At 62.7% G+C, this 113838-nt stretch carries 112 protein-coding genes (2 of these 112 only partly in view); 76 read left to right on the top strand and 36 right to left on the bottom strand.

The genetic code is table 11. The annotated features are described in order from the left end of the window. The 42 genes from ACE2AA_RS08195 to ACE2AA_RS07990 all read left to right on the top strand — a co-directional run. Positions 1-1101: the 3' portion of an efflux transporter outer membrane subunit gene (locus ACE2AA_RS08195; protein ID WP_395372034.1), read on the top strand. Its footprint begins 522 nt before the window's first position; 1101 of the gene's 1623 nt are visible here — the last part of the coding sequence; its start codon lies beyond the left edge, outside the window; the stop codon is at positions 1099-1101. A 112-nt stretch (positions 1102-1213) separates the two neighbouring features. Then, positions 1214-1648: a 50S ribosomal protein L11 gene (gene rplK / locus ACE2AA_RS08190; protein WP_141260668.1), complete on the top strand. Its 435-nt coding sequence runs from the start codon at positions 1214-1216 to the stop codon at positions 1646-1648. A 5-nt stretch (positions 1649-1653) separates the two neighbouring features. Further along, positions 1654-2349, top strand: coding sequence for a 50S ribosomal protein L1 (gene rplA, locus ACE2AA_RS08185; protein WP_141260667.1), 696 nt, complete (start codon positions 1654-1656; stop codon positions 2347-2349). Positions 2350-2634: 285 nt separating this feature from the next. Next, a complete protein-coding gene (rplJ, locus tag ACE2AA_RS08180; RefSeq protein WP_141260666.1) occupies positions 2635-3153 on the top strand; it encodes a 50S ribosomal protein L10 in 519 nt (172 codons plus the stop codon). Positions 3154-3253: 100 nt separating this feature from the next. After that, on the top strand, positions 3254-3628 hold the full coding sequence (gene rplL, locus ACE2AA_RS08175; protein WP_141260665.1) for a 50S ribosomal protein L7/L12: 375 nt from the start codon (positions 3254-3256) through the stop codon (positions 3626-3628). Between the two features lie 255 nt (positions 3629-3883). Continuing rightward, a complete protein-coding gene (rpoB, locus tag ACE2AA_RS08170) occupies positions 3884-8056 on the top strand; it encodes a DNA-directed RNA polymerase subunit beta (protein ID WP_395372032.1) in 4173 nt (1390 codons plus the stop codon). A 101-nt stretch (positions 8057-8157) separates the two neighbouring features. Then, positions 8158-12354, top strand: a complete 4197-nt coding sequence (gene rpoC, locus ACE2AA_RS08165; RefSeq protein ID WP_395372030.1) for a DNA-directed RNA polymerase subunit beta' — start codon at positions 8158-8160, stop codon at positions 12352-12354. Positions 12355-12768: 414 nt separating this feature from the next. After that, on the top strand, positions 12769-13140 hold the full coding sequence (gene rpsL / locus ACE2AA_RS08160) for a 30S ribosomal protein S12 (protein ID WP_003621118.1): 372 nt from the start codon (positions 12769-12771) through the stop codon (positions 13138-13140). A 15-nt stretch (positions 13141-13155) separates the two neighbouring features. After that, positions 13156-13632, top strand: coding sequence for a 30S ribosomal protein S7 (rpsG, locus tag ACE2AA_RS08155; RefSeq protein ID WP_007399617.1), 477 nt, complete (start codon positions 13156-13158; stop codon positions 13630-13632). A 93-nt stretch (positions 13633-13725) separates the two neighbouring features. Beyond that, on the top strand, positions 13726-14916 hold the full coding sequence (tuf, locus tag ACE2AA_RS08150) for an elongation factor Tu (RefSeq protein WP_010506739.1): 1191 nt from the start codon (positions 13726-13728) through the stop codon (positions 14914-14916). A 105-nt stretch (positions 14917-15021) separates the two neighbouring features. Beyond that, positions 15022-15330 (top strand): 30S ribosomal protein S10, encoded by a 309-nt coding sequence (rpsJ, locus tag ACE2AA_RS08145; RefSeq protein WP_007282720.1) that lies wholly within the window; start codon positions 15022-15024, stop codon positions 15328-15330. Positions 15331-15340: 10 nt separating this feature from the next. Continuing rightward, positions 15341-16024 carry a 50S ribosomal protein L3 gene (rplC, locus tag ACE2AA_RS08140; RefSeq protein ID WP_141260662.1) on the top strand — a complete coding sequence of 228 codons (684 nt, stop codon included), beginning with the start codon at positions 15341-15343 and terminating at the stop codon, positions 16022-16024. 12 nt (positions 16025-16036) lie between these two features. Continuing rightward, positions 16037-16651, top strand: coding sequence for a 50S ribosomal protein L4 (rplD, locus tag ACE2AA_RS08135; RefSeq protein WP_048856918.1), 615 nt, complete (start codon positions 16037-16039; stop codon positions 16649-16651). A gap of 35 nt (positions 16652-16686) precedes the next feature. Beyond that, positions 16687-16983, top strand: a complete 297-nt coding sequence (locus ACE2AA_RS08130) for a 50S ribosomal protein L23 (protein ID WP_010506732.1) — start codon at positions 16687-16689, stop codon at positions 16981-16983. A gap of 16 nt (positions 16984-16999) precedes the next feature. Beyond that, positions 17000-17830: a 50S ribosomal protein L2 gene (gene rplB / locus ACE2AA_RS08125; protein ID WP_010506731.1), complete on the top strand. Its 831-nt coding sequence runs from the start codon at positions 17000-17002 to the stop codon at positions 17828-17830. A 12-nt stretch (positions 17831-17842) separates the two neighbouring features. Further along, on the top strand, positions 17843-18121 hold the full coding sequence (rpsS, locus tag ACE2AA_RS08120; protein WP_007399623.1) for a 30S ribosomal protein S19: 279 nt from the start codon (positions 17843-17845) through the stop codon (positions 18119-18121). A gap of 2 nt (positions 18122-18123) precedes the next feature. Continuing rightward, positions 18124-18525: a 50S ribosomal protein L22 gene (gene rplV, locus ACE2AA_RS08115; protein ID WP_007399624.1), complete on the top strand. Its 402-nt coding sequence runs from the start codon at positions 18124-18126 to the stop codon at positions 18523-18525. A gap of 3 nt (positions 18526-18528) precedes the next feature. Further along, positions 18529-19206, top strand: coding sequence for a 30S ribosomal protein S3 (rpsC, locus tag ACE2AA_RS08110; RefSeq protein WP_010506729.1), 678 nt, complete (start codon positions 18529-18531; stop codon positions 19204-19206). 54 nt (positions 19207-19260) lie between these two features. Further along, positions 19261-19677, top strand: a complete 417-nt coding sequence (gene rplP / locus ACE2AA_RS08105; protein WP_007399626.1) for a 50S ribosomal protein L16 — start codon at positions 19261-19263, stop codon at positions 19675-19677. A gap of 1 nt (position 19678) precedes the next feature. After that, positions 19679-19915: a 50S ribosomal protein L29 gene (rpmC, locus tag ACE2AA_RS08100; RefSeq protein WP_010506728.1), complete on the top strand. Its 237-nt coding sequence runs from the start codon at positions 19679-19681 to the stop codon at positions 19913-19915. Between the two features lie 13 nt (positions 19916-19928). After that, positions 19929-20210: a 30S ribosomal protein S17 gene (rpsQ, locus tag ACE2AA_RS08095; RefSeq protein ID WP_061271381.1), complete on the top strand. Its 282-nt coding sequence runs from the start codon at positions 19929-19931 to the stop codon at positions 20208-20210. 15 nt (positions 20211-20225) lie between these two features. Next, positions 20226-20594 carry a 50S ribosomal protein L14 gene (rplN, locus tag ACE2AA_RS08090; RefSeq protein ID WP_007399629.1) on the top strand — a complete coding sequence of 123 codons (369 nt, stop codon included), beginning with the start codon at positions 20226-20228 and terminating at the stop codon, positions 20592-20594. Further along, entirely contained in the window at positions 20594-20914 is a 321-nt protein-coding gene (gene rplX, locus ACE2AA_RS08085; RefSeq protein WP_010506725.1) for a 50S ribosomal protein L24, read from the top strand. The genes rplN and rplX overlap by 1 nt, the downstream gene beginning before the upstream one ends. 10 nt (positions 20915-20924) lie before the next feature. Further along, positions 20925-21494, top strand: a complete 570-nt coding sequence (gene rplE / locus ACE2AA_RS08080; protein ID WP_039732878.1) for a 50S ribosomal protein L5 — start codon at positions 20925-20927, stop codon at positions 21492-21494. Positions 21495-21599: 105 nt separating this feature from the next. Next, the gene (rpsN, locus tag ACE2AA_RS08075) at positions 21600-21905 is read left to right on the top strand and encodes a 30S ribosomal protein S14 (protein ID WP_010506721.1); all 306 of its coding nucleotides are present in this window, start codon (positions 21600-21602) and stop codon (positions 21903-21905) included. A gap of 12 nt (positions 21906-21917) precedes the next feature. Then, positions 21918-22316, top strand: coding sequence for a 30S ribosomal protein S8 (gene rpsH / locus ACE2AA_RS08070; RefSeq protein ID WP_010506719.1), 399 nt, complete (start codon positions 21918-21920; stop codon positions 22314-22316). Positions 22317-22326: 10 nt separating this feature from the next. Continuing rightward, positions 22327-22860: a 50S ribosomal protein L6 gene (gene rplF, locus ACE2AA_RS08065; RefSeq protein ID WP_141260660.1), complete on the top strand. Its 534-nt coding sequence runs from the start codon at positions 22327-22329 to the stop codon at positions 22858-22860. Beyond that, positions 22860-23222 (top strand): 50S ribosomal protein L18, encoded by a 363-nt coding sequence (rplR, locus tag ACE2AA_RS08060; RefSeq protein ID WP_010506716.1) that lies wholly within the window; start codon positions 22860-22862, stop codon positions 23220-23222. Before rplF ends, rplR begins: the two co-directional genes overlap by 1 nt. 17 nt (positions 23223-23239) lie before the next feature. Beyond that, positions 23240-23818, top strand: a complete 579-nt coding sequence (rpsE, locus tag ACE2AA_RS08055) for a 30S ribosomal protein S5 (RefSeq protein WP_010513074.1) — start codon at positions 23240-23242, stop codon at positions 23816-23818. Then, positions 23811-23999 (top strand): 50S ribosomal protein L30, encoded by a 189-nt coding sequence (rpmD, locus tag ACE2AA_RS08050; protein ID WP_010506714.1) that lies wholly within the window; start codon positions 23811-23813, stop codon positions 23997-23999. The genes rpsE and rpmD overlap by 8 nt, the downstream gene beginning before the upstream one ends. Position 24000: 1 nt before the next feature. Beyond that, complete coding sequence (rplO, locus tag ACE2AA_RS08045; protein WP_141260658.1) at positions 24001-24489, top strand: 50S ribosomal protein L15; 489 nt, start codon at positions 24001-24003, stop codon at positions 24487-24489. Between the two features lie 158 nt (positions 24490-24647). Next, complete coding sequence (gene secY / locus ACE2AA_RS08040; RefSeq protein ID WP_019090425.1) at positions 24648-25997, top strand: preprotein translocase subunit SecY; 1350 nt, start codon at positions 24648-24650, stop codon at positions 25995-25997. Next, positions 25994-26653 (top strand): adenylate kinase, encoded by a 660-nt coding sequence (locus ACE2AA_RS08035; protein ID WP_395372021.1) that lies wholly within the window; start codon positions 25994-25996, stop codon positions 26651-26653. Before secY ends, ACE2AA_RS08035 begins: the two co-directional genes overlap by 4 nt. A gap of 233 nt (positions 26654-26886) precedes the next feature. After that, a complete protein-coding gene (gene rpsM, locus ACE2AA_RS08030) occupies positions 26887-27264 on the top strand; it encodes a 30S ribosomal protein S13 (protein WP_010506706.1) in 378 nt (125 codons plus the stop codon). Between the two features lie 78 nt (positions 27265-27342). Then, positions 27343-27735, top strand: coding sequence for a 30S ribosomal protein S11 (rpsK, locus tag ACE2AA_RS08025; protein WP_003621069.1), 393 nt, complete (start codon positions 27343-27345; stop codon positions 27733-27735). Between the two features lie 121 nt (positions 27736-27856). Beyond that, a complete protein-coding gene (locus ACE2AA_RS08020) occupies positions 27857-28876 on the top strand; it encodes a DNA-directed RNA polymerase subunit alpha (protein WP_007399646.1) in 1020 nt (339 codons plus the stop codon). A 33-nt stretch (positions 28877-28909) separates the two neighbouring features. Next, complete coding sequence (gene rplQ / locus ACE2AA_RS08015) at positions 28910-29335, top strand: 50S ribosomal protein L17 (RefSeq protein ID WP_010506694.1); 426 nt, start codon at positions 28910-28912, stop codon at positions 29333-29335. Positions 29336-29505: 170 nt separating this feature from the next. Then, positions 29506-30549: an ABC transporter substrate-binding protein gene (locus ACE2AA_RS08010; RefSeq protein WP_141260656.1), complete on the top strand. Its 1044-nt coding sequence runs from the start codon at positions 29506-29508 to the stop codon at positions 30547-30549. After that, the gene (locus ACE2AA_RS08005) at positions 30546-31310 is read left to right on the top strand and encodes an ABC transporter permease (protein ID WP_395372018.1); all 765 of its coding nucleotides are present in this window, start codon (positions 30546-30548) and stop codon (positions 31308-31310) included. The genes ACE2AA_RS08010 and ACE2AA_RS08005 overlap by 4 nt, the downstream gene beginning before the upstream one ends. Beyond that, positions 31307-32134 carry an ABC transporter ATP-binding protein gene (locus tag ACE2AA_RS08000; protein ID WP_395372016.1) on the top strand — a complete coding sequence of 276 codons (828 nt, stop codon included), beginning with the start codon at positions 31307-31309 and terminating at the stop codon, positions 32132-32134. Before ACE2AA_RS08005 ends, ACE2AA_RS08000 begins: the two co-directional genes overlap by 4 nt. A gap of 100 nt (positions 32135-32234) precedes the next feature. Then, entirely contained in the window at positions 32235-32492 is a 258-nt protein-coding gene (locus ACE2AA_RS07995; protein ID WP_193558352.1) for a hypothetical protein, read from the top strand. Positions 32493-32552: 60 nt separating this feature from the next. Then, the gene (locus tag ACE2AA_RS07990; RefSeq protein ID WP_141260652.1) at positions 32553-32729 is read left to right on the top strand and encodes a DUF1328 domain-containing protein; all 177 of its coding nucleotides are present in this window, start codon (positions 32553-32555) and stop codon (positions 32727-32729) included. Positions 32730-32786: 57 nt separating this feature from the next. Here the strand turns inward: ACE2AA_RS07990 and ACE2AA_RS07985 are convergent, their stop codons facing one another. From ACE2AA_RS07985 to ACE2AA_RS07965, 5 genes are all read right to left on the bottom strand, one after another. Further along, positions 32787-34358: an efflux transporter outer membrane subunit gene (locus ACE2AA_RS07985; RefSeq protein WP_395372014.1), complete on the bottom strand. Its 1572-nt coding sequence runs from the start codon at positions 34356-34358 to the stop codon at positions 32787-32789. Between the two features lie 5 nt (positions 34359-34363). Beyond that, positions 34364-37660 (bottom strand): efflux RND transporter permease subunit, encoded by a 3297-nt coding sequence (locus tag ACE2AA_RS07980; protein ID WP_395372013.1) that lies wholly within the window; start codon positions 37658-37660, stop codon positions 34364-34366. Further along, on the bottom strand, positions 37657-40833 hold the full coding sequence (locus ACE2AA_RS07975) for an efflux RND transporter permease subunit (protein ID WP_141260650.1): 3177 nt from the start codon (positions 40831-40833) through the stop codon (positions 37657-37659). Before ACE2AA_RS07975 ends, ACE2AA_RS07980 begins: the two co-directional genes overlap by 4 nt. 66 nt (positions 40834-40899) lie before the next feature. Continuing rightward, positions 40900-42120: an MdtA/MuxA family multidrug efflux RND transporter periplasmic adaptor subunit gene (locus ACE2AA_RS07970; RefSeq protein WP_395372011.1), complete on the bottom strand. Its 1221-nt coding sequence runs from the start codon at positions 42118-42120 to the stop codon at positions 40900-40902. A gap of 176 nt (positions 42121-42296) precedes the next feature. Then, the gene (locus ACE2AA_RS07965; protein WP_395372159.1) at positions 42297-43685 is read right to left on the bottom strand and encodes an MFS transporter; all 1389 of its coding nucleotides are present in this window, start codon (positions 43683-43685) and stop codon (positions 42297-42299) included. A 178-nt stretch (positions 43686-43863) separates the two neighbouring features. Here ACE2AA_RS07965 and ACE2AA_RS07960 point away from each other — a divergent pair, with 178 nt between their 5' ends. The 4 genes from ACE2AA_RS07960 to ACE2AA_RS07945 all read left to right on the top strand — a co-directional run bounded on the left by ACE2AA_RS07960 (position 43864) and on the right by ACE2AA_RS07945 (position 47419). Further along, positions 43864-44166: a CsbD family protein gene (locus ACE2AA_RS07960; RefSeq protein ID WP_141260647.1), complete on the top strand. Its 303-nt coding sequence runs from the start codon at positions 43864-43866 to the stop codon at positions 44164-44166. 157 nt (positions 44167-44323) lie between these two features. Continuing rightward, positions 44324-44977, top strand: coding sequence for a ribonuclease HII (locus ACE2AA_RS07955; RefSeq protein ID WP_395372010.1), 654 nt, complete (start codon positions 44324-44326; stop codon positions 44975-44977). Positions 44978-44984: 7 nt separating this feature from the next. Next, a complete protein-coding gene (locus tag ACE2AA_RS07950; protein ID WP_141260645.1) occupies positions 44985-46088 on the top strand; it encodes a site-specific DNA-methyltransferase in 1104 nt (367 codons plus the stop codon). A 44-nt stretch (positions 46089-46132) separates the two neighbouring features. Next, complete coding sequence (locus ACE2AA_RS07945) at positions 46133-47419, top strand: DNA adenine methylase (protein ID WP_141300620.1); 1287 nt, start codon at positions 46133-46135, stop codon at positions 47417-47419. 94 nt (positions 47420-47513) lie between these two features. Here the strand turns inward: ACE2AA_RS07945 and ACE2AA_RS07940 are convergent, their stop codons facing one another. From ACE2AA_RS07940 to ACE2AA_RS07920, 5 genes are all read right to left on the bottom strand, one after another. Then, the gene (locus ACE2AA_RS07940; protein WP_141300617.1) at positions 47514-48104 is read right to left on the bottom strand and encodes an ankyrin repeat domain-containing protein; all 591 of its coding nucleotides are present in this window, start codon (positions 48102-48104) and stop codon (positions 47514-47516) included. Between the two features lie 114 nt (positions 48105-48218). Then, positions 48219-50363 (bottom strand): VWA domain-containing protein, encoded by a 2145-nt coding sequence (locus ACE2AA_RS07935; protein ID WP_395372006.1) that lies wholly within the window; start codon positions 50361-50363, stop codon positions 48219-48221. Further along, positions 50360-53089 (bottom strand): DUF4159 domain-containing protein, encoded by a 2730-nt coding sequence (locus ACE2AA_RS07930; RefSeq protein ID WP_395372005.1) that lies wholly within the window; start codon positions 53087-53089, stop codon positions 50360-50362. The genes ACE2AA_RS07935 and ACE2AA_RS07930 overlap by 4 nt, the downstream gene beginning before the upstream one ends. Beyond that, positions 53086-54093, bottom strand: coding sequence for a DUF58 domain-containing protein (locus ACE2AA_RS07925; RefSeq protein ID WP_395372003.1), 1008 nt, complete (start codon positions 54091-54093; stop codon positions 53086-53088). Before ACE2AA_RS07925 ends, ACE2AA_RS07930 begins: the two co-directional genes overlap by 4 nt. 2 nt (positions 54094-54095) lie before the next feature. Further along, positions 54096-55148: a MoxR family ATPase gene (locus ACE2AA_RS07920; protein ID WP_141300609.1), complete on the bottom strand. Its 1053-nt coding sequence runs from the start codon at positions 55146-55148 to the stop codon at positions 54096-54098. Between the two features lie 94 nt (positions 55149-55242). Here ACE2AA_RS07920 and ACE2AA_RS07915 point away from each other — a divergent pair, with 94 nt between their 5' ends. The 6 genes from ACE2AA_RS07915 (at position 55243) to ACE2AA_RS07890 (ending at position 62260) form a co-directional block, all read left to right on the top strand. Continuing rightward, on the top strand, positions 55243-55812 hold the full coding sequence (locus ACE2AA_RS07915) for a DUF1285 domain-containing protein (protein ID WP_141260638.1): 570 nt from the start codon (positions 55243-55245) through the stop codon (positions 55810-55812). A gap of 2 nt (positions 55813-55814) precedes the next feature. After that, positions 55815-57041, top strand: coding sequence for a CCA tRNA nucleotidyltransferase (locus tag ACE2AA_RS07910; protein WP_141260637.1), 1227 nt, complete (start codon positions 55815-55817; stop codon positions 57039-57041). An 80-nt stretch (positions 57042-57121) separates the two neighbouring features. After that, positions 57122-58885, top strand: coding sequence for an ABC transporter ATP-binding protein (locus ACE2AA_RS07905; RefSeq protein WP_395372158.1), 1764 nt, complete (start codon positions 57122-57124; stop codon positions 58883-58885). 139 nt (positions 58886-59024) lie between these two features. Beyond that, entirely contained in the window at positions 59025-60152 is a 1128-nt protein-coding gene (locus ACE2AA_RS07900; protein ID WP_141260636.1) for an HlyD family secretion protein, read from the top strand. Beyond that, on the top strand, positions 60149-61723 hold the full coding sequence (locus ACE2AA_RS07895) for a DHA2 family efflux MFS transporter permease subunit (protein ID WP_141260635.1): 1575 nt from the start codon (positions 60149-60151) through the stop codon (positions 61721-61723). The genes ACE2AA_RS07900 and ACE2AA_RS07895 overlap by 4 nt, the downstream gene beginning before the upstream one ends. A 117-nt stretch (positions 61724-61840) precedes the next feature. Then, entirely contained in the window at positions 61841-62260 is a 420-nt protein-coding gene (locus ACE2AA_RS07890; protein ID WP_141260634.1) for an NUDIX domain-containing protein, read from the top strand. Here ACE2AA_RS07890 and ACE2AA_RS07885 read toward each other — a convergent pair. The 4 genes from ACE2AA_RS07885 to gpmI form a co-directional block, all read right to left on the bottom strand. Beyond that, complete coding sequence (locus ACE2AA_RS07885; protein WP_141260633.1) at positions 62242-62736, bottom strand: RNA pyrophosphohydrolase; 495 nt, start codon at positions 62734-62736, stop codon at positions 62242-62244. The genes ACE2AA_RS07890 and ACE2AA_RS07885 overlap by 19 nt on opposite strands. A 20-nt stretch (positions 62737-62756) precedes the next feature. Continuing rightward, positions 62757-64352, bottom strand: coding sequence for a S41 family peptidase (locus ACE2AA_RS07880; RefSeq protein ID WP_141260632.1), 1596 nt, complete (start codon positions 64350-64352; stop codon positions 62757-62759). Positions 64353-64500: 148 nt separating this feature from the next. Continuing rightward, entirely contained in the window at positions 64501-65814 is a 1314-nt protein-coding gene (locus tag ACE2AA_RS07875; protein ID WP_141260631.1) for a murein hydrolase activator EnvC, read from the bottom strand. Positions 65815-65852: 38 nt separating this feature from the next. Then, positions 65853-67406, bottom strand: a complete 1554-nt coding sequence (gpmI, locus tag ACE2AA_RS07870; protein WP_141300597.1) for a 2,3-bisphosphoglycerate-independent phosphoglycerate mutase — start codon at positions 67404-67406, stop codon at positions 65853-65855. 90 nt (positions 67407-67496) lie between these two features. Here gpmI and msrB point away from each other — a divergent pair, with 90 nt between their 5' ends. Next, a complete protein-coding gene (msrB, locus tag ACE2AA_RS07865) occupies positions 67497-67898 on the top strand; it encodes a peptide-methionine (R)-S-oxide reductase MsrB (RefSeq protein ID WP_141260629.1) in 402 nt (133 codons plus the stop codon). A gap of 23 nt (positions 67899-67921) precedes the next feature. After that, a complete protein-coding gene (gene upp, locus ACE2AA_RS07860) occupies positions 67922-68581 on the top strand; it encodes a uracil phosphoribosyltransferase (protein WP_141260628.1) in 660 nt (219 codons plus the stop codon). 163 nt (positions 68582-68744) lie between these two features. Here the strand turns inward: upp and ACE2AA_RS07855 are convergent, their stop codons facing one another. The 4 genes from ACE2AA_RS07855 to carA all read right to left on the bottom strand — a co-directional run bounded on the left by ACE2AA_RS07855 (position 68745) and on the right by carA (position 75220). After that, the gene (locus ACE2AA_RS07855; protein WP_141260627.1) at positions 68745-69941 is read right to left on the bottom strand and encodes a threonine ammonia-lyase; all 1197 of its coding nucleotides are present in this window, start codon (positions 69939-69941) and stop codon (positions 68745-68747) included. A gap of 11 nt (positions 69942-69952) precedes the next feature. Then, a complete protein-coding gene (greA, locus tag ACE2AA_RS07850) occupies positions 69953-70426 on the bottom strand; it encodes a transcription elongation factor GreA (protein ID WP_019084525.1) in 474 nt (157 codons plus the stop codon). 131 nt (positions 70427-70557) lie between these two features. Continuing rightward, positions 70558-73812 carry a carbamoyl-phosphate synthase large subunit gene (carB, locus tag ACE2AA_RS07845; protein ID WP_395371998.1) on the bottom strand — a complete coding sequence of 1085 codons (3255 nt, stop codon included), beginning with the start codon at positions 73810-73812 and terminating at the stop codon, positions 70558-70560. A gap of 10 nt (positions 73813-73822) precedes the next feature. Then, positions 73823-75220: a glutamine-hydrolyzing carbamoyl-phosphate synthase small subunit gene (gene carA / locus ACE2AA_RS07840; protein ID WP_395371997.1), complete on the bottom strand. Its 1398-nt coding sequence runs from the start codon at positions 75218-75220 to the stop codon at positions 73823-73825. Between the two features lie 153 nt (positions 75221-75373). Here carA and ACE2AA_RS07835 point away from each other — a divergent pair, with 153 nt between their 5' ends. From ACE2AA_RS07835 to ACE2AA_RS07795, 9 genes are all read left to right on the top strand, one after another. After that, positions 75374-75832 (top strand): GatB/YqeY domain-containing protein, encoded by a 459-nt coding sequence (locus ACE2AA_RS07835; RefSeq protein WP_141300588.1) that lies wholly within the window; start codon positions 75374-75376, stop codon positions 75830-75832. Positions 75833-75852: 20 nt separating this feature from the next. Next, complete coding sequence (gene dnaG / locus ACE2AA_RS07830) at positions 75853-77652, top strand: DNA primase (protein WP_395371995.1); 1800 nt, start codon at positions 75853-75855, stop codon at positions 77650-77652. Positions 77653-77870: 218 nt separating this feature from the next. Then, a complete protein-coding gene (rpoD, locus tag ACE2AA_RS07825; RefSeq protein WP_395371993.1) occupies positions 77871-79850 on the top strand; it encodes an RNA polymerase sigma factor RpoD in 1980 nt (659 codons plus the stop codon). Continuing rightward, the gene (locus ACE2AA_RS07820; RefSeq protein WP_141260621.1) at positions 79840-80442 is read left to right on the top strand and encodes a GNAT family N-acetyltransferase; all 603 of its coding nucleotides are present in this window, start codon (positions 79840-79842) and stop codon (positions 80440-80442) included. The genes rpoD and ACE2AA_RS07820 overlap by 11 nt, the downstream gene beginning before the upstream one ends. Before the next feature lie 99 nt (positions 80443-80541). Beyond that, complete coding sequence (locus tag ACE2AA_RS07815; protein WP_141260620.1) at positions 80542-81096, top strand: hypothetical protein; 555 nt, start codon at positions 80542-80544, stop codon at positions 81094-81096. A 153-nt stretch (positions 81097-81249) separates the two neighbouring features. Then, entirely contained in the window at positions 81250-81735 is a 486-nt protein-coding gene (rpsF, locus tag ACE2AA_RS07810; RefSeq protein ID WP_141260619.1) for a 30S ribosomal protein S6, read from the top strand. Positions 81736-81741: 6 nt separating this feature from the next. Beyond that, on the top strand, positions 81742-82017 hold the full coding sequence (rpsR, locus tag ACE2AA_RS07805) for a 30S ribosomal protein S18 (protein WP_007399693.1): 276 nt from the start codon (positions 81742-81744) through the stop codon (positions 82015-82017). 13 nt (positions 82018-82030) lie between these two features. Beyond that, positions 82031-82621 (top strand): 50S ribosomal protein L9, encoded by a 591-nt coding sequence (gene rplI / locus ACE2AA_RS07800; RefSeq protein WP_141260618.1) that lies wholly within the window; start codon positions 82031-82033, stop codon positions 82619-82621. A gap of 141 nt (positions 82622-82762) precedes the next feature. Further along, positions 82763-84010 (top strand): cyclopropane-fatty-acyl-phospholipid synthase family protein, encoded by a 1248-nt coding sequence (locus ACE2AA_RS07795; RefSeq protein WP_141260617.1) that lies wholly within the window; start codon positions 82763-82765, stop codon positions 84008-84010. On the opposite strand, the gene rsmA is transcribed toward ACE2AA_RS07795, so the two are convergent. The 9 genes from rsmA to cysQ all read right to left on the bottom strand — a co-directional run bounded on the left by rsmA (position 83980) and on the right by cysQ (position 94904). Then, positions 83980-84831, bottom strand: a complete 852-nt coding sequence (gene rsmA, locus ACE2AA_RS07790) for a 16S rRNA (adenine(1518)-N(6)/adenine(1519)-N(6))-dimethyltransferase RsmA (RefSeq protein ID WP_141260616.1) — start codon at positions 84829-84831, stop codon at positions 83980-83982. The genes ACE2AA_RS07795 and rsmA overlap by 31 nt on opposite strands. Before the next feature lie 7 nt (positions 84832-84838). Continuing rightward, positions 84839-86248: a peptidylprolyl isomerase gene (locus ACE2AA_RS07785; protein ID WP_141260615.1), complete on the bottom strand. Its 1410-nt coding sequence runs from the start codon at positions 86246-86248 to the stop codon at positions 84839-84841. Beyond that, on the bottom strand, positions 86241-88640 hold the full coding sequence (locus tag ACE2AA_RS07780) for an LPS-assembly protein LptD (RefSeq protein WP_395371989.1): 2400 nt from the start codon (positions 88638-88640) through the stop codon (positions 86241-86243). Before ACE2AA_RS07780 ends, ACE2AA_RS07785 begins: the two co-directional genes overlap by 8 nt. Further along, positions 88640-89755 (bottom strand): LPS export ABC transporter permease LptG, encoded by a 1116-nt coding sequence (gene lptG / locus ACE2AA_RS07775; RefSeq protein WP_141260613.1) that lies wholly within the window; start codon positions 89753-89755, stop codon positions 88640-88642. The genes ACE2AA_RS07780 and lptG overlap by 1 nt, the downstream gene beginning before the upstream one ends. Continuing rightward, complete coding sequence (lptF, locus tag ACE2AA_RS07770; RefSeq protein ID WP_141260612.1) at positions 89752-90918, bottom strand: LPS export ABC transporter permease LptF; 1167 nt, start codon at positions 90916-90918, stop codon at positions 89752-89754. Before lptF ends, lptG begins: the two co-directional genes overlap by 4 nt. Positions 90919-91018: 100 nt before the next feature. Further along, positions 91019-92476, bottom strand: a complete 1458-nt coding sequence (locus ACE2AA_RS07765; protein ID WP_395371987.1) for an FAD-binding oxidoreductase — start codon at positions 92474-92476, stop codon at positions 91019-91021. Continuing rightward, positions 92473-93096, bottom strand: a complete 624-nt coding sequence (locus ACE2AA_RS07760) for a hypothetical protein (RefSeq protein ID WP_141260610.1) — start codon at positions 93094-93096, stop codon at positions 92473-92475. Before ACE2AA_RS07760 ends, ACE2AA_RS07765 begins: the two co-directional genes overlap by 4 nt. A 38-nt stretch (positions 93097-93134) precedes the next feature. After that, positions 93135-94109 carry an L-threonylcarbamoyladenylate synthase gene (locus ACE2AA_RS07755; RefSeq protein ID WP_141260609.1) on the bottom strand — a complete coding sequence of 325 codons (975 nt, stop codon included), beginning with the start codon at positions 94107-94109 and terminating at the stop codon, positions 93135-93137. 9 nt (positions 94110-94118) lie between these two features. After that, a complete protein-coding gene (gene cysQ, locus ACE2AA_RS07750) occupies positions 94119-94904 on the bottom strand; it encodes a 3'(2'),5'-bisphosphate nucleotidase CysQ (protein WP_141300574.1) in 786 nt (261 codons plus the stop codon). Between the two features lie 152 nt (positions 94905-95056). Between cysQ and ACE2AA_RS07745 the strand changes: the two genes are divergently transcribed. The 9 genes from ACE2AA_RS07745 (at position 95057) to ACE2AA_RS07705 (ending at position 104276) form a co-directional block, all read left to right on the top strand. Continuing rightward, positions 95057-96523 carry a leucyl aminopeptidase gene (locus tag ACE2AA_RS07745; RefSeq protein WP_395372157.1) on the top strand — a complete coding sequence of 489 codons (1467 nt, stop codon included), beginning with the start codon at positions 95057-95059 and terminating at the stop codon, positions 96521-96523. Between the two features lie 42 nt (positions 96524-96565). Next, entirely contained in the window at positions 96566-97012 is a 447-nt protein-coding gene (locus ACE2AA_RS07740) for a DNA polymerase III subunit chi (RefSeq protein WP_395371985.1), read from the top strand. A gap of 50 nt (positions 97013-97062) precedes the next feature. After that, positions 97063-97914, top strand: coding sequence for an aldo/keto reductase (locus tag ACE2AA_RS07735; protein WP_141300572.1), 852 nt, complete (start codon positions 97063-97065; stop codon positions 97912-97914). Positions 97915-98081: 167 nt separating this feature from the next. Then, positions 98082-99734, top strand: coding sequence for a hypothetical protein (locus ACE2AA_RS07730; protein ID WP_395371983.1), 1653 nt, complete (start codon positions 98082-98084; stop codon positions 99732-99734). 6 nt (positions 99735-99740) lie between these two features. Beyond that, entirely contained in the window at positions 99741-100709 is a 969-nt protein-coding gene (locus ACE2AA_RS07725; protein ID WP_395371981.1) for a hypothetical protein, read from the top strand. 2 nt (positions 100710-100711) lie between these two features. Further along, positions 100712-101260 (top strand): hypothetical protein, encoded by a 549-nt coding sequence (locus ACE2AA_RS07720; RefSeq protein ID WP_141300570.1) that lies wholly within the window; start codon positions 100712-100714, stop codon positions 101258-101260. After that, positions 101257-102336, top strand: a complete 1080-nt coding sequence (locus tag ACE2AA_RS07715) for a hypothetical protein (protein WP_141300568.1) — start codon at positions 101257-101259, stop codon at positions 102334-102336. The genes ACE2AA_RS07720 and ACE2AA_RS07715 overlap by 4 nt, the downstream gene beginning before the upstream one ends. Beyond that, complete coding sequence (locus ACE2AA_RS07710; RefSeq protein ID WP_141300763.1) at positions 102333-103814, top strand: NADH-quinone oxidoreductase; 1482 nt, start codon at positions 102333-102335, stop codon at positions 103812-103814. Before ACE2AA_RS07715 ends, ACE2AA_RS07710 begins: the two co-directional genes overlap by 4 nt. A gap of 6 nt (positions 103815-103820) precedes the next feature. After that, entirely contained in the window at positions 103821-104276 is a 456-nt protein-coding gene (locus ACE2AA_RS07705; RefSeq protein ID WP_141260601.1) for an NADH-quinone oxidoreductase subunit B family protein, read from the top strand. A 66-nt stretch (positions 104277-104342) separates the two neighbouring features. On the opposite strand, the gene ACE2AA_RS07700 is transcribed toward ACE2AA_RS07705, so the two are convergent. Genes ACE2AA_RS07700 through ACE2AA_RS07690 form a run of 3 tightly spaced genes read right to left on the bottom strand, consistent with a single transcriptional unit; the run spans position 104343 to position 106691 of the window. Continuing rightward, complete coding sequence (locus tag ACE2AA_RS07700) at positions 104343-105209, bottom strand: CDP-alcohol phosphatidyltransferase family protein (RefSeq protein WP_395371979.1); 867 nt, start codon at positions 105207-105209, stop codon at positions 104343-104345. 6 nt (positions 105210-105215) lie between these two features. Then, positions 105216-105893, bottom strand: a complete 678-nt coding sequence (locus ACE2AA_RS07695; protein ID WP_141260600.1) for a phosphatidylserine decarboxylase — start codon at positions 105891-105893, stop codon at positions 105216-105218. 33 nt (positions 105894-105926) lie between these two features. Next, complete coding sequence (locus ACE2AA_RS07690; protein WP_227000852.1) at positions 105927-106691, bottom strand: methyltransferase domain-containing protein; 765 nt, start codon at positions 106689-106691, stop codon at positions 105927-105929. An 87-nt stretch (positions 106692-106778) separates the two neighbouring features. Between ACE2AA_RS07690 and gloB the strand changes: the two genes are divergently transcribed. Both gloB and phaR read left to right on the top strand, forming a co-directional pair. Then, entirely contained in the window at positions 106779-107510 is a 732-nt protein-coding gene (gene gloB, locus ACE2AA_RS07685; protein ID WP_395371978.1) for a hydroxyacylglutathione hydrolase, read from the top strand. Between the two features lie 368 nt (positions 107511-107878). Beyond that, entirely contained in the window at positions 107879-108502 is a 624-nt protein-coding gene (gene phaR, locus ACE2AA_RS07680) for a polyhydroxyalkanoate synthesis repressor PhaR (protein WP_141260598.1), read from the top strand. Positions 108503-108654: 152 nt separating this feature from the next. Here phaR and ACE2AA_RS07675 read toward each other — a convergent pair. From ACE2AA_RS07675 to ACE2AA_RS07650, 6 genes are all read right to left on the bottom strand, one after another. Then, positions 108655-109406, bottom strand: a protein-coding gene (locus tag ACE2AA_RS07675; protein WP_395372138.1) for an IS5 family transposase whose coding sequence is annotated in 2 segments (ribosomal slippage) — positions 108655-109076 and positions 109076-109406 — 753 coding nt in all. Because the reading frame shifts where the segments join, the coding sequence is not laid out codon by codon here. Between the two features lie 96 nt (positions 109407-109502). Next, positions 109503-110243: a 1-acyl-sn-glycerol-3-phosphate acyltransferase gene (locus ACE2AA_RS07670; protein ID WP_395371976.1), complete on the bottom strand. Its 741-nt coding sequence runs from the start codon at positions 110241-110243 to the stop codon at positions 109503-109505. A 77-nt stretch (positions 110244-110320) separates the two neighbouring features. Next, the gene (locus ACE2AA_RS07665; RefSeq protein ID WP_141300560.1) at positions 110321-111010 is read right to left on the bottom strand and encodes a YdcF family protein; all 690 of its coding nucleotides are present in this window, start codon (positions 111008-111010) and stop codon (positions 110321-110323) included. Further along, positions 110989-111915 carry a cell division protein FtsX gene (locus tag ACE2AA_RS07660; protein WP_395371974.1) on the bottom strand — a complete coding sequence of 309 codons (927 nt, stop codon included), beginning with the start codon at positions 111913-111915 and terminating at the stop codon, positions 110989-110991. Before ACE2AA_RS07660 ends, ACE2AA_RS07665 begins: the two co-directional genes overlap by 22 nt. After that, positions 111915-112586 carry a cell division ATP-binding protein FtsE gene (locus ACE2AA_RS07655; protein ID WP_141260767.1) on the bottom strand — a complete coding sequence of 224 codons (672 nt, stop codon included), beginning with the start codon at positions 112584-112586 and terminating at the stop codon, positions 111915-111917. The genes ACE2AA_RS07660 and ACE2AA_RS07655 overlap by 1 nt, the downstream gene beginning before the upstream one ends. Positions 112587-112606: 20 nt before the next feature. Beyond that, entirely contained in the window at positions 112607-113014 is a 408-nt protein-coding gene (locus ACE2AA_RS07650) for a hypothetical protein (protein WP_141260594.1), read from the bottom strand. Between the two features lie 148 nt (positions 113015-113162). On the opposite strand from ACE2AA_RS07650, the gene ACE2AA_RS07645 reads away from it, so the two are divergent. After that, on the top strand, positions 113163-113768 hold the full coding sequence (locus ACE2AA_RS07645) for a chemotaxis protein CheW (RefSeq protein WP_395371972.1): 606 nt from the start codon (positions 113163-113165) through the stop codon (positions 113766-113768). Next, positions 113765-113838 carry the start of a protein-glutamate O-methyltransferase CheR gene (locus ACE2AA_RS07640; protein ID WP_141260593.1) on the top strand. The gene runs 1294 nt beyond the window's last position, so 74 of the gene's 1368 nt are visible here — the first part of the coding sequence; its start codon is at positions 113765-113767; its stop codon lies off the right edge, out of view. The genes ACE2AA_RS07645 and ACE2AA_RS07640 overlap by 4 nt, the downstream gene beginning before the upstream one ends.

Raw genomic sequence — 113838 nt, 5'->3', positions numbered from 1 at the left:
CGGCTGGCGCAGGCGGCGGCGGCGGATTTTGCCGTGGCGCGGCTGAGCATCCAGTCCGAACTGGCCAATGACTACATGCAACTGCGCGGGATGGATGCGCAGCACGCGGTCTATCTCGACTCGATCCGATATTACGAAACTGCCGTCAAGATCACCAAGATGCGGCAGGCAGGTGCCATTGCAGCCGGTATTGACGTATCGCGCGCCCAGACGCAGCTTTCCTCCACCCAGGCGGCGGATACGGACCTGCAGGCCCGTCGCGCCGTGATGGAGCATGCGATTGCGATCCTGGTGAACGTGACTCCGACCAGCTTCCATATCCAGCCCCGTAACCAGATTACCTTCCCCAAGGTGGCGACGCCGGTGGGTATTCCCGCCACCCTGCTGGAACGCAGACCCGACATCGCCAGCGCAGAGAGACACATGGCGGCGGCCAACCGGGCCATAGGGGTCTCGCGCGCGGCGTTCTTCCCACGTGTAACCTTCAGCGCGACAGCCGGTTTCATGGATAACGGCTTCACGCTCGATAAATTCGCCAATGGCATGTATTCCTATGCCGCGCAGGCGGTCATGCCCCTGTTCCAGGGCGGGTTGCGACGTGCGGAAGTGCAGCGCAACTGGTCGCAGTACCGGCAGGCGGAAGACCAGTACCGTGCCATCGTGCTGGATGCGTTCAAGGATGTGGAAGACGGGCTGAGCCTGACGCATGACCTCAATATAGAAGCCGTCCAGCAGGCCGAGGCCGTGCAGGCATCCATGCGCACGCAGAACATGACCATGCAGCTATATACCGGCGGCCTGACCAATTATCTGGATGTGGTGGTGGCGCAGGTCGCTGCCCTGCAGGCGCGTATCGCGGAAGTGCAGGTGGAAACCCGCTACATGCAGGCGCAGGTGGAACTGATCCGCGCGCTGGGCGGTGGATGGACCACGGCGGAACTGCCGAACAACAAGCAGATCAAGCCTTTTGATCCCATGCAGTACACACATATGCGCATGCCGCGGTCCTTCAGCGGTGTGAATGTCGATAACGGTCCCGATTCCCTGGACCTGTCGGGCAAGGGATTTCATGACGGGGACTTGACAGCCCCTTCCAAATAGCGGTAGGTGCGCGCCTCTTATCGGAACGCGGGAGGTCGCGCTTCCTGCCCATGCCGGGCAGGGGCAGGCCACCAGAACCGCGGTCCGGGTGAAACAGTCAGGAGCCCCGGATATGGCCAAAAAAATCGTTGGCTACATCAAGCTGCAAATCCCCGCCGGCAAGGCGAATCCGTCCCCGCCGGTCGGTCCGGCACTGGGTCAGCGCGGCCTGAACATCATGCAGTTCTGCAAGGAGTTCAACGCAAAGACGCAGGGTCTCGAACCCGGTATGCCGATTCCCGTCGTCATCACCGCGTATGCCGACCGTACGTTCAGCTTCATTACCAAAACCCCGCCGAACACCTATTTCCTGATGAAGGCTGCCAAGATCTCCAAGGGCAGCTCCACGGTAGGCAAGTCTGCGACGGTTGGTAAGGTCACGATCGCGCAGCTGCGCGAGATTGCCGAAACGAAGCAGAAAGACATGAACGCCAACGATATCGACGGTGCCGTGCGCATGCTGGCGGGTTCCGCCCGCTCCATGGGCCTCGACGTGGTGGAGGGCTGATTACAATGGCAAAGAACAAGCGTCTGACCGCAGCCCGCGCCGCTGTCGACAGCACGAAGCAGTATGGCCTGGATGAGGCCATCAGCCTGGTCAAGAGCAACGCCAAGGCGAAGTTTGACGAAACCGTCGAAATTTCCATGAACCTGGGCATCGACCCGCGTCATGCCGACCAGATGGTCCGTGGTCTGCTGTCCCTGCCCAACGGCACGGGCAAGACCCTGCGCGTTGGCGTGTTCGCCCGTGGTCCGAAGGCCGAGGAAGCAACGGCAGCCGGTGCCGACGTGGTTGGTGCTGAAGACCTCGCCGAAAAGGTGAAGGCTGGCGAAATCGAGTTCGACCGCTGCATCGCGACGCCGGACATGATGGCGCTGGTCGGTCGTCTGGGCAAGATCCTTGGCCCGCGTGGCCTGATGCCCAACCCCAAGCTGGGTACCGTGACCATGGACGTGAAGGGTGCGGTTTCCGCAGCCAAGTCCGGTCAGGTTGAGTACCGCGCGGAAAAGGCCGGTATCGTGCATGCAGGTGTTGGTAAGGCATCGTTTGACGAAGCCAAGCTGGCCGAAAACATCCGTGCGTTTGTGGACGCCGTCCAGAAGGCCCGTCCTACGGGTGCGAAGGGCACGTATGTGAAGAAGATCGCCCTGTCCTCCACCATGGGGCCGGGTGTGACGGTTGACGCATCCGCTTTCACTGCGGGCTGACGTCAGCTGAAGAATGACCCTGCCCTGTAAAAGGGGTGGGGGAACAGGAGATGGCGGCCTTGCCGCCATTTTCCGAACCTGTCCATGACCGGATGTGGCGCAAGCCTTGATTGCCCGCAGGGGCTGCAACCGGGAGACGGGGATTGCCGGATCGGGGCGAAAGCCCGCACTGGTTGTTCCGTTTGAAAGGACAGGCGAACCGGGATATGACCGGCACGCCGGAATATCCCAAGGGTAAACCCTACCTGTCGGCTTCAAGCTGGCAGGTGATGATGGAGACGGGATTTGGACCGTACGGAGAAGCGGGAGTTTGTTGCCTCCCTCGCAGCCGTGTTCGCTGAGACGTCCATGGTCATCGTCACCCGTAATGACGGGCTGACAGTGGCTGATGTGACGGAACTCCGGCGTCGCGTGCGTGCGGCAGGAGCTACACACAAGGTCGCGAAGAACCGGCTGGCCTCTCTCGCCCTGGCAGGGACCCAGTTCGAAGGCATCAAGCCGCTGCTGAAGGGGCCGACCGCGTTGTCGTGGGCGGATGAACCCGTGGCAGTGGCGAAGGTGCTGGTCGAGTTCGCCAAAACCAATGACAAGCTTGTTCTGCTCGGTGGATCGCTTGGTGCCCAGACGCTTAACGTCGAAAGCATCAAGGCTCTGGCCGAGCTGCCGTCCCTGGACGTTCTGCGCGCGCAGCTGGTGGGGCTTATCTCCACGCCGGCAACGCGTATCGCAGGCGTGCTGCAGGCGCCGGCCGGACAGCTTGCACGGGTTTTTGGTGCCTATGCCAAGACGGGCGAAGCAGCCTGAGACCTATGACCCGGCCCGCCGGGTTATCAATAAAATGGCATTTTCCTGAAAAACGGGATTGTGCTGTGCCAACCAGTGTATAAATTAGGAAGACCGAATTATGGCCGATCTGAACAAGATTGTTGAAGACCTGTCCGCCCTGACCGTTCTGGAAGCTGCCGAGCTGTCCAAGCTGCTGGAAGAAAAGTGGGGCGTTTCTGCTGCTGCTCCGGTTGCCGTGGCTGCTGCTCCGGGTGCGGCTGCTGGTGCGCCGGCAGAAGAGAAGACCGAATTTGACGTTGTCCTGACCAAGGCCGGCGACAAGAAGATCAACGTGATCAAGGAAATCCGCGCGATCACGGGTCTGGGCCTGAAGGAAGCCAAGGATCTGGTCGAGGGTGCGCCCAAGACCATCAAGGAAGGCGCCAGCAAGGATGAAGCCGAAAAGATCAAGAAGACCCTTGAAGACAACGGCGCTGCTGTCGAAATCAAATAAGTTGGCCAATCGGGATGCGTCGTTTATGACGCACTCAGGCTGATTGTTCAGGTGAGGGTGGAAACCGTCTGGTTTCCGCCCCCTTGGGCGTTACAGGCACCCTGGCCGCAAGGCTTCGGGTGCCTTTGGCAGTAGTAAAGGGTTGGTCGGGCCGCAGGTCCGGTCGATCTGCCAAGGATTTTTACGGGCCGCGCAGTCCGCGTGACATTCGTGTCACGGTCGTGCGGACCTGTGTGGATGGGGGCTGGATAGGCGATGAACGCGATTACAAAATCGTTCACGGGACGCAAACGCATCCGCAAGAGCTTCGGGCATATACCCGAGGTCGCTCCGATGCCCAATCTGATCGACGTGCAGCGGGCAAGCTACGAGACGTTCCTTCAGATGAATGTGGCGCCCGACAGCCGGACGCCGACGGGCCTGCAGGAAGTGTTCCGTTCCGTCTTTCCGATCAATGATTTCGCGGGGCGCGGGCGTCTGGAATTCGTCAGCTATGAGCTGGAAGAGCCGAAATACGACGTCGAGGAATGCATTCAGCGTGGGCTGACCTTCGCCGCGCCGCTGAAGGTGATCCTGCGCCTGATCGTGTGGGACGTGGATGAAGACACCGGATCGCGTTCGATCCGCGATATCAAGGAACAGCCGGTTTACATGGGCGACATGCCGCTCATGACCGATAACGGCACCTTCATCATCAATGGGACCGAGCGTGTCATCGTCAGCCAGATGCACCGCAGCCCCGGCGTGTTCTTCGATCACGACAAGGGCAAGACCCATTCTTCGGGCAAGTTCCTGTTCGCCGCGCGTGTCATTCCCTATCGCGGGTCGTGGCTCGACTTCGAATTCGACAGCAAGGACCTGATCTACGTCCGCATCGACCGCAAGCGCAAGCTGCCGGTCACCACGCTGTTATACGCGCTGGAAGGTGCCGCGTCCGAAGCCGCCCGCGCCGCCAAGGCCGCTGAAGGCGGCGATGTGGAAGCCATGGAAATCCGTGGCATGGATCCCGATGAGATCCTGAGCTATTTCTACGGCAAGGTCGAGTTCACCAAGACGGAAAAGGGCTGGGCCCGCCGTTTTGATGCCGATTCCTTCCGTGGCATGAAGCTGCTTGAGCCGCTGATTGATGCCCAGACGGGTGAGGAAGTCGCCCCGGTCGACGCGAAGCTGACCGCCCGCATGGTCCGCAAGATCGCGGAAACAACCAAGGAAGTGCTGGTCGGCCCGGCCGGTCTGATCGGGCGTTTCATCGCATCCGACATCGTTAACGAACACACGGGTGAGATCTTTGCCGAAGCCGGTGACGAACTGACCGAGCAGAAGCTGGAAGAACTTGAGGAAGCCGGCCTGACCACGCTGTCCACCCTGGCGGTGGATGCAGCCAATGGCCCGTGGATCCGCAATACGCTCGCCGTGGACAAGAACACTTCGCGTGATGAGGCGCTGACCGACATCTATCGTGTCATGCGCCCCGGCGAGCCGCCGACACCCGAGACGGCGGAAGCCATGTTCTCCGGCCTGTTCTTCGATCCCGACCGTTATGACCTGTCTGCCGTTGGTCGCGTGAAGATGAACATGCGCCTTGGCGTGGACGTGCCCGATACGGTGCGTGTCCTGCGTAAGGAAGACATCCTGCGCACCGTCAAGATCATGTGCGAGCTGAAGGACGGTCGCGGCGCGATCGACGACATCGACAACCTTGGCAACCGTCGCGTGCGTTCGGTTGGCGAGCTGATGGAAAACCAGTACCGCGTTGGTCTGCTGCGCATGGAGCGCGCCATCCGCGAACGCATGGGCTCCGTTGATATCGACACGGTCATGCCGCATGACCTGATCAACGCCAAGCCGGCTGCGGCCGCGGTGCGTGAGTTCTTTGGTTCCTCCCAGCTCAGCCAGTTCATGGACCAGACCAACCCGCTGTCGGAAGTGACGCACAAGCGTCGTCTTTCCGCACTCGGCCCGGGTGGCCTGACCCGTGAACGTGCAGGCTTCGAAGTCCGTGACGTGCATCCGACGCATTATGGCCGTATCTGCCCGATCGAGACGCCGGAAGGCCCGAACATCGGCCTGATCAACTCGCTGGCCACCTATGCCAAGGTGAACAAGTACGGCTTCATCGAAACCCCATACCGCATGGTTGAGGACGGCGTTCTTCAGGATGGCTGGAAATATCTTTCCGCCATGGAAGAAGAAAAGCTGGTTGTCGCCCAGGCGGATGCGAAGCAGGACGCGGAAGGCCACCTGACGGATGATCTGGTTTCGGTGCGTCGTGGCGGTGACTTCCGTCAGGTTCCACCGACCGATGTGACAGCGTGTGACGTCTCACCCAAGCAGCTTGTCTCGGTAGCCGCGGCCCTCATCCCGTTCCTTGAGAACGATGACGCCAACCGCGCGCTGATGGGTTCGAACATGCAGCGTCAGGCCGTGCCGCTGGTACGTTCGGACGCGCCGCTGGTCGGCACGGGCATGGAAGCCGCCGTGGCCCATGACTCGGGTGCCGCGATCGTGGCCCGCCGGCATGGTGTGGTCGACCAGATTGATGGTGCACGTATCGTTGTGCGCGCAACGGATGATGCCGGCGCGACGCAGGGCGTGGATATCTACCGTCTGCGCAAATACATGCGTTCCAACCAGTCCACCTGCATCAACCAGCGTCCGCTGGTGCGCGTGGGCGACCAGGTCCGCGCGGGTGAGATCATTGCTGATGGCCCGTCCACCGAGCTGGGTGAACTGGCGCTGGGTCGTAACGTGCTGGTCGCGTTCATGCCCTGGAACGGCTACAACTTTGAAGATTCGATCCTGATTTCCGAACGGATCGCGCGTGATGACGTGTTTACCTCGATCCATATCGAGGAATTCGAGGTCATGGCCCGTGACACCAAGCTGGGTCAGGAAGAAATCACCCGTGACATCCCGAATGTCGGTGAGGAAGCGCTGCGCAACCTCGACGAAGCCGGGATCGTGTATGTGGGCGCCGAAGTGAATCCCGGCGACATTCTGATCGGTAAGGTCACGCCAAAGGGCGAAAGCCCGATGACGCCGGAAGAAAAGCTGCTGCGCGCCATCTTTGGTGAAAAGGCATCCGACGTTCGTGATACCTCGCTCAAGCTGCCGCCGGGCACGACGGGCACCATCGTGGATGTGCGCGTGTTCTCCCGCCGTGGCGTGGACAAGGATGAGCGCGCGATGGCGATCGAGCGTGCCGAGATCGAACGCCTTGCCAAGGACCGTGACGATGAACGCGCCATTCAGGAACGTTCGTTCTACAACCGTCTGCGCGAACACCTGATCGGCCAGACGGCAGGCACGGGCTTCAAGGGGATCCGCTCCGGCACCGAGATCACGGATGAGGTCCTGTCCGAGCATCCGCGTGGCGCATGGCGCAACATCACCGTGATGTCCGATGAGGTCATGGCGGAACTGGAAACGCTGCGTCGTGAATTCGATGCCGCCGTGTCCAAGATCCAGGCCCGCTTCGACAACAAGGTCGAAAAGCTGCAGCGCGGTGACGAGCTGCCGCCGGGCGTGATGAAGATGGTCAAGGTCTTCGTCGCGGTGAAGCGCAAGCTGCAGCCGGGTGACAAGATGGCTGGCCGTCACGGCAACAAGGGTGTCGTCTCCCGCGTTGTACCGGTCGAGGACATGCCGTTCCTTGAGGATGGCACGTCGGTTGACATCGTGCTGAACCCGCTGGGCGTGCCATCGCGTATGAACGTGGGGCAGATCCTTGAGACGCATCTGGGCTGGGCCTGCGCCAATATCGGCCGTCAGGTGGCCCAGCTGGCCGATGATTACCAGCGCCATGGTGAAAAGCGCCAGGAACTGCTTGATGAACTGAAGTCGGTCTATGGCGACAAGGTTTATGACGAGCAGATCGGTGACATGACCGATGCGCAGCTGCTGGAACTGTGTGGCAACCTGCGCAAGGGCGTGCCGATCGCAACGCCAGTATTCGACGGGGCGTCCATCCCGGATATCGAATCCATGCTGCAGAAGGCTGGTGTGGACAAATCCGGGCAGTCACAGCTGATCGACGGGCGCACGGGTGAACCGTTCGAGCGCAAGACCACGGTCGGTTACATCTATATGCTCAAGCTGCATCATCTTGTTGATGACAAGATCCATGCCCGTTCCATCGGTCCGTACTCGCTGGTTACCCAGCAGCCGCTGGGTGGTAAAGCGCAGTTCGGCGGGCAGCGCTTTGGTGAAATGGAAGTGTGGGCGCTGGAAGCTTACGGCGCGGCTTACACACTGCAGGAAATGCTGACGGTCAAATCGGATGACGTGTCCGGTCGTACCAAGGTCTATGAAGCCATCGTGCGCGAGCAGGATGACTTCGAAGCCGGTATTCCGGAAAGCTTCAACGTCCTGATCAAGGAACTGAAGTCCCTTGGCCTGAATGTTGACCTGGAACAGAGCGGTTCCTGACCGGGCCTTATGTTGCACGTCGGTCCATACATTTTTCTTTCAGGAGTGGAAGCAGGTAACGCGGCTGCTTCCGCTTCATTCCCTCAGGGGGTTTGCGGCGCATGAATGAACTCATGAAGATCCTTGGTCAGGGCGGCCAGGCCATGACCTTCGATCAGATCAAGATCCAGCTCGCTTCGGCCGAGCAGATCCGTTCCTGGTCGTACGGCGAGATCAAGAAGCCCGAGACCATCAATTACCGGACATTCAAGCCGGAACGTGATGGCCTGTTCTGTGCGCGGATATTCGGTCCGATCAAGGATTACGAATGCCTGTGCGGCAAGTACAAGCGGATGAAATTCCGCGGCATCATCTGCGAAAAGTGCGGCGTTGAAGTTACGCTGGCCAAGGTCCGGCGCGAGCGCATGGGTCATATCGAGCTGGCAAGTCCCGTCGCCCATATCTGGTTCCTGAAGTCACTGCCCAGCCGTATCGGCCTGATGGTCGACATGACGCTGAAGGATCTGGAAAAGATCCTGTATTTCGAAAGCTACGTGGTTCTGGAACCTGGCACCTCGCCGCTCAAGCAGTACAGTCTGCTGACGGAAGACCAGTACCTTGATGTCATGGATGAGCATGGCGACGAGGGGATCGAGGTTGGCATCGGTGCCGAAGCGATCAAGAAGATCCTCGAACGCATCGACTGCAAGGTCGAGAAGGAAGAACTGCGTCAGGAACTGAAGGACACCACGTCCGAGGCCAAGCGCAAGAAGCTGGTCAAGCGCCTGAAGCTGGTCGAGGCCTTCGCTGACAGTGAATCGCGCCCGGAATGGATGATCCTGGACCTGGTGCCGGTCATTCCGCCCGAACTGCGTCCGCTGGTGCCGCTGGATGGCGGCCGCTTCGCGACATCGGACCTGAACGACCTGTACCGTCGCGTCATCAACCGCAACAACCGTCTCAAGCGGCTGATCGAGCTGCGTGCGCCGGATATCATTGTCCGTAACGAAAAGCGCATGCTGCAGGAATCGGTCGATGCGCTGTTTGACAACGGTCGTCGTGGCCGCGCCATCACGGGGGCGAACAAGCGTCCGCTGAAGTCGCTGTCCGACATGCTGAAGGGCAAGCAGGGACGTTTCCGTCAGAACCTGCTGGGCAAACGCGTTGACTACTCCGGTCGTTCGGTCATCGTGGTCGGTCCGGAACTGAAGCTGCACCAGTGCGGCCTGCCCAAGAAGATGGCGCTGGAACTGTTCAAGCCGTTCATCTACTCCAAGCTGGAAAAATACGGTCACGCCACCACCATCAAGGCCGCGAAGCGGATGGTCGAAAAGGAACGTCCCGAGGTCTGGGATATCCTTGAAGAAGTGATCCGTGAACACCCGGTCATGCTCAACCGTGCGCCGACGCTGCATCGTCTGGGCATTCAGGCGTTTGAACCGGTGCTGATCGAAGGCAAGGCAATCCAGCTGCACCCGCTGGTCTGCACCGCGTTCAACGCGGACTTTGACGGTGACCAGATGGCCGTGCATGTCCCGCTGAGCCTTGAGGCGCAGCTGGAAGCACGCGTGCTGATGATGTCCACCAACAACATCCTCAGCCCCGCCAACGGCAAGCCGATCATCGTGCCGTCGCAGGATATCGTGCTGGGTCTGTACTACCTCAGCCTCGAGACGCCGGAATTCCGCGCCACCCCCGACCAGAACAGCTATGATGACAAGGGGCAGGTGACGGTTGCGGGTGCGCCTTCCTTCTCCAGCGTAGGCGAAGTGGAATACGCGCTCAGCACGGGTGCGGTGAAGCTGCATGACAAGATCCGCGCGCGTATCGAGAACGTCGATGCCGAAGGCAAGGCCACGCGCGAAACCGTCGTGACCACGCCGGGCCGGATGCTTGTAGCCCAGATCCTGCCGCGTAACCCGGCGCTGCCGTTCTCGCTGATCAACCGTCAGCTGACCAAGAAGATCGTGTCGGATGTCATCGATGCGGTCTACCGTCACTGCGGCCAGAAGGAATGCGTGATCTTCTGTGACCGCCTGATGGGCCTTGGGTTCCGCCATGCGGCGAAGTCCGGCATTTCCTTCGGTAAGGACGACATGATTGTTCCGACCGAAAAGAAGGAACTGGTCGATCGTACTGCCGCCGAGGTGAAGGAGTTCGAACAGCAGTATCAGGACGGTCTGATTACTGCGGGCGAACGCTACAACAAGGTGGTCGATGCATGGTCGCGCTGCACGGACGAAGTGCAGGCCGCGATGATGAAGGAGATTTCCAAGCAGGAAATCGGCAAGCCCACCAACTCGGTGTGGATGATGAGCCACTCCGGTGCCCGTGGGTCGCCAGCACAGATGAAGCAGCTGGCCGGCATGCGTGGCCTGATGGCCAAGCCGTCGGGTGAGATCATCGAACAGCCGATCATCGCCAACTTCAAGGAAGGCCTGTCGGTTCTCGATTACTTCACCTCCAGCCATGGTGCGCGTAAGGGCCTGGCCGATACCGCGCTAAAGACCGCGAACTCGGGTTACCTGACCCGACGTCTGGTTGACGTGGCGCAGGACAGCATCATTGTCGAGGAAGATTGCGGGACCGAACGTGGCCTGACGATCCGTGCAGTCATGGATGGCGGCGAAGTCGTCGCCTCCCTGTCCGAACGTATGCTGGGCCGTACCCTGGCTGCCGACGTGCAGGACCCGGCCACCGGCAAGGTGCTGTTCCCGCGCAACACGCTGATTGAGGAAGCCCAGGCCGAGCAGATCGAGAAGGCGGGTGTCGAAAGCCTGCTGATCCGCTCTGTGCTGACCTGTGACAGCCGTGTGGGTGTGTGTGGTCACTGCTATGGCCGTGACCTTGCACGTGGCACGCCAGTCAATATTGGTGAAGCCGTAGGCGTCATCGCCGCCCAGTCCATTGGTGAGCCTGGCACCCAGCTGACCATGCGTACCTTCCATATCGGTGGTGCTGCGCAGCGTGGCGCCGAACAGTCGATGGTCGAGGCGTCGCGTGACGGCAAGGTGACGATCCGCAACAAGAACGTTGTGCATAACAGCCAGAACGTGCCCATCGTCATGTCGCGTAACTGCGAAATCCTGCTGACGGATGACCGTGGTACCGAACGTGCCCGCTACCGTGTGCCCTATGGTGCGCGTCTGCTGGTGGAAGACGGGGCTGAGGTCGCGCGTGGCCAGAAGATGGCCGAGTGGGATCCGTATACCCTGCCGATCATCACCGAACAGCCGGGTAAGGTCGAATATCTTGACCTGATCGACTCCATCACCCTGGTGGAGCGTATGGATGAGGTGACCGGCCTTACGTCAAAGGTGGTCGTGGACTACAAGCAGGCGTCCAAGGGGATCGACCTGCGTCCGCGCCTGCAGCTGAAGGACGCCAATGGTGACGTGGTGAAGCTGGCCAACGGCAACGATGCCCGCTACTTCCTGTCGCCTGACTCGCTGCTGTCGGTCGAGAACGGCGCCCAGGTCAACGCAGGTGACGTGCTGGCGCGTATCCCGCGTGAAGGCTCCAAGACGCGTGACATTACCGGTGGTCTGCCGCGCGTGGCCGAGCTGTTCGAGGCCCGTCGTCCGAAGGATCACGCGATCATCTCGGAAACCGAGGGACGTGTGGAATTCGGCAAGGACTACAAGTCCAAGCGTCGTGTCATCGTGAAGAACGACGAGACGGGCGAGGAGACGGATTACCTGATCCCCAAGGGCAAGCACGTTTCCGTTCAGGAAGGCGACTTTGTCCAGGTTGGCGATCCGCTGGTCGACGGTCCGCGCGTGCCGCATGACATCCTGAAGGTTCTGGGTGTCGAGGCGCTGTCCGACTATCTCGTCAACGAGATCCAGGACGTCTATCGACTGCAGGGCGTGAAGATCAATGACAAGCATATCGAGGTCATTGTCCGTCAGATGCTGCAGAAGGTGGAAATTCTTGAACCGGGCGATACGACCTACCTGATCGGTGAGACGGTGGACCGTATCGAATACGAGGAAGAGAACACGAAGCGCCTGAACATGGGCGAGCGTCCGGCTGTTGCCATGCCTGTGCTGCAGGGCATCACGAAGGCGTCGCTGCAGACGCAGTCCTTCATCTCCGCCGCATCCTTCCAGGAAACCACACGTGTCCTGACCGAGGCCGCTACGGCCGGGAAGAAGGATACGCTGAACGGCCTGAAGGAGAACGTGATTGTCGGTCGCCTGATCCCTGCAGGCACGGGCAGCGTGATGAACAAGCTTCGCGCCGTTGCGGCGGGCGAAGACAAGCAGCGTCTGGCCCAGGCCCGCGCTGCAGTGGCCACCACCAAGGCCGCCGAGTAACAATACGAGTGAAATGCCAGATGCCGCAGGCCGGTATCTGGCATGATTCGGTGCTGCACTATTGTCACCATCCGATTCAGGCGGTATCAGCGGCCTGACGGAGCGGTGCTCCGAGTCCGGTGGAACAGAGTCGCTCTGTCGGACTGCTAGCGAATCCTGCGCAAGGCTTGACTTTTGGTCAGTTTGCCCGTAGGTAACGCGCCCTCGGCTAGCCCTGTCTGAAAGACGTCGTTGGCCGTCGAATGCAGCATGCAGGCATGCGGTGCCGCAGTCCGGGAATCGGGCTGCCCAGGCCGGATGTAAATATGATGCCCGAACGAATGGTTGTCATTCGTTGGGGTTTTGTTGTGAACGACAGTCGGCAACCAGATATGGGGTTGGCCGGCCGAATTTTGTAAGGATCGGGAAAGGCGTATGCCGACCATCAACCAGTTGATCGCGAAAGGTCGCGAGCCCGCAGCCAAACGCAACAAGGTTCCTGCACTGCAGGGCTGTCCGCAGAAGCGTGGCGTTTGTACTCGTGTTTACACAACCACACCGAAGAAGCCGAACTCGGCTCTGCGTAAGGTGGCAAAAGTTCGCCTGACCAACGGGTATGAGGTTGTGAGCTATATTCCGGGTGAGGGGCATAACCTCCAGGAACATAGTGTTGTCCTGATCCGTGGTGGTCGCGTTAAGGATCTTCCTGGCGTGCGTTATCACATCCTGCGCGGCGTTCTGGACACCCAGGGTATCGCCAAGCGTCGTCAGCGTCGCTCGCTCTATGGCGCGAAGCGTCCTAAGTAAAAGGAATAACGAGGCATGAGTCGCCGTCATCGCGCAGTAAAGCGCGAGATTCTTCCCGATCCGAAATTTGGTGATGTCGTCATTACGCGTTTCATGAACGCCCTGATGTACGACGGCAAGAAGTCCACAGCCGAAGGGATCGTCTATGGCGCCCTTGAGGTGCTGCGTCGCCGTGGTGGTGCAGCTGCGGACCCTGTGGTCATGTTCCACAGCGCGCTGGACAATGTTAAGCCGGCTGTCGAGGTGCGTTCCCGCCGTGTCGGTGGCGCCACCTACCAGGTTCCGGTCGAAGTCCGGGCCGAGCGCCGTCAGGCGCTGGCAATCCGCTGGCTGATCGACGCGTCGCGCAAGCGCGGCGAGAACACCATGCAGGATCGCCTGTCGAACGAACTTCTTGATGCCGTCAACAATCGTGGCGCAGCGGTCAAGAAGCGCGAAGACACGCACCGCATGGCTGAAGCCAACAAGGCGTTCAGTCATTACCGCTGGTAAAGGCGGTCAGGCCGGTCTATTGACCTGCCCGGCTTCCGAAACGGAACTTTCCAACCCGACTCTCGGCACGAGGCCGAGTTAACGGAGAAAACGATGGCAAAGGCTAAATTTGAGCGGAATAAGCCGCACTGCAACATCGGCACGATTGGTCACGTCGATCACGGCAAGACCTCGCTGACTGCTGCTATCACCAAGACGCTGGCGAAGGCCGGTGGTGCGGAATTCAAGGCGTACGACATGATCGACGCCGCACCTGAAGAACGCGCCCGTGGCATCACCATCTCGACCGCGCACGTCGAGTATGAAACCGCGAAGCGTCACTATGCGCACGTCGACTGCCCGGGCCATGCTGACTATGTGAAGAACATGATCACCGGTGCCGCGCAGATGGACGGCGCGATTCTGGTTGTGTCCGCTGCTGACGGCCCGATGCCGCAGACCCGTGAGCACATCCTGCTTGCCCGTCAGGTTGGCGTGCCGGCGCTGGTCGTGTTCCTGAACAAGGTTGACCAGGTTGACGATCCGGAACTGCTGGAACTCGTTGAAATGGAAGTGCGTGAGCTGCTGTCCGCTTACCAGTTTCCTGGCGACGATATCCCCATCATCAAGGGTTCGGCCCTGGTGACGCTGGAAGACGGTGATCCGGAAGTCGGTGAAAACCGCGTTATGGACCTGATGAACGCCGTTGACGAATACATCCCGCAGCCGGAGCGTCCGATCGACCGTCCGTTCCTGATGCCGATCGAAGACGTGTTCTCCATCTCCGGTCGTGGCACCGTGGTGACGGGCCGTGTCGAACGTGGCGCCGTGAACGTTGGCGACGAAATCGAGATCGTTGGTCTGCGTCCGACGCAGAAGACGACCGTGACCGGCGTTGAAATGTTCCGCAAGCTGCTTGATCGTGGTGAAGCAGGTGACAACATCGGCGCGCTGCTGCGTGGCACGAAGCGTGAAGACGTTGAGCGTGGCCAGGTGCTGGCAAAGCCGGGTTCCATCACCCCGCACACCAAGTTCAAGGCGGAAGCCTACATCCTGACGAAGGAAGAGGGTGGCCGTCACACGCCGTTCTTCACCAACTATCGTCCGCAGTTCTATTTCCGTACGACCGACGTCACCGGCGTTGTTCACCTGCCGGAAGGCACGGAAATGGTCATGCCTGGCGATAACGTCGCCATGGATGTCGAGCTGATCGCTCCGATCGCCATGGATGAAGGCCTGCGCTTCGCTATCCGCGAAGGTGGCCGCACCGTTGGTGCAGGTGTTGTTGCTTCCATCACGGCGTGATTGGACAGTAACTGAAGTGTGGCATCCCGGTCGGAGCGATCCGGCCGGGTTTCCATTGCGGATCGGGTTCCCCCGAATCAGGTAAAGTTGGACTGAAACAGAAAGATGGACAACCAGAACATCCGCATTCGCCTGAAGGCGTACGATCATCGGGTGCTTGACAACAGCACGAAAGAGATCGTCAACACGGCGAAGCGTACGGGTGCGCGGGTTCGGGGTCCTATCCCGCTGCCGACGCATATTGAACGGTTCACCGTGAACCGCTCCCCCCACGTGGATAAGAAAAGCCGCGAGCAGTTCGAAATTCGGACCCATCGCCGGCTGCTCGACATTGTCGAGCCGACCCCGCAGACCGTGGACGCTCTCATGAAACTCGACCTCGCCGCTGGCGTGGATGTCGAGATTAAACTCTAAGGTCCAGACGATGCGCACCGGATTGATCGCAAAAAAGCTGGGTATGACCCGGCTGTTCAAGGAAGACGGCACACATGTGCCGGTGACTGTCCTGCAGGTTGATGATCTGCAGGTGGTTGATGTCCGTACGACCGAGCGCGATGGCTATACAGCCGTCCAGCTTGGTTCGGGCAAGGCCAAGGTCAAAAATGTGTCGAAGCCGAACCGCGGCCATTTTGCCAAGGTCAAGGTTGAGCCCAAGAAGAAGCTGGCTGAATTCCGCGTTGCGGATGATGCCGTCCTGGAAGTCGGGGCTTCTCTGTCCGCCAGCCACTTTGTGGTGGGACAGAAGGTGGACGTTACCGGCACCAGCAAGGGTAAGGGTTTTGCCGGCGCAATGAAGCGCTGGAACTTTGCCGGTCTCGAAGCCACCCACGGTGTCTCGATCAGTCACCGTTCGCACGGATCGACGGGTAACCGTCAGGATCCGGGCAAGGTTTTCAAGAACAAGAAGATGGCTGGCCATCTCGGTTCCGAGCGTGTGACCACGCTGAACCTGGAGATTGCGGCTGTTGACGCCGAAAAGAACCTGATCATGATCCGCGGCTCCGTGCCAGGCGGAAAGAATGAGGCGGTTCTGGTTCGTGATGCGATCAAGAAGGCCCGTCATGCCGAGGCGCCGTATCCGGCGGCCCTGGTTGAGGCTGCGGGCTGAGGATAGAGGGCAATGGATTACGATATCAAAACCCTCGATAACGGAAGCGCAGGCAAGACCAGCCTTCCCGACGAGATTTTCGCAGCCACCCCGCGCACGGATATCATGGCGCGTGTGGTTCACTGGCAGCTGGCAAAGCGCCGGGCCGGTACGCACAAGGTCAAGGGCATGGGGGAAATCTCCGGCACGACCAAGAAGCCGTACCGCCAGAAGGGCACCGGTAGCGCCCGTCAGGGTTCGCTGCGTTCGCCGCAGTACCGCACCGGTGGGGTGGTTCATGGTCCGGTCGTGCGCGACCATGGCTATGACCTGCCCAAGAAGGTGCGCCGTCTGGGCCTGATTTCCGCGCTGTCGCAGAAGGCTGCCGAAGGGAAGCTGGTTGTGCTTGATGCGGCGACCGCCTCGGGTAAGTCCGCCGAGCTTGCGAAGAAGCTGAAGGTTCTGGGCTGGACATCCGCCTTGATCGTGGACGCCGCTGTTGAAGAAAACTTCGGCCGTGCCGCGCGCAACCTTCCGAAGATCGACATTCTCCCGACGATCGGTGCGAATGTCTATGACATCCTGAACCACGATGTGCTGGCCATCACCCGCGCAGGTGTTGAAGGACTGAAGGAGCGTCTGGCATGACCAACATCCTGGCAATCCGCAAGAAGGCGGAACGCATGTCGCGCGAAGCGATGTACGACATCATCCGCGCGCCCCTGATCACGGAAAAGGCCACGGCCCTGTCCGAGAAGAATCAGGTCGGTTTCAAGGTTGCGATCGATGCGACGAAGCCGGAAATCAAGGTAGCGGTCGAGACGCTGTTTGGTGTGAAGGTTCTGGGTGTCAACACGCTCATCCAGAAGGGTAAGGCCAAGCGCTTCAAGGGACGTCCCGGCCAGCGTTCGGATGTGAAGAAGGCGTTTGTCCAGCTTGCTGAAGGTCAGTCCATTGACCTGACCGCGAAGCTGGTCTGACGTGGGGTGACAAGAAATGGCATTGAAGCACTTTAATCCAGTTACCCCCAGCCTGCGCGGAACGGTTCTGATCGACCGCAAGGAGCTGTGGAAAGGCAAGCCCGTCAAGGGCCTGACCGAGGGGAAGAACAAGAGCGGCGGCCGTAACAACCACGGTCGCACCACCTCGCGTTTCATCGGTGGCGGACATAAGCAGTCCTACCGCTATGTCGATTTCAAGCGTCGCAAGTTCGATGTGGTCGGCACGGTGGAACGTCTGGAGTATGATCCGAACCGTACGGCCTTCATCGCCCTCATCAAATACGAAGATGGCGAACTGGCTTACATCATCGCACCGCAGCGCCTGAAGGTAGGCGATCAGGTTGTTGCTGGCACCCGCGCCGATATCAAGCCGGGCAATGCAATGCCCCTGTCGTCGGTTCCGGTGGGAACGATCATCCACAACATCGAGCTCAAGGCCGGTGGTGGTGGCAAGATCGCCCGTTCTGCTGGCACCTATGCACAGCTGGTTGGCAAGGATGTGGGCTATGCCCAGATCAAGCTGCAGTCCGGTGAACTGCGTGTCGTCCGTGCGGAGTGCATGGCCACCATCGGTGCCGTGTCCAACCCGGACAACATGAACCAGCATCTGGGCAAGGCCGGCCGTAACCGCTGGCTGGGCCGCCGTCCGCATAACCGTGGTGTCGTCATGAACCCGGTTGACCATCCGCATGGTGGTGGTGAAGGACGGACTTCGGGCGGTCGTCATCCGGTTACGCCATGGGGCAAGCCGACTAAGGGTTACAAGACCAGGGTCAACAAGCGTACGGACAGTCTGATTATCCGTCGCCGGAAGACCGGCAAGTAAGGGGCATTTAAGATGGCACGTTCCGTCTGGAAGGGCCCGTTCGTGGACGGGTATCTGCTGAACAAAGCCGATGCATCGCGCGCGTCGGGCCGTAACGAAGTGATCAAGATCTGGTCGCGTCGATCCACCATCCTGCCGCAGTTCGTCGGACTGACGTTCGGCGTCTATAACGGGCACAAATTCCTGCCCGTGCAGGTTTCCGAGAACATGGTGGGGCACAAGTTCGGTGAGTTTTCACCGACCCGTACCTTCACGGGTCATTCTTCGGACAAGAAAGCGAAGCGGGGCTGATCATGAGCAAGCCTAAGCATCCGCGCACGCTCGCGGAAACCGAGGCGCAGGCGCTGACGCGGAACATCCGCATCAGCCCGCGCAAGCTGAACCTTGTTGCGGGTCTGATCCGCAACAAGCCGGCCGCACAGGCGATCGCCACCCTCACATTCTCCAAGCGTCGTATCGCGCAGCAGGTCAAGAAGACCCTGGAAAGCGCGATTGCCAACGCCGAGAACAACCATCAGTTGGACGTTGACCAGCTGGTTGTCGCCCGTGCCGAGGTGGGCAAGTCGATCGTGATGCGTCGTTTCCACGCACGTGGTCGTGGCCGTTCGGCCCGCATCGAGAAGTTTTTCAGCCACCTGACCATCGTCGTGGCGGAAAAGAAGCCCGAAGCTGAAACCGAAAAGAAGGCAGCCTGATCCATGGGACATAAAGTTAATCCGATCGGGCTGCGGCTTGGTATTAACCGGACATGGGACAGCCGCTGGTATGCTGATGCCGATTATGCGCGTCTGCTGCACGATGACCTGAAGCTGCGGTCCTACCTGCGTCGCAAGCTGTCCGGTGCCGGTGTATCCCGCGTGGTGATTGAACGCCCGGCCAAGAAGCCGCGTGTGACCATCTACGCGGCCCGTCCGGGTGTCGTGATCGGAAAAAAGGGTCAGGACATCGATGTGCTGCGCAAGGATCTGGCCCGTATGGCCAAGACCGATGTCGCGCTGAACATCGTTGAAATCCGCAAGCCGGAAATCGACGCGACCCTGGTGGCCGAGAACATTGCCCAGCAGCTCGAACGTCGTGTTGCCTTCCGTCGCGCCATGAAGCGTGCCGTGCAGTCCGCCATGCGCCTGGGTGCGCAGGGGATCCGGATCAACTGCTCCGGCCGTCTCGGCGGTGCGGAAATCGCACGTGTCGAGTGGTATCGTGAAGGCCGCGTGCCGCTGCATACGCTGCGTGCGGACATTGATTATGGTGTGGCGACCGCCAAGACGACCTATGGCACCTGTGGTGTGAAGGTCTGGATCTTCAAGGGTGAGATTCTTGCCCATGATCCGCTGGCGCAGGACCGTCGCGCCGCCGAACAGGCCCCGCAGCGTTAATCTGCGGGGTCCAATGGACCTAAATGCGCCAGGCGGCGCGTGAGGATTTAGAAAATGCTTTCTCCCAAGCGGACAAAGTACCGCAAGGCCCACAAGGGGCGTATTCATGGGTTGGCCAAGGGTGGCACAACCTTGAATTTTGGGGCTTTTGGCCTGAAGGCTCTGCAGCCTGAACGGATCACTGCCCGCCAGATCGAAGCTGCCCGTCGTGCCATTACCCGCGCCATGAAACGCGCCGGTCGTGTCTGGATTCGGATTTTCCCTGATCTTCCGGTCTCGACAAAGCCCGCAGAAGTGCGTATGGGGTCCGGCAAGGGGTCGCCTGAATATTGGGTGGCTCGTGTGAAGCCGGGTCGAATCCTGTTTGAGATCGAAGGCGTGCCGCCGGAAGTCGCGCGTGAAGCGCTGGCTCTTGGCGCGGCGAAGCTGCCGATCAAGACGAAGTTCGTGACCCGTATCGGAGAGGCGTGAGATGGCAAAGGCAACAAAGCCGGCCGATCTGCGTGCCAAGACTGTTGAAGAACTGGATACGCTTCTCGTCGATCTGAAGCGCGAGCAGTTCAATCTTCGGTTTCAGCATGCGACCGGTCAGACCGAGGGGCAGTCCCGCATGCGCGAAGTTCGTCGTGAAATCGCGCGTGTGAAGACTGTTGCAACCGAGGTTGTGAAGAAGAGTTCCGCTGGCCACGCGCCGGCAGTAAAGTCCTGAAGGGAGACGGGCGATGCCAAGGCGCGTCCTGACCGGGCGGGTAACCAGTGACAAGATGGACAAGACCGTAACGGTTCTTGTCGATCGTCGCATTATCCATCCGTTGTATAAGAAGTTCATTCGTCGCTCGAAAAAGTATGCGGCGCATGACGGCTTGAATGAATGCAAGGTAGGCGACACGGTGCGCATTGAAGAATGCAAGCCGATTTCCCGCCGCAAGACCTGGACTGTCGTTGTCCGGAATGGCCAGCCGCTGGCTGCTGCCGCCGGTGCCGCGTCTGGTGCGCAGGCGTAAAGAAGGGCATAGACCATGATCCATCCCGAGACCAACCTTGACGTGGCCGACAATTCCGGTGCCCGTCAGGTGCAGTGCATCAAGGTGCTGGGCGGTTCCAAGCGGAAGACTGCCTCGGTCGGCGACGTGATTGTCGTGTCCGTCAAGGAGGCCATCCCCCGCGGTAAGGTCAAGAAGGGCGACGTGCACCAGGCGGTGATCGTTCGCACCTCTTACCCCGTCCGTCGCGCTGATGGCAGCGCCATCCGCTTCGACCGTAATGCGGCCGTGCTGATCAACAAGCAGCAGGAGCCGATCGGTACCCGTATCTTTGGCCCGGTCGTGCGTGAACTGCGTGCGCGCAAGTTCATGAAGATCATCTCGCTGGCACCGGAGGTGCTGTAATGGCTGCTCGTATCAAGAAGGGTGATCAGGTTCTGGTCACCACCGGTGGTTCCAAGGGGACCCGTGGCGAGGTTGTTACAGTCCTGCCCGCAGCCAACAAGGCTGTCGTGCGTGGCGTGGCGATTGCAAAGCGTCATACCCGTCCTTCCCGCATGGGTGAGCAGGGTGGCATTGTCCAGAAGGAAATGCCTGTTCATCTGTCCAACCTGAAGCTGATCGATCCCAAGAGCGGTGACCCGACGAAAGTCGGCTTCCGCGTTCTGGAAGATGGTCGCAAGGTTCGTGTCGCCAAGGCGACCGGCGAAGTTATCGAAGGCTGAGGAGGCGGGTATGTCTGAAGTGAAAGAAGCCCGTCCTGTGCCGCGCATGCAGAAGCGCTACCAGGATGAGATGCGCGCGAAGCTGCGTGAGCAGTTCGGGTACAAGAACGAGATGCAGGTTCCGCGTCTTGAGAAGATTGTCCTGAACATGGGCGTGGGTGAAGCTGCCGGCGATCAGAAGAAGCTGGATGCGGCCGTCAAGGAAATGACCCTGATCGCAGGTCAGAAGCCGGTTAAGACCGTGGCCAAGAAAGCCATTGCCGGTTTCAAGATCCGTGAAGGGCTGCCGATCGGGTGCAAGGTGACGCTGCGTCGTGCGCAGATGTTCGAGTTCCTGGATCGTTTTGTGACGATCGCCCTGCCGCGCGTGCGTGATTTCCGCGGGTTGCCGGCGAACAAGGGTTTCGACGGTCGTGGCAACTTTGCGATGGGCCTGAAGGAACAGATTGTCTTCCCGGAAATCGAATACGACAAAGTCGACGAAATCCGTGGCATGGACATCATCTTCGTGACCACCGCGAAGACGGATGCGGAAGCAAAGGCTCTGCTCAAGGCGTTTGATCTGCCCTTTGCTGCATAAAAATGTAGCGAAGGGCTTCCGTCTGAAGTCCAGAAGACCTAATACACACGTTGTTTGGAAAACCGTTGGGAATGGCCCGACAGGTTCCGGAGGGTAAAACAAGGCATGGCCAAAATTTCCGCCGTTAACCGGAATGTCAAGCGCGAGCGCATGGCAAACCGGGACCGGGCTAAGCGGACTGCACTGAAGAATATCATCATGGACCGGTCTCTGCCGGTTGAAGATCGCTTCGATGCATCGCTCAAGCTTGCTGAACTTCCTCGCAATGGTTCGCGCGTCCGCGTGCGGCTGCGCTGCAAGTTGACGGGGCGTCCTCGCGCCAATTACAGAAAGTTCGAACTCTGCCGTATCGCCCTGCGTGACCTGGCCTCTAATGGTCAGATCCCGGGCATGGTCAAATCGAGCTGGTAAGGGCAGGGAACGATGTCACTTTCTGATCCTTTGGGTGATCTGCTCACCCGGATCCGCAATGCGCAGCGTGCACGGCATGCTGCATGCGTGGCGCCGGCTTCAAAGCTGCGCGCCAGTGTTCTCGAGGCTCTGCGCCGCGAGGGGTATATTCGTGGTTTCTCCCGCGAGGAACTGCGTAAAGGTGTGGCCCAGCTGCGCATCGAGCTGAAGTATCTCGATGGTGAGCCGGTCATCAAAGAAATCCACCGTGTGTCCAAGCCGGGACGCCGCGTCTATTCCAAGATTAAGGAACTGCCGCGTGTGTATGCCGGGCTGGGCGTGTCGATCCTGTCGACGCCGCGCGGTGTTCTGTCCGACGCGGAGGCCCGCGCTGCCAATGTTGGCGGTGAAGTCCTCTGTCGTGTATTCTGAGGAGGGATAAATGTCGCGAGTGGGCAAATATCCCGTCGAACTGCCGTCGGGCGTTCAGGTTTCCATTGCTGACGGTGTGCTGACGGCAAAAGGCAAGCTGGGTGAACTCAAGCTGCCGCTGTCCAGCCACGTTTCGGTTGATGTTGCGGATGGCAAGGTTGCCGTGAAGCCGGTTGATACCCAGTCACAGGCCCGTATGATGTGGGGGACCACCCGTTCCCTGATCGCGGGTATGGTCAAGGGGGTGTCCGAAGGGTTTTCCAAGACACTGGAAATCTCCGGGACAGGTTATCGTGCCGCAGTGCAGGGGAAGAACCTGGTCATGAACCTCGGGTATTCGCATGACATCGTCTATGCGATTCCCGAAGGGATCAAGATCACGACCCCCCGTCCCACGGCGGTTACGGTCGAAGGCATTGACAAGCAGCGGGTTGGTCAGGTCGCACTTGACATCCGTAGCTTCCGCAAGCCCGAACCCTACAAGGGCAAGGGTGTCCGTTATGAAACGGAAACCATCCGTCGCAAGGAAGGTAAGAAGAAATAATGAGCACGCAGAAGGATCTGCGGGAACGGCGGCGTCAGCGCCTGCGTTTCCAGCTTCGCCGCAAGAGCGGTGGCCGTCCGCGTCTGTCGGTGTTCCGTTCGGGCAAGAACATCTACGCGCAGGTGATCGACGACGCTGCTGGTCGTACCCTGGCCGCGGCATCGAGCCTGGACAAGGATCTGCGTACGGCCCTCAAGGGTGGTACGGACGTCAAGGCGGCGGGTGCAGTTGGCAAGCTTCTGGCAGAGCGCGCAGTGGCTGCAGGTGTGTCGAAGGTCGTTTTCGACCGCGGCGCGTATCTCTATCATGGGCGTATCAAGGCCCTGGCGGAGGCTGCCCGTGAGGGCGGTCTCTCGTTCTGACGAAAGGGTCACGCATAATGGCACGTGAACCGAGAGAAGGCGGCCGGGGTGGTCGCGATCGCGATCGCGAAGGCGACGATCTGGTCGACAAGCTGGTCACGATCAACCGCGTTGCGAAGGTTGTAAAGGGCGGTCGCCGCTTTGCCTTTGCTGCTCTGGTTGTCGTTGGTGACCAGAAGGGCCGTGTAGGGTTCGGCGCGGGCAAGGCCCGTGAAGTTCCCGAAGCGATCCGCAAGGCAACTGACCGCGCGAAGCGGACGATGATCCGCGTCCCGATGAAGGAAGGCCGCACGCTGCATCACGATGTGGCCGGTCACTTCGGGGCGGGCAAGGTGGTTCTGCGTTCCGCTGATGCGGGCACGGGTATCATCGCCGGTGGTCCGATGCGCGCAGTGTTCGAAAGCCTGGGTATCAATGACGTGGTGGCGAAGTCCCTTGGGACCCGGAACCCGCATAACATGGTGAAGGCGACGTTCGCCGCGCTGGAGCGTTGCGCCAGCCCGCGTTCGGTTGCCAACCGCCGTGGCAAGAAGGTTTCGGACATTCTGGGGCGTCGTGAGGCTGCAGTAACGACGGAGGCCACGGCCGATGTCTGATACCAAGGCGAAAGTGCGCGTCACCCAGGTGCATTCCGGGAACGGACAGAAGCCGGGCCAGCAGGCGACACTGATTGGTCTGGGCCTGAACAAGATTGGTCGTACGCGTGAGCTGGAGGACACCCCTTCGGTTCGCGGTATGATCCGTAAGGTGTCCCACCTGATCAAGGTGGAGGATTGAGATGAACCTGAACGAACTTCGTGACAACGAAGGCGCGCGTTACACCAAGAAGCGTCTTGGTCGCGGCATCGGCTCTGGCAAGGGCAAGACGTCGGGCAAGGGTGTTAAGGGTCAGAAAGCGCGTTCCGGTGTGTCCCTGAACGGTTTTGAAGGCGGTCAGCTGCCAATCTACCGTCGTCTGCCCAAGCGTGGATTCAAGAATATCTTCCGTAAGGAATATGCGATCGTGAATCTGGGCGTGCTGGACAAGGCAATAGCGGCAGGCAAGGTCGATGCCAAGGCTGTCGTGACGGAAGAGACCCTGGCCCAGGCCGGTCTGGTTGGTTCTGGCCGTTTCGCCGGTATCCGTCTGCTGGCGGATGGTGAACTGAACCACGCTGTGACCATTGAAGTATCGGGAGCTTCGGCTGGTGCTGTGGCCGCTGTCGAAAAGGCAGGCGGCAAGGTGCAGGTCAAGGCGCAGAAGCAGCAGGCTCCTGCCGCGGAATGACCGGTCCCGGGCACAGGCACGTTCTGTACCCGGAGCATAATAAAAGCGATGCTGCTTGCACTCGGCGGGCGCATCGCTTTATTACTTTTTGCGGTTTTTTTTATCATGGCAGCGTCCCGCCTCCAGCGGTGGCGCTGTTCTTGTGAAAGGATGGGCGCATGGCCTCCGCGGCCGAACAGTTGGCTGCCAATCTGAATTTCAGTTCCTTTGCCAATGCAACAGAACTGAAAAAGCGCATCTGGTTCACGCTGGGCGCGCTGATCGTGTATCGGATTGGCACCTATATCCCCGTTCCTGGCGTCGATGCGACGGTGATGGGGCAGCTTCTGGCCCGGCATCAGGGCGGCATTCTGGGTATGTTCGATATGTTTACCGGTGGTGCGCTTGGGCGCATGACCGTGTTTGCACTGAACATCATGCCCTATATCAGTGCCTCGATCATCGTACAGCTCATGTCGGCGGCGATCCCCTCGCTTGAAGCACTCAAGAAAGAAGGGGAGGGCGGACGGCGGAAGCTGAACGAATACACCCGCTACCTGACGGTCGTGATTGCGCTGTTCCAGGCTTACGGCATCGCCATCGGGCTTGAGAACATGCATACGGAAGCCGGGTCTGCCGTTGTCTCTCCCGGACTCTTTTTCATAGTGTCCTGTGTGCTGACCCTTGTCGGGGGCACCATGTTCCTGATGTGGCTGGGTGAGCAGATTACCTCGCGTGGGGTCGGTAACGGTATTTCCCTGATTATCTTCGCCGGTATCGTGGCAAATCTGCCCAATGCCTTGGCCAGTCTGTTCCAGCTTGGTTATACGGGGGCGCTGTCACCGTTCTTCGTGCTGGTATTTCTGGTGCTGGCGGCTGTTACCATCGCGTTCATCGTGTTCATGGAACTGGCGCAGCGCCGGGTGGTCATTCAGTACCCCAAGCGTCAGGTCGGTCAGCGCATGTTCGGTGGCGATTCGACGCACATGCCGCTGAAGGTAAACACGGCGGGTTCGATTCCGCCGATCTTCGCGTCATCCGTGTTGCTGATCCCGGTTACGATTGCGGGGTTTGTAAATAACAGTTCCATGCCAGGCTGGCTTTCCTTCCTGGGACAGGAACTGGGACAGGGGCAGCCGCTCTACATGCTGTTCTACGCGGCGATGATCGTGTTTTTCTCCTATTTCTATGCGGCGGTTACCTTCAATCCGCAGGAAACGGCGGAAAACCTGCGCAAGCAGGGAGGGTTTGTGCCCGGCATCCGGCCAGGGGCGAATACGGCTGCCTTCTTTGACCGGATACTGACGCGGATCACGACCATCGGTGCGCTATATCTCGTTGCAGTCTGCCTGTTGCCGCAGATCCTGATCAGCCATTACAACGTGCCTTTCTATTTTGGCGGCACGAGTCTGATCATTATCGTGACGGTGACGATCGATACGGTGACACAGGTGCAGTCGCATCTGGTTGCGCACCAGTATCAGGGACTTATGCGCCGGGGACGGGGCAGAAAGGGCAGAATGCGGTGAATATTATTTTTCTTGGCCCGCCGGGTGCCGGTAAGGGCACCCAGTCAAAGCGGCTGGAAGAACGGTATGGAATCGCCCAGATTTCAACGGGTGACATGCTGCGTGCGGAAGTCGCGGCCGGAAGCCCGCTGGGGCAGAAGGTCAAGACCATCATGGCGGAAGGTCAGCTTGTGCCTGATGATCTGATCATCGCCATGATCGAAAGCCGCATACAGCAGCCTGATTGTGCGAAGGGGTTCATTCTTGATGGCTTCCCGCGCACCCGGGCGCAGGCTGAGGCGCTGGATCAGATGCTGACACGCAGTGGTCGGCATATTGATGCCGTACTGCTGCTGGATGTGGATGAGGATGCCCTGGCTGACCGCATTGCGGGTCGTTACACCTGCGCCAGGTGTGGTGCCGGCTATAATGACCTGTTCAAAAAGCCGAAGGTAGCAGGCACATGTGATGTCTGTGGCGGGCATGAGTTCATTCGCCGGGAAGATGACCGGCGGGACACTGTGGCCGCGCGCCTGAAGGCCTACCGGGAACAGACGGCGCCGATCCTGCCTTATTACGAGGAAGAGAAGCGTCTGTACCGTGTTGACGGGATGGCGGATATTGATGCAGTGACCACGGAAGTCTTCGCTGTTATCGATCGCATCACGAAGAAGTGATGCAAAATAATTGACTCGCATGGGGGCAGCAGTATATTGCGCGCCCTCAAGGTATGAGCGTCGTATGAGTCGCCCGCTGATGGTGCGGCTCGTAGGGCCGGAATGAATGATGATGGGGTTGGCCGGTTCGAAACCGGTATGTTCACGGCGCTCCTGCCAATAGGGCAGGTGGTGTGAAGCAGCCCTGCCTGATAGTTAGTGCCCTGTATCAGGGCGGACGAGGAGTAAGTGGCGTGGCACGTATTGCCGGCGTGAACATCCCAACCAACAAACGGGTCACCATTGGCCTGCGTTATATCTATGGTATCGGGGCCACCAAGGCCCAGGCGATCTGTGACCAGCTGGAAATTCCGGCTGAGCGGCGCGTGAACGAGCTGTCCGATGACGAGATCGGTAAGATCCGTGAGCTGATCGACAGCAAGTATCGCGTGGAAGGTGATCTCCGCCGCGAAGTGGCGATGAACATCAAACGCCTGATGGATCTTGGCTGCTACCGTGGTCTGCGTCACCGGCGTGGGCTGCCTGTCCATGGTCAGCGGACTCATACCAACGCCCGTACCCGCAAGGGTAAGGCCGTGGCTATTGCGGGCAAGAAGAAGGCAACCCGCTAATCAGCGGATTGTCCGGTATGTAAGCATGGGGGGCAGCCCGCCCCATGCGCCGTTTGAACTGACAGGATCGAGAAAACTATGGCGAAAGCTGCGGCTCCGCGTATTCGCAAGAAAGAGCGGAAAAACATCATTTCCGGTGTGGCGCATGTGCTGTCCACCTTCAATAACACCATGATCACCATCTCGGACGCGCAGGGCAATGCGATTGCCTGGTCTTCCGCTGGTGCCCAGGGCTTCAAGGGATCGCGCAAGTCCACGCCGTACGCGGCGCAGGTTGCTGCCGAGGATGCGGGTCGCAAGGCACGTGAACACGGCATGGAAACGCTGGAAATCGAGGTTTCCGGTCCCGGGTCGGGGCGTGAGAGCGCACTGCGTGCCCTGCAGGCTGTCGGTTTCTCGATCACGGCCATCCGTGACATGACGCCGGTTCCGCACAACGGCTGCCGCCCGCGCAAGCGCCGTCGCGTCTGAACCGCAATCTGCTTAGTCGTATTCCCCCGCATGCGGGGGAAGATTGTCATTCCGGTATCCTGCCGCAGGGTACCATCTGCCATCGTAACGGGTGGCAGATCAGTCTTGAAAGGCCATTACCTTGGTCCTCCAGAAAAACTGGCAATCCCTGATCAAGCCGGAAAAGCTGGAAGTCGAACCGGGGGCGGAACCTTCACGCATTGCTACCGTCGTTGCCGAACCGCTGGAACGCGGCTTCGGCATGACACTTGGTAACGCGATCCGTCGGGTTCTGCTGTCGTCCCTGCAGGGGGCTGCGGTTACGGCAATCCAGATTGACGGCGTGCTGCATGAATTCTCGTCTGTGGCGGGTGTTCGTGAAGACGTGACCGACATCGTCCTCAACATCAAGCAGCTCGCATTGCGGATGCATGGTGAGGGGCCGAAGCGCATGGTGCTGACGGCCACGGGGCCGGGCGAAGTGCGTGCCGGACAGATCCAGACGGGTCATGATATCGAAGTCATGAATCCTGATCTTGTGATCTGCACCCTTGATGAAGGGGTGAAATTCGGGATGGAATTCACCGTGAACATGGGCAAGGGGTATGTCCCCGCGGCGGCCAACCGCCCGGAAGACGCACCGATCGGCCTGATCCCGGTTGATGCCATCTACTCTCCGGTCCGTCGCGTGTCGTACAAGGTGGAGCAGACCCGTGTGGGTCAGGTCACCGACTATGACCGCCTGCTGCTGACGGTTGAGACGAATGGCGCGGTCACGCCGGAAGATGCCGTGGCGCTTGCCGCGCGTATCCTTCAGGACCAGCTCCAGCTGTTCATCAACTTTGACGAACCGCGCACCGTGCGTACGGAAGAGCCGCAGGATGATCTGCCGTTCAACCGTAACCTGCTGCGCAAGGTTGACGAACTGGAACTGTCCGTCCGTAGCGCGAACTGCCTGAAGAACGACAACATCGTCTACATCGGTGATCTGGTTCAGAAGACCGAGCAGGAGATGCTGCGTACGCCGAACTTCGGTCGCAAGTCGCTCAACGAGATCAAGGAAGTCCTGACCGCCATGGGGCTTTCACTGGGTATGAATGTCCCGGCATGGCCGCCGGAAAATATCGAAGATCTGGCCAAGAGGCTCGACGAGCCGTTCTGATCCTCGGAACCGGATAAAACAGGAAATTACATCATGCGTCACGGTGTTGCCGGCCGTAAGCTCGGCGTTACCTCGTCCCATCGACTGGCCATGTTTCGCAACATGGCTGTCGCCCTGATCAAGCACGAACAGATCACCACCACGCTGCCCAAGGCGAAGGAACTGCGCCCGGTTGTGGAAAAGCTGATCACCCTTGGCAAGCGCGGCAATCTGCATGCCCGCCGCCAGGCTTTCGCCCAGCTGCGTGACGACAAGATCGTGTCCAAGCTGTTTGACACGGTGGCTGACCGTTACAAGGCGCGTCAGGGTGGCTACACCCGCGTGCTGCGTGCGGGCATGCGCCACGGTGATGCGGCCGACATGGCTGTGATCGAACTGGTTGATCGCGATGTGTCGGCCAAGGGCAAGGACAGCGGTCCGCGCCCGGAAGCCACTCAGGAAGATCATCTGGCAGCCTGAGGAACTTCGGTTCCAGCGTGAAAAAGCCCGGCCTCTGGCCGGGTTTTTTTATGTCGATATGCAATCCAACATTTTTCTGTCGTGATATAGATATTCAATCACGATTATGTATATTTCGATACGAAATCGATACGCAGGGTCATTCCTGCGCAGCAGACAGGGCTTCAGCCATGACAGGATCAGTTTTAGGGCGTGCCATGCGCCGTGGGCTTTATGCCATGACCGCCATGATCGGCCTGTGTGGAAGTGTTCAGGCTGCGACCGTGCGCGTGGGGTATATTCCTGTCATCGGTTCGGCGCCGCTGTTTGTCATGCAGGGCAAAAATTGGGCGCGTGATGCGGGTATTGATATGCAGCTGGTCCGCTTCCAGTCCGGGCCGCAGGCCATTCAGGCGCTGGTGTCGGGCAAGATTGACGCCTATGTGGCGGGTGTCCTGCCCCTGCTGCAGGCCCGTGCGCATGGCGCGGATGTAAAGGTTGTTGCCAGCGCTGCGACGGAGGAACTGGAAGTGGTCTCCCGCGGTGCGCTGGCAGAGGGACTGCCGGAACAGCCTGCGGGCCTGAGTGCGGATGAGGTCCGTCAGCGTTTCGCCGATTTTACCACGAAGGCGGGGCATAAACCCAAGATCGCGGCCCAGCCGCTGGGGTCGGTGCCCGATACGCTGCTGCGCTACTGGTTCAAGGTCCGTAACGGGCTGGACCCGGCGCAGGCGGCTGATATTGTCGGGATTGATATTGACGCAGCCCAGCAGGCGTTTCTGGCGGGGGCGGTGGATGGCGCCATCCTGCGCGAACCGGCGCTGACCATCATCCGCCACCGTATGCCCGGCATGCGGGTGCTGGCATCGGGGCATGACCTTATGCCGGGGCAGCCCGGCTCCGTTCTGGCAATCGTCAACGAGAACGCGCCGGACCGTGCGGCATGGAAGACCGCGTTCCTGACCGGTTTCGTGAAGGCCACGCACCTGCTGGCAACCGACCCGGAACAGGCGGAACCTTATGTCCAGCAGGCGCTGGGTGGGGGTATGCTGCCCAGGGACATCATTATCGAGGCGCTGAAGGTATCGGCGCATGATTATGTATCCGATCCCGCCAGCATTGTGGACGCGGTAAGCCGGTTACAGGATTTCGAAGTGCAGAGCGGCCTGCTGCGCAAGGCGGAACCAGTGGCATCGCTGTTCGACCTTGAAAGCTACCGGCAGATCGCACAATGACGCCCATCCGTTCCATCTGGATACGACCGCTTCTGGGCGCGCTGGGCCTGATTGTGCTGTTCGGGACGTGGGAGACATCCATCCGGCTGGGCTGGGTGCCATCCGGCCTGCTGCCTGCACCAAGCAGCCTTGGGCCGGCCTGGCTGGAGGAAGTGCGCAGCGGGGCATGGATACAGGCCATTCGCGACAGCCTGACCCATTACGTGATGGGACTGGTCATCGGTTCGGTCCTGGGCATGCTGACCGGTCTGTTGTGCGGTGCGGTGCCGTTGCTGGACGGGCTGCTATCCGGTGTCGTGCGGGTATTGCGGCCCATACCCGGCCTTGCATGGGTGCCGTTCGCCATCCTGTGGTTCGGGCTTGATACCGCAGGGGCCACGTTCGTGATCGCCATTTCGGTGTTCTGGATCAATTTCTATGCGGCCTACGGTGCCGTGCAGGCAATTGACCCGGACCTGTATGAAGTCGCGGCGTCGTTTGGGCATGGCGGGTTTCGGGCACGGTTGCGCACGGTGATCATTCCGGCTTCAGCCCCCGGCGTGCTGGCAGGGCTGCGTACAGGGCTGGGTCAGGCATGGATGTCGGTTGTCGCGGCGGAACTGTTCGGCGTGCCTGGCATTGGCGCGCGGATGATGCAGGCGTCCAGCCTGCTGGCGACCGACCTTGTGGTGGTTTACATGCTGACCATGGCGCTGCTGTATGCGCTGACAGACACGGCGTTCATGCTGGTGCGCAAAAGGCTGCTGGGCTGGCAGGGATGAACACGGTGGTAACGGATAAGGCGGAAATGGTGGCCAGCACGGGCGATGTGGTGGTCAGGCTGGAAAATATCGGCCTGTCGCATGACCATGGGCGCACCTTCATCCTGCGGCATGTGGATCTTGAAATCAGGCGTGGTGAGTTCGTGGCCGTGCTGGGACCGTCCGGTGTGGGCAAATCCACGCTGCTGCGGGTCATCATGGGACTGATCCGCCCCAGTGAAGGCACGGTCAGCCTGCACCCGTCCCCTACGGCGGCGCACCGCCCGGCGGCCATGGTATTCCAGGACGCCAAGCTCATGCCGTGGCGCAGCGTGCGGCGCAATGTGGAACTGGGGCTGGAAGGATTGGGGCTGACGCGCCTGCAGCGGCATGAACGGGCCATGGCGGCGCTGGATCTTGTGGGCCTTGCGGATATGGCGGACCGGTGGCCGCGCCAGCTTTCGGGTGGGCAGCGCCAGCGCGTGGGGGTTGCGCGTGCGCTGACGGTTGAGCCGGACCTGCTGCTGATGGACGAACCATTCGGTGCGCTGGACGCCATCACGCGCAGTGCCCTGCAGGATGAACTGCTGCGTATCCATGCGCGGCGACAGGGGACGGTGCTGTTCGTGACCCACGATCTGGACGAAGCCCTGGTCCTGGCAGACCGGATCATCATTCTAGAAGGTCACCCCGCGGGGCTGCGGGGGGATTTTGCGGTGGGCGCACGGCCACGCGACAATACCGCGCCTGGCATGCGGGCGATAGCGGAGCGCATGCGCCGGCTGATTGCGGGGGAGGAAGATCCCGGTGCGGACGCGACCTATTGGCAGGCATCGGAGATATGATAAGTCTGCTGTAACGGGTCTGTTGCCTGCGGGCATGAAGGCATGGGCAGCGGGAGATGGGGTTCCTGTCTCCCTGATGGCAAGCAAGGGAATATCGAACATGGCAAATCCCCCCAATTTTGAAGCGCATCTGGAAGACGGCATCGGCCGGCTTCAGGATGGTCTGGACGGCTTTGTCGGGGATACGGGTACCCCGCTATCGGGACGGTTGCAGGGCGTGGGTGGCGCTGCCCAGCAGGGCATGGGGGAAATCCTTGATACCCTGCGCGACGTGACAGCTGACCGTCCGCTGTTCGCGCTGCTGGGCGCATCGGTGCTGGGCCTTGTGGCCAGCCTGTTCCTGCGCCGCCGGGCATAACGCAACATATATGGTGCTGTCGCGTTAGGGCAACATGACTGATTTGCAGGGAAAAATGCCATGCTGAAACTGGCGCTGTTCTTTTTGATCGTTTCACTGGTCGCCGGGCTGTTTGGCTTCAGTGGCATTTCCGCCGTTTCGGCAGGAATGGCGAAAATACTGTTCTTTATCGCCATTCTGGCTTTTGTGGTCGTGATCCTGATCGTGCTGTTCTCGGCCAGGTCGCTTTTCAACTAGCGACCACCCCAATGAAAAAACCCCCTGTCGCCATTGGCGCAGGGGGTTTTTTCTTGCCTATTTGTTAGTGTCCTTCTGGATGAAGGAGGGCAGGAGGGGATTGTCCTTCTGCAAAGAACCCTTGGAGGGCAGGCGAGAAGCATCCCACCCGCCGCCAAGGGCCTGCACCAGGCTCACGCTGTCCACCATGCGCTGCTGCTGGATGCCCAGCAGGGTTTCGGCATCGCTCAGCGCCGAATTCTCGTTGGTAATGACGGTGGTATAGATTTCGGTTCCGGCCCGGTACTGATTGAGCGAGACTTCTACCGTGCGGTTGGCGAAATCCAGCGCCTTCTGCTGCTGCTGCGCCTGCTGCGCCAGGATGCGCAGGTTGGACAGCTGGTCTTCCGTGCTCTGCAATGCGGTCAGGACGGTCTGGCGGTAGGTTGCCACGGCGTTGTCATACTGGGCGTTGGCTTCATGCACGGCGGCGGTGCGCGACCCGCCTTCAAACAGGATCTCGGTCGCGGAAGCCCCCAGCGACCAGACGCGGTTCATGGCCTGCATGAGCGATGTTACCGGGTCGCCACCACTCTGGGAGTAGCTGGCGTTGATGGTGATATCCGGATAGAACGCGGCCATGTCCGCGCCGATCATGGCGTTGTATTCTTCCATCGTGCGTTCGGCTGCTGCAATGTCGGGGCGGCGCTGCAGCAGGTCGGCAGGCACCGTGACCGGAATGGGCGGTACCGTGCGCGACAGTTCCGCCGGGGGCAGGGTGACATCAGCGGGCGGCTTGCCAATCAGTACGGCAATCGCATGTTCATACTGCGCACGGTTGATCCCGGCCTGGATCAGGGAAGCACGGTTCTGTTCCAGTGTCGTGCGGGCCTGCAGCACGGCGGTGGGATCGGCCGTCCCGGCCTCGAACTGGTTCTGGGTGATCCGCAGCGCCTGTTCGTTGAAATTGACATAACGCTGCAGCAGGTCCGTCAGGCTGTCCTGATAGCGCATGTTGAAATAGGCCGTTGCCAACTGTGCCTGATATGACAGCGTGGCATTGGCCAGATCGGCGGCGCTGGCCTGCGCCGCGGTGACCTGTTCCTGCACCTGCCGGCGGATCTTGCCCCATATGTCCAGATCCCAGCTGGCGCTGGGCCCGATGTCATAGGTGTTGTAGGTCGAACCCGCATTCGCATAGTTGCTGCCCGATGAGGACAGCGAACCCGCGCCATGGCCATCACGGTTGAAGCCAAGACTGCCGCTTATGGTCGGAAAAAGCTGTGCGCGCACACTGTCGATCATGGCGCGGGCGTTACGGTAGTTGGCTTCGTACTGCTTGACGTTCTGGTTGGAAATCGCGACCTGTGATTCCAGCCCGTTCAGGATGGGATCGTTATAGATCGTCCACCAGTCATGCTTGGGCAGTTCGGCCAGCTTCGGGTTGGCCATTTCCCATCCCGGTTCAGGACGCAGTTCCTTGAAACGCGGGGACACGATCGCGGCGGGACGATGGTATTTCGGTCCCACCATGCACCCTGCCAGCGTCATGAGGGGCAGTACCGCCAGCGCAAGGCGCGCGGCGGACCGGCGGGGGAAGCGGGACGGGCGGATGGCGGCACGGCCGGGGGATGGCGAAAAAGATGTCATCCGGTTCAGGAATCCTGCTGGTGGGAAAGACGATGGCGTCGGGACAGCCGTCCATACAGCCGGTTGAATAATGTGCGGCAGGCTACCCCCAGATGGTCAAGATAGAGATAGACAACCGGCGTCGTGTAAAGCGTCAGCGCCTGACTGACGAGCAGCCCGCCCACAATGGCGATACCAAGCGGGCGCCGCAGTTCCGCGCCATAACCATGACCGAATATAAGGGGCAGCGCGCCCAGTGCCGCGGCAAAGGTGGTCATCATGATCGGGCGGAAACGCAGCAGGCAGGCCATGCGGATCGAATCAAGCGCGCTGTGGCCTTCGTCGCGTTCGGCGGTGATGGCGAAATCTACCAGCATGATTGCGTTTTTCTTGACGATGCCGATCAGCAGGATCACCCCGATCATGGCGATCAGGGAAAATGCCTCACCAAAGACCTGCAGCGCCAGCAGCGCCCCCACTCCGGCCGAGGGCAGGGTGGACAGGATGGTCAGCGGATGGACATAGCTTTCGTACAAAATGCCCAGCGTCATGTACACCGCTGCCAGGGCTGCAAGGATCAGCAAGGGTTCATTGTTGACCGATTTCTGGAACTGCGCGGCATTGCCCGCGAACTGACCCTGGATGTTGGCAGGCATGTGCAGGCGAACGGTTTCCTCGTTGATGATCTGCACCGCCTGGCTCAGCGGGACGCCATTGGTCAGGTTGAACGAGACCGTGGTGGAAACCGACTGCCCGTCATGGTTGATGCTCAGCGCCGTCTTGGTGGGCTTCAGCACCGACACCAGTGTCAGTGGCACCATGGATTCCGAACTGGTGGACACGGCGGAACCGGTGGAGGCACTGTTACCCCCCGCCAGCGTATTGGCCACCTGGTTGCGGAAGGACTGTTCACTCAGCTGCGATGCCGTGGTGCCCGTATCCGTCTTGACCCGGATGGTGTTGGACTGCGTGCCGCCGCCCGCCGTGCCACCGGCGACACTGACCCAGACCTGCTTGAGCGTGGTGGGATCTTTCCAGAACCGCGGCTCGACTTCCATCACTACGCGGTACTGGTTGAGGGCGTTGTAGATGACCGATGCCGAACGCTGCCCGTAGGCATCATACAGTGTGTTGGACACAAGCTGGGGCGTAATGTTCAGGCGGCTTGCGGTATCGCGGTCTATCTGTACATCCAGCGCCGAACCACCTTGCAGCACATCCGATGAAATGTCGGATAGCTGGGGGTGTTTCTGCAGCGCACTGACCAGCAGCGGCGTCCATTTGTACAGGTCTTTCGATGAATCGGAATGGAGTGAATACTGGTAGGCCGCATTGCTCTGCCGCCCGCCTATGCGCAGCTGCCCCGGCGCGGACATATAGAATGTTGCCCCCACCATGTTGCGCAGGCGGCGCGTGATGCGGGCAATGGTCTGCGCGGGCGTGTCATTGCGCAGCGACTTGTCCTTCAGCGTTACGAACATGTTGGCCTGGTTGGAACTGCCGCGCCCGCCCATGAAGCCCATGACATGTGCTACGTCCCGGTCCGCCATGATGGCCTGCTGCGTGGTGGCGATCTTGCCCTGCATGGCCTGGAATGAAATGGACTGGTCGCCCATCAGGTGTCCCATCAGCATGCCGGTATCTGATTCGGGAAACAGGCTCTTGGGCATCTTGATGAACAGGCCGACCATGATGGCAATGGTTATGGGCAGCGACAGGATGGTGATCCGCCGGTGTGTCAGCGCCCATTCCAGTGAACTGGCGTAACCCCGCTGGGCAGCAGTCAGCCCATGTTCCAGCCATGCGCCAACCTGGCCGAAAAATCCCTTTGACGGGGCCGCCAGATGCGGACGCAGCAGGCGGGAGGTCAGCATGGGCGTCAGCGAAAGCGACAGCACCATGGAAATGACGATGGTCAGCGACATCGTCATGGCGAATTCATGGAACAGGCGGCCCGCCACCCCGCTGAGCAGCAGAATGGGCAGGAACACCGCGATCAGCGATACGGTGATGGACAGGACCGTGAACGCCACTTCCCGCGTGCCCAGCAGGGTGGCCTGCAGGCGGTCCATCCCCGCTTCCATGTGGCGGCTTATGTTTTCCACCACCACAATGGCGTCATCCACCACGAAACCGGTCGAAATGGTCAGCGCCATGAGCGACAGGTTGTCGATGGAATAGCCCAGCAGCTTCATCGCGCCGAAGGCTGCGATGATGGATGTCGGCACCACGATGGCGGGAATGATGGTGATGCGTGGCGAACGCAGGAACAGAAGTACCACCAGCACCACAAGGAAGACCGACAGCACCAGCGTAAACTGCGTATCGGCCAGGGCCGCGCGGATGGTGGTGGAACGGTCCATGAAGTTGCCAAGGTCCACATCCGCTGGCAGGGCGTCGCGCAGCATCGGCAGCTTGGCGCGGATCTGGTCATTGGTGTTGATGATGTTGGCGCCAGCCTGCGCGAAGACGATGGCCAGCACCCCGTGCCGGCCATCCACGTAACCGGCGTTGCGCACGTCTTCCACACCGTCATGGATGTAGGCCACGTCCTCCAGCTTGACAGGGCGGCTGTCATGGTAGGCCACGATCAGGTCACGATAGGCCTGCGCATTATGGGCCTGGTCATTGGTCGACAGCACGAAGCGGTGTTCGCCCTGGTCGATGAAGCCCTTTGGCGTATGGGCATTGGCAGAAGCCAGGGCCGCGCGGATATCCTCGAAGCCTATGCCGAATTTGTACAGCGCCAGCGGGTTCATCTCCACCCGCACCGCAGGCAGCGAACTGCCCCCGATTTCGACCTGTCCCACGCCCTGGATCTGTGACAGGTGCTGCTGCAGCACGTTGGATGCAAGGTCATAAAGCTGGGCTGCGGTACGGGTGCGGGATGTCAGCGCAAGGATCATGACCGGCGCGCCGTTGGGATTGGCCTTGAAATAGCTGGGATTCTGCCGCAGCGAGGATGGCAGGTCCGCGTGTGCGGCCTGAAGGGCCGCCTCCACATCACGCGCGGCCCCGTTGATGTCGCGGTCGAGCGAGAACTGCAGCGTGATCCGCGCCTGATTGGCTGATGACTGTGACGTCATTTCCGTCAGGTCCGCGATGGCGCCCAGATGACGCTCCAGCGGGGCTGCGACGGAACTGGCGATTTCCTCGGGCGAGCCACCGGCCTGCTGGGCCTGTACCTGTATGACCGGGAAGTCCACATTGGGCATGTCGGCAACCGGCAGCGTGGTGTAGCCGATGATCCCGCCAATGACCAGCGCCACCGTCAGCAGTGCCGTGGCCACTGGCCTGCGGACAAAGATGGAAAGCGGCGTCATGCCTGCGCCTGCGGTCCGGGCAGCCCATCCTTGCCGCTGCTATCCGCACTGCCGAAGCGGCGCGACAGCTTCTGGCTGATTCCGTCCATAAGCAGGTAGATGACCGGCGTGGTGAACAGCGTCAGCAACTGGCTGACGGCAAGCCCGCCGACAATGGCGATGCCAAGCGGGCGGCGCAGTTCCGACCCCGTGCCGGTACCCAGCATCATGGGCACCGCGCCCAGCATGGCCGCCAGCGTGGTCATCAGGATGGGACGGAAACGCAGCAGCGCGGCATGGCGGATGGACTGCAGCGAGGACATGCCCTCCACCCGTTCAGCCTCCAGCGCGAAGTCGATCATCATGATGGCGTTTTTCTTGACGATGCCGATCAGCAGCACCAGCCCGATGATGCCCATCACATCCAGCCCGGACCCAGTGACCCACAGCGCCAGCAGCGCGCCGACCCCGGCGGATGGCAGGGTGGACAGGATGGTGATGGGATGGACAAAGCTTTCATACAGGATGCCCAGCACGATATAGACCGCGATCAGGGCGGCCAGCACCAGCCATGCCTCGTTGGACAGCGAACTGCGGAATGCCGCGGCCGTGCCCTGGAACGATGTCTGGAAGCTGGACGGCAGGTGGATATCCTTCGCCGCGCGTTCAATCGCATCCGTCGCATCCCCCAGCGCATAGCCGGGTTTTACGTTGAACGACACGGTCGTGGCCGGGAACTGCCCCACATGGGTAATCAGCAGCGGCGCGGTGTCCTGCGTTACGGTGGTGACGGATGCCAGCGGCACCAGACCAGACGTGGGCGAACGCGTTGGCCCCGACGTGCTTTCCCCCGCATTGCCGCTGATGCCGGGCAGATATATCTGGTTGAGCGATCCCATGTCCTGCTGGAACGCGGGCGTTGCCTCCAGGATCACGCGGTACTGGTTGGACTGCGTGAAGATGGTTGAGATCTGGCGCTGGCCAAAGCTGTCATACAGCACGTTGTCGATGGTCTGGGGCGTGATGGAGTAACGTGCCCCCGTGGTGCGGTCCAGATCGACATGCGCCACAAGGCCTGCAGCCTGCAGGTCCGATGTGACGTCCGACAGCGCCTTTTCGCGTTGCAGGCGTGCAATGAATTTCGGCACCCATGTCGTGAACTGGTCATAGCTGGGATTTTCCAGCAGGAACTGGTACTGGGTCGCCGCGACCGATGTATCCAGCGACAGGTCCTGCACCGGCTGCAGGTACAGGTCCGCGCCCGCGATATCCGCCGTTTCCGCGCGCAGGCGGGTTGCGACTTCCTGCGCGGTGGCGGTGCGGCTGTCCACCGGCTTGAGGTTGATCAGGAACCGCCCCTGATTCAGCGTCACGTTCTGCCCGTCCACACCAACGAAGGAGGACAGGCTGGCCACATCCTCATCGCGCAGGATCCGGTCGGCCAGCTCCTGCTGGTGGCGCTTCATGGCAGCAAACGACGTGGACTGCTCCATGACCGAAATGCCCTGGATCACGCCCGTGTCCTGCACGGGAAAAAAGCCCTTGGGTATGACGACGGCCAGCAGGCCCGTCAGCGCCAGGGTCGCGCCAAATATCGCCAGTGTCAGCCGCTGGTGGCGCAGTACCACATCCAGCGCGCGGCCATAGCCGTTGATTGTCGCGACCGTCCAGCGTTCGACCGCAGCCGACCACGCCGGTTCGGCATGCCTGGTGTCGCGTTCATGCAGCAGGCGCGCGCACATCATCGGCACCAGCGTCAGGGAGACCACGGCGGACAGGATGATGGTGACCGCCAGCGTCATGGCGAATTCATGGAACAGGCGTCCCACCACGTCGCCCATGAACAGCAGGGGAATCAGCACCGCGATCAGCGATATGGTCAGCGATATGATGGTGAACCCGATTTCACCCGCGCCTTTCAGGGCCGCTTCCATGCGGCTGTCGCCCATTTCGATGTAACGGGCGATGTTTTCGATCATCACGATGGCGTCGTCCACCACGAAGCCCGTGGCGATGGTGAGCGACATGAGCGAGAGGTTGTCGAGCGAGAAGCCGAACAGGTACATCACCGCCAGCGTCCCCACCAGCGACAGCGGCACCGACAGGCTGGGAATCAGTGTCGCCGGCACATTGCGCAGGAACACGAAGATCACGCCCACCACCAGCACCAGCGCCAGGCCCAGTTCGAACTCCACGTCCTCGACCGATGCGCGGATGGTCGTGGTCCGGTCGGTCAGGGGCGTGATCGTGATGCCCGGCGGCAGCGACTGCTGTAGGCGCGGCAGGGCGTATTTGATGTTGTCCACCACCCCGATCACGTTCGCACCCGGCTGGCGCTGCACGTTCATGACCAGGGCTGGCGTGCGGTTGGCCCATGCGGCCAGTTCGGTATTTTCGGGGCCGATGACCACGCTGGCCACGTCACGGATGCGTACGGGACCGTTGTTCTGGTAGGCGATGACCTGGTTGAGCAGCTGGTCCACGCCCGAAATCTGCCCGTCGATGCGCAGCGTGGTCGCGCGCTGCGGGCCATCGAACGTGCCGGTGGGCGAATTGACGTTCACGTTGCCAATGGTTGTGCGCAGCGTATCAAGATCGATGCCGAACGATGTCAATTTGGGAATGTTCACCCGTACCCGCAGCGCCTTTCGGTTGCCACCTGACAGCGTTACCAGCCCCACGCCCGAAATCTGGCTGATTTTTTCAGCCAGCCGGGTATCGACGTAATCTTCCACTTCCGTCAGCGGCATGGTCTTTGACGAAATGCCCAGCGTCATGACCGGCGTATCGGCGGGATTGACCTTGGCGTAGACGGGAGGGGCGGGCAGGTCGGTCGGCAGCAGGGAATTGGCCTGGTTGATCGCGGCCTGCACTTCCTGTTCGGCAATATCCATTGTCATGGTCAGGCCGAAGCGCAGCGTGATGACCGATGCCCCGCCCGATGAGCGGGAGGTCATCTGCTCCAGCCCTGACATCTCGCCCAGCTGTGTCTCAAGCGGGGCGGTGACGGAGGTCGCCATCACGTCCGGGCTGGCGCCGGGATAGAAGGTCTGCACCGTGATGGTGGGATATTCGACTTCCGGCAGGGCGGAGACGGGCAGGAAATGATACCCCAGCAGTCCCGCCAGCAGAATGGCCAGCATGAGCAGGGTGGTCGCGACCGGACGGTGTATGAACAGGCGGGACGGGTTCACGCGGCAATCTCCGGCGGCGGCAGGGGCTGGCGGTCAGACAGGGGGGCTGGCGTGGACTTGCGCACTCTAGCCTTTGTCCTTGCTTGTGGCGGCGCCTGTCGTCGTATCGGTCGGCTGCGGAATGCTGACCTTCACCCCATCGCGCAGGTGGTCCACCCCGTCGGTCACGATCCGCTCGCCTTCCTTCACTCCGTCGGTCAGCACGGTCATGGTGTTGTTGGCGTGGCTGGTCTTTACGTTGCGCATCTCGACGGTGTTGTCGGCCTTGACCACATACACGAACTGCCCGTTCGGACCGGTCTGCAGGGCGTTGGTGGGCACCAGCAGGGCGTCATGGTCGGTGCTGACCAGCAGGCGGGCATTGACGAACTGGTTGGGGAACAGCTCCTCCTGCGAATTGGCGAAGAGCGCGCGCATGCGCACCGTGCCGGTCGATGTGTCGATCTGGCTGTCCAGCACGCTGACCTGCCCGGTCGCGATCCTGTTCAGGTTGGCGCTGTCCCATGCCTCCACTGGCAGGGGCGTGCCTTGGCGCAGGCGGTCGGCAACGGGGCCAATGTCATTTTCAGGCAGGGTGAAAATGACGGAAATCGGCTGCATCTGCGTCAGGGTCACCAGCCCGTTGGTCTGGCCTGCGGTGATGTAGTTGCCCATATCCACCGCACGGATGCCCACGCGGCCATCCACCGGGGCCAGGATGTGGCAGTAGGTGATCTGCAGTTTTTCGTTATCCACCTGCGCCTGGTCTGACTTGACCGTGCCTTCCAGTTGCTCGACCTTGTACTGCTGGTCCTTCGCCGTCATGGCCGCAACGCTGTCCTGGCGGATCAGGCGCTGGTAACGGGCATTATCCACCCGTGCCGCGTTAAGCTGGGCGATGTCCTGCGCCAGCTGTCCTTCGTACTGCGCCAGAAGCACCTCGTACGGGCGGGTGTCGATCAATGCCAGCAGATCGCCCTTGTGCACATGCTGACCTTCGGTAAACAGCACCTGCATGAGGTAGCCGTCGATACGTGACTGCACCGTGACATTGGTGATCGGCACGACCGTGCCCAGTTCCGTCAGGATGACGGGCATGTCACCACGGCTGACGGTCGCGACCGCCACGGGCTGGTCGCCACTGGTCGCGTGTTTCTTGCTGGTGGAATGGGGGCGCAGGAAAGCGACCGCAAGGACAACCGCCAGCGCCCCGCCCGCCAGATAAAGGACGCGCCGCCCGCGCCGTGGACGGGCCGTGGACGGCGTGCTGTTTTCCGGGGTGTGGGGTGGGGGAGGAGTTGTATCCATGCGGTCGGTTTTCTGCCTGCTGTCGAACGGGCGTCCTGTCTGAAGGACCGGGCCATGCTGATAAAGACAAGGTTTCTGATTCGGCTTGCCGCAGTATTAACATGGCTTCGAATAGGTCGAAGTTAGCGAATGTAACATTGTACCTGCGGTGGGAAAGGGGGAAACCACAAAACGGTTTAATTGCGTTTCTTTGTGGCAACGGTGTCTCCGTGCCCGCTGACCGTAGCCCCGGCATTGGCCGACAGCCGCCGCAGGATGGGCAGCGCCATAAACGCGATCAGCGCACAGGCCATGAAGGCCAGTCCGTAGTCCTGTCCCTGCCATTGCGCGGGCAATGCCGCACGGCCCGCGGCCAGCATGCCCGCGGACAGGCATATGCCCATTGTCAGCATGACCTGCTGGCACGTGGAATACAGGCTGGTGGCCGCCCCCATACGCGCCTTTGGCATGTCGGCATAGGCGATGGTGTTGTAGCCGGTATACAGCAGTGTCTGCCCCATGCCGTTGATCGCCAGCAGGCCCAGCAGCCACCCCATGTCCATGCCTGGCCTGAACCGGGCCAGCAGCAGGCACACGACCGGCAGCACCAGGCAGGTCACGCACATGACGGCGCGGAAGCCCCGGCCACGATAGATCCGCGGGGCGACAAAACGCATGGCCAGTGCGCCGACGGGGGCGATGAAGGTTATCAGGCCGCTCTGCGCAGCACTTGCGCCAAAACGCGTCTGCAGCAGGGATGGCAGGAGGAATATGATCCCCGCCGTCGCAATGCGCGTAAATCCGCCCGCCATGACCGAAATGCGGAAAGTCGGCACCCGCAGCAGAGACAGGTCCAGTACCGGATGGTCCATCCCGCGTGCATGATGCAGGTAGAGGGCGGCACATAGCGGGGCAAGCAGCAGCAGTCCCGCCGACATGACGGGCGGGAAACCCGGATGGGTCAGCATTTCCATGCCGAATATCAGCCCTGCCAGCCCGGTTGCGGATATGATGTTGCCCCGCAGGTCGAATGGCGGGGGCCGGGCCGCGCGGATCTGGGGAATGAACCATCCTGTCAGCGCGATGGCCAGCAGGCCAAGCGGGATGTTGATGTAGAAAATCCACCGCCACGACAGCCACGATGTCAGCACGCCACCCAGAACCGGCCCGGCCATTGGGCCGATGGTCGCCGGCAGCATGACCCATGCCATGGCGGACAGCAGCTCCGACTTGGGCACGTTCTGCAGGATCACCAGCCGCCCGACCGGGACCATCATCGCGCCGCCGGCCCCCTGCACCAGCCGCGCCAGCGCCAGCACCAGCAGGTCGGGCGCCCAGCCGCACAGCAGCGAACCCGACAGGAACAGCGCGATGGCGTAGCGCAGCGTGGTCCGGCTGCCAAAGCGTTCGGCCACGTGGCCCGATGCCGGAATCAGGGCGGCAAGGCCCAGCATGTACACCGTCAGCGCGATGCTGGTCTGTGGAATATCGACATGGAAATCCCCCGCCATGGCGGGCAGCGCCGTGGTCAGGGCCGTGCCGTCGATCTGTTCCATCATCATGAGGCTGGCGACAATCAGCGCCATGATCCGCTTGCGCGTGCGGGACGGGGGCGTCATGCCGGGTGAAGGTGGGGGGAATGTGGCGGGGGCGGTCGTCAAGGGGGGCATGATCATGCATGATATAGGCGGTACGGAACCGAAAGCGCCATGCTGGCGTTATAGGCCCACGCTACAGATCAAGCGATACAACGGAGTGTGAACGATGTCGGAAGACAAGGCAAAGACCATCGAGACAAAGGCCGAAGGCGTCATGGACGAAGGCGTTGGCCGCCTGAAGGACGCCGCCGGCGGCCTGACGGGCAACGTGGGCATGCAGGCGGAAGGCAAGGTGGACCAGCTTTCGGGCATGGCGCGCCAGGAATTCGCCGACCTGTATGAAGAAGGCGAGAGCAAGGTTGAGCGCGCGGTGACGTTCGTGCGCGAACGACCGCTGTTTTCGCTGGGAATTGCAGCAGCGCTGGGCACCATCATCGGGCTGATCTTCCTGCCCCGTCGCAAGGGCTGAACGGCGTCGAGTCGTTTTTTTTTCATTTTAAGGGACTCGATGAGTCCACAGCATCTTGCGCAACCCTGCATAAAAATGGTTTCCATCCTTCCAGAACGGAAATTCGATGCGAATCGGGCCATCATGGTCCGATTCGCATTCGGTCAGGAAGGAATGGATGCCGGATTACGCGCTTGAAAACGCCCATGGGGGACGCGTCGCCGGGGTAGACGAAGTCGGTCGCGGCCCGCTGGCCGGACCGGTCGTCGCCGCTGCGGTCATGTTTCTTTCCGGCGTTCCGGGCGTGCTGGCGGACAGGCTGGATGATTCAAAAAAGCTGAAGCCCACGGTCAGGCAGCAGCTTTATGACGTGCTGCACGCTACCCCCGATATCGTGATCGGGGTGGGGGCCGCGTCCGTTGCCGAAATCGAACATCACAATATCCTCCGCGCCTCATGGATCGCCATGCAGCGTGCGGTTGGCCGCCTGCCGCAATTCCCTGAACTGGTTCTTGTTGATGGAAACGCCGCGCCCGATTTCGGGTGCCCGGTGCAATGCGTCGTGGGCGGTGATGCGATCAGCCTGTCCATATCGGCGGCATCCGTCGTGGCCAAGGTCGTGCGTGACCGGCTGATGACACGGCTGTCCCGGCGCTGGCCCGGCTATGGCTGGGACCGTAACGCGGGCTACGGCACCCCCATCCACCGCGCGGCCCTGATGGCGGAAGGCATAAGCCCCCACCATCGCGCGGCATTCGGCACGGTGCGCCGCATCATGCAGGCATCCGTTTCCCCTTCTTCACCCCAAAGCGCGGAGCAGCCATCATGCTGAACAATTCATGAGCGGTGCAGTTATGATGGAATTGCCCCTGGACCAGGTCCTGCGGGGCGACTGTGTCGAGATGATGCGCACCCTGCCCGCAGGTTCGATCGACTGCGTGTTTGCGGATCCGCCATACAACCTGCAGCTGAAGGGCGAACTGCGTCGCCCCGATGACAGCGTGGTCGATGGGGTGGATGACGACTGGGACAAATTCACAGACCTTCAGGCCTATGACGAATTCACCCGTGCGTGGCTGACCGAAGCGCGGCGTGTGCTGCGCAAGGACGGCACGATATGGGTGATCGGTTCGTACCATAACATCTTCCGCATTGGCGCGATCCTGCAGGATCTGGGGTTCTGGATCCTCAATGACGTGATCTGGCGCAAATCCAATCCGATGCCCAATTTCCGTGGCCGCCGTTTTACCAACGCACATGAAACGCTGATCTGGGCAGCGCGCGGGCCGGACAGCCGTTACCGCTTCAATTATCAGGCGATGAAGGCGCTTAATGATGATGTGCAGATGCGCTCGGACTGGTATCTGCCGCTATGCACTGGCGGCGAGCGGCTGCGCAACGAACATGGCCTGAAGCTGCATCCCACCCAGAAGCCCGAAAGCCTGCTGCACCGGGTGCTGGTGGCGTCAACCAATGTGGATGACGTGGTGCTGGACCCCTTTACCGGCACCGGCACCACTACCGCCATGGCGCGCAGGCTGCGCCGCCGCTTTATCGGGATCGAGCGCCATCCCGATTATGCCGAGGCCGCGATCGGACGTGCCCGGCGCGAAAAACCCGTGCCACTGGACAGCGTCTTGACCACGCCCGCCCGACGTGAAAGCCCACGCGTGCCCTTTGGCGTGCTGGTGGAGCGCGGCATGGTGCCTGCGGGCACAGTGCTTATGGACCGGCAGAAGCGGGTGCGCGCCACCGTGTCGCCCGATGGCACGCTGGTCAGCGGGCGACACCGGGGATCAATCCACAAAATGGGCGCGCTGCTGACCAATGCGCCATCATGCAATGGCTGGACCTTCTGGTATTTCGAGCGCGAGGGCGAACTGACCCAGCTTGATGTGCTGCGCGGTGAAATCCGGGCGGAGCAGGCAGCCGTCGCTTCCTGAATAATGGCGCTGGAGCGGGAAAGTACATTCATGGGCATGGCGGCGTGAACCGGCGTCCGGACCACGGCGGGCCGCACGACATGCCCGCAATGGAATGGAATGCGGCCCGTCATTCCGCCGGGCAGACGGATGAATACCTGTACAGCCAGCTTATTCCCTATATCGGGAACAAACGTAAACTGCTGGGTCTGATCGCGCAGGCCATTGCCGCGACGGGGGAAACTCCGGCCAGGACCGATTTCGTGGATTTGTTTGCGGGCACCGGAGTCGTCTCCCGGCTGGCCAAATGGCTTGGTTTTCGGGTGCTGAGCAACGACTGGGAACCATATAGCGAGATTCTGAACCGCTGCCATGTCGGCACGTCCGCGCCGCCGTGTTTTCACGGGGGGCGGGATTATGCGCAGATCATAGCCGAACTGAATGCCCTGCCACCGTGTGAAGGGTGGGTGACGCGCCACCTGTGCCCCGATGATGACGTGAAATACGACACCGCGCGTGACAGGATGTTCTACATGCGCAAGAACGGCATGCGCATCGACGCCATTCGGGAACGGATTGCGCAGTGGGACCATGACGGCCTGCTTGACGTCGGGCAGAAGGCCTGCCTGCTTGCCCCCCTGTTGTACAGCGCCAGTTACAACAGTAATACCAGCGGCCTGTTCAAGGGATTCCACCGGGGGTGGGGCGGTCGTACCGGCACGGCGCTGTACCGTATTGCGGCGGACCTGCACCTGCAGCCCGCGTGTTTTATCGATAATGGGCGCGACAATACGGTCATGCGCATGGACGCGCATGCTCTTGCCACCCAACTGGCCGGACAGGTGGGGGAGGCAGCCATCGCCTACGTGGACCCGCCCTACAACCAGCACCCATACGGCGCGAATTACCATGTCCTCAATACCGTGACGCTATGGGACCAGCCCGAACTGGCGCCAAAGATCACGGGACGCGACAAATCCGCGATCCGGCAGGACTGGCGCACGCAGCGGCGCAGCCCGTACAATCACCGGCATCAGGCGCTTGCGGCCTATCGTGACCTGTTATCCGCGCTGGATACGCGCTGGATCGCCACCAGTTACAGCACCGATGGCTTCATCCCGTTGCATGACATGGTCCGTGCGAATTGTGAACGTGGGGATGTGCGGGTTTTTACCCGTGGTTACAAACGTTATCGCGTCAGCCGCCAGCGTTATTCGGCGCGTCCGATGACTGTTGAATTCATCCTGCTGACCGATACGCGTGGCCGTGGTACCTGCACACCGGATGAGATCGTGCAGGAAATCATGATCATGGAAGCCCGGTTGAACCCGGCAGACGATGTCTGCAAATAACTGATGAATAAATAAAAGCTTCCAGTTACCGCCTGGTTTTGAAAAAAGTGGCGTTCCTTTTGGGCTTTTGAAAAAGCCTTACCAAAAACTTCTGCTAGCTGCCCCCGAAGCCGAGGAACCCGATGGACGGGTCGGCATGGCCGCCGGATGCATCATAACGGTGATCGACGGTGGTGGTGGCATGGCGCGGCATGGTCAGTGGCGGGGTGTCGTCCTCGCCTTCCGCAAGGCTGTTCGATGCGAAGTGCGGGTCCGAATCCGAGAACGTGCGCATCGACAGCAGCAGGAAGGTGATGTCGTTGCGGTTCAGGTCAATCGCCATGTCCAGCGGCGTCTGCCCCAGTACGTTATGGCCGGTCATGTCCGCGCCACGGTTCAGGGCTTCCTTCGCCGCACCCAGACTGCCACGGTTGATGGCGTCGAACAGCGCATCGGTCGGGTTCATGTCCGCGCTGGCGTGGCCGTGTTCTTCTTCACGCGATTCCGCGCCCGGCAGGGCAGCGGGTGGGGCGGCTGCCTTGGCTGCGCGGCGGGCTTCGGCCTTTTTCGCGGCTTCAGCGGCCTCGCCCTCGGCTTCCGCTTCATCGGCATCCTGTGCGTAAGCCATGTGCAGGGGCATGCACAGGCAGGGGATTCCTGCGAACAGGGCGGCGGCAAGAAGATAAATACCGGATCTGGAAATCATGTCCTGTCCCGAGAGTGAGCGTTCGACCGGGCGTGCGAAACTGCCACATGCCACCCGACAGTTCTGGTGATTACCGCAAAATTGCGGCGGATGCGATGCCTAATCATCTTTGTGTCAGGAACGGCTTTCCCGCCACCATGCCGCCAGCAGCATGACCAGCACGAACAGGCCCACCATCCAGGCGGGCAGCAGGGACGTGGCCTGCTGTCCCGATACGCTGTGCGCATTGCGCGCGGGAAAGGCAAACCGGTCGGATGTCGAGCGTGCGCGTCCGCTTTCCATGACAAGCTGCGGCAGGGACGGGGCCTGCGGGTTGTCACCCAGCCAGCGCACGCCCCCGCCGGTTGCCGCAGCCATTGGCGCCAGCAGGGATGCCGTCGCCCGCAGGTCGGCAAATTCAACCGGGTCTTCCATGCGCGGGGCGGCAAAGGCTTCATGGCCCGCATCATCGCGCACCGTCCATATTCCTTCCTGCCGCGCGGGCAGGCGGGCGCGGGCAAGCCCGGTATTGCCCGCAGGTTCCAGCGTTATGGACTGCGTGGCGCCATCGGGGGCAATCACATGGACAACCGGGGGCGGGCCGGATGTAACCGAACGGCGGGTAATGGTCATCTGGCCTGCCGATATTCCGGCCTCCAGCTGGTTTTCCTCCAGCTCCGGCTCCTTCATCAGCCAGTGCGAAATACGCCGCAGCAGTTCCGATTGTGGTCCTCCGCCACCTTCGCCATGCGACCACAGCCATGCCTGATCCGACAGCAGGAAGGCGACGCGCCCTTTGCCCGCGTGGTCAAGCACCAGCAGGGGCTGCTGGTCCGGGCCGGTCATCAGTACTTCGCCATTGGCTGAATCCGTGCGCAGGCCGCGATACCACGGCCCCCAGCCCGGTTGTGCGCCCGCTTTGTCAGGTGCCCCCGGCAGGCCGGAGGTCACGGGATGGCGCATACCGGTTTCCGTAAGGTCAGGACGGAAGCGGCGCACGGTCATGCCGTCGGTGGATGCCACGTGGGCAGGCAGGATGTCCGACAGCGGCGTATCCTGAAGCGATCCGGGGGTCAGGAATTCCGGTCCCCCGATCAGCAGCAGCCCACCGCCTGCACGGATGTGATTGACGATATTGCGCAGATAGGCTTCGGGCAGGATGCCCCGGTTTTCAAACCCGTCGAGGATGATGAGGTCGAACTGGTCGATCTTCTGCTGGAACAGTTCGTTCACCGGAAACGCGATCAGCGCAAGGTCGGACAGCGGCGTGCCATCATCGCGATCAGGCGGGCGCAGGATGGTGAAGTGGACCAGATCGACAGACGGGTCGGCTTTCAGCAGTCGCCGCCATACCCGTTCACCCTGGTTGGGCGTGCCTGATACCAGCAGCACGCGCAGCCGGTCACGCACGCCGTTTATGCGGATGACATCATGGTTGTTGCGTGTCGAGACCTCACCAGGCAGTTCCGGGGCCGACAGGCCCACCAGCATCTCGCCCGGATGGGTGACGGGCAGGGTGATGTCCTGTGGCTGTCCGATCCGCACGGGACGCGAAAAGGTCGTGCCATCGCCCTGCGTCAGCGTAAGCTGGGTGGTGGCGTCCGGGGTCGGGTGCGCGCCCTGGTCATCGATCTCGACACGGATGGTGACATCCTTGCCCACTATGGCGAATGGCGGGGCCTGCAGCACGCGCAGGTGACGGTCCGTTTCCTCGCCGCGTCCGGTCAGCAGCACATGCAGTGGCAGCATTGTGCGGTGGCCGTGCCCGTCATCGGGGTTGAGCATGTCAGGCACGCTGGCGGGGATGTCATGGTCCTCGCCATCAGTTACCAGTACGGCCCCGGCAAGGCGGGAGGGAGGGATATCCGCCGCCGCCTGCCTTAACGCGCCAAACAGCCGCGTGCCGCCATGTTGTGCTTCACGCAATGTGACGATACGCGGCACAAGCCCCGGCACGCGGTTCATTTCAGCCTGCAGGCGCTCGGCGGTATTGCGCGCCATGTCGCCCCGGTTGCGTTCGGACATGGAGGCCGACTGGTCCACCACGATCAGCGCGGTTTCGGGCAGGGGGTGCCATGTTTCGGTAATGCGCTGCGGGTCACACAGCCACGCGATCACACCCAGGGCAGCCAGCAGACGCCACACGCTGCCGCGCACCCGGCGCGCAAGGCCCGTGATCGCCATGACAGCCACGGCGGCAAGCAATATGTAGATGCACCACAGGGGCACCTGCGGACTGAATGCCATCATGTGACGCGACAGGTCGGGCATGCCCATCATTCCCCCAGCCGTTTCAGCAGGGCGGGCACATGAACCTGATCCGCCTTGTAATTGCCCGTCAGCGCATAAATCACCGCATTGACCCCGAACCGGTAGGCCAGCACGCGCTGGTCCGCCCCGTCAGGGACGGGGGCATAGGGCGTATTGCCGCTGTCATCCACTGCCCATGCATGCGCCCAGTCGTTGCTGCCAATGATGACGGGACTGACGCCGTCATTGGTGCTGTCGCCTTCCTGCGCCACCCAGACCGGCATGCCGTCGTACCGGCCGGGAAAGTCATGCAGCAGGTAAAACGTGTGCGACAGCACATGGTGGTTATCCAGTTTTGCAAGGGGCGGGATGTCCAGCCCCCCCGTCATGCGCCGCAGGGCCGCCGCCGTGCCGGGTGCCGATCCGGTATAGCCGCTGGCATTGTCGGGGGCGGTGGCCGGGTCCTGTCCCTGCGTGTCGATCATCAGGATGCCGCCATGGCGCATATAAGTATTCAGCGCCGCCGTGCGCGCGGGTGTGGTGCTGGCGTCCGCCGTCACCGGCCAGTAAATGAGCGGGTAATACGACAGGTCATCGTGTTCCGGCACTACGCCATCAGGATGGCCCAGCACGGCGGAGGTCCGGGCATTGACATAATCCGACAGGCCCTGCAGCCCTTCCTTCGAGACATCATCGATATCTGCATGTCCGGTAACGATATAGGCCAGCCGGGTTTCCAGTGCGGCCTGAGGCACGTCAGGGGGAATGTCCGCCCCGTGGGCGGGGCCGTGCGCCATGCAGGCCAGCGCCAGCATGGCGCCCGTCGCCCGTCGCCCCCATCTGCGGCCGCGCTGCAGCACACTGATCGCGCCATCCACGATCAGCAGCAGGGTGGCCAGGACCATAAGCATCGGCCCGATGGCAAGATCGGGCACCTGTCCACGCAGGTCCGATGTCGTGCCGATGGTGTCCTGCGCCACCAGCCGGGCCGGGCCATCACCGGGGTTGAGCGCGCGACGGCTGTTGCGCGGGCCATACAGTCCCGGCGGATGTTCCGGTGTTGGCGCGGTGCGGCCAAAGGCGTCGGCCCGCAGCGCCTGAGCGCCCGCGGGCGGCGTCACCAGCGCGCCATCACCATCCAGTGTCATGTAGGGGGCAAGCAATGTCGCCCCTGCCGGTGTTTCGATCCCCGATGCCTCATCGATCAGGTGCTGCAGCATGCCTACAAACAGCCCCGACAGCGGCAGGTTGGACCATTCCGCCGTGCTGGTGACATGGAACAGCACGACCTGACCCGCCCCAAGGGCGGCATGCGTGACAAGTGGCGTGCCGTCAGTCAGCCGTGCCCAGCTATGGCTGTCCAGATCGGTGGACGGTTGCGCCAGAACCTGTCGCGACACCGTGACATCGGCAGGGATATCAAGGTCATGGAATGGAGAGGTCGCAGGGAAGGGGGCAAGGTGCTCGGGCCTGCTCCATGACATGGTGCCGCCCAGCACCCGCTCGCCCCCCATCAGGGGGACAGGCAGCAGCGTATCCGCTGGCTTCGGGTCCGGGCTGGCGCTGCTGTCGCTCTGGACCAGCAGGGGGCCGGCAAAACGGATCAGGGTGCCCCCGCCACGTACCCATGCTTCCACCTTCCTGCGGCTGTCGGGGCTGCCCAGTGTGCCGTCGGGTGCGATGATGACCGAAAGCGGGCGGGCCAGCAGTGTGTCCAGATCCCCTTCGCGCAGTTCGGCGGTGGGCTGTAATGCGCGGCGCAGGTAGAACAGGCTGCCCATCAGTGGCGTGTCGGATGATGTGCTGGAAATAAGACCTACGGGGCGCTGGCGCTCACGTTCATCCAGCAGGCGCACGCCGCCCGGCCCGTTCACGCCATCCAGCGACAGATGATCGACCTTGCTACGCAGCTCTGCTGGCAGATCGGGTGTGATGTCCACATGGTCGCCACCTGCGGGCAGGGTCACGGGTACAAGGGCCAGTGTGCCCCCGGTGGCGGTTTCAAGCCGTAGCAGCCATGTGCGCGGCTGGGGGCGCGGCACGGCGCGCAGGCGGGTGGCCAGCCCGTTTTCGCCACTGCCCGGCGCCGTAAGCAGGGTGATGTCCGAACCGGGCAGGTACATTTCATGCACCGGCCCGATTTTGGCCAGTGCAGCGCCAAACGCGGCATCTGCGGGTGTGGCCAGTCCGTCCGCAAGGTAAATGACCGGTCCGCGCCAGTTCTGCTGCGCCAGTTGCCCCAGCGCGTGTGTGGCAGCCACCCGGTCCACTGGCCACGCACGGGGCAGGAGCGGGTCGATCATGCCGCGCAGCAGCTGTGCCTGCTGCGTGGGCTGGATCGTCATGGGATCCAGCGCGTCACTGCGTGCCGTCAGAAGCAGGCGCGCGCCATGCCCGGTGCGCGACAGATGATCCAGCAGCCCGTCCAGCGCGTGGATGCGCTGGGGCCATGTGCTTGCAGCGGCCCAGCCATTATCCACCACGATCAGGCAGTCGGCATCCGCAACACCTGCCTGCCCGCGGGGAAAGATCGGCTGCGCCAGCCCCAGCACCAGCAGCCCCACGGCGGCACAGCGCAGCAGCAGCCGCCACAGGGGGGCGGATGTCGCATCCGGCGGCGGCGCGTTGAGCGTGCGCAGCAGGGCCATGGGTGGAAAGGACTGCACGCGTGGGGCGGGCGGCAGGGCATGCAGCAGCCACCACACGACGGGCAGCGCCAGCAGTCCCGGCAGCATCCATGGCGCCAACAGCATCATGGCCTGTTTCCCATTCCCGGCAGCGCGTGCAGCGCCAGCAGGGCCTTTTCCGGTGGCTGGTCCGTCAGGTGCGGCACCGGCAGGCTACCTGCCGCCTGGCACAGGGTGGCCAGCCGGTCCTGATGGCGGGTCCATATCGTGCGGTAGTCATGGCGGAGTGCGGCACTACCATTGAGCAGCACGGTCGTGTCATCCTCCAGCCCGGTAAAGCGGGTGTGCCCTTCATATGGAAAAGCGGTTTCCGCCGGGTCAATCACCTCGATCAGCGTGCAGGTCGCCTGACGCGCGGTCGCCGCGCGCAGGAAGTCCGCCAGCTGTGCTGCGGGATAAAGCCCGTCACCAAACAGCAGTACCCGGCTGCGTGCGGGAATGGCGGCAGCCTGTGGCAGGCCGGGTTCGTCTACCGTGTTGCGCAGGGCCGCGATCAGGGCGTGGGCCATCTGTTCCAGCGCCTGCCGCCCGCGCAGGCGTAGCGGCGGACCGCCAGCAGCATCCAGCAGGCGAATATCCTCCCCCCGTCGCAGCAGCATGGCGGCGCAGGCCAGGGCCAGCAGGAAAGCACGTTCGGCCTTCAGCGGCAGGTGCTCATCGGACCGCCAGCGCATGGATGCGCTGTTATCACACCAGATGCATATGGTATGTGGGGTCTGGGCTTCATGTTCGCGCACGAAAGCCCGGTCCCCGCGTGCCGACTGCCGCCAGTCGATATGGGTCGCGGCCTCGCCAGCCATGGCGGGACGGTACTGCCAGAATTCCTCGCCCACGCCCGCCTTGCGCCGGGGATGGGGGCCAGCGCCCGCATTCCATGCGATCCGGCGTGCCGTCACGATCAGGCCCGGCAGCCTGCTGGCCAGTGAGTCCGCCAGGGCAATGGCCGCAACCGGATGCCGGGGCAGGAAGGCGGTCGCATCCCCACCATGGTCCGATGGGGTGGACGACGCCCGGGCCGGACCCCGTGGGGGGCGCCCGGACAGGCGCGTGAGAAAGGATAGGGCTGCGCGCAATGTCAGCCGATCCGTCCGACCAGTGTATCGATCAGCGTGCCCAGGCGGACATTTTCCGCCCGCGCGGTAAAGGACAGCGCCATGCGGTGGGCCAGAATGGGGTGGGCCAGTGCCGCCACGTCCTCGATGGTGGGGGACAGACGGCCTTCCAGCAGCGCCCGTGCGCGGGTGGCCAGCATCAGCGCCTGCGCCGCGCGCGGGCCGGGGCCCCATGCCACGGCTTCGCGTATGGTCGGGTCATCGGTCGTCTCGGGCCGGGCCGCGCGGACAAGGCGTAAGATCGCATCCACTACCTGTTCGCCCACCGGCAGCGCGCGCACCAGTTCCTGTGCGGCCAGCACGTCGGTTGCCGCCAGAACGGGCCGGGCCGTGGCCGTGGTGGTGCCCGTCGTGGCCAGCAGCATGGCGCGTTCGGCACTGGCGTCGGGAAAGTCGAGCGTCACCTGCATGAGGAAGCGGTCAAGCTGCGCTTCGGGCAGGGGATAGGTGCCTTCCTGCTCGATCGGGTTCTGGGTGGCCAGAACATGGAAGGGGCGGGGCAGCAGGTGGTTGGTGCCCGCGATGGCGACCTCATGCTCCTGCATGGCCTGCAGCAGTGCGGACTGGGTGCGGGGGCTGGCGCGGTTGATTTCATCGGCCATCAGCAACTGGCAGAATACCGGCCCCGCCACGAAGCGGAAGCTGCGGCGGCCGCTTTCGTCCTCGTCCAGTATCTCGCTGCCCAGAATGTCGGATGGCATGAGATCGGGCGTGAACTGCACGCGTCGCGCATCCATGCCCATCACGTGACCCAGCGTTGTGACCAGCAGGGTCTTGCCCAGTCCCGGCGCCCCCACCAGAAGTGCATGCCCGCCCGATATGATGGAGGTCAGCACAAGGTCGATCACCCGGTCCTGCCCCAGTATGACGCGGCCGATTTCCGCGCGCGCATCCCGCAGGCGCACGCCCATGCTTTCGGCCCGGGCTGCGATCTGTTCGCCCGTGGGGGATGGGGGGGATGTCATGCCCGCCTGCGGCGCCGCATGGAGGGGAGGGGTATCATCCATGGTCATCATTCCAACAGTCTGACAGGTCCGGGGGTTTCATCAACCCGGTGTTGATCCCTATATCAAGTCCAGCAGCTTCCATAGTGTCGGGTTAACGCAATTGATGGACGATTTCGAGACAGGTGAGACCATGCCCTCCCTTTCCACGGGGCGGGCGGGCACATGCGGCGCGCTGCCGTTCCTGATCAGGCGTGACGGGACATGGCTGTACCGTGGCTCCCCCATCCGTCGCAAGCCGATGGTCTGCCTGTTTGCTTCCACCCTGCGGCGTGACGCGCAGGGCGGCTACCGCCTGCAGACCCCGGTCGAGCAGGGTACGATTGAAGTGGAAGACGCGCCCTTCGTCGCAAACCACCTGGAATGGCATGGCTGCGGGCGGGGGCAGGTGCTGTCGTTCCGCACCAATGTGGACCAGGTGATCTGTGCCGGGCCGGATCACCCGATTCGCTGCGCGTGGGACGTGCCATGCGAAGGCTGCGGCACGGGACCGGTGCCCTACCTGCATGTGCGTGACGGGGACGGCGCATTGCCGATCGAGGCACGGATCGCACGCCCCGTCTATTACGAACTGGCGGCGCTGGCGGTGGAGGGTATCTGCCGTGGCGTACCCTGCCTGGGGGTATGGAGCCGGCATGTGTTTTTCCCGCTATCCACCCTGCCGGACGAAACCTGACGATGAAGGCGGGCAATCTGCTTGATGCTCTGCATCGGGACATGCCCGATGTGGCGCGGCACCTTGCGCGGATATGGGGTATCGTGCCCGATGCGCGGCTGGTGGGCGGGGCTGTGCGCGACCTGCTGTGCGGGCGCGGGGTGGCGGATATCGACCTTGCCAGCCCGCATGCGCCCGATGTGGTCATGGCGCGGCTGAAACAGGCGGGAATACGCGTGGTGCCCACGGGACTGTCGCATGGCACGGTGACGGCCGTGCTGGATGGCCATCCGTTCGAGATCACGACCCTGCGCCGTGATGAGGAAACCGATGGCCGCCACGCTACCGTAACCTGGACCCACGACTGGCGCGAGGACGCGGCGCGGCGGGATTTCACCATAAACGCCATGTCGTGTGACAGCGCGGGCGTGGTGCATGATTATTTCAACGGGCAGGCAGACCTGGCGGCGGGGCGGATCCGCTTCGTGGGGGATGCCCGCCTGCGTATTACGGAAGATGGGCTGCGCATCCTGCGGTTTTTCCGCTTTCAGGCCCGTTACGGCGGGGACGCGCCCGAACCGGAAGCGATGGCCGCCATCACTGTCCTGTCGGGCATGATCGACCGGCTTTCGGTCGAACGGGTGTGGTCGGAACTGCGTCGTATCCTTGTCGGGCCGCATGTGGTGCGCACGCTGGCCCAGATGCACGCGTGCCACGTGCTGGGCCATGTCCTGCCCGAAGGCTACGACATCGACCGCCTTGGCCGTCTGCTGGCCTGTGGCGCGCCCGCGGATGCGGTGCTGCGCCTTGCGGCCCTGGTGTCGGGAGATGTGCGTGAGGTGGCGCGGCGGCTGAAGCTGTCGCGCGCCGATACCACGGCGCTGGCGCAGACACGCGGCGAACCCGTGCCGCTGCCCGGCATGGGGACGGGCGTGCTTGCGCCCATGCTGGCCGATCATGCGTTGCGTGACCTGTCGTGGCGCACATGGCTGCGTCAGGCTGACCTTGCCGGACAGCGATCGGATACGTGGGATGACCTGCGCGCCGTGCTGGAAGGGATGGAAAAGCCGGTCTTTCCGCTGGCAGGTCGTGATGTCATGGCCACCGGGCTGGCATCGGGCGCCATGGTGGGGCAGGTGCTGGCGCAGGTGCGGCAATGGTGGCTGGAAAACGGCTGCACGGCAGGCCATGCGGCCTGTGCGGCGCGCATGGATGCGGTATTGCGTGACAGCCCCACCCGCGGGACATAATTTGTAACCATGTGTCGCGGCCCTTTGTTTTGGGCGGCCATGCGGTTATAGGCCGGTTAATGAACGCGATTCAAACGCCCATGCCCGACAGGCAGGACACACCCACGCAAACGGTGTCGTCACGCAGCCTGATGCGCCGGCTGTGGCATGATGAACTGGCCTGTCACAAGCTGCGCATACTGGGTGTCATGGTGCTGACGGCGCTCATGGCCATATTCAGTGCGCTGTATCCGCTGGTGATCCAGCGCGCGCTGGACATGTTTGCCGACCACGACCCGCGTATCCTGTATCAGGTGCCGCTGCTGGTGGTGGTGATTACGGTGGCGAAGGCCATATCGCAGTACGGGCAGTCTATCGCGGTGCAGTCGCTGGTGCTGCTGGTCATACGCGGCCTGCAGCAGCGCATGTTTCACCATCTGGTCCATGCAGACATATCCCGCATCGAAACCGAGGCCCCGGCCCAGATCGCCGCACGTTTTACCACCGACGCCATGGCGATTCGTGAGGCAATGATCCGCGCCACCAACGCACTGGGGGATGCCGTGACGGTGGTGGGGCTGATTGCCTCCATGCTGTACATGGACTGGGAACTCAGCCTGATCGCTGCCGTGCTGTATCCCATCGCGGCCATGCCGGTGCGCAGGCTGGGCAAGCGCCTGCGCCGCGAGTCCGGTGGCGTGCATGAGCAGGTGGGCGAGACAAGCGCCATGCTGACCGAAAGTTTCAGCCAGTCGCGTACCATCCGTGTCTATCGGCTGGAAGGATCGGAAGAACGCCGGGCGGCGCATGTGCTGGACGGACTGCATGCGGGGCTGTTGCGCATTGCGCGGGGACGCGCACGCGTGGACCCGATGCTGGAAGTGCTGGGCGGGGCCGCGGTCGCGGCCGTGCTGGGTTTTGCCGGGTGGCGCGCGACGCAGGGCGGGGCCACGTTGGGTGATTTTTCAGGGTTTGTCGCGGCCCTGCTGCTGGCGGCGCGTCCGTTGCGCGCGCTGGGCACCCTTAATATCGCCCTGCAGGAGGGGCTTGGCGGCCTGCAGCGCGTGTTTGACGTAATTGATGAACCCGTGGCCGTAGCCCAGGCCCCCGATGCGATCGACCTGCCGCCCGGTGGGGGGGACCTGCGATTTGAACAGGTGACGTTCCGCTACCCCGATGGGCGCATGGGGCTGGAGGGACTGGATTTCGTGGCCAGTCCCGGCCTGACCGTAGCCCTGGTCGGCCCGTCGGGGGCGGGCAAGTCCACAGCACTTTCGCTGATCCCGCGCCTGCATGACGTATCGGGTGGCCGTATCACGCTTGATGGCGTTGACCTGCGCCGTCTGGTCCTGTCGCAACTGCGCGATGCCATTGCCTATGTCAGTCAGGATACGCTGCTGTTTGACCTGCCGGTCATGGACAATATCCGCATGGGCAACCCGCAGGCGGATGATGAGCAGGTCAGGGCGGCCGCACGGGCAGCGGCGGCGGATGACTTCATCCAGGCCCTGCCACGGGGTTATGACACGATGGTCGGTCCCGGCGGGCAGCGCCTGTCGGGTGGGCAGCGGCAGCGCGTGGCGCTGGCGCGCGCCCTGCTGCGCAACCCGCGCGTGCTTTTGCTGGATGAGGCGACAAGCGCGCTGGATAGCGAAAGCGAGGCCATTGTCCACAATGCCCTGACGCACCTGCGTCACGGACGCACGACCATCGTGGTGGCGCACCGCCTGTCCACCGTGCGTTCAGCCGATCTTGTGGTGGTCATGGCGCAGGGCCGTGCGGTCGAATGTGGCACGCATGATGCGCTGATGGATGAAAACGGGCTGTATGCCCGCATGGTACGTAATCAGGCCTTTACGCTGTAAACTGCGCTGAAAGTGAGTCCGGGCCGGTGATGGCGGTTGAAGTGTTGCAAGCTTCGTGCAATGCATTGACCGACCCGTTCGGTCAATGCGTGGATGACAGGATCAGGGGCTGCAATCAAAGTGATGATGAGGGAAGCAGATGGCCGCGGACGAAGGTAAGGCACCTGAAGACGGACAGACCGCACAGGATACAGGGGCACAGGATACAGGGAACGGGAAGAAGGAGGAGAAGGAAGCATCCCCCCGGCGGAAGCTGATCCTGATCGGTGGCCTTGTGGTGCTGCTTATACTGGGTGGCCTTTACTGGTTCCTGCACCGTAATGAAGTCGAGACGGATGACGCCTTTACCGCCGGTCGTGCGGTAGCGGTTGCCCCCCATGTGTCCGGCTACGTGACTGAACTGCTGGTGAACGATAACCAGTTCGTTCATCAGGGTGATGTCATTGCCCGCATTGATGATCGTAACTGGCGCGCCCAGCGCGACCAGGCTGCGGCGGCCGTGGATATCGCGCGCGCGCAGGTCCGCAATTACAGCCTGCTGTCCGAAGTCGCGAAAAAGAACTTTCCCGGTCACCTGATGGTGGCGCAGGGCCAGTTGGCACAGGCGCAGGCACAGGAATTCAAGGCGGAAACCGACTACCGCCGCCAGCATGGCGTAACGCGCGAGGCGACATCGCAGCAGAACATCGATTACGCCACCGCAGCACTGAATGCCGCCAAGGCGCAGGTGCTTGAGGCACAGGGTAACCTTGAAACCGCCCTGCCGGTCATTCCCAATATCTCCAGCACCGAAGCCCGCGTGACCGAGCAGCAGGCCCAGTTGGCGCAGGCGGAAGCCAAGCTGCGCGAGGCCGAACTGAACGTGGAATGGACCCAGATCCGCGCTCCGCATGATGGCTGGATTTCCCAGCGTAACATCGAACGCGGCACCTATGTCACGGCGGGCCAGACCGTTGTGTCCGTTGTCGAACCCGAAATATGGGTGGTGGCCAACTACAAGGAAACGCAGCTGACCCACATGCGTCCGGGCCAGAAGGTGGACATTGCGATTGACGCCTATCCGTTCCTGAAGCTGAAGGGGCATGTTGATTCGCTGCAGTTGGGCACAGGTGCGACCTTCAGCGCCTTCCCGCCGGAAAACGCCACCGGCAACTATGTGAAGATCGTACAGCGCGTGCCGGTCAAGATTCTGATTGACGAAGGGCTGCGACAGGACCTGCCGCTGTCGATCGGCCTGTCGGTTGAACCGACGGTCCACACGGAATGAGCGCGCAGGCAGCGTCCACCGGAGCGGCGGATGGCACGAACTGGAAACCGAAACACAATCCGTGGCTGATCGCCGTGGTCGTGACGGTGGCCGCCTTCATGGAAATCCTGGATACCACCATCGTCAACGTGGCGCTGCCGCATATCGCGGGTAACCTGTCATCCACATATGATGACGCGACATGGACACTGACGTCCTACCTTGTGGCGAACGGGATCGTACTGACGATCTCGGGCTGGCTGGGCAAGCTGTTCGGGCGCAGGCATTACTTCCTGATCTGTATTTCCATGTTTTCGCTGTCGTCCTTCCTGTGTGGTATTTCCACCAGCCTGCCCGAACTGATCGTATTCCGGCTGATGCAGGGTTTTTTTGGCGGCGGCCTGCAGCCCAACCAGCAATCCATCATCCTTGACACCTTCCCGCCCGACAAACGGGCGGCCGCCTTCGGCCTGACCGCCATCGCCACCGTCGTGGCGCCGGTGCTTGGCCCGTCACTGGGCGGGTGGATTACCGACAATTATTCATGGCGGTGGGTATTCTTCATCAACGTGCCGGTGGGCATACTGGCCACAATCGCGGTGTCGATCATGGTCGAGGACCCGCCATGGGCGCGCAAGCAGAAGGCGCCTCTGGACTTCGTGGGCATCGGGCTGATCACCATCGGCTTCGGCTGCCTTGAAGTGGCGGTTGACCGGGGCGAGGACGAGGACTGGTTCGGTTCGCGCATGATTGTCATCATGGCGATCCTTGCCGTCCTTGGTATTGGCGGGGCGGTCATCTGGCTGTTGCGCGCCAAGAATCCGGCGGTGGATTTGCGCGTGTTCAAGGACCGCAATTTCGCGGTGGGCACGGGACTTATGGGCGCGGTGGGGGCGCTGCTCTATTCCTCGGCCATTATCGTGCCGCAGTTTTCACAGCAGATCATGGGTTATACCGCGACCCTGTCCGGCCTGATCCTGTCGCCCGGTGGCATGGTGGTGATCGTGCTGATCCCGCTGGTGGGCATCGGGATGAAGTACATCCAGCTCCGCTACATCATTGCGTTTGGTTTCTTCCTGATGGGGCTGTCCATGCTGTGGTCGGCGCAGTTGGTGCCTGATCTGGATTTTCGTCATCTGGTCCTGTTCCGCATGAGCCAGACGGGCACGATGGCTTTCCTGTTCGTGCCGATTTCCACCATTACCTACGCCACCCTGCCGCGCCGGCTGAACGCCGATGGGTCCGCCCTGTTCAGCATGGCGCGTAACGTTCTGGGGTCGCTGAGTATTTCGGGGGCGACTGCACTGGTGACCGAACTGCGTCAGGCGCACCAGAACCAGATGGTCCACTGGATGACGCCGTATCACCAGCCGTTCAATGAATACCTGGCCCAGAGCCGTGCGGTCGCGGTTGCGCGTGGCTATGCGCAGGGGGTGGTGAATAATGTGGCCATGGGACACCTGTACAAGGAATTCCAGCGGCAGGTAGCCATCCTTGCCTATAACGAGGTCTTCATGATCCTTGGCATAGGCTGCATGCTTGTCGTACCGTTCTGTTTTCTCATGTCGCCGCTTAAGGGTGGGGACAAGTAACAGAAATTTCCGAGGTGCCGTCTTTTTTCAAAAAGACGGCATTCTTCTGCAGCTTTTTGAAAAATTCTTCACCGAAAAACTTTTACAGTTTTCTCAAGACAGCAGGGAATTGGATACATGCCGGGTGTCATCAGGGTTGTCTGTGCGGCGGTCATCGTGCGTGAACGCCTGCTGGTCGTGCGCAAGCGCGGCACGACCGCCTTCATGCTGCCCGGCGGCAAGCCCGATGCGGGGGAACGGCCCGAACAGGCACTGATGCGTGAAATCCGCGAGGAACTGGGCTGTGACCTGACGCCGGGCATGGAACTGGCGGGTGATTTTACCGATGTCGCCGCCAATGAACCCGGCTTTATCGTGCAGGCGCGCATCTGGACCGGGCAGTTGCATGGCACACCGGATGCTGGTGCCGAAATTGCGGAACTGCGCTGGATCGGGGCAGGGGATATGGCGGATCTGGATCTTGCGCCCCTGTTGCGGGGCAGGACGATGGCTGTCCTTGTCCAGACGGGGCTTATGCCTCAGGCGGCCATGGCGTAGCGGGCGAAATACACCGCAAGCTTCGTATAGATATCTTTCTTGATGCCGACATTCAGGTGCGGCAGCTGGTCCAGCCTGACCCATTTCCACATATCGAATTCCACAGGCAGGTGCGTATCCAGCCTGATGTCGGAATCCTGTCCTGTGAAGCGCAGGGCAAACCATTTCTGTGTCTGCCCCCGGTAACGTCCCCCCAGCGCCCTGCCAATCAGGTGCGCTGGCAGGTCGTAGCTGAGCCATTCGGGATAGGTGCCGATGATTTCGGCGGCACAGGTGCCGATTTCCTCATGCAGTTCGCGCATGACGGCGGCCTGCGGATCTTCCCCTTCGTCAATGCCGCCCTGCGGGCACTGCCATACGCCCTGATCCGGCGGGCCGCCCGCGCCTTCCATGTCGGTGCGGCGCGCGACAAGCACCATGCCCTGTCGGTTGAACAGCAGCGCCCCCACATTGGGGCGATAGGGCAGGTCGGTCATGGTAGTGGCTTCCAGCTGGATCAGGGATGGGCAGGCGCGGCAGGTGCCGTTGCCGGAGGGGCAGGCGGCGGTGTCGTGGGGCCTTCCTTTTCCGCCGGGGCGGCAGGTGCTGCGGGCGAGGTCGGTGTCGCAGGCGTGGTCGTGGGGGACGCAGGCGCTGCGGCCTTGGGGGGGACGGATGCGGACGGCACCGGGGTCGCCTGCGTCCTGTCATCATGAATCGGCGGTTCAGCCGCAACCGGCAGTCCTGCCATGGAGCGCACGACCCTCAGCCCTTCCTGCAGCTGGAAGTCGGTCGTGGGCTTTGTCGGGTCGAATGTGGGCCAGTTGGCGGGCGGCTGCGCCGGAATGGACTTGGCTATGGCGGGCAGGTCGGTGCGTGACGGGGGCTGCGCGGTATTGCCGCCCCGGTTCTTGATGATATGCGCCAGATCCGCTTCGTGGATGCTGTAGCCCGCGTCGTCATGCGCTTCACGCACGGGAATGTCGGGCATGATGCCCAGCCCCTGTATGGAACGGCCCGACGGGGTGTAGTACCGCGCCGTGGTCAGGCGGATCGCGCCTTCACCGGGGATGGGCAGGATGGTCTGCACCGATCCCTTGCCGAATGTCTTTTCACCCAGCAGCACGGCGCGCTGGTGGTCCTGCAGCGCACCGGCCACGATTTCACTGGCTGAAGCCGAGCCACCATTGATCAGCACGACAATCGGCAGGCCGCCGGTAATGTCGGTGTTATGGGCGTCCCAGCGCTGGCTGTCCTGTGGATGGCGGGCGCGGGTTGAGACGATTTCACCGCTGCGGATGAAATCGGACCCCACGTCGATTGCCTGTGTCAGCAATCCGCCCGGATCGGATCGCAGGTCGATGATCAGGCCCGCCATCCTGTTATGGGTCTGGGCCTGCAGTTTCTTGTACGCGGCCAGCAGGCCGGACTGCGTTTCCTCGTTGAACTGCGCGATTCGGATGTAGCCGATGTTATCATATAGCGCGGACTTGATGACCTGCAGCGGGATGATGGCGCGGGTCAGGGTGACGATGATGGGCTTGGGCGCCTTTTCCCGGATCAGCGTCAGCGTGATGCGGGTATCGGGCTTGCCGCGCATCTGGGTCACGACCTGATCCAGCGGCTGGCCATCGATGTTCTTGCCATCGATCGCGACAATGAAGTCACCAGGCTTGATGCCCGCGCGGGCAGCAGGCGTGTCGTCGATGGGGGAGACGACGCGCACATGCCCATCCTCGCCCTGGACTTCCAGTCCAAGGCCGCCAAACGATCCCTTGGTCTGGACCTGCAGGTCGGAAAACTGCTTTTCCGTCATGTAGGAGCTGTGCGGGTCAAGGCCGCTGAGCATTCCGTTCAGGGAATTGGTGATCAGGTCGCGTGTCGAGACCGGCTCGACATAATTGGCCTTCACCTTTTCCAGCACGTAACCGAACAGGAACATGAGCTGTTCGATTTCGTGGGGGGAATTGTCATCCTTGGAGACAGTGTCCGCCGCATGGGCCATGGGGGCGATATCGCCCCACCTGCCGGCTGAATAACGTGCAATCTGCGGGGCCGCCGCGATCCCTGCAAGAAAGGCGCAACCGATCAGCAAGCCATTACGGAACTTCATGCGTCGTTGTCTCCTGGATGCCCGCCATCATGATCTGGCTGGCCTGCATGTACTCTTCGCGTTGCGTTGTAACGTGGTCTTGCCCATCCGTCACGGGTGGGCAGCATATACCGAACCTGCATGCGGATAAAACCGTCTCGTGCCCATATTACAGATAGGGGGCCGGATTGACGGTACTGCCCCCATGGCGCAACTGCACGAACAGGGTGGGCCTGCTGCCGCCGCCATTCCATTGTGGCATCTGTCCTACTGCCGCGCCGTGACTGACCTGCTGGCCTGCCGCCACCGCGATTTCACCCAGTCCCGCCAGCACGAAGCGGTAATGCTTGCCACAGTCAAGGATCATCATCTGCCCATAGGTGCGGAACGCGCCCGCGAAATCAATACGCCCCGTGCATGGCGCGCGCACGGTCGCGCGTGACGGCGGGGCATAGGTGATGCCGGTGGCCGGGCCGCTTTCGGTCGGGTGGCCCCATGCGGTCAGCACCGTGCCCGCCACGGGCGCGCCCGCGCTGGCGCTGGTGGCGGGGGCAATGCCGGGGCCGGCACCCGTGGCCATGTCATGCGCCTGCCTGCGGGCGGCGGCGGCGGCCTGCATGTTATGGGCGCGTTCGGCGGCGCGGGCGGCTTCTTCCAGGTTCTTTTCCGCCTGTTCTTCCGTCGCCTCGATCCGGGCTATGGCGTCCTGCACGCTGGATGCGCGGCGGGCGGCCTCTTCCACCGCCTGCGTGGCGGAGGCGGCGGCGGCGTTGGATCGCTGCTGGGCCTCCAGCGCCGCATGGGCCGCACGGTTGACCGCATCACGCCGGGTTTCGCGCTCGTTGACCACCAGGCGCATCTGCTGCTGCTGCTGGGCCAGTTCACCGTCCAGTTGGGCAAGCCGGGTGCGGCGGTCATGGATGGCGCGGGCCTGGTTGGCGATATCGCCCATCATGCCATGCACCACCAGCAGGCCGGTGACCGCGCGGTCGGCAGGCAGGGGCACGGCCAGAAGCGTATCCGCCGGGTAAAGCGACAGCCGCTCCGCCAGTGGCAGCAGGGGGGACAGGCGCGCGACTTCACGGGCAAGCTGCTGGCGCAGGGCGGCCTGTTCGGTATGCAGGTCGGTAATGCGGCTGTCCAGGTCGGCGGCCTGCTGTTCGGTATGCTGCAGGCGGGCGGTGGCATCGACCGTGGCGGCAGACAGGCTGGCGGCCTTCTGCGCGTCCTGACGGGCCTGTTCGCGGGCTTCGAGTTCCACCTTACGGCGTTCTTCCAGGTCATGCGCCTGCTGCTGCTGGCGCGCGACAAGGCTTTCACGCGCGCTCCGCGCGGCTTCAAGCTGCTGGCGAATGTGCTGCTCGCGCTCGGTGGACGCATGGGGGGCGTTATGGGAACCGGTCCCGGTCGGGGCATGATGGGATGCGGGCGCGCCCCAGGCCGATACCGCCATGCAGCAGGCAAGGACGATCCCGCTGGCCATACAGCCATGCCAGCGGGCAGTCAGGGTCAGGCCGGGTGTCAGGATGGCGTGGCCCCGTCCAGCAGGGAATGGCCGGTCATCGCCGCAGGCTGGGGCAGGCCCATAAGCTGCAGCAGCGTGGGCGCGAGGTCGGCCAGACGCCCGTCATGCAGGGCCGCCCCCTGTACCCCGCTCAGGACAACAGGAACCACATTGAGCGTATGCGCCGTATGCGGGCCATTGGTTTCGGGGTCGAACATGGTTTCGGCATTGCCATGGTCGGCGGTGACCAGCAGCGCGCCACCGGCATGGTGGATGGCGTCGGCAATGCGACCCAACCCCTGATCCACGGCTTCGACCGCCTTGATCGCGGCCGACAGCACGCCGGTATGACCCACCATGTCGGCATTGGCGAAGTTCAGTACGATCAGGTCGTATTTACCGCTTCTGATGGCTTCCACCGCGCGATCCGTCAGTTCCGGGGCGGACATTTCGGGCTGCAGGTCATAGGTCGCGACCTTGGGGGAAGGGACCATTACCCGGTCCTCGCCCGGCAACTCGCCTTCGCGCCCGCCATTGAGGAAATAGGTGACGTGGGGATATTTTTCAGTCTCGGCCATGCGGATCTGCTTCAGCCCCGCCGCCGACACGACGTCGCCCAGCAGGTCATGCAGTTCCTGCGGCGGGAACAGCACGGTAATCAGTTCAGCCAGCCGGTCACTGTAGCGCGTCATGCCGGTCACTGCGGCAGGGTTGACCAGCTTCTCGCGTTTGAAGCCATCGAAATTCGGTTCCAACAGGGCAGCGAGCAGCTGCCGGATGCGGTCGGCGCGGAAATTGAAGCTCAGCACGCCGTCGCCATCACGCATGCCGCCATATTCCCCGATAACGGTGGGGGGCACGAATTCATCCGTGGTGCCTGCTTCATACGCGCGGTCCAGTACCTCCAGCGGATCGCCCGCGTGGGGACCATCGCCCGCGACAATGGCATTGTAGGCCTTTTCCACCCGGTCCCAGCGACGGTCGCGGTCCATGGCGTAATACCGGCCCGATACGGTGCCGACGCGTACGCCATCGGGCAGCGCGGACAGAAGCTGGCTGACATAGCCATGGCCGGACTGCGGGGCGGTGTCACGTCCGTCGGTAAAGATATGGAAGGTCACTGGCACGCCCGCGTCACGCACGATGCGGGCAAGCGCTATGGCGTGGTCCTGATGGGCGTGGACTCCACCGGGGGAGACAAGGCCCATGAGATGGCAGGTGCCACCGCTTTTTTTCAGTGCGGCGATGAAATCGCGCATGACTGCGCCGCGCGCCACCGACCCGTCGGCCAGCTCCGTGGAAATGCGCGGCAGTTCCTGCATCACCACCCGGCCCGCGCCGATATTCAGGTGGCCAACCTCCGAATTGCCCATCTGCCCTTGCGGCAGGCCGACATCCTCCCCACACGTCTTGAGGAAGGCATGCGGTCCCGCCTGCCACAGCCTGTCGAATGCCGGGGTGCGGGCGGAGCGCACGGCGTTGTCCGCCGGGTCTTCGCGCCAGCCAAAACCATCAAGGATGGCCAGCATGACGGGACGGGGTGCCTTGTGTGTATCTGCCTGGTCGTTCATGGGTATTGTCTCCCTGTTTTATTTTGGGTGGCATGATGCCCTAAAAGAAGCGGGTGCGAAATGCCCGTGTGCAGGAGGAAGGAAATCGTCATGACCGATACCGCCAATACCAGTGGGGCACAGTGTGGCTGCCTGACCCCTGAACAACTGCGCATCCTGCGCGAACATGGGACGGAACGCCCCGGTTCCAGCCCGCTGAACAATGAAAAGCGTGCTGGTGAATATCGTTGCGCGGGCTGCGGGACGCCACTGTTCCGCTCTGGCACGAAATATGAAAGCGGGAGTGGCTGGCCATCGTTTTTCGATGCGATTCCGGGCGCAATCGGCACCACGACCGACACCAGCCATGGCATGACCCGCACGGAAGTGCACTGTGCCCACTGCAATGGCCATCTGGGCCACGTCTTTCCCGACGGGCCGCCGCCGACCGGCCTGCGCTACTGCATGAACGGACTGGCATTGACTTTCGTCCCGCGTGATGGCGCTAGCTGATCTGAACGAACCCGATCAAAGGAATGGATATGACCCAGCCTGCCGCCACGCATGATGAAGGCGTTGTTGTCGTCAGCCACCCGCTGGTGCAGCACAAGCTGACACTCATGCGTGAACGTCACACGTCAACGGGTGAGTTCCGCCGTCTTGCGCGTGAACTCAGCCTGCTGCTCGGTTACGAGGCCATGCGGGACCTGCCACTGGAACCGGTGGAAATCGATACCCCCATGGAACGCATGCAGGCATGGCGGCTGGCGGGCAAGAAGCTGTGCCTGATTTCCATCCTGCGGGCGGGGAACGGGATTCTGGACGGATTGCTGGACCTCGTGCCCTCGGCGCGGGTTGGCCATGTCGGGCTGTACCGTGATCCCGAAACGCTGGAACCGGTCGAATACTACCTGAAGCTGCCTGATGATGTCGGCAACCGCATCTGCCTGGTGGTCGATCCCATGCTGGCGACGGGACACAGCGCCGTTGCCGGCATTGACCGGCTGAAGCAGGCAGGGTGTGGGCGGATGGTCTTTGTCTGCCTGCTGGCCTCTCCCGAAGGGATCGCCTGCCTGCGCAAGACCCATCCGGATGTACGCATTGTCACCTGTGCCATTGACCGGGGCCTGGATGAACATGGCTATATCCGTCCCGGCCTTGGGGATGCGGGTGACCGTCTGTTCGGCACCAAATAGCAGAAGTTTTTGGTAAAACGCTCTTCACAAGGCGTCGAAGAACGCCGCCTTTTTGAAAGGGCGGCATTCAAAAGACTTCTGGTCATTTATCAAATTTAAAAAAACCTGCGGGGCAATATACCTCGCAGGTTTTTATTTCGTGATATTGCGTGAACCCGTGGGTTCAGGCGCGGCGCACGATATAGGTCTTGGCCAGTTCCGCTTCCAGTGCGCGGGCGTGGTCGGGGTCGCGGGCTTCGACCATGATTTCCAGTTCGGCGGCCTGCACGCTGGGCGTTGTGAACAGGCGCTGGTGCGAAACCTCGATGATGTTGCCGCCCTCATCGCTGATCTTGCGTGAAATGTCGGCCAGCACGCCGGGGCGGTCGGGTATTTCCATCTTCAGGCACAGAAGCCGTCCGTCACGCAGCAGCGAACGTAGCAGCGTGTTGGCCAGGATGCGGCTGTCGATATTGCCGCCGGTTACCGGCAGCGCCACCCGCTTGCCCCGGAACAGTTCGGGGTAGGTCAGCACGGCGGCAAGGGCGGTTGCGCCCGCGCCCTCGCTGACCTGCTTGGCGCCTTCCGCCAGCATGGTGATCGCGGTCTCGATCGCGCTTTCGGGCACGACCAGAACGCGCGACACCAGTTCACGGATCACCTCCAGCGGCTGGCGGCCGATCTGCAGCACCGCGATGCCTTCGGCAATGGTGGGACCACCTGGCGGTAGAACCTCATCACCGGGGAAGCCTGCGAGGGATGAAAAATTTTCCACCTGCACGCCAATGATGTCCATGTCCGGCTGCAGGGCCTGTCCGGCCACCGCACAGCCTGACAGCAGGCCGCCACCGCCGATGGGGCAGACGAAGGTGTCCAGCGGTCCCGCATCCTCGAACAGTTCAAGAGCAAAGGTGCCCTGACCGGCCATGACTTCTGGGTCGTCATAGGGGTGGACGAATACCCGGCCCTCGCGCTGGCACAGCATGTTGGCATGCGCGGTTGCTTCGGCGAAGCTGTCACCTTCCAGCACCACCGTCGCCCCCCACGCGGCGGTGCGCGTAACCTTGGCGGCAGGAGTGAAGCGCGGCATGACAATCACCGCGTCAATGCCCAGCAGGGAGGCATGTCGGGCGACGCCCTGTGCATGGTTGCCGGCTGAAACGGTAATGACGCCGCGTTCGCGTTCGCGCGGGGTCAGCAGGGCCAGCTTGTTGGCCGCCCCGCGTTCCTTGAATGAACCGACAGCCTGCAGGTTATCGAGCTTGAGCACGATATCCGCGCCCGTCGCGCGCGACAGTGTCTGGCAGGGTACGGTGGGCGTGTGCAGTACGCGCCCCTTTATCCGCTGTGCGGCGGCGGTGATGTCTTCAAGCGTGATCACGGTTGGTACGCCTAGCCGTAGGTGACTTCCAGGATTTCATACGTCCGGTCACCACCGGGGGCGGGGACGGACACGCTGTCACCAATGCTCTTGCCGATCAGCGATTTGGCAAGCGGCGAGGAAATGGACAGAAGCCCCTGCTTGATGTCGGCTTCGTACACGCCAACGATCTGGTAGGTCGCTTCCTTGTCGGTTTCTTCATCAACCAGCTTGACGCGTGCGCCGAATTTCACCTGGTCGCCCGACAGGGAGGCGGGGTCGATGACCTCGGCTGAGGAGACGATTTCTTCCAGTTCCTGAATCCGCCCTTCGGTAAAGGACTGGCGTTCACGGGCTGCGTGGTATTCCGCGTTTTCCGAAAGATCGCCGTGGCTCCGCGCTTCGGCGATCGCGCGAATGATCGCGGGGCGTTCTTCACTCTTGAGCTTGCGCAGTTCGTCTTCAAGCCGTTCCAGGCCGGGGCCTGTCATCGGAAATTTCTGCAAGGTTTGTCCCCGAGGTGAAGGTCAGTTTCCACAACTGACTGTTGGTTGCCGTGTCTGGGCCCATCGCATTAATGCAACGCGGGTGGCCGCCGGTTTTGGACCGGCAGGCCACCCGTTTTGATGCGATACGCTCAGAATGATCCCTTAAAATAGGATTGAAGGGGCGCGACTTCAAGAACCCCCTCGCGCATGGCCGAAATGGCATGCGTCGCGGCGCGTGCGCCCGCGATGGTGGTGTAGTGGGGAATGCCATGCGTCAGCGCCGAACGGCGGATGTCGAAACTGTCGCTGACCGCCTGCGCCCCCTGTGCGGTATTGATGACCATCTGGACATCGCCCGACCGGATGGCGTCGACACAGTTGGGGCGGCCTTCCAGCACCTTGTTGACCACGTCCACATTCACGCCCGCTTCACGCAGGCATTTTGCCGTGCCGCGCGTCGCCACGATGTGGAAGCCCATGTCCGACAGCAGGCGGCCGATGGATTTTACCGCGGGCTTGTCGCTGTCGCGCACCGACAGGAACACCGTTCCCGACAGGGGCAGCTTCACGCCAGCGGCAAGCTGTGACTTGGCGAATGCCCGTTCGAACGAGGCGTCAAGGCCCATCACTTCGCCCGTGGAGCGCATTTCGGGGCCAAGGATCGTGTCCACGTCGGGGAAGCGGTTGAAGGGGAATACCGCTTCCTTCACCGCGACATGCGGGGCCACCGCGCGGTCATCAAGGCGGAATTCACCCAGCTTCGCACCCGCCATGACGCGCGCGCCGATCTTGGCGACCGGAACCCCGGTGGCCTTGGCCACGAACGGCACGGTGCGCGAGGCACGCGGGTTGACCTCCAGCACGAAAATCTCCTGCCCCTTGATCGCGTACTGCACGTTCATCAGGCCCACAATGCCCAGTTCGCGGGCCATGGCTTCGGTCTGGCTTTTCAGTTCGGTCACGATGGCGGGCGACAGGGTGTAGGGCGGCAGCGAACACGCGCTGTCACCGGAATGGATGCCCGCTTCCTCGATATGTTCCATCACGCCCGCGACATACACCTCGCCGCCATCGGCGATGCAGTCCACATCCGCCTCGATCGCATCGTTCAGGTAATGGTCGATCAGCACGGGACCGTTGGCGACTTCGGCGCCGGCAAGCTGCAGGGCCACGCGCATGTAACGCTGCAGGCTGGCGCGGTCATGCACGATTTCCATCGCGCGCCCGCCCAGTACGTAAGACGGGCGGACCACGACAGGGTAGCCGATTTTCTCAGCCACCGCTTCGGCTTCCGCCGGGCTGCGGGCGATGCCGTTCGCGGGCTGGCGCAGGCCCAGCTTGTGCAGCATGGCCTGGAAGCGCTCACGGTCCTCCGCGCGGTCGATCGCATCGGCGGGCGTGCCCAGCAGCGGGATGCCCGCGGCTTCCAGCGCGCGCGACAGCTTAAGCGGCGTCTGGCCGCCATACTGGACAATGCAGCCCAGCACGGTGCCGTTTTCCTGTTCACGACGGATCAGGGCGATCACGTCTTCCGCTGTCAGCGGTTCGAAATACAGGCGGTCCGACGTATCGTAATCGGTCGAGACGGTTTCGGGGTTGCAGTTGACCATGATCGTCTCGAAACCGGCCTCACGCAATGCGTAGGCGGCATGGACGCAGCAGTAGTCGAACTCGATCCCCTGGCCGATACGGTTTGGCCCGCCGCCAAGAATGACGATCTTCTTGCGGTCCGTTGGCCTGCTTTCGCATTCCGGCACGCCGTACCCGCCTTCATAGGACGAATACATGTATGGCGTGGGGGACGCGAACTCACCGGCGCAGGTATCGATGCGCTTGTAGACCGGCAGCACGCCACGGCTTTCGCGCAGTTTCGCGATTTCATCCGCATTGGTGCCCGACAGACGCGCCAGCTGGATGTCGGAAAAGCCCATGGCCTTGAGCATGCGCAGGCTGTCGGCGTCCTCCGGCAGGCCATCACGCACCACCGTGTGTTCGGCTGCGACAATCTTGGCCAGTTCGCGCAGGAACCAGGGCTCGAACCGGCAGGCGTCGTGAATGTCCTCCACACTCAGCCCCGCGCGCAGGGCCTGTGCCGCCATCAGGATACGCTCCGGGCGGGGCTGCGACAGGGCGGCGCGGAAGGCGTCAGGCCCGCCATCGCCCGGTGCTTCCACCGGATCAAGGCCAGCCAGCCCGATTTCCATGGACCGCAGGCCCTTCTGCAGTGCTTCGGGGAAGGAACGGCCAATGGCCATCGCCTCGCCAACCGACTTCATGCTGGTGGACAGCAGGGCGGGGGTGCCGGGGAATTTCTCGAACGTGAAGCGGGGGATCTTGACCACGACGTAATCAATCGTCGGTTCGAACGATGCCGGCGTGCTGCCGGTGATGTCGTTGGTCAGCTCATCCAGCGTATAGCCCACCGCAAGCTTGGCCGCGACCTTCGCGATCGGGAAGCCCGTGGCCTTGGATGCAAGGGCGGAGGAACGCGACACGCGCGGGTTCATCTCGATCACCACGACGCGGCCATCGACGGGATTGATGCCGAACTGCACGTTCGACCCGCCGGTTTCCACCCCGATCTTGCGCAGGCATGCCAGCGACATGTCACGCAGGCGCTGGTATTCCTTGTCCGTCAGCGTCAGCGCCGGGGCAACCGTAATGGAATCACCGGTATGCACGCCCATCGGGTCGATGTTTTCGATGGAGCAGATGATGATGCAGTTGTCAGCCGTGTCGCGCACGACCTCCATCTCATATTCCTTCCAGCCCAGCACGGATTCCTCGATCAGGACTTCCGTGGTGGGGGAGGCGTCCAGCCCGGAGGAGACGATGCGGTCGAACTCCTCCCTGTTGTAAGCGATGCCACCGCCCGAGCCGCCCATGGTGAACGACGGGCGGATGACCGCGGGCAGGCCGACCGTGGTCAGCGCGCTGCGGGCTTCCTCCAGCGTGTGGGCGATCAGGCTGCGCGGGCTTTCGATGCCGATCTCGTCCATCGCCTCGCGAAATTTCTGCCGGTCCTCGGCACGGTCGATCACTTCGGCGTTCGCGCCGATCAGTTCGACATTGTGCTTTTTCAAAAAGCCCGACTTGTCCAGCGCCATCGCGGTGTTCAGCGCGGTCTGGCCGCCCATGGTGGGCAGCACGGCGTCGGGCTTTTCACGCAGTATGATGCGTTCGACGAATTCCGGGGTGATCGGTTCGATATAGGTCGCATCCGCCAGCCCCGGATCGGTCATGATCGTGGCGGGGTTGGAGTTGACCAGAATGACGCGGTAGCCTTCTTCCTTCAGGGCCTTGCAGGCCTGCGCGCCGGAATAGTCGAATTCGCACGCCTGGCCGATAACGATCGGGCCGGCGCCGATAATCAGGATGGAGCTGATGTCTGTCCGTTTTGGCATGGGTCGGCTTTCACGCGGTCTTGGTTGTGGTGTCGATCAGATCGACAAAACGGCGGAACAGGTAATGGCTGTCGGACGGGCCGGGGCTGGCTTCGGGGTGGTACTGCACCGAAAACGCCGGATAACGACTGGTGGCGATGCCTTCGTTCGACCCGTCAAACAGGCTGGTATGGGTGGCGCGCACGTCGTTGGGCAGGGATGTGTCATCCACTGCGAAGCCGTGGTTCTGGCTGGTGATTTCCACCTTGCCCGTCGCCAGGTCCTTGACCGGCTGGTTCGCCCCGCGGTGGCCCCGCGCCAGCTTGTAGGTCTTTGCCCCCAGCGCCAGTGCCAGAAGCTGGTGGCCCAGGCAGATGCCGAATACCGGCTTGCCCGCTGCAAGCACGCCCTGAATGGCCGGGACCGCATATTTTGCCGTCGCCGCCGGGTCGCCCGGACCGTTGGACAGGAACACGCCCGCGGGGTCCAGGGCGAGGATGTCCTCAGCCGTTGCGGTCGCGGGCACAACGGTCACGTCGCAGCCTGCGGTGGCAAGGCAGCGCAGGATGTTGCGCTTGGCCCCGTAATCAACCGCAACCACCTTACGGCGCTTCGCGGGCAGGGGAGCTGTGCCGTGCGGCCACTGCCATACACCTTCGGCCCATGTGTAGGAGCTGGCGCAGGTGACTTCCCCCGCAAGGTCCATGCCCTCCAGCCCCGGCCATGCACGTGCCTGTGCCTGCAGGGCAGGAATGTCGAACCTGCCGTCGGCGGGGTAGGCCACGATGGCCGTCTGCGGGCCGCCTTCGCGGATGCGGCGTGTGATGGCGCGGGTGTCGATGCCGCAGATGCCCGGAATGCCCTGCGCCTTCAGCCATGCATCCAGCGATTCGGTCGAACGCCAGTTGGCTGGCGCCGTCAGGTCTTCCTTGACCACCAGCGCGCGGGCATGCACGCGGACGGCCTCATCATCTTTCGGCGTGGTGCCGGTATTGCCGATATGGGGGAAAGTGAAGGTGATGATCTGCCCCGCGAAGGACGGGTCGGTCAGCGTTTCCTGATATCCGGTCATGCCGGTAGAAAAACAGATCTCGCCCAGCGCGCGCTCCGTGCTGTGTGCGCCGAATCCGCGGCCCCACATAATGGTGCCATCCGCCAGGATCAGGGCGGCTGTCGCGGCTTTTGGCCTGTCGGCCGGTGCGATCGGGTTTGACGTGCTCATCATGGGCTCCGGTCGGTCGGATTCTGTGTCGGGTTGCAGGTCGGACAGTGACAGGCCGGTGGCCCGCAGCACGGTGGTCCAGTGCTTGGGCGGAATGGCGCGGGCCTGCCGCCATTTGCGAATGGCCTCGGTGCTGACGCCCGTCAGCCGGGCGGCCTGTTCGGCGCCGCCAAGGCGTTCGATAATGCTTTCTATCGTCATCGGCATTGGATGATGTCCCTTCCGGGAGTATTGCCTAACAGCGTCTCTGGTGATTGGGAAGAAAATTCCCACATGCCTGTGAAATGAGATGATGGGAAAATTATTCCCGGCACGAACGGGGCATCCCGCCCCGCCCGCCGGGCAGAGGAGTTGACAGTCATGTCCTTGCGCGCACGTTTCATGGATGACCTGAAAGCCGCCATGAAGGCAGGCCAGAGTGAAAAGGTTGGCACCATCCGCATGATCACCGCAAAGCTGAAGGATGTCGATATCGCCGGTCGCGCCAAAGGCGAGGATCAGGTGAGCGACGAAGCCGTGATTTCCATGCTGCGTGGCATGATCAAGTCCCGTGCGGAATCGGCCGCGATGTATGAAAAGGGTGGTCGCCCCGAACTGGCGGAAAAGGAAAACGCTGAAATCGCGATCATCCGTGACTACCTGCCGCCAGATCTGGATGACGCCACCATCGAGGCTGCCGTGCGCGAAGCCATCGAACGCACCGACGCCACCTCCATGAAGGATATGGGCAAGGTCATGGCGGCGCTGAAGGAACAGTTTGGCGCGGCCCTTGACCCCGCACGCGCCTCCGCCGTAGTGCGCGCACGCCTTGCCGCCTGAGGCAGGGGGCACACGACACGATGGCGCTTGACCCCGCATTTCTTGATGAACTGCGTGCCCGTACGCCTATCGCCCCCATCATCGGGCGGCGGACGAAGCTGGTGCGTTCAGGAAAGAACTGGAAGGCGTGCTGCCCCTTCCACGGGGAAAAGACGCCATCCTTCTACGTTTATGACGACCATTACCACTGCTTCGGCTGTCAGGCGCATGGCGATGTCATCACGTTCGTGATGCAGAGCGAGGGCCGTTCCTTCCCCGAAGCGGTGGAGGAGCTGGCCACCGCCGCTGGCATGGAAATGCCGAAACCCGACCGCAACCAGCGCGAGCAGGCAGCGCGCGCCCGCACGCTGGGCGAGGTGCTGGACGCGGTGCAGGCATCATGGCAGCGCAGGCTGTACCAGCCGGAGGGGCGCGAAGGGCTGGCCTACCTGCGGGGCCGTGGCCTGACGGATGAAACCATCGCGGCCTTCGGTCTCGGCTGGTCGGGGGAAGGGCGCGGCGGCCTGGTTGGCGAGATGGCGGCGCTGGACATAACCCCCGCCATGCTGCGCGACGCGGGCGTGATGCGCGCGGATGAGGACGGCACGCCGTCGCGTGAACTGTTTTTCAACCGTGTGACATTTCCCATCCGTGACCGGCGCGGGCGGCTGGTGTCCTTTGGCGGGCGCATACTGGGCGATGGCCAGCCCAAATACCTCAATGGTCCGGAAACCGCCATTTTTTCCAAGCGTCGGGTGCTGTTCGGCCTGGACCGCGCGCGTGAGGCCGTGCGCGGCACGGGGGTGGCGTCCGACCTGCTGGTGGTGGAAGGCTACATGGATGTGATCGCCCTGCATCAGGCCGGTTTTCGTGGTGCCGTGGCCCCGCTGGGCACAGCGCTGACATCCGAACAGCTTGAAGCCCTGTGGCAGGTCGCTCCGGCCCCGGTGCTGTGTTTCGATGGGGATGCGGCGGGCCAGCGCGCGGCGGTGAAGGCGGCGGAAACCGCGCTGCCACTGCTGAACGTGGACCGCAGCCTGCGCTTTTGCGTCCTGCCCGAAAATGATGATCCCGACAGTCTGGTGCGGCGCGATGGCGCTGCTGGCATGGCCGCCCTGATTGCGGGTGCCCGCCCGATGGGCGAAGTCCTGTTCGGTCTGCTGAGCGAGGGCGTGCGCGCCCCCGGCCCCGAACAGCGCGCGGCCCTGCGCCGCAGGCTGGTGGAGGTCGCGGGCCTGATTCCCGACAAGGCGCTGGCGTCCGAATACCGATCCACCCTGCTGGACAGTTTTTTTCAGACCTTCCGCCGCAATGGTGCGCGCGGCGGCGTCAAAAAAGCCAGTGTCGCCACGTCCCCCGTCGCCCCCATGGATGCGGACCTGCAGCGCCAGTGCATCCTCAGCGCCATCATCCTTGAACAGCCCGGCGTGCTGGATGAAGTGCAGGACGCCTATTGCCGCCTTGAACTGCCTGCCGACCTTGCCGCCCTGCGCGAAGAACTGCTGGATCTGTATGACGTCCGGGGCGAACTGCCACCGCCCGATGAACTGGCGGCCTGCCTGTCCACCGCGGGACTGGATGAGGTATGCCAGCGCGTGCGGGCCGTACGCGGGCGGCGCGCGGGTGGGCACGGGGATGACGACCTGTTCGGGACCGACCCCCGGCATGAGTGGTGGCATTTTTACGCTTTGTTGAATGTTGAACGTTTTGCTGCCGAAATTCGTGCCGATACCGAACGGATGTGCACGGGCGATCTGGATGAGGCCGCATGGGCCAGCCTGCGCACGCGCCTGCTGGCGCTTGACACCCTGCGCCGGGGAGGGACCGACCTTGATGAATAAGGCGGAAAATTGACAGAATGCATGAAATGAACCGCGCCAACCCTTGACTTCGGCCATGTTATCGACCACCTGCACCAGACAAAAGCAGATGAAAACGGTATGATTGGCCGTATCCTGTCCCGCTACATACCGGCGGGCGGAAAGGGGAACGGCCACTATGCGCGGGCAGGGTGTGCGCGCTTGCGTAAACGGATTTGCTGGGTAGGGATTGATCGGGCATGGCGACAAAGACAGCCACGGGTACGGACACGGCTTCAGGGGATCAGGACAACGATACGACCCTGCTGGACACCCGGTCCGGCGCCGTCAAGAAACTGATCGCCCGCGGCAAGGAACGCGGTTACATCACTTTCGACGAACTCAATGCCGTCCTGCCGCAGGACCAGATGTCCTCTGAACAGATCGAGGACGTGATGGCGGCCCTGTCGGAAATGGGCATGCAGGTTGTCGAAAACGAGGACAACGACGAAACGGAAACCCAGCCCCCCGCTGAAACCAAGAGCGACGATACCGCCGAGGAAGAAAGCGAGAGCGAGGAACCCGCCGCCGGTAACGTCGATACCGAAAGCCTGGGCCGCACCGATGACCCGGTGCGTATGTATCTGCGCGAGATGGGTTCGGTCGAACTGCTGTCGCGTGAAGGCGAAATTGCGATCGCCAAGCGGATCGAGGCTGGCCGGGACGAGATGATCGGCGGGCTGTGCGAAAGCCCGCTGACCTTCCGCGCCATCATTTCGTGGCACGAACGGCTCAAGGCCGGTGAAATGCTGCTACGCGACATCGTTGATCTCGAGGCCATGCAGTCCGGCGGCAACGATCCCGTCGAGGCGGCTGAAGGCGAGGAAGCCTTTGGCGAGAACGAAGGCGGCGAAAGCGAGGAAGCCGAGGAAACAGAGGGCGAAGGTGAGGGCGAAGGCGAAGGTGCCGGCCTGTCGCTGTCCGCGCTTGAGGAAAAGCTGAAGCCGGAAATCCTTGAACAGTTCGAGGAAGTCGAGGCGCTGTACGCAGCCCTGCACAAGGTGCAGGCCGAACGGCTGGAAAAATTCACGGCGGGTGAGGAAATCTCCGCCGAGGACGAAAGCCGTTACGAACAGCTGCGCATGGAACTGGTGGGCAAGGTCCAGCAGGTCCACCTGCACAATGCGCGTATCGAGGTACTGGTCGAACACCTGAAGGAAATCTTCCAGCGCCTGAACGGACTGGAAGGGCGCATGCTGCGGCTGGCGGAAAGCACCCGCGTGTCGCGTGATGACTTCCTGATCAAATATCGTGGCCGTGAACTGGATCCCGGCTGGATGGACATGGTCGCAACCCTGCCGGCCAAGTCGTGGAAGAACTTCCTTGCCAAGCATGGCGAGACGGTGATCCGCCTGCGTAACCAGGTGGCCGACCTGACGCAGGAAACCGGCCTGCCGGTGGGTGAATTCCGCCGCGTCTATGCCACCGTGTCGCGTGGTGAGCGGGATTCGGCGCGCGCCAAGAAGGAGATGATCGAGGCCAACCTGCGTCTCGTGATCTCGATCGCCAAGAAATATACCAATCGTGGCCTGCAGTTCCTTGACCTGATTCAGGAAGGCAATATTGGCCTGATGAAGGCGGTGGACAAATTCGAATACCGCCGTGGCTACAAGTTTTCCACCTATGCCACGTGGTGGATCCGCCAGGCCATCACGCGTTCCATCGCCGATCAGGCGCGGACCATCCGTATCCCGGTCCACATGATCGAGACGATCAACAAGCTGGTCCGCACATCGCGCCAGATGCTGCACGAAATCGGGCGCGAGCCCGCACCGGAGGAGCTGGCCGAAAAGCTGGGCATGCCGCTGGAAAAGGTACGCAAGGTGCTCAAGATCGCCAAGGAGCCGATCTCCCTCGAAACCCCGATCGGGGATGAGGAGGACAGCCACCTTGGCGACTTTATCGAGGACAAGGCCGCCGTCATCCCGCTTGATGCCGCGATCCAGACCAACCTGCGTGAAGCCACGACCCGGGTGCTGTCTTCGTTGACCCCGCGTGAGGAACGTGTGCTGCGCATGCGCTTTGGCATCGGCATGAACACCGATCACACGCTGGAGGAAGTAGGCCAGCAGTTCAACGTGACGCGTGAGCGTATCCGCCAGATCGAGGCCAAGGCCCTGCGTAAGCTCAAGCACCCCAGCCGGAGCCGTAAGCTGCGTTCCTTCCTTGATGATAACTGAGGTTCCATGCCCCGCTGCCCGTGACGAACCGGGCGGTGATGGAACACGGGTCGGGGTGGACGTGACGTTCCTGTGCATGGACCGCGCGCCCCCCGGCGCTCCGCCAGCCCTGCCGCACGGCTACAGCATCCGGCAGACCTTCCGTCCCGGTGTTGCCTGGTATCGTGGCCTGTATGACGCCGTGGGCGCGGATTACTGCTGGTGGCTGCGTCGGGTCATGCCCGACAGTGAGCTTGCGGGCCTGCTGTCCAGTTCGGGCATTGGCGTGCATGTGCTGTATGATGGCGATGTGCCCGCGGGATTCTGCGAACTCGACAGCCGGTATGCCCCCGATATCAATATCGCCTATTTCGGGCTGTTACCCGCATGGATCGGCCGTGGGGTCGGGCAGGTTTTCCTGCACCAGATGGTGGCGCGTGCATGGGCCATGAATCCGGCGGTGCTGCGGGTCAACACATGTTCGGCAGACCATCCGCGTGCGCTCCCCAACTACCAGCGGGCTGGTTTTCGCAAGGTGCGGACAATTCATGAAATCTGGAACATTCCCAATATGTTGGGGCTGAAGGTGCCGGAGCGTCTGCGTCTGGATTGAATAAAAGGCAGTTCAGGTACAAGAAAACGTGATCCCGGCACTTGTTATAACGAGCTGCCGCAACCATTTCTCCTTTCGTATTCGTAAGGAGAGGGGCGTATGGATTTCGATACATCGTACTATAAATTTCATGGTGTTGACCGCGCGGCGCTGCTGGAAGCCCTTGGCCTGCGTGATAGCGGGAAGCCGGACCCGAATGATGAATCGCCCTATGCAATTGCTGACCTTCCCAATGGCTGGTTTGTCATCCGCACCAATAACGACAGTGGCCTGATTTCCAATTACGACCGCAGGACCCTGTGCCGTGCGGGCAGGCTGATCACGTGCGATGTTGCTATGGTTGATCCGGTCAGTCAGGCCGCAGGCTATGCAGATGGCGAAGAAATCTGGACCGTCCAGCATGACGGTCGTAACAATGACTATCTGGATCTGGATATAGAAGGGGACGCGCCGGACGCGTTGCCCGAACTGCATAAAAAGGCCTTTGCCGCGGTGGAACGGGGACTGGCGGACCCGCGTGGTCCGGGCAGCATGCTTGATGTGCCGCTGGAACTGGTCAAGGCCGTGACCGGTTTCCGCCATGACCGTCCGCAGGATGTCAGGCCCACGCCGGTCTTTACGTGGCTGGAGCCGATTAAAAGGTCGTTTGCCTGACTTTTCTCTTGTCTGTCGGTCTGGTTTGTGTTTCAAACCGCCTCTTCCCTGCCGGGTGCGTGGCATCGCCCCCGGCTATACCCGTGCCCTGGTGGCAACATGGCGGACCGTGTCCGTCCATGCGGGGGTTGAAGCGATCCGAAGGGAGTTCCAATGCCGTTGTATGAAACCGTGCTGATCGCACGTAATGACGTGTCGCAGCAGCAGGTCGAAGCCATCGCTGATGGCATCGCCGCACAGCTTGAAGCGGAATCCGGTTCCGTCAAGAAGCGTGAATACTGGGGCCTGCGCACGCTGGCTTACCGTATCAAGAAGAACCGCAAGGGGCATTACATGCTTCTGGGCCTGGATGGTTCTTCCGCCGCGATCAAGGAAATCGAGCGTCAGCTCAGCCTGAACGAAGACGTTCTGCGCGTGCTGACCCTGCGTGTGGATGAGATTGACGAAGCACCGTCGGTCATCCTGTCGCGCAAGGGTGACGAGCGTGAGCGTGGCTTCCGTGGGCCCAAGCCCACTGGCCGTTTTGAAAGCGGTCGCGGCACGCGCCGTAATTTCGATGACCGCGAGGAGTTCCGCGCCCGTAACGAGCGTGAAGAACAGCAGCGCGCCAACGCCACTGCCAGCGCCGAAGCGGAGTAAGAGCTGATGTCCGAATCAACCGAGATTAATCCCGCCGCCCGCCGCGTTGCGGTTGGCGCGCGCCGCCCGTTCTACCGTCGTCGCAAGTCCTGCCCGTTCTCCGGCCCCAACGCGCCGAAGATCGACTACAAGGACGTGCGCCTGCTGAGCCGCTTCCTGTCCGAACGTGGCAAGATCGTTCCCAGCCGCATCACGGCAGTGTCCGCCAAGAAGCAGCGTGAACTGGCCCAGGCCATCAAGCGCGCGCGTTTCCTGGCCCTGCTGCCCTACATTGTAAGCTGAGGGAGGCAGAACCATGTCCGCAGTAGAACTCATCCTGCTCCAGCGCGTCGAGAAGCTGGGCCAGATGGGCGAGATCGTCACGGTGAAGCCGGGCTATGCCCGTAACTTCCTGCTGCCCCAGGGCAAGGCGATCCGCGCAAATGCACATAACCGCGAACGTTTCGAACGTGAACGTGCACAGCTTGAGGCCCAGAACCTCAAGAACCGCGAGGAGGCCGAGCGCCTGTCCGAGCGGATGCACGGCCTGTCCGTCATCCTGATCCGTCAGGCTGGTGACAGCGGCAGCCTGTATGGTTCCGTCACGACCCGTGATATCGCGGAAGCAGCGACCAAGGCCGGCCTGACCATCGGCCGCAACCAGGTCATCCTGCCCGAGCCGATCAAGCAGCTTGGCCTGTATGAAGTCAGCGTCGCCCTGCACCCGGAAGTGACCATGCAGGTCACCGTCAACGTTGCCCGTTCTGAAGAAGAAGCGGAACGTCAGGCGCGTGGTGAGGAAATCGGCGTCGATCAGGACGACGAACAGGTCCTGGCCGAAGAAAGCGCGGTAACCGAAGGCGAAGTTTCGGAAGAAACCGCCGTCGAGGAAACCCCGGCTGTCTGATTGACCTGATCTGTCGTCCCGTTCGGGGCGTCTGACCGGTTACAAAAGCCCGGAAGAGGAAACTCTTCCGGGCTTTTGCCGTTTCCGGGGCGGGCGCATGGGGCTTGTTGCCAGGCGCATATGCGTGAAGGAAGCAGGCCAATGGCACCTGTATTGCTGGACCGGGCCTTTATGCATTTCATTACCCTGGGACGGCTGGATGTCCATTATCCCGGCGGTGACAGGCGCGTGTATGTGGGCGGTCCCGGGCCACAGGCGGGCATGTGGATCGCGGATGGGGAAACGGTGCGCGCCCTGCTGCTTGATCCCGCGCTGAAGGTGGGGGAAGCCTACATGGCGGGCACGCTGCGTCCGGTGGGGTGCACGCTGTATGACCTGCTGCATGTGCTCATGCTCAATGTGATGCGCCGCAGCCCCGCGGGGGAGCGGATCTTTGGCTCCCTGCGCTATATCGCGCGGACCTGGCTGCAACATAATACCCTGCGGCGGGCGCGGCGGAACGTGGCGCATCATTATGATCTGGACAGCAGGCTGTACCGTCACTTCCTTGATGAGGACATGCAGTATTCGTGCGGTTATTTCCCCACGGGCCATGAAACGCTGGCACAGGCGCAGGTGGCCAAGAAACACCATCTGGCGGCCAAGCTGCACCTTTCACATCCCGGTATGAGCGTTCTGGATGTCGGCTGTGGCTGGGGTGGCATGGCCCTGACGCTGGCGCGCGATTACGGCGCGCAGGTGACGGGCATTACCCTGTCAGTGGAACAGCTGCATATTGCCCGCCAGCGTGCGCGGGCGGCTGGGCTGGATGGACGCGTACGCTTTGAACTGCTGGATTACCGCGCCGTCAGCAGGCGCTATGACCGGATCGTTTCCATCGGCATGTTCGAACATGTGGGCGTGGCCCATTATCCGGCGTTTTTCGCCACCATGCGCGCGGCCCTGCAGCCCCATGGCGTAATGGTCCTGCATTCCATTGGCCGCAGGGAGGGGCCGGGCGTCACCAATCCATGGATTGATCGCTACATTTTCCCCGGCGGCTATTCCCCGGCGGTCAGTGAAGCCGTCAGCGCGGTGGAACGCGCCGGGCTATGGCTGACGGATTGCGAGATCTGGCGTCTGCATTACGCGCGTACCATCGCCCACTGGCGCAGCCGTTTCGCGGCACGGCGCCAGCAGGTCGCGCGGCTGTATGACGAACGTTTCTGCCGCATGTTCGAATTCTACCTTGTGGTGTCCGAACTGGCCTTTCGCGTGCAGGGACACCTGAATTTCCAGTTGCAGCTGGTACGCGAGATTGATGCCGTGCCCCTGTCGCGTGATTACATGTATGCCCCACAGCCAGTGGATGGGCAGGATCAGGATAGTGTCGCGGCCCTGCGGGCATGAAGGCGGGCCAGTCGGTCAAATTCGGCAATGTCCAGCGTCTCGGCCCGGCGGCTACCGTCGATGCCGGCTTCAGCCAGCAGGGCTTCCCCCCCGATGGATTTCAGCGCCCCGCGCAGCATCTTGCGCCGCTGGCCAAATGCCGCTGCCGTAACCTGTTCCATGGCGCGGAAAACGGCCGCTTCGGGCTGCTGCGCATGGGGAATCAGCCCGACCACGGCCGAATGGACCTTGGGCGGTGGGGAAAATGCGCCGGGGGGAATATGCATCTGCACACCGCAGCGACACGTCCACTGCGCCAGCACGCCCAGCCTGCCGTAATGCGCAGAACCGGGGGCTGCGCAGATACGTTCGGCCACTTCCTGCTGGAACATCAGCGTCAGCCGTGACCACGCAGCAGCCTGCCGCAACCACCCTACCAGCAGCGGCGTGCCGACATTATAGGGCAGGTTGGCGATGATCTGTCGTGGGGCGGGGCACAGTGTGGTCAGGTCGCGCCGCATGGCGTCGGCTTCGATTATGTGCAGGCGGCCGGGTGCCAGGGCGGCAAGTTCCGTAATGACGGCAACCGCCCGCGTGTCCACTTCCACCGCGACAATGCTGGCGGCACTGGTATCCAGCAGCGCGCGGGTCAGGCCACCGGGGCCGGGGCCGACTTCCACCACATGCTGGCCCGCCAGATCCCCCGCCAGCGCCGCGATACGCGCCGTAATCGCCGGGTCCAGCAGGAAATGCTGTCCCAGCGCCTTGCGTGCGTCCAGCCCGTGCCGCGCGATGGTCTCGCGCAGGGGTTCCAGCCCCCGGGGGCGTTCAGTCATGCTCATGGCCCGATCAGGTCTTGGAACGCATGTCGATGATCGCGCGGCGCTGCAGGTCACGGTTCAGCTGCCGTGATGTCTGTTCCACGCGTTCGTTCATCAGGTGGTCGGCAATCTGGCTGGGGGTCTGGATGGCGATGTTGCGCTCTTCACGGGTGCAGACCATCAGCACCAGGATACCTTCGCCCGAAACCAGGGGCTTGCTGGTCTTGCCCGGGCCAAGCGGCTCAAGTATTTCGCGCATCTGGGGGTTGAGGTGGTTCAGCATGAGTTCGCCGGGATCACTGGGGTGCTTTTCCCCCAGTTTCTTGTTCTCGGCTTCCATCTGGTCACAGTTTTTGGCTTCGTTGGCAAAAGCCGTGGCGGTGTCCAGTGTCGATTTCTGCTGGTCGGTCGGGTTTTCCGGGTCCAGGGGCGTGTCAAAGGGGAAGAAAACCTGTCGGATGGTCAGGATAGTGGTCATCTGGTGACCCACCGTCCGCCGTTCGGCAATGGTGGCGATGACGTAGCCACCTGCGACACGGATGGGGTTGGAAATGGCGCCGTCAGGCATCTTGCGCGCCACGTCCACCACCTGCGGGTCCAGCCCGTCTTCCTGCGTCCAGCCCATCATGCCGCCGTCCAGTGCGCTCTGCCCCTGCGAGAACTGGGCGGCGACAATGGGGAAGGGCGCGCCCTCACGCAGTTCCTGAATGATGGTCTCGGTGAATTTCAGTTCGTTTTCCGTATGGCGGGGATCGTCCACCGGCACGAAAATCTCGCTGATCATGTATTCCGGCTTGCCATCCTCGCGCTTCAGCGCGGCCATGCGCTGCTCGATCTCGGATGCGGTGATGCGGCCATGCTCGGCCGTTTCCTGACGCAGCACCTGCGACCAGCCGATCTGCACACGGATCTGGTCAATCAGCGTGGTCAGCGATACGCCATCTTCCGCCAGCTTGTTGCGCAGGGCGTTCTGGGGCATGCCGTTACGCTGCTCGATGCCCGCTATGGCGTCCCCGATCTGCTGGATCGGCACGTTGATGTGGCGGTCGAGCATTTCCTGCATACGCAGTTTTTCATCAATCAGCTGCCGTACGATCTGCGGGCGCAGCCGCTGCATCACGTCGTCGCTGACATCCAGCCCCGATGACAGGGCGAACAGCCGCCCGCGCGTATCGACATCGCGCTTGGTCAGTACCGCACCATTCACTGTGGCGATGATGGCGTCCTGATCTTCCGCCGCCTGCGCCTGCTGGGCAATGGCGCGGGCCGTGCGGGCACCGGCCGCCTGTTCGTGGCCCACCAGCGCCACACATGCCAGCAGGGTTGCCGCAAGGGTGCGGCCCATACGGCCCCGCTGCGATGCGGGGGAGAAAACAGCGCCACGGGCGGTGGGGAAGAAGGACATCCAGCTCGGTCTTTCGCGCATCAGGTCAGCCATTGATACCAAATGTACCGATGGTTTTGAACGTAAGGGAGAACATTACGGTTGAATTGCTCTGTTGGCCACCAATCGTGGTGTATTGCTTGAGATACATGACATCCAGCCCGAAACAGTCATTCTGGTAACCTGCGTCACCACCCACCGCGACGCTTTCCTTGCGCGACAGGCTGCGGCGCAGGTAGGCGGCAATGTGCCAGTTGTCCCAGTTGGACGCAGCCCCCACCGTCAGTTCGCTGACGGGTTTGTAATAAACGTTAGGCGCCGCCTGGGCGTAAGGACGCTGGGCATAATAATAATAGGGCGTGACCGGTTCGAACAGATAGCCGCCCGTAACACGGAAATGGCTGAAACCCGCACTGCCCAGCGCATCAGCGAAATCGACCTTGCCGCCATAGGGGTCAAGCCGCATCTTGCCATCAAAATCAAAGAACTGGTTGGGTATGATATGCGTGCCCATCACCACATCCGACAGATGATGGTTCAGACCGGAATAGGGGATGCGGTTGTGGTCGATATGTTCCTGGAAGCTTTCACCGATCAGCACATCGATCTGGTGGCCGTTCCATGTCCAGTTGTTATGCAGCCCGACATTGGCGCGCAGGCCGCCATCCAGCCGGTCCGTGCCGGCATAGCGGTTGAGCGAGAACAGCGTGGAATCCGTGAATTCATACGACAGGCTGTCTTCGTTGGGAATGTTGCGCGACGTACTGTTACCCGTATTGGGGGCGGCCAGGAACTGCACGATGGGTTCAAGGATCTGGGTGCCGGTATTGTGGTTGAAGCTGCGCAGGAAGGGCCAGTTCATCTTCAGGCCCACGGTGGGCAGCACCTGTCCCTCCACCTGTGCGCGGGTGGTCCGGGCGTAATTGGGCTGCTGGTTCAGTTCGGTCGCGCGATGGATGGCCGATTCAACATGCAGGGTCAGGTTCCATATCTGTCCCAGCGAGTTGTGGAACGGCCGGTCCCAGTTGAGCGAAAGCTGACCGCGCTGGTCCGATGTCCCGTTTTCACGATAGACGTAGAAATCCGTCGTATCGAGGCTGAACCGCCCGCCCAGTGAATCCGGCTGGCCAAAATAGCTGTAGGTGTAGCGCGGCAGCACCCACGGCAGGTCCTGGTTGTGGATGACGCCCTGGTTCATGCCCTGGTAGCCTTCGGCATCAAGGCGTGAATACGATCCCGTGCCGAACCCTTCCAGGTAGACGTTGGAATTGAGCGTATCCTGTCCATACCCGCTGACGCGGTAGTCACGCATGAAGTTGGGTGAACTGGCCCAGCGTATGTTCGCACCCGCCCGCCACGTCTTGTTGATCGAGATCTGGCCGTTGGCGAAGATATAGCCCTGTATGCCGTGGTTGTTCGAACTGTCCACCTCCTGCCCGAAGGTGTTGACGTAATCGGTGTCACGATGGGTATCGTACGCGATGCCGCCGGTCAGGTTCAGGCGCGCATTGCTGAAATAGCGGCGGTAGTTCGCCGTAAGCTCAGGCCCCGTCCGGGTGGAGAACAGCCCCTGCAGCGTGACATCCGACTGGCGGTCAATGACCCAGTAATAGGGAATGGTGACATACGTGCCCAGGTAACGGTCATGCGGGGTGAAGCCGGGGGTCAGGAAGCCGCTCTGCCGCCGGACTGACGGGTCGGTCATCGAGAACGCGGGCAGGTAGAAAACCGGCACCCCGAAAAAGTCCACGAACGCGTCACGGAATTCCAGCCGCTTGTGCTGCATGTCATGCGTGGCGTCATAGGCGCGCAGCTGCCAGAATGGCGCGCGTTCAGGGTGGCGGGCGCATATTTCACACGCTGTATAGACCACGCGCGTCAGGTCGTTGACCTTGGCGCCGGTGCGGCGCATGCCGTTTGCGGCCATGCGCGCATTGTCCTGCATGCGGACATACAGGCGGGTCATGATGCCGTCGCGCATGCCGTTGCTCAGTTCGGCATATTCGGTAAACAGCACCGTGCCGTCGGGTTCCACCATGGCCACGTTGCCACGGGCCGAGGCTATGCCCGTATTGCGGTCATACACAACCTTGTCGGCGCGCATGATCTGGTCATTCTGCCATAGCTGGACATTGCCGGTCCATGTCGCGATGCCGTTGCGGCTGTCATAGGCGACATGGTCGGCCTGGAACGTCATCGGGTCTGTATTGGAAACCGTGCCGGAAAAGCTGACGGGCGCCTGTGGCTGGCTCTTGGGGGCATGGATGGGCCTGCTGCGCCTGGGACCGTCGGGCGGCGTGTCCGCATGGGCCGTGCCGGACATCTGCGCGCACATCATCCCCCCCAGCATGGTGGCCGAAAGCAGAAACCCACGCGGAAACTGCCGCAGAACGGCAGAAAGCCGTGGCGGTGACGGCGCGCGCGTGAAGGGGGTGGGACGGTCCATTAACCGTCCTCTAGATGAAGAAGCAGCGTGACTGCAAGACAAAGCCCGGCCCCGGTGGGGGCCCATGCAGCAAGAAGGGGCGGCAATGTGCCCGTTTCACCAAACTGGGCGGCGATTTTCGACAGCGCAAACAGGGCAAAACCGGCTGCAACCCCGAAGCTTATCATGCGTATGACCCCGCCACGTCGTGCGGGCCGCATGGAAAATCCCGCCGCCACCAGGGCCATGGTGCCTGACAGGACCGGCAGCGTAAGCAGGGTCTGGAAATGCAGCCGGTGGCGGATGGTGGAAAAGCCCGAGCGTTTCAGCTGCCGGATGAAACCTGGCAGCGCCCAGACCGACAATGTGTCGGGGGAGGCAAAACTTTCCTCCACCCCCGCCAGCGTCAGGTCGGCATGAAGTGTCATTTCGCCCATATCGACGGGCAGTTCATCGGGGCGTAGCTGGCGGGCGGAATCAAGGACCCAGCGCTCCTTGCCCAGATATCCGCTCCGGGCTTCGATGCGGGTCAGCAGGTTATCATCAGGGCCAAGCCGGAAAATGGTGATGTCGCGGATATGCAGCACGCTGCCCGTCAGCTTGACATGGCGCGCGTGGATGATGTCCACCCCATGGTCCACCAGCCCGTTATCCCCCTGCCGCAACCACAGTGTGCCCCCGCTCAGGTTGAGTGACTTGCCGTTGTTGTCGCGCAGGTACTGGCGGTCCAGCATTTCCGCCCGCCGGTACATGACCGATGAAAGAGGGGAGATGCAGGTGGTGGCCACCGTCCCGATCAGCACGGCGCACGTGACCGGCCCCGCCAGGAACTGCCACGCCGAAATGCCCGCCGCCCGCGCCACCACCAGTTCCGATGAACGCGCCAGCCGCCAGAAACATATGATCCCGCCCAGCAGGATGCCGAAGGGCAGGATTTCAAGACAGGCGAAGGGGATGTGCAGGAAGGCGATCTGACTGACCAGCGAGGTCGGCACGCTGGGACGCGTGGAAACCCGGCGCAACAGGTCGATGAAGTCGAACATGGTGATCAGCCCGGTCAGGAAGGCGATCACCGACAGCGTGGCATAGGTGAATTGCCGGGCGATGTACAGCGACAGCGTGAAGGCAAGCTTCATGGGCGCGTGCCGCCCGCGACTGCCCGGGCTTCACGGTCGGCGCGCAGTTCGGGCCAGAACAGGATGACCGCGCAGATCACGCCCGGCCCGATCGTGCAGACCCACATGAGCGGCATGAGCTGCAGGTTGCGCGACGCGAGGTTCTGCACCAGCAGCGTCAGCGCCTGCACCGCGACCACGGTCAGTATGGCCAGCACCGGACGCAGTATGCTGGCCTGCCGGGAATAACTGCCGCCCATCGCCCCCACCAGCCCGATCATGGCAAAGGAAAAGGCGCAGAAGGGGGTGCTGAGCCTGCGCCACGCCTCGATGAACATCTTGCTTTCATCCCGGCGCGAATACAGTCGCATGTCAGGGTGAAGCAGTTGCGAGATTGGCAGTTCATTGGCATCGGGCAGGCGTGTATGCGCGGAGTGCGGGCTGGACAGGTCGATCGTGTTGCGGGTGAAGGTCAGCACGTTCAGCCGCCCGGTATGGCTGTCGATTTCCTGCCGTGACCCGTTGAACAGCACCACACGCGGCTGGTCATTCATGATGACCAGATTGCCTTCTTCCGCCAGTATGGTGGCTTCCGCGCCGGGGGTGCGGTCGTCTTCCACCATGATGCCGTGCAGCGTGCCATCCTTGTCTCTTGCGCGGATATACACGGTCATGTTGTCCGATACCTGCGTGAACACCCCGTCCTGCACCAGGAAGGCGGCCATGCGGTTGCGGATCTGGAATTCGTACTGGCGGAAGGCATGGTATGAAACCGGCACGATCCATACATTCAGCACCAGGCATGCCGCCGTTGCGATGGCGGCGCAGGCCAGTCCCGGTCGCGCCATCATGGCGGGCGACAGCCCGGCTGCCTGCATGACCGTCAGTTCCCGGTCGGTGCCAAGGCGTTGGTAGATGAACTGCACCACCACAAACGTGGTGATGGGCAGGATGACCGCGATGAAGGAGGGGATCAGCAGGCTGGTCAGTTCCAGAAACACGCGTAGCGACAGCCCACGGCCCACCACCAGTGATACGAAGTGCAGGGACTGGGTCAGCCAGATCAGCGTCACCAGCGCGCCCGTGGTCGCGACCAGCGCCAGTAGAAGCTGGCGCAGCATGTAGCTGTCCAGAATCGACAGGCGCGGCGCAAGGCGGTCAGGGACGGGACGGACGGCGGGCATGCCCCTGTCTACCCCTGTTCCCGCCGGTGCAAAAGGGGTGATCCCTTCATGCATTGGGGTTGGCCCCGGCCTTCAGTCCGCCGCGCGGATGGCGGCGGCCTCATGTCCCCGGTGCGACGGGCGGCAGGACCTTGCCGGGGTTCATGAGGTTTTTCGGGTCAAGGGCGGCCTTGATGTGGCGCATGGCCGCCAGTTCCGCACCACCACGCCATGACGGCATCATGTAGGGCTTGAGCTGACCCACCCCGTGCTCGGCCGAGAACGAACCATCAAGCTCCTTCACGATCGTCGCCACCGTATCCATGATGTCATGGCTGCGGGCCAGGAAGGCGTCTGGCGCCATGCCTTCGGGCTGGACCAGATTGAAGTGGATGTTGCCGTCACCCATGTGGCCGAACGGGGCAGGGCGGATGCCGGGGATCAGCTTTTCGCATGCGGCGCTGGCGCGCTCGATCAGTTCGGGCACGTGGGTCACGGGCACCGACACGTCGTTCTTGACGCTCGCACCCGCGCGGCGCTGGGCTTCGGCATGTTCTTCACGCAGTTTCCACAGGCCCGTGCGCTGGCCCTCGCTTTCGGCTATGACGGCGTCGGTGATGATGCCTTCCTCCAGCGCGTCCCCCAGCACGTCCTCGGCATATTCGCGCAGGTCGGCATCGGGGCGTGGGGTCGCCAGTTCCAGCAGCACGTAGGCGGGTGCCCGTTCCCCCAGCGGCAGGGTCGTGCCGGGGATCAGGTCGATCACCATGTCCATGCCCGTGCCGGACATGAACTCGAACGCCTGCAGCAGCGCCGGGTCGCGCGCGCGCAGAAGACCCAGCAGCTTCAGCGCGGCTTCGGCGTCGTCCACCGCGCACAGGGCGGCTTCGATCGCGCGCGGCTGCGGGTGCAACTGCATGATGGCCGTGGTGATGAACCCCAGTGTGCCTTCGGACCCGATCAGAAGCTGGCGCAGGGCATAACCCGTATTGTCCTTGCGCAGGCGGCGCAGGCCATGGAACACCCCGCCATCGGGCATGACCGCTTCCAGCCCCAGCACCAGTTCACGTGCATTGCCGTAGCGCAGGGTGTTGTTGCCGCCTGCGTTTGTCGCCAGCACGCCGCCAATCTGCGCCGACCCTTCGGACGAGATGGACAGCGGCAGCATGAACCCGGCCTCCTTTGCCGCGTCCTGTGCCGCCTTCAGCGTGACGCCGGCCTCGATTTCCATGGTCAGGTCATGGGGATCGATGTTGCGGATACGGTTCATGCGCGACAGGCAGATGACGACTTCACGCCCGCTGCCATCCGGCGTGGCACCCCCCACCATGCTGGTGTTGCCCCCCTGCGGCACCATGGGCACGTCATGTTCGTTACAGAACTGCACAAGTCGTGACAGTTCTTCCGTGCTGGCGGGACGCAGTACCGCCAGCGCGCGGCCATGATACAGGTTGCGCCAGTCGGTGCAGTAGGATGCGGTATCGGTTTCATCCGTAATCACGCCCACCGGCCCCAGCATGTCGGTAAAACGGGCAATCAGGTCCTGCCGTGCCGGTGCGGTGGGGGGGGAGACGGTCATGACGGCATATTTCCTGCAAGAAGGGGGTGGGAGGGCGGCATGAGCCACGCCTGCCCGTGATGATGGACCGGCGGATAGGTGGCGCTGGCCTGCGCCGGGCTGCCGGACATGAACAGGTGCCACGTTTCGGTCAGGGCGAAGCCGGTCAGGGCACCCACCGCCGCCGCCACAAGCAGGCCCGAACGGCGTGGGGGGGGGCGGTGGGACTGCACGGCCGACGACAGGGCGGCCTGTGTTTCGGCACGGGCCTGCCGTGTCAGGTTCAGTTCCGAACGCAGCGCTTCGTTATTCACCTTCAGGTCGCGTATTTCCGTGTCCAGCCTGCGGATGCTTTCCGTCAGCTGGGAAATGCGCTGGTGCGACTCCTGAATCTCTTTCGCGGCCGCCGCACTGGCTTTCGTGGCGCGGGGGGCGCGTGGCTTTGCCGGTGCCTTTTTCGGGGGATTGGGGGCAATGGCGGCAAACAGGTTTTTCAGCGCGCCACCCGTCACCTGGTTTTTCCTGGCCCGGGAGCGGATGGCGGCCAGCGCGTTTTCCGACTGGCCTGCATGGTCTTCCAGTACGAGTGCAAGGATATCCGAAAGGATTTTCAGTTCCTTGGGGTCGATTGTGTCGCTCATTTCAGGGGCACCGGGGTCGGATCATGCGGTTGAAACTATTATGCTCGCGGGCTGGCCGCACGGATCAGGCGGTCACGGATCGCACGGCCCAGCCCATGACCGGGCACATGCTGCACCGCAATCCTGACCAGTCCCCGGCGGTGACCCTCCATATCAAGAAACCGCAGCCCCGCGAAGAGGCGCGCTGCCGCTTCGTGCAAATCACCCGCTTCACTCAGGTTCCACACCAGCGCGCTGCCGGGCAGCGGGGGACCGAATGCCAGCAGGGCCTCATCGGGGGCCACGGCCGTTGCCTCCAGCCGTACCGGCAGGCCGGGCGCGTAATGCGATGAAAGCTGGCCGGGGGCAGCGGGGCGGACATCGTTGCGGCCCGTGGGCAGGGCCAGTGGCATACCGCATGCGTCTTCCAGCGCTTCCAGCGTGATGCCGCCGGGGCGCAGCAGGACAGGGATGTCACCGCCAAGGTCGATGATTGTGCTCTCCACGCCAATGCTGCATGGCCCGCAGTCAAGGACCGCGTCAATGCGGCCATCCAGCCCCGCCAGCACATGCTGCGCGTCGGACGGGCTGACCCGGCCAGACGGGTTGGCCGAAGGGGCCACGACCGGAAACCCGCATGCCGCCAGCAGGGCCTGCGTGGTGGTCCCCGCCGGGACCCGCACGGCAGCGGTGGGCAGGCCCGCGGTCGCGATGGGGGAAATGCCGCAATGCGCGGCACGTGGCAGCACCATGGTCAGCGGCCCGGGCCAGAACCGTTCAGCCAGCCTGCGTGCAAGCGTGCTGGCCTGCACCTGCGCGAAAGCTGCCTCCCCATTTGCAAAATGGCTGATCAGCGGGTTGATGCCCGGCCGTCCCTTGGCCGTATAGATGGCGGCGACGGCATCATCATTGCCCGCATCCGCCCCAAGGCCGTAAACCGTTTCCGTCCCGAAGGCGACCAGGCCGCCCGCGCGCAGGATGGTGGCGGCGGTGGCGATCCCCTGCGGGTCGTTATGCAGCAGGCGTGTGTGCATGGGCGCGCGTCAGGCCGCGCCGCGACACAGGAAATGCGGGTTACGGAAGCCGGGCTTGCCATAGCCCAGCACCTTGCCATCTGGCGTGGTGATGGACCCGCCCGCGGCTTCGACAACGGCCTGCGGGGCGGCGGTGTCCCATTCCATGGTGGTGCCAAGGCGGGGATAAAGGTCGGCCACCCCTTCGGCCACGCGGATGAACTTGGCCGCAGACCCGATATTGCCCAGATGGGCAATTGTATGCCCGCCCAGGAATTCCTTCAGGCGCGGATCATCGGCATAATGGCGCGACGCCAGCACGGTCAGCCCTTCCGCAGGGGGCGTGCGGACATGGATGGCCTGCGTGCCGTGGGCATCGATGCGAAACGCCCCGCGTCCGGCACCCGCGCCATAAAGCTGGTGATAGGCCGGAAGGGCCACGGCCCCCAGCACCGGGCGGCCGTCGCGCACCAGACCGATATTGACGGTGAAATCGTCGCGCCCGGCGGCGAATTCCCGCGTGCCATCCAGCGGGTCCACCAGCCAGAACTCTGATCCGGTATCGGTCATGATGCCAGCCGCGACTTCTTCTTCCGCCACGACGGGAATGGCGGGGGCGTGGGCGCGCAGCCCCGCAAGGATATGTTTTTCCGCTGCGTGGTCGGCTTCGGTCACGGGGGAACTGTCGGTCTTGACCCTGGTCGCGAACCCGCGTGCGCGGATGGCGCGGATCAGTTCGGCGGCCTCATCGGCAAGGCGCAGGGCCAGATCCAGAAGGAATCCGTCCTCATATGCTGGCATGGATGGCGTATTCATGCTGTTCGCATTAGCTTACTCACGGCGCGCCGTCATGCCCTTATCGGTGCCGATGGCCCCGGACAGGGGTGTACCGGTCCGGGGCGCGGCGTGCTGGCACGGGAATTTATCCTGCCTGCCCAACACCTTCGTAGCGGAGCACCGTGACCCATATGCCCGATATCGCCTTTTCCGATGCAAGCCTGCCCACCAGTGGCACCATTGCCATCCTTGCCGCCCCCGGCGCACCCGCGGGGGCCTTCGCTGCGCTGGACGCGGCGGTGGGTGGCGCGCTGACCCGTGCGGCGAAGGCCGCAAGATTCGGCTTCGATGCGGCAAAAACCTGCGTCGTGCTCGCACCCGGCGCGGGATATGATCGCGTGATCATGGTGGGGCTGGGCAATGTGGCCGCACTTGACGCCACCGTGGCCGAACGGGCGGGCGTCGCGGCCGCGCGCGCCCTGTCCGATGCGGGAGCCACCGGCGTGGTCGTGGCGGATACGGTTGCCCCCGACCTTGCGGCCCACGTGGCGCTGGGCATCGTGCTGGGCAGCTACCGTTTCGATTCGTACCGCACCCAGCCGCGCAAGGGCGAGGCGGGGCCGCTGGTGAACGTGACCGTGGCCTGTGCAGACTCGGCGCACGCCAGCACGGCATGGCAGCCGCTTGCGGCAGTGGCGCGTGGCGTGTGCCTGTGCCGTGATCTTGTATCCGAACCCGCGAACATGCTGCGTCCGCCCGAATTCGAACAGCGCATCCTTGCCCTGCGTGACCTGGGCATCGAAGTCGAGGTGCTGGATCGCGACGCCATGCACAGGCTGGGCTTCGGCGCGCTGCTGGGGGTGGCGCAGGGCAGCGATGCGCCGCCGCGTACGGTCATCATGCGCTGGAATGGCGGTGCGGAGGGGGATGCTCCGGTGGCCTTCGTCGGCAAGGGCGTGACCTTTGATTCGGGCGGCATCTCGATCAAGCCCGCCGCTGGCATGGACGAAATGAAGACCGATATGGCCGGTGCCGCCGCCGTGGTCGGCACCATGGCGGCGCTGGCGGGGCGCAAGGCGAAGGTGAACGCCATCGGTGTCGTGGGACTGGTGGAAAACATGCTGTCAGGCAACGCGCAGCGTCCGGGCGATATCGTGCGCACGGCGGCGGGCCAGACGGTGGAAGTGCTGAATACCGATGCCGAAGGCCGCCTCGTGCTGGCAGATGTGCTGTGGTACACGCAGGATCGTTTCAAGCCGCGTTTCATGGTCAATCTCGCCACCCTGACCGGGGCGATCGTGGTCAGCCTGGGTATCGAACGCGCGGGCCTGTTTTCCAACAGTGACGAACTGGCGGGCCACCTGTCGGCCACGGGTGAAAAGACCGGCGAGAAGCTGTGGCGCATGCCCATGGACGCCGCCTACCTTGAACTGCTGCGTTCGGATATCGCGGACCTCAAGAACATCGGCGGTCGTCCCGGCGGCTCGATCACGGCGGCCAAGTTCCTTGAATGCTTCGTGAACGACGTGCCGTGGGCGCATCTGGACATCGCGGGCACGGCGTTTACATCCAAGGCGACATCGCATGCGCCCAAGGGGGCGACCGGCTTTGGTGTGCGCCTGCTCGATCGCATGGTCGGCACGTATTACGAGGGGTAATGCCTGCCCCGCGCGGCAGGCCGGATCGGAACGGGGAACTCCATGGCGCAGATCGGCTTCTATCACCTGACGCGTTCACCGGCGCTGGCAGTCCTGCCTGCGCTGCTGGGCCGTACGCTGGCGGCGGGAAAGAGGGCGGTGGTCCGCTGTGCCACAGCGGAACGGGTGCAGGAGCTTGATGAAGGGCTGTGGCGGGCGACCGATCCGCTATGGCTTCCCCATGGCACGCAGGCCATGGGGCATGGGCCCTGGCAGCCGATCTGGCTGACGGAAGGCGCGGATGTACCCAATGGTGCGACCTTCGCCTTCCTGCTTGACGGGGTGGAAGCGCCCGACCTTTCCCCTTTCGAACGGGTGTTTGACCTGTTTGACGGCCATGATGAAACCGCCGTCACTGCCGCGCGCAAACGCTGGGCGGCATGGCGTGATGGTGGCCATGAACTGAGCTACTGGCAACAGCAGCCCAAAGGCTGGGCGCGTCGCAAATAGTCACCACCGTACCACGGCGGTGACGGGATGGACGAAAGGCAGGTTGCGCAATGAAGACGGTTACTTTCCCCAATGGCACCACGGTGCCCGCGCTGGGCATGGGCACATGGAACATGGGGGACAGCGACAGCCGCCGCGCGGATGAGATAAAGAGCATCCACGCAGGCCTCGACGCGGGTATCCGTGTTGTGGACACGGCGGAAATGTATGGCTCCGGCCGTTCCGAAAAACTGGTGGGCGAGGCGATCAGGGGGCGACGCGATGATGTGTTCCTTGTCAGCAAGGTTGTCCCTTCCAACGCATCGCGCAATGGCGTGCGCAGGGCATGCGCCGCGTCACTGAAGCGGCTGGGTACCGATTATCTTGACCTGTACCTGCTGCACTGGCCCGGCAGCGTGCCGCTGGAGGAAACGCTGGCCGGATTCGATGACCTGGTTGACGCGGGCATGATCCGTAGCTGGGGTGTCTCCAACTTCGATGCCGATGGCATGCGTGAGGTCGAAAGCATACCGGCCAGTACGCCGTGTGCCGCCAATCAGGTGCTGTACAGCCTGGATTACCGCGGGGTGGAATTCGACCTGCTGCAACGCGACCGCGATGCGGGCATCGTGACCATGGCCTATTCCCCGCTGGGGCAGGGCGGTGACCTGCTGCGCGCGCCTGTGCTCAGGCATATCGCGCAGCGGCACACGACATCTCTTGGGCCTGCCACAACGGCGCAGATCGCGCTGGCATGGGTGCTGCGGCAGGAAAATGTGCTGGCCATTCCCAAGGCGGGCAGCCCGCGTCACCAGCACGAAAACCTTGCCGCGACCGAGATCACCTTGACGCGCGATGATCTGGCGCAGATTGATGAAGCCATAGCGCCGCCGCGCCGCAAGGAGCCGCTGGCCATGATCTGACCCGCCCGGCCTTCCGGGCGGCATTCGGGAGGGCTGTCATCATTCCTGTCATCCTTGTCGTAACCGTAATGCTGGTGGGGATGGCATGTGCCCTGCCGGCCTGCTGGTCACGGTCGGCTGCGGGAATGGTGCCCGCCTTGCGCTGCGGATGGCTGGCCATATGCGTCATGGCCGTCCTGTCCTGCCTTGGGGTCGTGCTGCCAGGCGGGATCGTGGCATGGGCCGGTTTTTCTGGTAATGCGCGCGATGTCGCCCTGCTGGTGCCGCTGGGCATTGTGGGGTTTGCCGCATCCGGCGGGTGTGACCTCGCGGCCTGTGGCGGGGCGGCGCTTGCGGTGATTGGCGGGCCGGTCCTGTCCTGTATGGGGGCGGGATGGATACTGGTCGCGCGTGCGCATGGCCCACATAACGATATTCTGCGCATGGACGTGCGACAGGCGCCTGATCTGATTGCGCTGCTGCTTATGGCGGCGGTGCTGGTGTTCCCGGCCCATGCGGGCTGGCTGCTGCCCGGCCTGTGCTGGCTGGCCACGCGCGGGCTGCTGGGGCTTTCCTTTTCCCCGCGTGTGGCACCGCGTGGCCTGCACCCTTTCCACATGACCGATATCGCCGCGATGGTCGCCGCCATGGCGTTGTGGGGGCACCTGCCTGCTGGCGGCATGGTGGCGGACATGCGCTGGGGTGGCATGCTGATCGTGGCAGGCTGTCTGTTATACATGACGGCATCGTGGCGGGCGCTGTGCGCGGGTGACGGGCGCAGGGTCATGACGGGCCTGCTGGGGGGTACGGGCGCGCTGGTGATCGTGCTGGCGGGGCTGGGCCTGCTGGCCCGCGCTGATGACCTGCCAGCCATGGCCACATGCGCGGGCCGCACGTCCATGCTGGTCGTGGGCACGCTGCTGACATGGGTGTTCATGGCCCGCGCCATTGATGTGATGGAGCGTGAGGCCGGTGCTCTCGTACTATGCCGCCTGGGGGGGCTGGGTGTGCTGATGCCGCGCCTGTCGGCCCTGTTTTCCATCGGCCTGCTGGCGGAAAGCGGGCTGCCGCCGTTGCTGGGTTTTTCCCTTATCTGGATGCTGCTGCACCTGCTGGCGGCCATGCCGCGCGGCGGTGGACTGGGGGCGGACCTCCCGCTGCTGCTTGCACTTGTGGCGCTGGGGGCAGGGTGGGCGATACGCATGCTTGCACTCGTGCGGATTGTCGCGGTCATGCTGTGTGGCAGGCCACGCACGCCACGTGGGGCCGGGGCGTCCGATCCGCCGGGGCGGGAAATGGTCACCCTGCTGCTGGCTGTGCTGCCGGTGCTGTGTGCCTCCATCTGGCCGGGATACTGGCTCGGGCTGGTGGCAGGACATGGTTCGGGTGGGGTTACGTGGCCGATGATGAATACGATCGCACTGGCGTCGCCCGATGGGGCGGCGGTTCTGCATCCCGCGCGGCTTTGCCTGCTGGTGGCGGTGGTGGGGGGCATGGTTGTGTTGCTGCGGCGCATGGCCTGCCCCACGCCTGCCCGTCAGGTCGCGGGCTGGCAGCAGGGCGCGCCCCCCGTGCCGCCGTGGATGGTGTTTGGCGATCCGCTGACGCAGGTGGGGCCGGGTAATCCCGCGCGCATGCTGCTGGATATGGTGGTGATGCCTGCAGCACGCAGGCGGTTGCTGCGTGATTACGTGCGCCTGCGACGGTGGATGGGGCAGCCATGGCCCGCGCTGGCGCGGTATGCTGGTGATGTGCTGCGGGGTAGCGTCATGGTGTCCGCGCCGGTGGTGGTGGCCATGGCGTGCATGGCGGCGCTGATATTCATCGCGTGGCATGGGTAAGGCTGCATGATGACATCACCTGTCCTTGCCGCGCGGATGCAGGCCCTGCTGCTTGCAGGCTGTCACATGGCGCTGGTCATGGTGACGGTGCCGGTATGGATTGGCCTCTTGCGCTGGATGGCCACCATGATGGAAGGCGAACGCCGCCTGCCGGACCCCACCGCGCACTGGCGCACCCTGCTGCATGCATGGCGGCAGGTGGGTGTGCGTTCGGCGGCTGGCGCGCAGGTCACGGCGGTCGCACCCTGGCTGGCGCTGGCGGCGGGCATGATGGCGGCGTTGCTGGTGCCGTCCTTTGCCACCGGCATGCCCGGTGGCGACCTGTCGGATGTACTGGTTATCGGCGGGTTGCTGGAAATGGCCTTCCTTGCGCTGGTGGTGGCCGCCCTTGCGCCGGGTCTTGCGCGGCCGGGCCATACGGGACTGCGGGTCGTGGCGGGTGGCATCATGATCCAGCCGGTCATGCTGCTGGCATGCGGCGTGCTGGGCATGTGCCTGCCCGATGGCACGCTGGCGGGACTGGTGCGGCAGGCGCATGTGGCGGACATGAACCTTGTGCGCGCGCCGCTGGCGCTGCTTGCCGGTGCACTGGTCGTGGCGGGGGTGGGGGAAGGTGACGGTACGACGTCACGGCTGTCCGCAGCCATGCTGGAGGACCTTGCCGGTCCCGACCGCGCCGTGGCCCAGTATGCGCGTGACCTGCTGGCGGTGGTGTGGATGATGCTGGCGCGTGACCTGATCTGGCCTGAAGGGATTGTGGAACCTGACATCCTGTCGCGTTCATGGGTGCTGGTGCCCATGCTGGTGGCGGTCGCGTTGTGGGTGGCGCATATGCTGCTGGCCTGCGGCTGTGTCGCGGCGATACGGGTTTTCGTGGTGTCGGGACAGCGGCATGCGGGCTGGCGGGCGGGACTGGCGCTGTTATGCGCCGTCATGGCCGGGGTGCTGCTGTTTGCCGGTCGGGGGATAAGCTGACCATGCTTGTGTTGCTGTTCGGTGTTCTGGTCATTCTTTCGCTTTCGACTTCGGGGGGACGGGGTGGTGGCCCGGTCTGGCATGGGGCGTGCATGGCCGCATGCGTATGCCTGTCGCGCTGGGGGCACGAACAGGTCGGGCTGGCCTGCGTGATGGCGGTGGGGCTGGCGGGACTGCTTGGGTTGCTGGGCGTGCAGATGCTGCATATCCCCGCAGGGGAGCGTGAGCGCAGTGGCCTGCGCCTTGCTGGTGGGCTGGCCTGTATCGCGGTGCTGGCGCAGGTCATCATGCAGGGACCGCAGGTGGGCATGACGGCGCGCCTTATGGGCATGACGGGGCTGGCCGCCACCCTGTGTGGCGTGTGGGGGGCATGTATCGCCCGTGGGCCTGTCGCGCTGTGCGCGGGGCTTGCCTGTGGGCTGGATGGCGTCATGCTGCTGGCGGCACGGGTGGATGACAGGCTGGTCATGGCGGAGGTGATTGTCGTGGCGATTGGCCTGAATATCCTGCTGGCTGCATGTCCCCGGTCGCATGGGGGGGGTAAGGCATGATGATGCTGCCGCTTTATGCCAGCCTGCTGGGGGGCTGGATGGTGCTGGCCCTGACCGCCCTGCTGGTAACGGGCGGGACGCTGGCGCTGCGTGGGTTGCTGGCGGTGCTGCTGCTGATCCTGTGTGGCGCGGGAAGCGCGCATTTCCCCGATATGGCGCGGATCATGACGGGATGTGGTCCTGCGCTGGCATTATGCGTGTGGGTTTTCATGCAGCGTCCTGCGCAGGCAACCGCCCCGCGTGGGGCTGGCGTGCTGCCCTTTTTCCTGTCGGGCATCGCGGCCCTGGCCATTGCGTTCGGGCGGTGTGACCTGCTTGGGGTGTTCCTTGGCTGTGGTCTTGTGGCCCGGCTTGGGCTGGCGATCGGGCCGCGTGGGCTGGACCGGGACGGATGGCAGGTGCTGCGCATGGGACTGGGTGGCCTGCTTGTGGCGCAGGGTGGCCTGTTCGTACTGCAGGCGGGCTGGGGACACATGCAGGACCAGGCCGCGGCGATCCTGCTGGTGGGCGGGCTGCTGCTGGCCTGTGGCGTTCCTGGCCGTCCGGGACCGGTTGTTGCGCCCGGATGGAACATGGAAATACTGGCCGTGCTGCCGGTTGTCGCGCGGGCGGCAGATGTCTGGCCGGTGCTGCTGCCGGTCCTGACCTTCATGGGGTGCGTGTGCCTGTCATGGGCTGTTCTGTCGCGGCGGGGACGATCGTTCCCGGGGGACTACTGGACTGGGTGGGCCGTGCTGGCCGCGGGCCTGCCGGATGGTGTCATGGGGGGGCTGCCGCTTGCAGCCTGCCTGCTGGTCATGGCCTGTGTGACACCGTCGGGCGGGCGGCTGTCGGGATCCATGCTATGGCCGCCCTCCCTGCCCGGCATGGCGGCCGTGCTGGTACTCGTGGGGGAAATGGGTGAAATGCCCCCCGTGGCGCTGCTGGCTGGTGCCAGCCTGTGGCCGGTGATGGCGGAACGCACGGGGGCAGGGCATGGCGTGGCATCATGGGCGCAGGCGGCGTTGTTGATGGCCATCGGATGCATGGTGCTCGCCAGTGCTGCGTATTACCAGATGGGGGGAGGATCGTGGTGACGCAGGTGGCGGACCTGATCCGCAGGGGGATGCCTGCGAACTGTAACGGACGGTTCGTTCTGGATGAGGGGGAATGGCGTGACATGGTGGCGGCCCTGTCCCATTCCACCCTGCCACTTCTTGGCCTGTGGTCGGACGGGATGCAGGTGCATGCCCTGTTCATGGAGCAAACGCGCCCCCTGCTGGCCAGTGTCGCGGTAACGGATGGGCGCTACCTTGCCCTGTCCCCCGTGCGGGCCGGGGCCAGTGCGTCTGAACGCATCATTCAGGATCTGTGGGGGATCGAGGCCATGGGGGCTACAGGCTGCGCCCCATGGCTGGATCAGGGGCAATGGCCGGTGACATGGCCCCTGCGTGACCGGCCCCCGCCAGCACCTGCCGCGCCTGAGGGAGTGGAATTCACCGATGACGCAACCATGGTGCGGGCAGGTGGAACCGTGTTGGGCTATGGCCCGGCGGAGGGGGATTTCAACGCGCCTTTTCACCTGCGTCTGGGTCTGCCGGGGGAACGGATCATGCAGGTGCGCTCCCGCATGGGCTATGCCCATCGTGGTCTGTGCGCGCGCATGCGTGGCGCAACCGTGGCGCAGGCCACACAGATGGTGGCCCGGATTGACGCCACGGCTACGGTGGCCCACCAGCAGGCATTTGCTGGCGCGCTGGCTGCGATAGGGGGGAATGCTACGGGGGAAATGGGCGACGCGGACCTGTTCGTGGGGGAACTTGGACGTATCGTGACCCATCTGGATACGTTGACGGTCGCAGCTGAACTGCTGGCGGATAGGCGTTTTGCCATGCCTGCCGCAACCCTTGTGGAACGGTTGCGGCAGGCCTGTCGGGATGTGTATGGCAGTCGCCTGCTGTTTGACGTGCTGCCGCCTGTGGGCGGAGTGGAACGGACACTGTCTATTCCTGCAGAACTGCTGGTGGAACTGCGCGATGGCTGCAGGGCCTTGCAGCGTCTGTTCTGGCGGCCGCGTGGCATGGCCATGCAGGCACGGGGGCGGGGTATCCTGTCGGCGGATATCGCCGATTACTGGGGCATTGCCGGATGCGTGGGACGGGCAGGCGGCATTGAATCCGACCTGCGCCCCTATATCTCGCGTGTGCGTCATGGATGGCCGGATGGGTACCACGCAATGGCGGGCGATGTGGCCGCACGGCTTGGCCTGCGTCTGCATGAAGTCGAAACGGCGGTGGAAATGCTGTCCACGCTGGACACGGCGCGGTGCCTGACAGCACCTGTGCCGGGCGATGACTATGGGTCGGGCGAGGGGATCGGTTGTGTTGAAGGACCGACAGGGCCGGTCTGGCACTGGCTGCGGGTTGAAAAGGGCCGGGTGGCAGCATGGTGGTGCGGTGATCCGTCCCTGCTGCTGTTTCAGGCACTGCCGCAGGTATTATCCGGCGCGGTGTATGAGGATGTGCCGCTGATCCTTGCCTCCCTCGGCCTGTCGGCTGCGGCGGCCGACCTGTAGGAAGGGATGATGGCATATCTTGACCTGTTCTGGCCCGAAGGCGCGGTCCTGCCCCGCATGCTGCCGCTGGATATCTTTCATATGGAAACCGGGGGCTGCACCGGCTGCGCGCTTGAACTGCGCAGCCTGTCGCGTGCACTGGTGGAAGGATATTCCGATATCCGTTTCGTCTCCACGCCACGACAGGCCAGCCTGTTGCTGCTGACCGGCAGCCTGACGGTGGAAATGGCTCCGGTCGTGGAACTGGCATGGCAGGCCATGCCCGGTACGCGCCTGCTGGCCGCAGTAGGGGACTGCGCGCTGGATGGGGGCGTGTTTACGCCTGGTTATGCGGTGCTGGGTGGTGTGGGCAGTCGTGCGCGTGTCAGCCTGCTGCTGCCGGGATGCCCGCCGTCGCCTGCGGAAATACTCGACGCCCTGATCCGCTGGCGCATGCAGGGCGAAGGCGGGCTATCTGCGTAATATAAAAAGGATGAAAGTTTTTTGGGTAACGCCTTTTTCAAAAAAGGCGGCACCCATAAACGTTTATCAGCCTGCAGGGGAAGCCACAGGCTGATCGTCACTTTCCTGCAGGGCCTCGGCTTCCCGGCGCAGGCGGTGGAAGCTCCGCCTGCTTATGGGCAGCAGCAGGATGTAGATGATCCCGGCAGCGGCAAGCGCGCCCCATGGTTCGGCCACCAGAACGGCGGCATAGGCCCCCGTACCCAGCATGGTGGGCAGGACCATGGGGGAAGGAACCTTGAAGTTCTTGAATGACCAGACCGGCAGGGTCGAGACAAGCAGGAAGGCCGTGCCGCTAAGTGTCAGTGCGGGCAGCAACGGGTCGCGCGTCAGCTCATACAGCCAGTCACAATGCAGGTGCTGCGCTTCCAGCCCGAGGAAAAGCGGAAACAGTGCAAGCCCGGCACCTGCAGGGGCCGGAACACCGGTAAAGAAGTTGCTGGCGTATTTCGGCTGGTTGGCGTCGTCATCCAGGCTGGCGTTGAAGCGCGCCAGGCGCAATGCCATACAGACCGTGAACATGATGCACGGGATGTAGCCAAAACGGCCCCCTTCATGCAGCGCCCACAGATACAGCACGAAAGCCGGGGCTACGCCAAAGCACAGGAAATCCGACAGGCTGTCGAATTCCGCCCCGAAACGGCTGGTGCCGCGCAGCAGGCGCGCGATCCGTCCATCCAGCCCGTCGATGCAGGCGGCGATGAGCAGGGCGGTCGCGGCGCTGCCAAATCGTCCCTCCAGCCCGAATCGCATGCCCGTCAGGCCCGCGCAAAGGCCCAGCATGGTCATGAGATTGGGAATCATCCGGTTGAACGAAAGCCCCCGGACGCGGGGGCGCTGGCGTTTTTTCAGGCGCCGGGTACGGCGTGCCGGTGTGGTGGGGGTGGTGGCCATACCGGGTTAAAGCCGCGCCATCACGGTTTCGCCACCAATCATGGTCTGCCCGACTTCAACCAGCGGCGTGACATCGGGTGGCAGGTACAGGTCGGTGCGGGAGCCAAAGCGGATCAGGCCGAAACGCTCGCCGGTTTCGTACTGCATGCCTTCTTCGGCATCACACAGGATGCGACGTGCGATCAGGCCCGCGATCTGGACCACGGCGACCTGCCGCCCGTCCTTCAGCGTCACGCGCAGTGCGTTGCGTTCGTTCAGTTCGGACGCCTTGTCCAGGCTGGCGTTCAGGAACTGCCCGGCATGGTAGGCGATCCGTGTCACGGTGCCCGCGACCGGCATGCGGTTTACATGCACATCCAGCACTGACAGGAAGGTTGCCACACGCCAGACCGGGGCGTCACCCATGTCCAGTTCAGGCGGGGGGGGCACTTTCTCGATCGACACGATGTGTCCGTCCGCGGGCGCCACCGCCAGATTTGGTTCGGCTGGCGTGACACGCTCGGGGTCACGGAAGAAATACAGGCAGAAGCCAAAGAACAGGCCACTGCCTGTGCCAAGCCATCTGGTCACCCGGAACGGCAGCAGCCGACCGAGAATGGCCCCGGCCCCCGACGCGAGGAGAAACGGGCGCGCGGCCGGGTGTGGCGGGGCGATGACAAGCTTGAGTGATTGAATCAGCGACATGGATAATGTTCATGAAGATTTCAGTAAAATTGGTCAAGTATCCTGCATGTCACGTGGTTGCCGCCGGGGTGTGGTATTTCGTGAGAAAACCCCTGCCTGACGCAGGCGCAGCCCGGCCGGCACCAGTGTCGCGGGGCGTGCGGGTATGGTTGCGTATATGTCCTTGACCGCTTCTATCATGCAGACGCCGCCCAGCCGGGGGAACAGGTTGCGGCCCGTCCATTCCACCATGCGGACCGGCCCCGCCGGGCATGGGCCGACCGGTGGGACATACAGCGCGTCTTCATGGCGTTGCGCCTGAAAACAGGCATCGGCCAGCCAGCGCGTGATCTGCCGCCGCGAAAATGGCGTGCCCTGCCCGAAGGGGGAGTTATCAGTATGGGCCCATAGCCCCGCCCGGTTGGGCACGACAAGCAGCAGCTGCCCGTCATCCTTCAGGATCTTCCAGACCTGCCGCAGCAGGCTGTTCTTGTCCTCACTGACCTCCAGCGCATGGATCATCACGATGCGGTCGAACTTCAGGTCATCAAATGGCAGGTGCGTGCCGTTTACGATACAGTCCCGCCCGTGCCATGGCAGCGCATCGCGCGTGACATGCGTGTCCAGCCGCGCCGACATGCACGGCCTGTCGGGCCGGTCCCATAATGGCAGGAAGGGCAGCGCGTACCCCAGGCCAAGCGTGTGTCCCTGCGTGCTTTCGGGCCAGAAGGCGGCCATGCGCTGGCACAGCAGGCGCGCGGCCACCTGCCCCCGGCGGGTGGCATAGAAACTTGCGGCGGTGTGTATGTTCGCTGGCATTGGTGCACATTAGCATACCCCGCTGCCCGGGCCATCACGTCATGCCGGGCATTCAGGCCATGCAACGAAAGTGCAGGAGATACAGTCATGACACAGAAACTTGCCATAAAGGCGATTCCTATCCTGTCGGACAATTACGCCTGGTTTGTGCATGATGGCGTAACCGGGGCCGCCGGCATGGTTGATCCGGCGCAGGAAGCCCCCCTGATCGCCGCCATTGATGCGGCGGGAGGCAGGCTGGATCTGATTTTCCTGACCCACCATCATGCCGACCATGTCGCGGCGGCCGACGCCCTGCGGCAGCGTTATGGCGCGAAGATCGTGGGGCCTGTGGCAGAGGCCGCCCGTCTGCCCTGTCTTGATATTGCGGTACGTGACGGGGATGTCGTGGAACTGGGGCAGTCCCGGGCACAGGTCATTGCAACGCCGGGGCATACAGCAGGCGAGGTATCCTATTATTTCCCCGATGGCCCGGCGCTGTTCTGTGGTGATACGCTGTTCAGCATGGGGTGTGGACGACTGTTCGAGGGTACACCCGCCGATATGTTCGCCAGCCTGCAGCGTATCAAGGCCCTGCCGGATGACACGCTGATATGCTGCGGGCATGAATATACCCAGTCCAATGCCCGTTTCGCCCTGCATGTCGATCCGGATAACACCGCGCTGAAGGCACGCGCGGCGCAGGTGGCGGACCTGAGGGGCAGGGGGGCGCCCACGCTGCCGGTTCCCCTGCTGGTGGAACGCCAGACCAATCCCTTCCTGCGTGCGGACGATGTCGCGACCCTTGCACGGTTGCGCAGGGAAAAGGACAGCTTCTGACATACTATGTCATGTTTTGCATGGACAGGGAAACGCAGGTGGTGGCCCCGCGTTTTACATGCAGGAAAACGAAGGTTATGGCGGGATGAAAGGCGCAAATACCCGCCATTCCGTTATGGCCGTAACATGCGGATGAGAAACGGAAACCGGCTGACGGTATTGTTTTCCCATCCGGAATTACAATTAATGATCCGGCTCATGGCCGGACCCTGATATTATGACATAATACGGGTTGTCTGGCGGTATGGATGTCAGGGACCGGCACATTCTGAGGTGCCTCCGCCCTTCGGTCCACGGAGTAAGGCCGGATGCGTTCGAAGGGTGGGCAAATCTGGTCGGGAAATCTATGTCACCGGCCCACCGGCGCAATGTCTGGCCGGGTTGGCCGCCATGTGGTGGGCGGTGTTATGGCCCATCCGGGTGCTCCGTGCCCGATCCATGCGAAAGGAAGGCATTTGTCGGTATCTTCTGTCCCGGTAATCATCAAGAAATACGCCAATCGGCGGCTGTACGATACCGAGCTTTCGGCCTATATCACCCTTGAAAACCTGATGGACATGGTCAAGCAGGACCGTGCCTTTGTCATTCTGGATGCCCGTACGGGCGATGACATAACCCGTGGCGTGCTGGCGCAGGTCATGCTGGAAGAGGAAACCCGTGGCCGGGCCATGCTGCCGGTTGCCTTCCTGCGCCAGCTTATCCGCTGTTATGGGGACAGCAGGCAGGGCGAGGTATCCGATTACCTGGAACGCATGATGACCGAATTCATGGACCGTCAGCCGCCATCCGCGACACCGGATGGGCTGGAGATGCTGGGGCAGGAAAACGCTGCCGTGGTGCGGCAGGCCATGTCCCTGTTTACCTCCCTTTACGCCGTGGAACGGGGCGGGGACCGGACGGTGGAAAACCTGCTGCAGGAAATCATGGATCTGCGTCAGCAGGTGGCGGCGCTACAGAACGGGGATGCGCCCGATGAAAAGGGCAATTCCTGACCATGCCCTGCGGGCGGAACAGTTGGTTGTCCTTCCGCCAGTCCACCGATGGTGATAACCGTCAGGCGGTTCAGGGCGCTGACAATAAAAGTTTTTTGAAGCTATTTTCAAAAAACTTCGAAGAACATAGCCTTTTTGGGGCCTGTTGGGAATTATCTTGAATTAATGATTGCGCCAACGAGATAGATCATGGCTTCGAATGATCTGTCTGTTTTTTCGCTGCGCATGGCGATGCGCTTGAACTCCTTGAGCTTGCAGAAGAAGTTCTCAATGAGATGGCGTGCTTTGAACAGGGCCCCATCGAACGGGCGTCTGTCGAGGCGGTTTTTGCGCTGGGGGATGGCCACGCAGGCCCCTTGCGCGCGTATGGCGTCCACGATCCAGTGGACATCGAAAGCCTTGTCAGCAAGAATTCCTTTAAAATCAGCTGGTTCGAGAAGAGGCGCAACGCCGACCGTATCGTAATGCTGGCCGGGGATAAGCGTGAAGCGGACCAGATTACCCAAGGCGTCGGTCATGGCGATGATCTTCGTTGACCACCCCGTTACACTCCGCCCTATCGCCTGGCTTCGGGTCCCCCTTTTGCGCCTTGGCCGTGGCGGTGAACCCGGACCACCGTACCGTCAATCATCGCGTATTCCATATCGGCATCGTCAGAGACAGCGTCAAAAAGCCGTTTGAAAACACCGGCTTTCATCCAGTCACTGTAGCGCGAATAAACCGAGTTCCAATGTCCGAAATACGTCGGCAGGTCCCGCCACGGACTACCGGTCCGGGCGATCCACAGGACCGCCTCGATGAAGAGGCGGTTATCCTTCCCGCTGCGTCCCTGATCCGTCTTCTTGCCAAGGCACAGCGGTTCCATTTTCGCCCATTGGGCATCCGTCAGTATGAAGCGATCCATATGGTCTTTGAAACACATCATGGCCCTTTAGAAAACTCAATTCCCAACAGCCCCTGAAAAAAGCGATACCCAGGAACCTTTATTTTCAAATAATCTTCAGGCGGGATCGGCAGGCGATGCCTGTGCAGGCACCGGCAGTCCATGGCGGGTACACAACTGCCGCCAGGCCTGACCAATCGTGGGCAGCAGTTGCGCCCGCCGCAGCCCTGCGGGCAGTGGCGCGCCCACAACGATATGGATCGTACCCGGGCGTTTCAGCAAACTGCCGGGTTTCCAGTACAGCCCCGCATCGGTTGCCACGGGAATGACCGGCAGTCCGGTATGGGTAGCAAGGGCCGCAATGCCCGGCTGCAGGCTGATGGGGGCTCCCGGGGCCGTGCGCGTGCCTTCGGGGAAAATGATGATCTGCCGGTTATCGGCCACTGCTGCGTCGGTGGCGGCCAGCAGGGCGCGCAGCGCCTTTGCCTTGCCATCGCGGTCCACCGGGATCATGCCGCTCAGCCGCAGCATGGGGCCAACCAGCGGTATGCGCTCAAGTTCGCGTTTCATGACATAGGTCGGGCGGGGTACAAGGTTCATCCAGACCAGTGTGTCGAATTCGGACTGGTGCTGGCACGCCAGCAGGCACGGCCCGGCAGGTATGTGCTCCATGCCGCTGACCTGTATGTCGATCCTGCAGATACGCTGTAATCCCCGCAGGGTCAGCCCCGTCCATACCTTGGCATAGGCCAGTGCCCGTCCCGGTGCAAACAGCCGGATGGGAAAGGCCAGAATGCCCATCACGATGGTCAGCAGCAGGAAATACAGGTTGAAGGCAAGCGCGCGCAGTACTGTCATCACGAACGGGTCCATCAGTATGAATGGGTTTTCCTAACACCAGAAAACCGGCGTCAGGACAAGCGGCGGGCTGGTATTCAGCCCATGACCGGGGGCGCGTCGGGTCGGGTATCGGTATGGTTTATCAGGCCGTGCAGGGGCCGTGTCAGGCGGGCGACATTCAGGCAGGCCAGCAGCCATTTGTCATATTCCGTAACCATAAGCCGCATGGTGGCGGGATGCAGCAGGTGCCGCAGCGCGGGAGAACGGATCGGGTAACCATACAGACGCACATCGGGCACCGTGCGCGAGATTTCCAGCATGGCGCGGCGGATGTGGTAACCTGCCGTCACCACGACCAGACTGCGGATATGGTAGGCTTGGACCCATGCGGCCGTCTCATCCGCATTACCCAGCGTGGACGTGGCGCTGTGGCCCAGTGTCGTCCGTGTCCATAATGTCAGGGGAACGGGCTGGGGCAGGTGGCGCAGGAAATCACCCAGCGTCGCATGCGGGGCCACGCCTGAAATCAGCAGCCGGTCCGCATCGCCCTGCGCCAGCAGGCGCAGGGATTCGTCAATCCGGCCCTGCCCGCCCGTCAGGGCCACGATCCCGTCCGCATGCGGGGGCCGTATGGGGGCGCGCATGGCGTCACGGGTAAACCATGCCAGCCCCGCCATCCATGCAAGTATGGTGGCCAGCACGCCCGTGGCCAGCAGCCTGCGGCGGCGGGCGGGGGGGCGGTCATTCCCATGTGGCGGGTGTGTCATGGCAGGCGGCGCAGCCATGCCCGCACGGTCAGTTGCGTGGTGATCCACCCCGTGATCCCTGCCGCGGGCGGAAGCGCCAGCAGCATCCATAACAGCGCGTGCGGCACGATATCCGCCCATGCGCGCGGATCACGCCAGTCCACGGAGGCCAGGACGGGCGCGTCGGTCATGGCGGAAAAGGGGGCGGCCAGATGCGACATGGCCAGCAGCATGGGGAGTGCCGCAAGACTACCCCCCAGCCCCCCCACCAGCGCCAGCAGCCCCACGCGGGATGCGAACCGTCCGGAAATATAGCTGTCCATCGCGCCCAGTGAATGGATCAGCACAATGGCCTGCCGCCGGGTCTGCAGTCCCGCGCGTGTCGCGGCCATGACCACGCACACCGCTACCGTCATCACGATCAGAACGGCCAGCAGTGCACAGGCCTGCAGGCTGCCCGCAAGGGCTGCCAGCCGGTTGCTCCATATGCTGTCATGTTCAACCATCACGCCCGGGGCAATGGCTTCCAGCCGGGACAGCAGGGGGGACATCGGGTCCTGTCCGGCTGCCGTATGCACCTCGATCACGGCCGGCAGGGGCAGGGATGCATCCCCGGTCTGTTCGATCCATGGGGCCAGCAGGTTGCGCAGTTCCGCATCACTCAGCCGGTGCGCCGCAACGATGCCGGGGGCATGGGTCAGAATGTCCTGCACGGCGGCAATGCGCGTGCCCGAACCGGCCGCCGGGTCATCAGGGCCGGGGACCTGCACGGTCGTGACCGCTCCCGCACCATGGGTCCAGCGCTGTGACAGATTGTGCGCCGCAATTCCCCCCGCCAGCGCCAGTGCCGCAAGGAAGGACATGGCCGCCACAAGGAAAGGCAGGAACTGTCCCGGCAATGCCTGATGCAGGGCCAGCCCGTCATGGTAACGCCTGCGAGCCATCAGCGGTAATCCCGCACCATGTGGCCATGCGCCAGTTCAATGGCGGGGGCGGGATATTTTTCCACGATCGCGTCATTGTGGGTGGCCACCACAATGGTCGTGCCCAGTTCGGCCAGCCGGTGGAACATGGCCATGAGGCGCCCCGCCTGCCGTTCATCCAGTGCATTGGTCGGTTCATCGGCCAGAAGCAGGGCGGGGCGGTAGATCACCGCGCGCGCGATCGCGACCCGCTGCTGTTCGCCCCCCGAAAGCTGCAGTGGACGCGCGTCCAGGCGGTTTTCCAGTCCGACCCATTTCATGATGGCGTGGACCTCATGGGCGATCTCGTCTTCCGCGCGGTGCTGCAGGCGCAGCGGGAGGGCGACATTGTCAAACACGCTCAGGTCGGGCAGCAGCCGGAAATCCTGCCACACCGTCCCGATGCGCCTGCGCAGGCGCGCAAGGTTGCTGCGCCGCGCCTGCATGACCGGCACGCCCAGTATTTCCACCATGCCCGCACTGGCCTGCACTTCCAGCGACAGGATGGACAGCAGCGATGACTTGCCAGCCCCCGAGGGGCCAAGCAGCCAGCGGAATTCACCCTGCGCCACATCAAGGCTGATATGGGACAGCGCAGCCACCCCGGCGCGGTTGCCGCCATAGGCGTAGCTGACATCATGCAGGCGGAACATGCGGGCGGGCCTGCCGGTCTTTACATGGTGCGCGCGGCAATGGTGGACAGCGTCGCGCACAGCGCCGCCGCCGCCATGAGCAGCAGCCCGTCAAAGACCAGCGAGGACGGGGTCAGCAGGTGCGACCCCACCTCCAGGTGGTCGGGGATGGAATGCGCGACATGTGCGATCATGTCGCGCGTCTGCGGGTCGTTGCCTGCGGCACCATTCACGATCCCTATGATATGGGGCAGTGCGCTCCATCCGATACCAAGGATCAGCACCAGCGGGGCCACCAGTTCCGATACCTGCTGCACCAGGTAGAACAGGAAGTAGAAAACCGACCATACCGCCACCCGCACGATGCGCGGCACGTTCACTCCGCCCATGGTACTGGTGGTGGGGGGCAGCGTGCGGTCCTGCTGCTGGTTGGAAAAGTGACTGTCCATTAAAACAAGACTCCGGTCATGGGTACCGCTTCCCGGGATTGTTGGAAACGCATTCCAGACCGAGGTAGCGATCGCTTGTATTAAATGCAAACTTCTGCCTTGTGCATATGGGAAACAGCAGGTTGCGCCGTTGCTAATGGATCATGCCATGCCACAGCACGATAACGGATACGGATCGGGCCGGCTGCCGTCGTCGCCCGTCATGATCTTCCGCGTGGGTTCGCGGCAGTATGGCCTGCCCGCGGGGCTTGTGGTCAGGGAATGCATGCCCGTGCCCGAACTGATGCCGGTGGCCGTGGCGTTGCCGCATGTATCGGGCTGGTTCCGGCTGGGGATGGCCATGGTGGTGGTGATTGACCTTGGTGTGCTGCTGGGGGAACGCACGCAGGCGGTGCGTCAGCCGGTGGACCTGCTGTACTGCCCGCTGCTGCTGTGCAACCTGCCCGGCGGGGGCAGCGTGGCCCTGCTGGTGGATGCGGTATGCGAGGTCATGCGACGACCACAGCCCACGTCCGTCGCATCCGTCACGGTTGACGGCGACATGGCGGGAGGCGAGGGTGCAGGCCGGGAACTGGAACTTGGGGATGGTGGCATTGCATTCATGTTGCGCATGACCGACATCATCAATGATGATGAACGCATGCGGCTGGATACCCTGATGGAACGTACCCGTGCGCGCGCCACCCTGTGGGCCGCGATTGACGATTCCCAACCCGACATGCCCCGTGACGCGCATGGGGACAGCCATTCATGACGGGATCGGCCGCCTTTCCCCCCGCGGGCTTCCGGCGCCTGCTCAATGCGGTGACCCACCGCACGGGGCT

Source organism: Komagataeibacter diospyri (genome assembly GCF_043995075.1).
GTDB lineage: Bacteria > Pseudomonadota > Alphaproteobacteria > Acetobacterales > Acetobacteraceae > Komagataeibacter > Komagataeibacter diospyri.
The sequence above is the reverse complement of the archived record's forward strand: the minus strand, read 5'-3'. Positions and strand labels throughout refer to the sequence as shown.

Excerpts from the sequence above, each read along its gene's own strand:
- rplK (WP_141260668.1), top strand. The coding sequence starts at position 1,214 with ATGGCCAAAAAAATCGTTGGCTACATCAAGCTGCAAATCCCCGCCGGC.
- rplA (WP_141260667.1), top strand. The coding sequence starts at position 1,654 with ATGGCAAAGAACAAGCGTCTGACCGCAGCCCGCGCCGCTGTCGACAGC.
- rplL (WP_141260665.1), top strand. The coding sequence starts at position 3,254 with ATGGCCGATCTGAACAAGATTGTTGAAGACCTGTCCGCCCTGACCGTT.
- rpoB (WP_395372032.1), top strand. The coding sequence starts at position 3,884 with ATGAACGCGATTACAAAATCGTTCACGGGACGCAAACGCATCCGCAAG.
- rpoC (WP_395372030.1), top strand. The coding sequence starts at position 8,158 with ATGAATGAACTCATGAAGATCCTTGGTCAGGGCGGCCAGGCCATGACC.
- rpsL (WP_003621118.1), top strand. The coding sequence starts at position 12,769 with ATGCCGACCATCAACCAGTTGATCGCGAAAGGTCGCGAGCCCGCAGCC.
- rpsG (WP_007399617.1), top strand. The coding sequence starts at position 13,156 with ATGAGTCGCCGTCATCGCGCAGTAAAGCGCGAGATTCTTCCCGATCCG.
- tuf (WP_010506739.1), top strand. The coding sequence starts at position 13,726 with ATGGCAAAGGCTAAATTTGAGCGGAATAAGCCGCACTGCAACATCGGC.
- rpsJ (WP_007282720.1), top strand. The coding sequence starts at position 15,022 with ATGGACAACCAGAACATCCGCATTCGCCTGAAGGCGTACGATCATCGG.
- rplC (WP_141260662.1), top strand. The coding sequence starts at position 15,341 with ATGCGCACCGGATTGATCGCAAAAAAGCTGGGTATGACCCGGCTGTTC.
- rplD (WP_048856918.1), top strand. The coding sequence starts at position 16,037 with ATGGATTACGATATCAAAACCCTCGATAACGGAAGCGCAGGCAAGACC.
- ACE2AA_RS08130 (WP_010506732.1), top strand. The coding sequence starts at position 16,687 with ATGTCGCGCGAAGCGATGTACGACATCATCCGCGCGCCCCTGATCACG.
- rplB (WP_010506731.1), top strand. The coding sequence starts at position 17,000 with ATGGCATTGAAGCACTTTAATCCAGTTACCCCCAGCCTGCGCGGAACG.
- rpsS (WP_007399623.1), top strand. The coding sequence starts at position 17,843 with ATGGCACGTTCCGTCTGGAAGGGCCCGTTCGTGGACGGGTATCTGCTG.
- rplV (WP_007399624.1), top strand. The coding sequence starts at position 18,124 with ATGAGCAAGCCTAAGCATCCGCGCACGCTCGCGGAAACCGAGGCGCAG.
- rpsC (WP_010506729.1), top strand. The coding sequence starts at position 18,529 with ATGGGACATAAAGTTAATCCGATCGGGCTGCGGCTTGGTATTAACCGG.
- rplP (WP_007399626.1), top strand. The coding sequence starts at position 19,261 with ATGCTTTCTCCCAAGCGGACAAAGTACCGCAAGGCCCACAAGGGGCGT.
- rpmC (WP_010506728.1), top strand. The coding sequence starts at position 19,679 with ATGGCAAAGGCAACAAAGCCGGCCGATCTGCGTGCCAAGACTGTTGAA.
- rpsQ (WP_061271381.1), top strand. The coding sequence starts at position 19,929 with ATGCCAAGGCGCGTCCTGACCGGGCGGGTAACCAGTGACAAGATGGAC.
- rplN (WP_007399629.1), top strand. The coding sequence starts at position 20,226 with ATGATCCATCCCGAGACCAACCTTGACGTGGCCGACAATTCCGGTGCC.
- rplX (WP_010506725.1), top strand. The coding sequence starts at position 20,594 with ATGGCTGCTCGTATCAAGAAGGGTGATCAGGTTCTGGTCACCACCGGT.
- rplE (WP_039732878.1), top strand. The coding sequence starts at position 20,925 with ATGTCTGAAGTGAAAGAAGCCCGTCCTGTGCCGCGCATGCAGAAGCGC.
- rpsN (WP_010506721.1), top strand. The coding sequence starts at position 21,600 with ATGGCCAAAATTTCCGCCGTTAACCGGAATGTCAAGCGCGAGCGCATG.
- rpsH (WP_010506719.1), top strand. The coding sequence starts at position 21,918 with ATGTCACTTTCTGATCCTTTGGGTGATCTGCTCACCCGGATCCGCAAT.
- rplF (WP_141260660.1), top strand. The coding sequence starts at position 22,327 with ATGTCGCGAGTGGGCAAATATCCCGTCGAACTGCCGTCGGGCGTTCAG.
- rplR (WP_010506716.1), top strand. The coding sequence starts at position 22,860 with ATGAGCACGCAGAAGGATCTGCGGGAACGGCGGCGTCAGCGCCTGCGT.
- rpsE (WP_010513074.1), top strand. The coding sequence starts at position 23,240 with ATGGCACGTGAACCGAGAGAAGGCGGCCGGGGTGGTCGCGATCGCGAT.
- rpmD (WP_010506714.1), top strand. The coding sequence starts at position 23,811 with ATGTCTGATACCAAGGCGAAAGTGCGCGTCACCCAGGTGCATTCCGGG.
- rplO (WP_141260658.1), top strand. The coding sequence starts at position 24,001 with ATGAACCTGAACGAACTTCGTGACAACGAAGGCGCGCGTTACACCAAG.
- secY (WP_019090425.1), top strand. The coding sequence starts at position 24,648 with ATGGCCTCCGCGGCCGAACAGTTGGCTGCCAATCTGAATTTCAGTTCC.
- rpsK (WP_003621069.1), top strand. The coding sequence starts at position 27,343 with ATGGCGAAAGCTGCGGCTCCGCGTATTCGCAAGAAAGAGCGGAAAAAC.
- rplQ (WP_010506694.1), top strand. The coding sequence starts at position 28,910 with ATGCGTCACGGTGTTGCCGGCCGTAAGCTCGGCGTTACCTCGTCCCAT.
- ACE2AA_RS08010 (WP_141260656.1), top strand. The coding sequence starts at position 29,506 with ATGACAGGATCAGTTTTAGGGCGTGCCATGCGCCGTGGGCTTTATGCC.
- ACE2AA_RS08005 (WP_395372018.1), top strand. The coding sequence starts at position 30,546 with ATGACGCCCATCCGTTCCATCTGGATACGACCGCTTCTGGGCGCGCTG.
- ACE2AA_RS08000 (WP_395372016.1), top strand. The coding sequence starts at position 31,307 with ATGAACACGGTGGTAACGGATAAGGCGGAAATGGTGGCCAGCACGGGC.
- ACE2AA_RS07995 (WP_193558352.1), top strand. The coding sequence starts at position 32,235 with ATGGCAAATCCCCCCAATTTTGAAGCGCATCTGGAAGACGGCATCGGC.
- ACE2AA_RS07990 (WP_141260652.1), top strand. The coding sequence starts at position 32,553 with ATGCTGAAACTGGCGCTGTTCTTTTTGATCGTTTCACTGGTCGCCGGG.
- ACE2AA_RS07985 (WP_395372014.1), bottom strand. The coding sequence starts at position 34,358 with ATGACATCTTTTTCGCCATCCCCCGGCCGTGCCGCCATCCGCCCGTCC.
- ACE2AA_RS07980 (WP_395372013.1), bottom strand. The coding sequence starts at position 37,660 with ATGACGCCGCTTTCCATCTTTGTCCGCAGGCCAGTGGCCACGGCACTG.
- ACE2AA_RS07970 (WP_395372011.1), bottom strand. The coding sequence starts at position 42,120 with ATGGATACAACTCCTCCCCCACCCCACACCCCGGAAAACAGCACGCCG.
- ACE2AA_RS07965 (WP_395372159.1), bottom strand. The coding sequence starts at position 43,685 with ATGGCGCTGATTGTCGCCAGCCTCATGATGATGGAACAGATCGACGGC.
- ACE2AA_RS07960 (WP_141260647.1), top strand. The coding sequence starts at position 43,864 with ATGTCGGAAGACAAGGCAAAGACCATCGAGACAAAGGCCGAAGGCGTC.
- ACE2AA_RS07955 (WP_395372010.1), top strand. The coding sequence starts at position 44,324 with ATGCCGGATTACGCGCTTGAAAACGCCCATGGGGGACGCGTCGCCGGG.
- ACE2AA_RS07950 (WP_141260645.1), top strand. The coding sequence starts at position 44,985 with ATGAGCGGTGCAGTTATGATGGAATTGCCCCTGGACCAGGTCCTGCGG.
- ACE2AA_RS07940 (WP_141300617.1), bottom strand. The coding sequence starts at position 48,104 with ATGATTTCCAGATCCGGTATTTATCTTCTTGCCGCCGCCCTGTTCGCA.
- ACE2AA_RS07935 (WP_395372006.1), bottom strand. The coding sequence starts at position 50,363 with ATGATGGGCATGCCCGACCTGTCGCGTCACATGATGGCATTCAGTCCG.
- ACE2AA_RS07930 (WP_395372005.1), bottom strand. The coding sequence starts at position 53,089 with ATGATGCTGTTGGCGCCATGGATGCTGCCGGGACTGCTGGCGCTGCCC.
- ACE2AA_RS07920 (WP_141300609.1), bottom strand. The coding sequence starts at position 55,148 with ATGATGACCATGGATGATACCCCTCCCCTCCATGCGGCGCCGCAGGCG.
- ACE2AA_RS07915 (WP_141260638.1), top strand. The coding sequence starts at position 55,243 with ATGGACGATTTCGAGACAGGTGAGACCATGCCCTCCCTTTCCACGGGG.
- ACE2AA_RS07910 (WP_141260637.1), top strand. The coding sequence starts at position 55,815 with ATGAAGGCGGGCAATCTGCTTGATGCTCTGCATCGGGACATGCCCGAT.
- ACE2AA_RS07905 (WP_395372158.1), top strand. The coding sequence starts at position 57,122 with ATGCCCGACAGGCAGGACACACCCACGCAAACGGTGTCGTCACGCAGC.
- ACE2AA_RS07900 (WP_141260636.1), top strand. The coding sequence starts at position 59,025 with ATGGCCGCGGACGAAGGTAAGGCACCTGAAGACGGACAGACCGCACAG.
- ACE2AA_RS07895 (WP_141260635.1), top strand. The coding sequence starts at position 60,149 with ATGAGCGCGCAGGCAGCGTCCACCGGAGCGGCGGATGGCACGAACTGG.
- ACE2AA_RS07890 (WP_141260634.1), top strand. The coding sequence starts at position 61,841 with ATGCCGGGTGTCATCAGGGTTGTCTGTGCGGCGGTCATCGTGCGTGAA.
- ACE2AA_RS07885 (WP_141260633.1), bottom strand. The coding sequence starts at position 62,736 with ATGACCGACCTGCCCTATCGCCCCAATGTGGGGGCGCTGCTGTTCAAC.
- ACE2AA_RS07880 (WP_141260632.1), bottom strand. The coding sequence starts at position 64,352 with ATGAAGTTCCGTAATGGCTTGCTGATCGGTTGCGCCTTTCTTGCAGGG.
- ACE2AA_RS07875 (WP_141260631.1), bottom strand. The coding sequence starts at position 65,814 with ATGGCCAGCGGGATCGTCCTTGCCTGCTGCATGGCGGTATCGGCCTGG.
- gpmI (WP_141300597.1), bottom strand. The coding sequence starts at position 67,406 with ATGAACGACCAGGCAGATACACACAAGGCACCCCGTCCCGTCATGCTG.
- msrB (WP_141260629.1), top strand. The coding sequence starts at position 67,497 with ATGACCGATACCGCCAATACCAGTGGGGCACAGTGTGGCTGCCTGACC.
- upp (WP_141260628.1), top strand. The coding sequence starts at position 67,922 with ATGGATATGACCCAGCCTGCCGCCACGCATGATGAAGGCGTTGTTGTC.
- carB (WP_395371998.1), bottom strand. The coding sequence starts at position 73,812 with ATGCCAAAACGGACAGACATCAGCTCCATCCTGATTATCGGCGCCGGC.
- carA (WP_395371997.1), bottom strand. The coding sequence starts at position 75,220 with ATGCCGATGACGATAGAAAGCATTATCGAACGCCTTGGCGGCGCCGAA.
- ACE2AA_RS07835 (WP_141300588.1), top strand. The coding sequence starts at position 75,374 with ATGTCCTTGCGCGCACGTTTCATGGATGACCTGAAAGCCGCCATGAAG.
- dnaG (WP_395371995.1), top strand. The coding sequence starts at position 75,853 with ATGGCGCTTGACCCCGCATTTCTTGATGAACTGCGTGCCCGTACGCCT.
- rpoD (WP_395371993.1), top strand. The coding sequence starts at position 77,871 with ATGGCGACAAAGACAGCCACGGGTACGGACACGGCTTCAGGGGATCAG.
- ACE2AA_RS07820 (WP_141260621.1), top strand. The coding sequence starts at position 79,840 with ATGATAACTGAGGTTCCATGCCCCGCTGCCCGTGACGAACCGGGCGGT.
- ACE2AA_RS07815 (WP_141260620.1), top strand. The coding sequence starts at position 80,542 with ATGGATTTCGATACATCGTACTATAAATTTCATGGTGTTGACCGCGCG.
- rpsF (WP_141260619.1), top strand. The coding sequence starts at position 81,250 with ATGCCGTTGTATGAAACCGTGCTGATCGCACGTAATGACGTGTCGCAG.
- rpsR (WP_007399693.1), top strand. The coding sequence starts at position 81,742 with ATGTCCGAATCAACCGAGATTAATCCCGCCGCCCGCCGCGTTGCGGTT.
- rplI (WP_141260618.1), top strand. The coding sequence starts at position 82,031 with ATGTCCGCAGTAGAACTCATCCTGCTCCAGCGCGTCGAGAAGCTGGGC.
- ACE2AA_RS07795 (WP_141260617.1), top strand. The coding sequence starts at position 82,763 with ATGGCACCTGTATTGCTGGACCGGGCCTTTATGCATTTCATTACCCTG.
- rsmA (WP_141260616.1), bottom strand. The coding sequence starts at position 84,831 with ATGAGCATGACTGAACGCCCCCGGGGGCTGGAACCCCTGCGCGAGACC.
- ACE2AA_RS07785 (WP_141260615.1), bottom strand. The coding sequence starts at position 86,248 with ATGGCTGACCTGATGCGCGAAAGACCGAGCTGGATGTCCTTCTTCCCC.
- ACE2AA_RS07780 (WP_395371989.1), bottom strand. The coding sequence starts at position 88,640 with ATGGACCGTCCCACCCCCTTCACGCGCGCGCCGTCACCGCCACGGCTT.
- lptG (WP_141260613.1), bottom strand. The coding sequence starts at position 89,755 with ATGAAGCTTGCCTTCACGCTGTCGCTGTACATCGCCCGGCAATTCACC.
- lptF (WP_141260612.1), bottom strand. The coding sequence starts at position 90,918 with ATGCCCGCCGTCCGTCCCGTCCCTGACCGCCTTGCGCCGCGCCTGTCG.
- ACE2AA_RS07765 (WP_395371987.1), bottom strand. The coding sequence starts at position 92,476 with ATGACCGTCTCCCCCCCCACCGCACCGGCACGGCAGGACCTGATTGCC.
- ACE2AA_RS07760 (WP_141260610.1), bottom strand. The coding sequence starts at position 93,096 with ATGAGCGACACAATCGACCCCAAGGAACTGAAAATCCTTTCGGATATC.
- ACE2AA_RS07755 (WP_141260609.1), bottom strand. The coding sequence starts at position 94,109 with ATGCACACACGCCTGCTGCATAACGACCCGCAGGGGATCGCCACCGCC.
- cysQ (WP_141300574.1), bottom strand. The coding sequence starts at position 94,904 with ATGAATACGCCATCCATGCCAGCATATGAGGACGGATTCCTTCTGGAT.
- ACE2AA_RS07745 (WP_395372157.1), top strand. The coding sequence starts at position 95,057 with ATGCCCGATATCGCCTTTTCCGATGCAAGCCTGCCCACCAGTGGCACC.
- ACE2AA_RS07740 (WP_395371985.1), top strand. The coding sequence starts at position 96,566 with ATGGCGCAGATCGGCTTCTATCACCTGACGCGTTCACCGGCGCTGGCA.
- ACE2AA_RS07735 (WP_141300572.1), top strand. The coding sequence starts at position 97,063 with ATGAAGACGGTTACTTTCCCCAATGGCACCACGGTGCCCGCGCTGGGC.
- ACE2AA_RS07730 (WP_395371983.1), top strand. The coding sequence starts at position 98,082 with ATGGCCGTCCTGTCCTGCCTTGGGGTCGTGCTGCCAGGCGGGATCGTG.
- ACE2AA_RS07725 (WP_395371981.1), top strand. The coding sequence starts at position 99,741 with ATGATGACATCACCTGTCCTTGCCGCGCGGATGCAGGCCCTGCTGCTT.
- ACE2AA_RS07720 (WP_141300570.1), top strand. The coding sequence starts at position 100,712 with ATGCTTGTGTTGCTGTTCGGTGTTCTGGTCATTCTTTCGCTTTCGACT.
- ACE2AA_RS07715 (WP_141300568.1), top strand. The coding sequence starts at position 101,257 with ATGATGATGCTGCCGCTTTATGCCAGCCTGCTGGGGGGCTGGATGGTG.
- ACE2AA_RS07705 (WP_141260601.1), top strand. The coding sequence starts at position 103,821 with ATGATGGCATATCTTGACCTGTTCTGGCCCGAAGGCGCGGTCCTGCCC.
- ACE2AA_RS07700 (WP_395371979.1), bottom strand. The coding sequence starts at position 105,209 with ATGGCCACCACCCCCACCACACCGGCACGCCGTACCCGGCGCCTGAAA.
- ACE2AA_RS07695 (WP_141260600.1), bottom strand. The coding sequence starts at position 105,893 with ATGTCGCTGATTCAATCACTCAAGCTTGTCATCGCCCCGCCACACCCG.
- ACE2AA_RS07690 (WP_227000852.1), bottom strand. The coding sequence starts at position 106,691 with ATGCCAGCGAACATACACACCGCCGCAAGTTTCTATGCCACCCGCCGG.
- gloB (WP_395371978.1), top strand. The coding sequence starts at position 106,779 with ATGACACAGAAACTTGCCATAAAGGCGATTCCTATCCTGTCGGACAAT.
- phaR (WP_141260598.1), top strand. The coding sequence starts at position 107,879 with ATGTCTGGCCGGGTTGGCCGCCATGTGGTGGGCGGTGTTATGGCCCAT.
- ACE2AA_RS07670 (WP_395371976.1), bottom strand. The coding sequence starts at position 110,243 with ATGACAGTACTGCGCGCGCTTGCCTTCAACCTGTATTTCCTGCTGCTG.
- ACE2AA_RS07665 (WP_141300560.1), bottom strand. The coding sequence starts at position 111,010 with ATGGCTGCGCCGCCTGCCATGACACACCCGCCACATGGGAATGACCGC.
- ACE2AA_RS07660 (WP_395371974.1), bottom strand. The coding sequence starts at position 111,915 with ATGGCTCGCAGGCGTTACCATGACGGGCTGGCCCTGCATCAGGCATTG.
- ACE2AA_RS07655 (WP_141260767.1), bottom strand. The coding sequence starts at position 112,586 with ATGTTCCGCCTGCATGATGTCAGCTACGCCTATGGCGGCAACCGCGCC.
- ACE2AA_RS07650 (WP_141260594.1), bottom strand. The coding sequence starts at position 113,014 with ATGGACAGTCACTTTTCCAACCAGCAGCAGGACCGCACGCTGCCCCCC.
- ACE2AA_RS07645 (WP_395371972.1), top strand. The coding sequence starts at position 113,163 with ATGCCACAGCACGATAACGGATACGGATCGGGCCGGCTGCCGTCGTCG.